We start from the raw sequence: 99,437 nt of genomic DNA on the forward strand, positions 1-99,437 counted from the left end.
CCGCGTACGCCCCCCCCCCCGGGGGGCGCCCAGGCGCTGTGGCCGGGGGGTCCCCGCCGGACCCCGCCCCCCGGCCGGGCCCGGCATCCCGCCGCCCACGGCAGCTACGGCCCGGGGCGGCAGCTACGGCCCGGGCGGCGGCTACAGCCCGGCGCGGTGGCTACAGCCCGGCGCGGCGGCTACGCGTCGATCCGCGACCGGTCCAGCGTCGCCGCCGAGTTGGAGATGAACTCCTTGCGCGGCGCGACGTCGTTGCCCATCAGCAGGTCGAAGACCTGCTCGGCCGCCTCCAGGTCGGAGAGGTTGATCCGGCGCAGAGTGCGGTGTCGCGGGTCCATGGTCGTCTCGGCCAGCTGGTCGGCGTCCATCTCGCCGAGACCCTTGTAGCGCTGGATCGAGTCCTTGTAGCGGATGCCCTTGCTCTGGAACTCCATGAGCTTGTCGCGCAGTTCCCGGTCCGAGTACGTGTAGACGTACTTGTCCTGGCCCTTCTTCGGCTGGACGATCTCGATGCGGTGCAGCGGCGGAACCGCCGCGAAGACCCGGCCGGCCTCGACCATGGGCCGCATGTAGCGGTGGAACAGGGTCAGAAGCAGGGTGCGGATGTGCGAGCCGTCGACGTCGGCGTCGGTCATCATGATGATCTTGCCGTAGCGAGCCGTGTCGATGTCGAAGGTCCGGCCCGATCCGGCTCCTATGACCTGGATGATCGCGCCGCATTCGGCGTTCTTCAGCATGTCCGTCACGGATGACTTCTGGACGTTGAGGATCTTGCCCCGGATCGGCAGCAGCGCCTGGAACTCGGAGTTCCGGGCCAGCTTCGCCGTACCGAGCGCGGAGTCGCCCTCGACGATGAACAGTTCGCTGCGGTCGACGTCGTCGCTGCGGCAGTCGGCGAGCTTGGCCGGCAGCGAGGAGGACTCTAGGGCCGTCTTGCGGCGCTGCGCGTCCTTGTGCTGCCGGGCGGCGATGCGCGTACGGGCCGCGGCGACGGCCTTCTCCAGCACGACACGAGCCTGCTGTGCAGCGTCACGCTTCGTGGAGGTCAGGAACGCCTTGAGTTCCTTGGTGACCACGTTGTTCACGATCCGGCGGGCCGCCGAGGTGCCGAGCACCTCCTTGGTCTGGCCCTCGAACTGGGGCTCGGCGAGGCGCACGGTGACGACCGCGGTGAGGCCTTCCAGAGCGTCGTCCTTGACGATGTCGTCCTCGGCGACGCGCAGGAGCTTCTTGGTGCGCAGCACCTCGTTCATCGTCTTGGCGACGGCCTGCTCGAAACCGGCGACGTGTGTACCGCCCTTGGGGGTGGCGATGATGTTCACGAACGACTTGAGTGTCGTGTCGTAGCCCGTGCCCCAGCGCATCGCGACGTCGACGCCGAGTTCGCGGGTGACCTCGGTGGGCGTCATCTGGCCGTGGTCGTCCAGGACGGGGACCGTCTCCTTGAAGGTGCCCTGTCCGGAGAAGCGGAGGACGTCGCATACCGGCTTGTCGTTCGCCAGGTACTCGCAGAACTCGCTGATTCCGCCGTCGAAGCGGAAGGACTCCTCGCCCTTGCTGCCGCCCTCGCCGAGCCCGAGCTCGTCGCGCACGACGATGGTCAGGCCGGGCACCAGGAACGCGGTCTGGCGGGCGCGCTGGTGCAGCGTCTCCAGGGCGAGCTTGGCGTCCTTGAGGAAGATCTGGCGGTCGGCCCAGTACCGCACACGCGTGCCGGTGCGGCTCTTCGGGATCTTCTTGGCCTTGCGCAGCCCGCCCTTGGCCTCGAACTTGGCGTCCGGGCCGTTCCCGGCGAAAGCGCCCGGGACGCCGCGCCGGAAGCTGATGGCGTGGGTGTGCCCGCCGCGGTCCACCTCGATGTCCAGGCGGGCCGAGAGGGCGTTCACCACAGAGGCGCCGACGCCGTGCAGGCCGCCGGAGGCGGCGTACGAGCCGCCGCCGAACTTGCCGCCGGCGTGCAGCTTGGTCATGACGACCTCGACACCGGAGAGGCCGGTCTTGGGCTCGACGTCGACCGGGATACCCCGGCCGTTGTCCCGGACGTCGACGGACCCGTCGTCCTGGAGGATGACCTCGATGTGGTCGCAGTATCCGCCCAGGGCTTCGTCGACGGAGTTGTCGATGATCTCCCAGAGGCAGTGCATGAGACCGCGGCTGTCGGTCGACCCGATATACATGCCCGGGCGCTTGCGCACGGCCTCGAGCCCCTCAAGGACGAGCAGGTGCCGCGCGGTGTAGTTGGAACCGTCCCGGTCTGCTCCTGCCAGCAGAGCTGTGGACGGCACGGACGTTTCGGCGGTCACGCGGTTCGCTCCTCGCTGAATTTCAGATGGGGCCCTCATGGGTAAGGGCGCGGCTTCAGTCACCGGTGAGAGGGTACCGAGGCCTGGTAGAGCCGTTGTAACGCCACCCTCGTCAGAGACTCAGACTAGTCCAGGCTCGCATGCGTGTTCGATCCCTCGATGGAGTGAAGTACACATCACGTTCCCTTCCAGGCATGAACCATTTAGGCTCCGGGCACGTCCTCATGAACAACCGGCAACCCAGCCGGGAGGACCGACCACCGATACAACGCGAAGCTCCGTAAGACACATAGACACGCAATACGGCACATTCGCCGCCAACCGGCAGCAGACAGCCGCCTCGCAAGATTTTTTCGAGGAAAAGCCACGAGCGGGAACGTTTTATGGCTGGTTGGATGTTGACCCAGGTACGACAGCTCGTCGAGCTAGAGAAGAGGCGACGTGACTACTGTTCTGACCCCCGCGAGCCACCTGACGGCCGCTGATCGCTGCGACCGTTGCGGCGCCCAGGCGTACCTGCGCGTCGTGCTGCTCAGCGGCGGAGAACTGCTCTTCTGCGCCCACCACGGCCGCAAGTTCGAGCCGGAACTCAAGAAGATCGCCGCTGAGATACAGGACGAGACGGAGCGGCTCACGACCGTTCCCGCGACCGCCTCCGAAGAAGAGCGCTGAGACCTCGCGTCCGACGACGAGCCAGCCCGGCACAGGCCGGTGAACGGGCGGCTGCCTCTGAGAGCAGAGGCAGCCGCCCGTCCTCGTCCCCACAAGCCCGCCCAGGCTCCGCCGGACGCCCTTCGAGTCCTCTCACGCCCGTGTCCAGCCGAGCGTCCGCATGACCTCGGACACACGCATGTACACCCCGGGGCTGCCGGCCCGCCCGCAGCCGATCCCCCAGGACACGAGCCCGATCAACCGCCCCTTGGCCACCAGCGGCCCCCCGCTGTCGCCCTGGCAGGCGTCCCGGCCTCCCTCCCGCTCCCCCGCGCACAGCATGCTCTCCGCTTCGTACGTGCCGTCGGATCCGCCCGGATAGGCGTCCTCGCAGCGCTCATCGGAGAGCACACGCACCCGCGCGGCGCGCAGACTGTTCGGGTACTCGCCGGCGCCGGAGATGTCGCCCCACCCGTACACCGTCGCAACCCCGCCCACTGCGTACGCGGGATCACCGTCGGCCGCCATGCCGATGACCGCGCCGGCGGGCAGAGGTTCGGCCAGGGTGAGTACGGCGTAGTCCCCGAAGTTGCTGACACCGTCGTACGCCGGGTTCACCCAGGAACGCCGCACGGTGACCTCCCGGCCGCTGCGGTCCGAGAGCAGGTCTGTGCGTCCCGCTATGACCTTGAGGTCCCGCACCCGCTCGGGCGCTACACCCAGGACCTCCTTGTCCAGGCAGTGGGCCGCCGTGAGCACCGTGCTGCGACCGACCGCCACGCCGCCACAGAACTGCCCCGCACGCGTACCCCCGAACCGGTCACGGCTGGACAGGGCGACCGTCCACGGACTCTCGGACACATCGACTGGGTAACCACCTATGACCACGCTGTCGGCGGCCACAGGGGCGCTGGAGGCCACTGATATGGCGGATGCCGTGGCCGCCAGGAGCAGCGGTCGGGCCAGGGCCCGGGCAAGGCGACGACGCATACGCACTCCTCACTCCATGGTGTTCGCTGAACACCAAGAGTGATTCACCCGGCGCCGCGCCGCACCCGCGGAGAGACACGGCACAGCGAAGGCCCGGTCCCCTCAGGGAACCGGGCCTTCCGCGTCGTACGACCGGCGACTAGTCGAGGTAGTCGCGCAGCACCTGCGAACGGGACGGGTGGCGCAGCTTCGACATGGTCTTGGACTCGATCTGACGGATCCGCTCGCGCGTGACGCCGTAGACCTTGCCGATCTCGTCGAGGGTCTTCGGCTGACCGTCGGTGAGACCGAAGCGCATGGAGACGACGCCCGCCTCGCGCTCGGACAGGGTGTCCAGGACGGAGTGCAGCTGCTCCTGGAGAAGGGTGAAGCTGACCGCGTCGGCCGGGACGACCGCCTCGGAGTCCTCGATGAGGTCACCGAACTCGCTGTCGCCGTCCTCGCCCAGCGGGGTGTGCAGCGAGATGGGCTCGCGACCGTACTTCTGGACCTCGATGACCTTCTCCGGGGTCATGTCGAGTTCCTTGGCCAGCTCCTCCGGGGTGGGCTCGCGGCCCAGGTCCTGGAGCATCTGGCGCTGGACGCGCGCGAGCTTGTTGATGACCTCGACCATGTGCACCGGGATACGGATGGTGCGGGCCTGGTCGGCCATGGCGCGGGTGATCGCCTGACGGATCCACCAGGTGGCGTACGTGGAGAACTTGTAGCCCTTGGTGTAGTCGAACTTCTCGACCGCGCGGATGAGACCGAGGTTGCCCTCCTGGATGAGGTCCAGGAAGAGCATGCCGCGGCCGGTGTAGCGCTTGGCCAGGGAGACCACCAGACGGAGGTTGGCCTCCAGGAGGTGGTTCTTGGCGCGGCGGCCGTCCTCGGCGATGATCTCCAGCTCGCGCTTGAGCTTCGGGGCGAGCTTGTCGGCGTTGGCCAGCTTGTCCTCGGCGAACAGACCGGCCTCGATGCGCTTGGCGAGCTCGACCTCCTGCTCGGCGTTGAGCAGCGGGACCTTGCCGATCTGCTTGAGGTAGTCCTTGACCGGGTCGGCGGTGGCGCCGGCGGCGGCGACCTGCTGGGCGGGCGCGTCGTCCTCGTCCTCGTCGGACAGCACGAAGCCCGCGTTCTCCGGCGTGCCCTCGGGCTCCTCGCCGGGCTTGCCGGGGGCTGCTTCCTCGAGCACCTCCTCTTCGAGGAGTTCGGCGTCGTCCTTCTTGGCGCTGGTCTTCTTGGCCGCCGTCTTCTTGGCGACGGTCTTCTTCGCGGCCGCCTTCTTGGCGGTCGTCTTCTTGGCGGCTGCCTTCTTGGCGGGCGCCTCTTCCTCGACGGCGGGCTCGGCGGCGGGCGCCGCCGGCGTGGCGGTGGCGGTGGCCTTCCTGGTGGTCACCGCCTTGGCCGCGACCGTCTTGGTGGCGGTGCGCTTGGCGGGACTCTTCGCTGCGACGCTCTTTCGGGTGCGCTTGGGCTCTGCGGCACTGACCATCAGCGTCACACCCTCTTCCTCGAGGATCTGGTTGAGGCTGCGCAGTACGTTCTTCCACTGAGTGGCCGGAATCTGGTCAGCTTCGAAGGCCCGACGCACGTCATCGCCGGCGATCTGCCCCTCAGCCTTTCCCCGCTCGATGAGCGCCATGACAGAGACGGAATCGGCGATCTCCGGCGGGAGCGTACGGGATGTGCTGGCCGACACGAACAACCTCTCGGAACGTTGGAAAACGGCTTCCGGCCCCGTCCACAGTGGACAGGAGCCGACCACCGGCTTGGGGATGGGCCGACGGCGCGGGCGGGGGCCGGGAAGATGCACAGCGCCGTGAACGGCGTCCGTATTCCCTCCGCGGCTGTCACCTCTTAGGTCATCGCGTTCTTCCCGCGAGCGTTACGCCCAATCCGCGTGGCCCGAGTCACACCCCGTAAGCGAATAAAAACGGTCAGATACGGATAGAGGCTGTCACTCCTGGACGTGACTTTACCGCTGCGACGGATGGGCGGCCCCCTTCGCGCCGTCGGACCCCGCGGGATCCCGAAGGATCCCGCGGGGTCCGACGGGAGGCGGTTCATCGATCGGGCGCTGCCACAGGAGGGGGGTGGCACACCCGGCCGCACCGCCCGCGGAACGCGGTCAGTGCTCGCGAGGGGCAGGCACTACCCGTTCCACCTCGGGGTGGACCATGAGGAGTTGGCGCATCGCCGTCTCGGCCGCGACTCCGTCACCGGCGGCGAGGGCCTCACAGATGCGGCCGTGGTGCGCCAGCGACGCCTCGTTCGGCCGGTCACAGCCCGTGACCGGACCGCCAGAGACCTGGAGGGCCGCGGACACGATCCCCGAGAGGTGCTCCAGCATGCGGTTGCCCGCGACCTGGATGAGCAGCGAGTGGAACTCGGAGTCGGCGCGGGAGAACGTGAGCGCATCGCCCTGCGCCATCGCGTGCCCCATGATCTCGACCATGTCGACCAGCCGCTGCTGGACGTCCTCGCGCCCATGGCCGGCGGCGAGGCGGGCGGCGAGCGGCTCGATCGTCCAGCGCAGCTCGCTCAGCTCGCGGCGCTGGTCGTCGCGCTGCGGCCCGAAGGCCCGCCACTCGATGATGTCCGGGTCGAGGAGGTTCCAGTCACTGACCGGGCGCACGCGCGTGCCGACGTTCGGGCGGGCGCTCACCAGGCCCTTGGCCTCCAGGACGCGGAGCGACTCGCGGACGACGGTGCGGGAGACCTCGAAGCGCTGGCCGATCTCCTCGGGCACCAGCGGGCGGTCGGCGCCCAGGTCGCCGGAGACGATCATCTGACCCAGCTGCTGTACGAGTTGGCCGTGCAGCCCGCGCCCGCGGCTGCCCGCGGCGCGTCGGCCCACACGGCCCAGCTCGGGGTCCGCGCCGTCCCAGGCAGAGACCCCGACGCGGTCGACGGCGGGCGCCTCGGCGTACGGGTAGCGGTCGAGTTCGCCCGGGCTCGCGAGGCCGGAGTCAGTGGAGCGGGCGGCGGTCATCATGGTGTGCGCAAGGGTACTCACGCATCCTTTGTCGGCGCCGTCTCCAACTCCCTTGAGGTCTTTGGTGAAAAGCACACGAAAGGGTGATCGCTCACCCCGTCGCAATTGACGCCTTATCGGAAAGAAATGGGCGTTCTGCGGGGAGTTGTGCGCATGGCTGGACGGGGGGTTACGGACAGTCGTCACCGGAATCTGCTCCGCAGTGTGGTGAGCAGGTACGCGCAGAGCAGCGCGGCCAGCGACAACGTCATTGCGCCGCCGACAGGTTGGGACAGCACTCCGAGCGCGGCCTCCAGGTAGCGCTCTCCCCCGAAGGGCCACCGCGGTACGAGGACCTCTCGGAGCCGCATGGGCAGCCCGGCCGCGGTTCGAACGGACGGTCCGTCGAGGACCTTGTGCACGACAGGTACGACGAGTAGGGGCACGGCGGCCACCGCGGCGAGGCCGGCCGTGGTGGACCGGAAGACCCCTGCGGCCAGTACGCCGGCCCAGGCACAGCCGATGACGAGGCCGATCCAACTCGCACTCAGCGGCAGCCAGTCGGATGGAACCTGCGCGAGCTCCCGTCCGTAGACGAGATAGAGCACCTCGGCGTCGCAGCCGACGGTGAGGACGGCCAGCGCCAGCGCGGTGGCCGAGGCGACGAGCAGTTTGGCGGCCAGCAGCCCCAGCCGGCGGGGCACGGTGCCGCGGTCCGCGGCCAGGGCAGGGTGACGGAACTCGTCGCCGAAGGCCAGCGCGCCGAGCAGTCCCGCGCCGAGCGCCGCCGGCGGCAGGGGCAGCTCCCGTGGCCAGGCGGCCAGCAGGCGCGGCTGCGGGGTGTGCCCGATGCGGGCGAGTACGACGGCGGTCACAGCGGACACGGCGAGCACAACGGCCCCGGTGAGAAAGCCGGTGCCGATCCCGGCGGCACGGCGGATCTCGTAGCGGAGGGGGCGGAGCGGACTGGGGGCGGGACGGACGGAGATGGGAGGCGGCAGAGGGGGCAGTGTGTCGATGCCGCGAGCCATGCCACGGGCTTTGACGGCGTGCGGCGCAGGGCGGGGGGAGAGTGTGGTCGTCTCCTCCTGAGCAGGGACGATGGCATTGCCCGGGTGGCCGACCGCGGGCGCGTCCGGACGCTCACGAGGCTCGGCGACGGGCTGCGCTTGGTCGGAGGCGGGCAGCGGCTCGTCGGCAGCTGGTTCCGGTGGGTCAGCGGTCGGCCGCGGTTCGAGGGTAGGGCGCAGCTCACGGGATGGTGTCGTCGTCTCCTCCTGAGGGGGGATGACGGCATTGCCCGAGCGGCCGACCGGGGGCGCGTCCAGACGCTCGTGAGGGGCGACGGCGGGCCGCGCGTGATCGGCGGCGGGCAGCAGCTTGTCGGTGGCTGGTCCCGGTGGGCCGGCAGCAGGCTTCAGCTCGATGGTGGGGCGCGGCTCAGGGGCGGTGGCCACTGGGCTTGGTGTGGTCCCCGTCGACGCGTCGAGGGAGGGCTCCGGCTCAACGGCCCGGGGCTCGGCGGTTGTCCAGAGGGCGTTGGCGACGTGCCTCGGCCGGGCAGGGACTTGCTCCGACTCGGAGCTGGCTCCCTCCGGCTCGACACTGTCGTGGTCTTGCTCGGCGCTGCCGTTATCCGGCCCGGCGCTGTCGTGATCCGGCCCGGCGCTGTCGTGATCCGGCCCGACGGCGGTGGTGCCCGCCGTGTCGGCCCGCTGCCGCTCCTCCGCCGGTTGCTCCGATTCGGGCCGGGCCCCACCACGCTCGCTGTGCGGCTCCGGCTGCGCAACTCCCGCACCAGGGCCCATATCTCCGATCTCGTCGGCGAGTTGGTGGACGACGATGCCGTGGTGGAACGCGGTCTCCCCGACGTCCGCGCAGGTACTGCCGTACACGGAGAGGCGGTTGTTGCCCTCTCGTACGACTTCGACGGAGCGCTGCGTGGTGCGGGCCTGCTTGGCCAGGAGAGCGGCCAGACGGGCCGCGTGCGGGCTGCGTACGGCTACTCGGGGACGCAGGCGGGTGCGCGAGAACTCCGTGGCCTCCTGGTCGGCCACGAGCCTGCCCTGCTCCAGCGTGACGACGCGGTCGGCGGTGCGCGCGGCCTCCTTGGGGTCGGCCGTGGTGAACAGGACCGTGCCGCCGTGGCCGGCGTGCGCCCGAAGCATGCCGTGCAGCCAGTTGCCCTCGCGGACCGAGAGCCCGTCGGCCGGGTCGTCGAGGACGAGGGTGTGCGGGTCGGCCAGCAGGACGCAGGCCAGGCCGAGGCGGCGGTCCATGCCGCGCGAGAGGGCGCCGAGGCGTTCGTCGCGCAGGCTCACAAGCCCGACCGCCTCAAGGACTTCGTCCGCACGCCGGACCGGAACCCCCGCGGCGGCACACAGCATGCGGAGATGGCCACGGACCGTGCGGGCCGGGTGCCCCGGCACGTCGCCCAGGAGCACGCCGACCTCGCGTGAGGGATGGGCGATGCGGTGCAGGGGGCGGCCCCGGAAGTAGGTGATGCCACGACCCTGTTGGAGCTCGAGCATGAGCCTGAGGACTGTCGTCTTTCCGGCGCCCGGTGCTCCGAGCAGCGCGGTGACGCGGCCCGCTCGCGCCTCGAAGGAGACATCGTCGGCCGCGGGCGGAAGCTCTTTGCGAGGGTTGCTGGTCAGTCCGAAGGCCTGGATCACTCACAGCAAGATAGCGCGTTATGTCCGTTTTTTCGGGCAGCGCAAGGCCGTCTCGGGTAGGGCAATCACCCTTGTCCGGGCTGCGGACAGGTCGCGTTCCAGGCCCGGCGTCACACCTCGGGGCGCAGCATCGGAGGGTTGAGCAGCGTCGCACCACCTGCCCGGAAGAGCTGTGCCGGGCGGCCTCCCTGGCGGGTGGTCGTCCCGCCGGTGGGGACCAGGAAGCCCGGGGTGCCCGTGACCTTGCGGTGGAAGTTGCGCGGGTCGAGCGCCACTCCCCACACCGCCTCGTAGACACGACGCAGCTCTCCGACCGTGAACTCGGGCGGGCAGAAGGCTGTGGCCAGCGACGAGTACTCGATCTTGGAGCGGGCCCGCTCCACTCCGTCCGCCAGAATCTGCGCGTGGTCGAAGGCGAGCGGGGCGACCGGCTCGGCGTCACGCCCGTAACCGCCCTGCTGCAGCAACTCCTCGACCGGAGCCCAGCGCGCGTTGCTGGCATCGCCGCCCGCCCTGGGCGCGGGCAGGTCGGGAGCGAGGGCGAGGTGGGCGACACTGACGACCCGCATCCTGGGGTCCCGCTTGGGGTCGCCGTAGGTGGCGAGCTGCTCCAGATGTGCGCCGTTGTCCTGTGCGGGGACGGCCGGGTCGTGGACGCGCAACCCCGTCTCCTCGGCCAGCTCGCGCGCCGCGGCCTGTGCCAGATCCTCGTCCGCCCGCACAAAACCGCCGGGGAGCGCCCAACGCCCCTGGAAGGGTGGTTCGCCCCTCCGTACCGCCAGCGCGCACAGGGCATGGCGACGCACGGTCAGTACGACCAGGTCCACGGTGACGGCGAAGGGCGGAAACGCTGACGGGTCGTAGGGCATGCGGCGATCATAGTCGTCTGCCTGACGATAAACACTCCCTTCGCGGCTCGCTTCGCTTACTGATCCACTCCTCATCCACTACTGATCCACTTCGGTCGGTTATGAGCTTCACTGTCGATTCCCGTTGATCCGGCGGTGATCTCTCGTGCCAGGTCAAGCCCCCAGCTGCAGTCCGTCGGCCGCCTCCTCGACCATGGCGAGGCCGAGCCGGCTGACCCGTACGGAGAACGGGGCGCCCACCACGCGCAGGCCCGTGAAGCCGACCTCGCCCAGGGGTGCGCTGCGCACGGGGCGCAGGGTGACAGTCCCGGCCGGGGCGTCGGGGCGGATGCCGGCGAGCGTGGTGAGGAGGAGGACTCCGGCCGCCGCCGGGGTGGCCGCGGGGCGGCAGGCCGCCGGGTGCGGGAGCGGAGCGCTTCCCTCCGTACGCTGCTCCCCCGCATACATCTCGGGCAGGCGATGGGTGAAGGTCTCGGCGGCCTCGAGTACGCCGCGCAGCAGCGAGCTCGCCTCCTTCTCGTAGCCTGCGGCGGCCAGACCTGCGACGGCGACTGCGGTCTCCTGGATGCGTACGGCCCCGGCGCGGTGGCCGAACGGATTGAATCCCGGTTCCTTCGCGCCCAGTCCACGCAGGCCCCAGCCCGAGTCCATGACGGGGCTGCCGAGCAGCCGGGCAAGCTTCTCCGTCTGGACCTTGTCGAGCAGACCGGGTGCCATCACGCCCCCGCCCAGCAGGCCGGTGTCGAGGAGATGGACTGCGGCCGCGCCCAGGTGAGGTACGGGTCTGCCATCCGGGGTACGGGCTGCCGCGGGCCGGCCGCCCCCGCGGTCGTCGAGCCAGAAGTCCTCCCGGAACGCGGGCCGTAAAGCCTGCGCCCACTCCCGGAGTGCCGCTCCGCCGGACCGGCCGCAGGCGTCGAGCAGATCGGCACCGAGCAGTGCGGCACGGTGGGCGTGGGCCTGTGTCTCGCAGCGGATGGGTCCGCCAGGGTGTGGGTCGCGCAGGTACGCGTCGTCGCCCACGGTGGTCCGCAGCCAGGTCAGGCAGCGCTCGGCGGCGGGCAGCAGTTCCTCCGTCTCCTGCTCGCCGAGACCCCACCGTCGGGCCTCGGCGAGCAGTGCGGGGAAGAGCAGCGTTGCCTCCGTACCGGTGCACTGCGGCGGAAGGTACGGCCCGGCGTCCCGTCTCGGGCCGGGGATCATCCCGGACTGCGCTCCCGGGCCGGTGAGTTGGGTCCGGGCGAGGATCCGCAGCGTCCCCGCTGCCAGCCCGGTACCGAGCGGCAGGGCCATCCGGGCAGCGACGAGCGCATCGGCGGGCGCCAGACCGCAGCGCCAAGGTGCCCCGGCCGCGAGATGGGTGTCGGCGGGGTTCGCGGAGTCACGCAGCAAGAGGGCCTGGAGGTCCTCGATGCTCGTCCGCAGGAGGGCGGAGACTCTGGGGTCGTCGCCTTCAGCGCACGCCGCGGCCAGGGGGCTGGTCGCGGCGCGGCCCACGGCCCGGAGAGGCCCCGCACCGTCCGGCCGCACCCGCAGTTCCACACTTCTGCTCCCGCCCGGCGGCAGGTCGAGCTCCCAGCGCAGCAACCCGGCCGAGGCCAGAGCGTCCGAGGGAGGCGGCTCGGCCGTCACGGACGCGGTGCCGGTGGGGCAGGACCAGCGCAGGCCGGAGCCGTGCACGCTGGCGGGGAGTTCGGGTCCCGCGGTGCCGGAGGCGATCGAACCGAGGTCGGCCAGGTCCGTGCCCAGGACCACCTCGACCGGCAGGCGCATCGGGCGGGGAGCCGCGCTGTGCAGGGTGATCCGCTCCGTGCCGTCCGCGAAGCGGTTGCGTTCCACGACGACGTCCGGGTCCGGACCGGCCTGCGGGGACATGCGGAGCGTGCCCACGAACCTGGCGCGGTCGGCCGAGGCCATGCGGGCCTGCACCGCGAGGGGTGCCCGTCCGCCCACGCGGATCTCGCACCGGGAGAGCACGCGCCGGCCGCCGCGATAGAACCCTTCCAGCCCCCGGCCGGTCATCTGCCCTTCCTCCGTAGAGATGGCCAGGCCGGGAAGGGCGACACAGATCATCGCGGTGTGGGCGGGCGGTAGATCAGCGGACCAGCGCAGGCCGGGGATCGTGGCACCCCGGGGCGGGGGCGCGTGCCCCGGGGTCGCCGGTGCCCTGCCCTGAGCCGAGGGTGGTGCGGGTGAGCCGTACCCCGACGCGGATCCGGGGCGACGGCTCTGGCCCGCCCATCGGGGCGACGAACGGCCCGGGCCCGGCGGCGAGGGGGAGCGAGAATCCGGGCCGGTGGGCGGCGCGATGTGTGAGGCACTTCCAGGGAACGTGGGCCCGTAGCCGTCGACACGGGCTACTGGTCGCGGAGGGGCATCCTGGTCCCCCGGCCGCGGAACGCCGCCCTCGGAAAGGCCGAGGCCAGACACGAAGGACGGTGGAAGCCCCTCTGTGGAGCGGCGGTCGCCGGCAGCGGAGGAGGGCGGAGTCGGCTGATGCATGGGAAGGCTTCCTCTGAACTCTGTGCGCCTCGATGGGGTTCGGCGCCGGTGCCGGAGGGCTCCGACGGTGCAGGGGCGGTGCGGCGTCACACCCGTGCGGGCGTTCCGCCACTCAGGTGAACGCCGTGCACGTCCGTCGAGTCACGCCCGCGCCCCGGCGCCTTCCGAGTCACTCCTCCCTCTCCGTGCCGTGGCCGGGCTGAACGCCGTCCTGACCCGCGTCCCGGCAGGGCATGGCTGCCTTCCGTGAGGTGCGCGCACTGCCGGACCGCGCGGGACCCGTAGTCGCACGATCGGGGCGCATGCCCGCTTCCGCGGCACCGGCAGGGCGCGTGGTGCCCGTCGGCTTACGCCCGAGCGAGGTCGGCCTGCTCGTGTCGCGGCCGGCACGGGTACGGCCCGAGGCGGTGTCGGGGCTGGAGGCGGTGTCGGCAGCACCGACGGAACGGGAGCGGCGGCGACGGCGTGAGGGCGACGCCGCGGGCGTGGGTGCGGGATCGGGCTGTGGCACCGCTGTCTCTCGCCCGACGACTGTCTCTCGCCCGACGGCCTCGGCAACATGCGCACGGATCATGGCGTGGTCGACCACGGCCCGCCCACGTCCTTCCCGCTCCGCTCGCAGGCAGGTGCGGATCGACTCCGGGTCCAGGCCTTCGTTGCAAGCCTGGTGCAGGAGACGGGCGAAGAGGTAGTCGGGATCCGCGCCCAGGGCCATGGCGAGGGCTTCCCGGGCCTCCAGTTCGTCGCCGGTGGACCATGCGACCCAGCCGGCGAGAGTGAGCGGCGCGGCGGCATGTTCGCCGTAGGGGCCGACGCAGCGGCGGGCCAGTGTCCGCCAGAGTCGAAGGGCGCGTGCGGCTTCGTCGCCCTCCATCCACTCGGCCGCGCGGTCGCGGGTCGCGCGGTCCTGGAGACCGAGGATCAACCGTGCGGCCTCGTCATGCCCGAGAAGTTCGTCGTCGCGGAGGTCCGCCAGGAGCATCCCGGAGACCGGCCGGGCCTCGGCGAAGCGGTCCAGGATCCTCCCCGCCAGTTCCAGCGTCTCGTCGGCCACGGAGGCGCGGCCCACGTCGTCCAGGAGCCTCGGGACCAGCGCCATGCTGGCGGTGTCGAGCGCGGCCTCCTGTTCGAGGGCGGCGGCGTTCTCCCAAGGCAGCAGCCTGGCCCGTAGCTCCCGTAGCGTGCCGCGCACCTGGATCCCCGCATAGGTGGCCGCGGCGGCCAGCACGGAGGTGCCGGGCAGGCCCATGGGAGCTCCCTCGGACGGGCAGCATGCCGCGTTGTCACAGCAGTACGACCAGTAGCGGCCCTCCGAGATGCACAGCGCCTCGACCACCACCACGTCCCGGGAACCGCACTCGACCCGCAGCCTCTGGGCCAGAGGCCTCAGCCGCTCCATGACCTGCTGCCCTGACTCGCCCTTGCGCGGCTCTTGGCAGAGGAAGGCGACCATCGACTCGGGCCTGGCCCCTCGGCGCTCGCTGCCCGTCACCAGGCCGTGGGCCAGTTGTCCGGCCGCGGACGGCCAGTCGTCCGCGTTGGCGGGGATACCGAGCCGGGCCCGCCCTCCGAACCGTCCGCGTCCGTCCTTGTCGTGCAGGGCGACCAGGACGATGCTGTCCTCTGGGCGGTACCCGAGCAGATAGGGCAGGGCGTCGGCCAGTTCGGCCGGGGTGCGCAGGGTGACCTGATGCTCGCCGCCGTGGCTGTCGTGCGCGGGGCTGGGAACGTGCAGTCCTGCTGCGCCGCCCGCGTCCGGCTCCCGTTTCCGCTGCCCACCGTTCTTGTGCCTGCCCGGTGCATCGGGCCCGGTGATGTCGCCGTTCTCGGAGGATCCAGTCGCTTCGCTGTGGTTCGTCATGCGGAGACGATCTCGCGGAATCCGCAGCTCCGGTTTGCCCTGTGGATAACCCCGATCAGGGACACGTCACCACAAGGGCCCCATCTCCCCCGCCTCCCGGTGCAGCGCCCCCGTTGTCACTGCCGTCCTGTTTCATGGAACGCATGGAGCACACGAGCAACGCGGATCTCCGGGCGGCGGCCGACACGGTCCTCGCCCGTCTCGTCGGGGACGCCTCGGGGGCGGCCCGGCTGCGCGAGGACCAGTGGCGGGCGATCGAGGCGCTGGTCGCCGACAGACGACGTGCCCTGGTCGTCCAGCGCACGGGCTGGGGCAAGTCCGCGGTCTATTTCGTGGCGACCTCGCTCCTGCGGGCGCGGGGCAGCGGTCCGACGGTGATCGTCTCCCCGCTGCTCGCCCTCATGCGGAACCAGGTCGAGGCGGCGGCCCGGGCCGGCATCCACGCCCGGACCATCAACTCCTCGAACACCGAGGAGTGGGAGGCCGTTCAGGACGAGATCGCCGCGGGTGAGGTGGACGTCCTGCTGGTCAGTCCCGAGCGGCTCAACAACCCGGACTTCCGGGACCAGGTACTGCCCCGGCTGGCGGCCGCCACCGGGCTGCTGGTGGTGGACGAGGCCCACTGCATCTCCGACTGGGGCCACGACTTCCGGCCGGACTACCGCCGGCTGCGCACCATGCTCGCCGACCTCCCGCCCGGTGTGCCGGTGCTCGCGACCACGGCCACCGCCAACGCCCGTGTGACGGCCGACGTCGCGGAACAGCTGGGCACCGGCGGCAGCTCGGACGCCCTGGTGCTGCGGGGCCCACTGGACCGCGACAGCCTGAGCCTGAGCGTGCTGCGGCTGCCGGACGCCGCGCATCGGATGGCCTGGCTCGCCGAGCACCTCGACGAACTGCCGGGCTCCGGGATCATCTACACGCTCACCGTGGCCGCCGCCGAGGAGGTCACCGCCTTCCTCCGGCAGCGCGGGCACACGGTCTCCTCGTACACGGGCAAGACGGAGAACGCCGATCGTCAGCAGGCCGAAGAGGACCTGCTCGCCAACAAGGTGAAGGCGCTGGTCGCCACCTCCGCACTCGGCATGGGCTTCGACAAGCCCGATCTGGGCTTCGTGGTGCACCTCGGCTCGCCCTCCTCGCCCATCGCCTACTACCAGCAGGTGGGCCGCGCGGGACGCGGTGTGGAGCACGCCGAGGTGCTCTTGCTCCCAGGGAAGGAGGACGAGGCGATCTGGAAGTACTTCGCGTCGCTCGCCTTCCCCTCGGAAGACCTGGTGCGCCGCACGCTCGATCTCCTCGCGCACGCGGAGAAGCCCCTGTCGCTGCCCGCTCTGGAGCCCCTGGTGGAACTGCGCCGCTCCCGTCTGGAGACCATGCTCAAGGTCCTCGACGTGGACGGTGCGGTCAGGCGGGTCAAGGGCGGCTGGATCTCGACCGGGCAGCCGTGGACGTACGACGCAGAGCGCTACGCCTGGGTGGCGCGCCAGCGGGAGACCGAGCAGCAGGCGATGCGCGCCTACGCGTCGACGACGGACTGCCGCATGGAGTACCTGCAGCACCAGCTCGACGACGAGGCCGCCAAGCCGTGCGGTCGCTGCGACAACTGCACGGGCCCGCGCTTCGTCGCCGACACGTCCGAGGAGGCACTCGACGCCGCGCGTGTGGACCTGGGCCGGGCGGGGGTCGAGGTGGAGCCCCGCCGCATGTGGCCCACGGGGCTGCCGGCGATCGGAGTGGACCTCAAGGGACGTATTCCGGCCGGCGAACAGGCCGCGTCGGGACGCGCCTTGGGGCGGCTGTCGGACATCGGCTGGGGCAACCGGCTGCGGCCCCTGCTCGCTCCCCAGGCCCCCGACGGGCCCGTTCCGGACGACGTGGCGAAGGCGGTGGTGAGCGTGCTGGCCGACTGGGCCAAGGGCCCCGGCGGCTGGGCTTCCGGCACGTCGGACGCCCAGCCGCGCCCGGTCGGCGTCGTCACGGTGGCGTCCCGCACCCGCCCCGCGTTGATCCACTCCCTGGGAGCGCGCATCGCGGAAGTCGGCCGACTGCCGCTGCTGGGTGCCATCGAGTACACCGGCGACGCGCACCCGGGCTCCCGGAGCAACAGCGCGCAGCGGCTGAAGGCACTCGACGGCGCTCTGACCGTGCCGCCCACCCTCGCCTCCGCCCTGGCGGAAGCCCAGGGCCCGGTCCTCCTCGTGGACGACTACACGGAGACCGGGTGGACCCTCGCGGTGGCGGCCCGCATGCTCCGACGCTCCGGTGCGCAGGGGGTGTTGCCGCTCGTACTGGCCTTGCAGGGCTGACGACCGACCCTCCGGGGCGAGGTGTCAGCCCCGGAGCACAGGGCACTCGCCACCTGCCGATTCGCGCACACCTCTGGACGCCGCACTCCGCCGTCACGTACGAACGTGTCGTGCTCGAACGCCCCATGGGTGGCCCGGCGGCGCACAGGGCAGGGATATTAGCCGCGCATCATCTGATAGCGGTCGACGGCCTCAATTGCTCGTTGCCGCATTCAAGTTCGACAGGAAGAATTGAGGTCCGCTCCCGCACGGCGCGCCCGCCGATCCGGTAGGGCTTCGCTGCGGTGCGCGCTCCCAGGAATCCGACCTCGCCCGCTGTGTGGGCGCGTAGCCGAAGGGAGGACCGTGACCTTCGGATTCGCTCCGGCCTCGGCAGCGGCGTCGACGTCCGCCGCTTCCGCCAACCGCTTGCTCGAACCCGCGGAATGGGCCGCCGCCGGGATCCCACTGTTGCGCGACCCCCGTGAGGTCGTCAGCGGACTGCATGCCCGGCACCACCCTCAGCCGGCGACCGCTGTCGTCGCCGTGCTCGACCCGGACGAGCGACTGCGGGCGAGCGCCTCGTTCGTACGCCGCCCGGCCCCGGCCGACGGCTGGATGTTCCGCAACGTGCTGCTCGCGCAGCTGCGCCGCGTCATCCCGCACGATCTGCGGCGCCGCACGCCGGTGCGGACCGCGGTGCTGCTCTACTGCCGTGAGGGCGACGCGCGTTGGACGGAGGAGGACGGCGCGTGGATGTGGGGCCTGCGCGACGCGTGCACCCTGCACGGGTTGCGCTGCGGGGCGTACATCACGCTGACGCGTGACGGCTGGCAGGTCCTCGGCGAAGGCCGCGGCGGACGCCGCCCCCACTCGGGCTCGGCACCGGAGCCGTTCGCCACTTCCGAGGCGGCGCCACCGCTGCCGCGCACCGGTGGCGCCGCCTCGGAAGTCCTGCGCCGCGCGGCGGCAGCACGCTGAAGTTCTCTGGCCGGCCAATTTCGATCGGGCGCGGTGCCGTGCCCCCAAGGCACGGCAGACGAGCCCGTGCGTGCCGACCCGCGCACGGCCACAGGACGCGTTTCCTAACCGGGCAGAGCCCGTACGCAGCAACGACGTCCAGTCCTGCGGGCATGCCGAACCGCCCACCCCGCGGAGCCGCCGTAGCGGCGCCTGAAGCCCTCCCCAGCGCCCGGCGGGACGCCGAGGAAGCGGCTCAGACCCCCGCGCCCAGCACCGAGTTGATCTGCTGCGGGTCACCGCAGACGATCAGCAGGGTGCTCGCCCGGGAGTGGGCCAGGGACAGCGCGCTCGCGGCTGCGGCCTCGGACCCGCCGTTGACGGCGACCACGACCACCGGACGCGACGCGGCGCGGGCCGCGATGGTGGCGTCCGTGTAGAAGACGTCGTCACGGGCGTCGTGCTGAGCCCAGTAGGAGGTTTCACCGAAGGACAGCTCGTGGATGGCCCAAGGGTGCTGTTCGCCGGTCGTGATCACCAGGACGTCGCTCGGGGCGCGACCGGAGTCCAGGAGCAGATCCACGGCCTCCTCGGCGGCGTCGAGCGCGCCCTGTGCGGAAGCCGGGATCAGCTGGATCTGCGGGCCGACCGGAGCGGCGGCACCGGCGGCGGGCCCGGACGGACCGGGCTTGGCGGCTGCGTCACGCGGCGTACGCTGCACCGGCGGCGCGGGCCGGAGAGGGCCTGGACGACCGGGACGCGACGGAGCCGCGGGACGGGGGCCGGGTACGGGACGGGGGGTCGGCGCGGTGCGGCCGCTGGCCGGAGTGGCGCGGGGACCCTGGGCACTCTCGTGAATCTGAGGCTCCTCGGGAATGAGAGGCATGAGTTGATTTTTATCAAACACTGGTACGGCCCGCGTCGGCGGGTGGCGCATGAGTGCGAACGAAACCGTCAGAAATCGAAGCCGAGCTGACCCTCGATTTCCGGAACACTTCCGTCCGCCCAGCTGCGGACCTTCTTGAGGTGCCGCCACTGGGGCAGCGCATCAAGATACGCCCATGACAACCGGTGGTAGGGGGTGGGGCCCCGCTCCGCCAGTGCGGCCTTGTGCACGGGGGATGGATACCCGGCGTTGTCCGCAAAACCGAAGTCTGCATGGTCGATACCCAGTTCGGCCATCATTTTGTCGCGCTGAACCTTGGCGATCACCGATGCAGCGGCCACCGCCACGCAGGACTGGTCGCCCTTGATCACCGTACGGACGCGCCAGGGCGAACCGAGATAGTCGTGCTTGCCATCGAGGATGACCGCGTCCGGGCGGACCGGCAAGGCATCCAGCGCACGCCCCGCCGCGAGCCGCAGCGCGGCCGTCATCCCCAGTTCGTCTATCTCCTCCGGGGAGGCATGACCCAGGGCGTACGACGTCACCCATGTCCGCAGTGCCTCGGCGAGTTGGGTGCGCCGCTTGATGGTGAGCAGCTTCGAGTCCGTGAGGCCCTCGGGCGGCCGGCGCAGTCCGGTGATCGCCGCGCAGACGGTGACAGGGCCGGCCCACGCGCCGCGCCCCACCTCGTCGACACCTGCAACGATCTTCGCTCCGGTCGTGGCTCGAAGGGAGCGCTCGACGGTGTGAGTAGGTGGTTCGTACGGCATGGCGCCCCTAGGTTACGCCGCCCGGAAGCGCCCGCGACACCCTGGCCCACCCCGGCGGCGTCACATCCCTCGCGAGCACCTGTCAGGAGCCACTCGGCCGCAGCAGCGGAACCATCAACTGGTCGATCATCTCCTCGATTTCATGATCCCGCCATTCGCAGCCGCACATCTTGGAGCGGTACATCATCATGGCCGGGATGGCGTCGAAGACATAGCCGTTCGCGGCGTCGGAGCGCACCTCTCCTCGCTGGATCCCCCGCTCGATGACCTCTCGAAGCATCTTGATGGTGGGTTCCACGACACCGTCGAAGATCACGCCATGAAACCGCTCGGCCTGCGTCGTATCGCATTCGTGAATCACCGAGCGAAGCGCGACACCAGGACGGGAGAACATCGCGTCCCGGGCTCGCAGACACAGCACCAAGAGGTCCTCCCGCACCCCACCCTCGTCGGGTGCCTCGTCGAAATGGGGGAGACCGGTACGCAGAGCGTCGGCGACAAGGTCCTCCTTGGACGGCCAGCGCCGGTAGACCGCGGCCTTGCCGGTCTGGGCTCCGGCGGCGACGCCCTCCATCGTCAGGCCACTCCAGCCGACGGTGCTGAGTTGGTCCAGTGCGGCGTCGAGGATCGCACGCTCGAGCACGGCGCCGCGGCGGCGGGCGGCTGTCTGAGCGGGGGCATCCGCCCAGCTCGGGGTAACCATCTGACTCTCTCCAACGAACAGAGAAGCGGGGATTTCGGGGATGTGGGGGCGTGCCGGACGGCGACAGAGGGGGACATGCCGAACGACGACGCCGCGAGTGAACGCTTGCGTTCACTGTCGGGGACTCACTACCTTTGACGCGGCAGTGAACGCGAGCGTTCACTAACGCACTCGTGGGGGACCCATAGTGACAACCTCTCCATTGCTCCAGGACCAGAAGCCAGGTGCGGCCCGCCGGGAGGGACATCCCGGCATCGCACTCGCCGTCATCGCGGCCTGCCAACTCATGGTGGTACTCGACGCGACGATTGTGAACATCGCGCTCCCGCACATTCAAGACGCGCTCAAGTTCAGCACCACCGACCTCACCTGGGTCGTCAGCTCCTACACACTCACCTTCGGCGGTCTGCTGCTCCTCGGCGGCCGCGCCGGTGACATCCTCGGCCGCCGCCGGGTCTTCATGACCGGCATCCTGCTGTTCACCCTCGCCTCGCTGCTCGGCGGGCTCGCCCAGGAGCCCTGGCAGTTGCTGGCCGCACGGGTACTGCAAGGCGTCGGGGGCGCCATCGCGTCGCCCACCTCGCTGGCCCTCATCACCACCACGTTCCCCGAGGGCCCTGAGCGCAACCGGGCCTTCGGCGTCTTCGCCGCGGTGTCGGCCGGCGGCGGCGCCATCGGCCTGCTCGCCGGCGGCATGCTCACCGAGTGGCTCGACTGGCGCTGGGTGCTCTTCGTGAACGTGCCGATCGGCGTGCTGATCGCCGTGCTCACACCGCTCTACATCAGCGAGTCCGACCGGCACACCGGCCGGTTCGACATCGCGGGTGCGGTGACCTCGACGACGGGCATGGCGTCCCTCGTCTACGGCTTCATCCGGGCGGCGGACGAGGGATGGCGGGACAGCCTCACCATCGGGTCCTTCGGCGCCGCGGTGGTCCTGCTGCTGGCCTTCGGGATCATCGAGTCCCGGGCCAAGGAACCGATCACCCCACTGCGGATGTTCGCCGACCGCAACCGCTCCGGGACGTACGTGATCATGCTGAGCCTGGCCGCGGCGATGTTCGGCATGTTCTTCTACATCGTGCTGTTCGTGCAGAACGTGCTCGGCTACAGCCCGATCCAGGCGGGGCTCGCCTTCCTGCCCGTGACGGTCGTGATCGCGCTCGGCGCGGGCCTGTCGCAGCGGTTCCTGCCGGTGCTGGGCCCCAAGCCCTTCATGCTCGCCGGCTCGGCCCTCGCGATGATCGGACTGGCCTGGCAGGCGCTCATCAGCTCCGACAGTTCCTACGTCAGCGGGGTTCTCGGCCCGATGCTGGTGTTCGGCTTCGGTATGGGGCTGAACTTCGTGACACTGACGCTCACCGCCGTCTCCGGTGTCGCCCCGCACGAGGCGGGCGCCGCGTCCGGGCTGCTCAACACGACGCAGCAGGTGGGCGGATCGCTGGGCCTGGCCATCCTGACGACGGTCTTCGGCACGGCGACCCGGGACGAGGCGGAGAAGCAGCTTCCGCAGTTCATGGCCGAGGGCTCCGCGGAGCAGAAGGCGGAGTTCGCCCGTACGCAGCAACTGCCCGCACCATGGGGGCACGAGGTGCTGGCCCAGGGCATCTCGGCAGCCTTCATCCCGGCAGCGGCGATGGCCGTCCTCGCCCTGGCCACGGCCTGGCTGGTGATCCGGGTCCGGAAGAGCGACCTGGAGGCACTCGCCGGCTCGGCCGGGCCGGGACTCGGCTGACGCGACAGCACCACGAGCCGGCTTCGACGGCTCGCCGACGGGCGTGACACTTGCCTGGCGGCGGCTGTCGGGCCGGTTCGCGACCGATTCGCTCCCCGGACGGCGCGCGAAAGCGCCCCACCAGTGGATCAGAACCGCGAGCAGGACTCCCATGTTCACCCCCATCGCTCCACTCCGATGCCTGCGCGCCCTGACGGCTCGCACAGCGGATGTCACGACAACGAGCGGGCGATTACGGAGAGTTCCCACAGTGTACGGAGAGTTCCCGCGATGTACGGAGAGTTCACGAAGAGGCTCGAGAGCCGCTGCCGCTAGGCCGACGCGGGCACCCATCCCGGGAGCGGTTCGGTCCGCTCCACCCACTCGGCGGGCGGTGTCCCCGCCTTGCCCGCGGCGATCACACCGCCGACGATGGCGCAGGTGGTGTCGACATCCCCGCCGACCTGCGCGGTCGTCCAGAACGCCTGCTCGTAGTCACCGAGGCTTCTCGCCGCCGACCAGAGGGCGAAGGGCACGGTGTCATGGGCAGTCGTCCGCCGGCCGCACCCCAGTACCGCCGCGACCGTGGCCGGGTCGCCGTAATCGAGCATGTCCCGGGCCCGGCGCAGCCCCGCGCCCACCGCGCTCTTCGGCACCAGGTCGATGACCCCGTCGAGGAGTGCCTCGGCGCCGGGCGGCCCGCCGGGATCGGCCGCGAACGAGGCGGCCGCGGCGACGGCCATCGCTCCGACGACCGCCTCACGGTGCTGGTGGGTCGTGTAGGCCGAGATCTCCGCCTGGTGGGTCGCCTGCTCGGGGTCACCCGCGTACCAGGCGCCCAGCGGGGCGATCCGCATCGCGGCGCCGTTGCCCCAGGACCCCTGTCCGTTGAAGAGCGCGGCGGCGAGTTCGCGCCAGTCTCCGCCCTCCCGGACGAGTCGCAGCAGGCGGTTGACCGCGGGGCCGTAGCCGCGGTCGAAATCGTGGTGCTCGGCGAAGGAACGGGCCAGGGCGTCCTGGTCGACGCGGTGGTGGGCGGCCAGGACGGCGACGACGGAACCGGCCATCTCCGTGTCGTCGGTCCACTGCCACAGCCCGGACGGCACCTCGCGGCGCTTCAGCAGCGGGTAGTTCACCGGCACGAAGTACTGGGAACCCAGGGCGTCCCCGACGGACAGTCCGCGCAGGCTGGCCAGGGCGCGGTCCAGGCGCACGTCATGGGAGGAGTCAGCGGTCATCGCCCTGCCACTCTATCCGGTGATCCCGTAGGGTTCGGGATCTCGCCAGCGGTCGAACGGCCGGTCGAGGGTGTACTTGCCGTCCTCTCCCAGAACGAGCATCCGCACCTCGCCGTTCCCCGGGTTCGACAGCGACTCGAACTCCGAGACCGTCCAGTGGAACCACCGCATGCAGAACAGCCGCATGGCCAGACCGTGGGTCACGATGAGGACGTTCGGCGGATGGTCGGGGTCCTCGAAGCTGCGGAACAGGCTCTCCAGGAAGCCGCCGACCCGGTCGTAGACATCGGCGCCGGACTCGCCCTGGGCGAAACGGTAGAAGAAGTGGCCGTACGCGTCCCGATAGGCCTTCTGGAGACGGACCTCGTCCCGGTCCTGCCAGTTGCCCCAGTCCTGCTCGCGCAGCCGGGGCTCCTCGCGTACGCGTATGAGGTCGGGGTCGAGGTGGAAGGAGCGCAGCGTCTCGTGCGTACGGCGGTACGGGGAGACGTACACACTGACGTGCTCACCGCCGAACCGTTCACGCAGCTGCTCGCCCGTCGCCTCCGCCTGTCGCCGGCCCTTTTCGGTCAGCGACAGGGCGTGGTCGGGTACACGCTCGTACACGGAGTCATCAACATTGCCCGTTGACTCGCCGTGCCGGACAAGGACGATGCGCCGTGGTCGTGCCATGCCAAGACCCTAGATCGGGTGAGCGCTTGCGCAGCACTCATACCCCACCCATACAGCGTAGGTCACACAGATCCTGCACCACAGGTCACACAGGTCACGCCCGTCACCGACCGGAACCAATTCGACCGAACCATTCCGAATCAGGCCGTCCGGCCGGACGGGTCAGACGGGTCAGACGGGTCAGACGGTCCAGCTCGACTCCATGCCCACGATGTCCCCGGTGAGCGCCGCCACGTCCGCCTCCGTCTGGGCTCTCAGGGCGAGCCGCTCCACGCGCTCGGTGCGGTACTTGCCGTGCTCGGCGTCCGAGCGCCACATCGACAGCACCAGGAACTCGTGCCCGGGCGCCTCGCCGAACAGCCCGCGCACCATGCCGGGAGAGCCGGCCATCGCCGGGTTCCAGACCTTCTCCTGCATCAGCACGAAATGCTCGGCCCGCTCCTCATGGACACGGCAGAGCGCCACCCGCAGCAGGTCGGCGTCCGTGAAGCGCGGTTCGAAGCCGGTCTTCACGTCGAAGCGGTAGTCGAAGAGCCTGACCTGGGCGTCCTTGAAGGTGCCCGACTGGGCCGACGCCAGCCGGTCGTGGGACCGCGCCATGAACGAGTCGTAGAAGGCGCGGCTCTCCCAGAACGCGAAGATGTGCGCCACGTCCGGCCGCCCCCGGCTCCAGCCACCCCCCTGCCCGCGAAACCCCGGCTCCCCCAGAAGCCCCGCCCACTTCCGCTGCCCCCGCTCGAAACCGCGGCGGTCCACCACGGTGCAGCGAATCCACTTGACCAGCACCGCGCCATGGTAAGGCCACGGAGCGTGGCGCCGGTCACTCTCGGCCGGACCGCTCCCCCACGCGCGCACCCGCTCCCGTGGCAGGATGGACAAACAGTCGTAAGCGCCCGGCAGTTGGGGCGAACAGGTGGGTCGGTACGGGGAAGGGGACTCTGGTGGACGGGCTCAACAAGGGACTGAGCAAGATCGAGATCGCGATGAGGTGGGATCCCAGTCCGGCAGGGCAGCCGTCCACCGATCTGGATCTCGTGGCGGCGACGTATCCGGCGGACGACCCGCACGGCGATCCCGCCTATGTGGTGCACTTCGACAGCCGCTCCCCCGACGGCACCATCTACCTCAACCGGGACAGCAAGGACGGCCAGGGCTTCGGCTACGACGAGGTCATGACGCTGGAACTCGACCGGCTCGACGACCGGTACGCGCGCGTGGTGGTCGGTGTCGTCATCCAGCAGCGCCCGGCCGAGCGCACCTTCGTCAGCGTGGTCAACCCCGGCCTGCGGATCCGCGAGGGGTACACCGTCCTCGCGGAGGATGACTTCGGCGGCGTCCTGGGGGCGACGGCCGCGACGGTCGCGGAGTTCGTCCGGGACGGCTCCGGCCCCTGGGCTTTCCACTCCGGCCTGCGCGGCTTCGAGGGCGACCCCGTGGCCTTCACCAGGACGATGGGTGCGGCTCGCGGGGCATGAGCACCATGCCGTGACATCCGCGGCCTGTGAAGACAAGAGGGGCACCGCCCGAAGGCGGTGCCCCTCTGTCATCGGCTCAGGCGCTCGGCGTCAGCTGCAGCCGCTGGTCGAGCCGCAGCCCTCGCAGATGTAGCACGAACCGGCGCGCTGCATCTTCGTACCGCAGGAGAAGCACAGCGGGGCGTCGGCCTGGATGCCCAGCTGCATCTCCACCAGTTCGGCACTGGTGTGGGCCTGCTGCGGGGCGGGCTGGGCCGCCACTTCGTTCTTCGGAGCGGTGACGGCCTTCAGCTCCTGGGCGCGCGGCGCCGACTGGGCCAGGCCCTCGACGTCGACCTCGTCCTCGTTCGGCTCGTACGAACCCGTCTCGAGGTGACGCTGACGCTCGTCGGCGGAGTGGATGCCGAGCGCGGAGCGCGTCTCGAAGGGCAGGAAGTCGAGCGCCAGGCGGCGGAAGATGTAGTCGACGATCGACTGCGCCATCCGCACGTCCGGGTCGTCCGTCATGCCGGCCGGCTCGAAGCGCATGTTCGTGAACTTCGAGACGTACGTCTCCAGGGGGACGCCGTACTGGAGGCCGACGGAGACCGCGATGGAGAAGGCGTCCATCATGCCCGCGAGGGTCGAGCCCTGCTTGGACATCTTCAGGAAGACCTCGCCCAGACCGTCGTCCGGGTAGGAGTTGGCGGTCATGTAGCCCTCGGCACCGCCGACGGTGAAGGACGTGGTGATGCCGGGACGTCCCTTCGGGAGGCGCTTGCGGACCGGGCGGTACTCGACCACCTTCTCGACCTTGGCCTCGACGGCCGCGGGCTCCTCGGCCTTCTCCTCCTCCTTCTTCTTGGCGGAGAGGGGCTGGCCGACCTTGCAGTTGTCGCGGTAGATCGCGAGCGCCTTGACGCCCAGCTTCCAGGCCTCGAAGTAGATCTCCTCGACCTCCTCGACGGTCGCCGACTCCGGCATGTTGACCGTCTTGGAGATGGCGCCGGAAATCCACGGCTGGATCGCGGCCATCATCCGGACGTGACCCATCGCGGAGATGGACCGCTCGCCCATGGCGCAGTCGAACACCTCGTAGTGCTCGGGCTTGAGGCTCGGGGCGTCGATCACATTGCCGTGGTCGGCGATGTGGGCGACGATCGCCTCGATCTGCTCTTCCAGGTAGCCCAGGCGGCGCAGGGCCTGCGGGACGGTGCCGTTGACGATCTGCATCGAGCCGCCGCCGACCAGCTTCTTGAACTTGACCAGCGCGAGGTCGGGCTCGACACCGGTGGTGTCGCAGGACATCGCGAGGCCGATGGTGCCGGTCGGGGCGAGCACCGACGCCTGGGAGTTACGGAAACCGTTCTTCTCACCGAGGCGCACCACGTCCTGCCAGGCCTCGCTGGCGGCCGCCCACACCGGGGTGTCCAGGTCGTCCATGCGGACGGCCTTGTCGTTGGCGTCCGAGTGCTGCTTCATGACGCGCTTGTGGGCGTCGGCGTTGCGGGCGTAGCCGTCGTACGGGCCGACGACCGCGGCGAGTTCGGCGGAGCGACGGTACGCCGTACCGGTCATCAGCGAGGTGATGGAGCCGGCGAGGGCGCGGCCGCCGTCGGAGTCGTAGGCGTGGCCGGTCGCCATCAGCAGGGCGCCGAGGTTGGCGTAGCCGATGCCGAGCTGGCGGAACGCGCGCGTGTTCTCGCCGATCTTCTGGGTCGGGAAGTCGGCGAAGCAGATCGAGATGTCCATCGCGGTGATGACCAGCTCGACGACCTTCTGGAAGCGCTCGGCCGCGAAGGACTGGTTGCCCTGGCCGTCGTCCTTGAGGAACTTCATCAGGTTCAGCGAGGCCAGGTTGCAGGACGTGTTGTCCAGGTGCATGTACTCGCTGCACGGGTTCGACGCGGTGATCCGGCCGGACTCGGGGCAGGTGTGCCAGTTGTTGATGGTGCCGTCGTACTGGATGCCGGGGTCGGCGCAGGCCCACGCGGCCTCGGCGATCTTGCGGAAGAGCGCCTTGGCGTCGACCTCCTCGATGACCTCGCCGGTCATCCGGCCGCGCAGCCCGAACTGGCCGCCCTGCTCGACCGCGGTCATGAACTCGTCGTTCACGCGGACCGAGTTGTTGGCGTTCTGGTACTGGACGGACGCGATGTCGTCGCCGCCCAGGTCCATGTCGAAGCCCGCGTCCCGCAGGATGCGGATCTTCTCCTCTTCCTTGACCTTGGTCTCGATGAAGTCCTCGATGTCCGGGTGGTCCACGTCGAGGACGACCATCTTGGCGGCACGGCGGGTGGCGCCACCGGACTTGATCGTTCCTGCGGAGGCGTCGGCTCCGCGCATGAAGGAGACCGGGCCGGAGGCGTTGCCGCCGGAGGACAGCAGTTCCTTGGAGGAGCGGATCCGGGAGAGGTTCAGGCCGGCGCCGGAGCCGCCCTTGAAGATCATGCCCTCTTCCTTGTACCAGTCGAGGATCGACTCCATGGAGTCGTCGACGGCCAGGATGAAGCAGGCGGAGACCTGCTGGGGCTGCTTGGTGCCGACGTTGAACCAGACAGGGCTGTTGAAGCTGAAGATCTGGTGCAGGAGGGCGTACGCCAGCTCGTGCTCGAAGATCTCGGCATCGGCGGGAGAGGCGAAGTACTTGTGGTCCTCGCCAGCCTTCCGGTACGTCTTCACGATGCGGTCGATCAGCTGCTTGAGGCCGGTCTCGCGCTGCGGGGTGCCGACGGCACCGCGGAAGTACTTGCTGGTGACGATGTTGACCGCGTTCACCGACCAGAAGTCGGGGAACTCGACGCCGCGCTGCTCGAAGTTGACCGAGCCGTCGCGCCAGTTGGTCATGACGACGTCACGGCTCTCCCACGCCACCTCGTCATAGGGGTGGACCCCAGGGGTGGTGTGGATGCGCTCGATACGCAGACCCTTGTTCGCCTTGGTGCCCTTGGCGCGGGAACTCCGTGCCGGACCGCTCGCCGTCTCTGTCATGCCGCCTCCCTGTACGGGCGAAAACGCCCTGAAGTGCCCCGTTGTTCCCGTGGCACGGTGTTCTGTCTGGTGCTGCGGGCACCTACTCACATCGCCCGCAACAGGTCTTTACATCGCCGCCGCCCGGCCGGGCCCGGAGCTGCCGTCCGGGTCCGGCCCGCCGGTCAGTCGGCGGCGCCTGCGGGCTCGGGGACCTGTGTGGTCCCTCCGGGCCCGCGGTCGTCTTCCTGGCTCCCCGCACCCGTGTCCTCGCGGTCGCCGTCGTCCGCGTCGGTGCGTCCCGTCTCTTGCCTCAGTTCCGTGATGGCCGCCTCGAAGTCCTCGAGCGAGTCGAACGCCCGGTAGACGGAGGCGAATCGCAGATAGGCGACGAGATCGAGCTCCTGCAACGGGCCGAGAATGGCCAGCCCCACGTCGTGGGTGGTCAGCTCGGCGCTTCCGGTGGCCCGCACCGCCTCCTCGACCCGCTGGCCGAGCTGGGCGAGCGCGTCCTCGGTGACGGGCCGTCCCTGGCACGCCTTGCGCACACCGTTGATGACCTTGGTGCGACTGAAGGGTTCGGTGACTCCGGACCGCTTGACCACCATGAGCGAGCACGTCTCCACGGTCGTGAAACGACGGGAGCAGTCAGGGCACTGGCGGCGCCTGCGGATCGACGTGCCGTCGTCGGTCGTACGACTGTCGACGACACGGCTGTCGGGGTGCCTGCAGAAGGGGCAGTGCATGAACTCCCAACCCTCCTCACAGCAGACTCAATAGCCTCGCCGGGCCTCTTGCGCCCCACGAAGCAGTCCCAAGCATAGGCGATGACCATGGGCACTGAGACCCGGGGGACCACAACTTGTGGGCTGCTGCTGCAATCCAACCACTAGATGTGGGGATTGGCTCATACATCCACGCCACCCACGCGTGTCGCACGCGTAGCCGCAGGTGAGGCCCGACAGGCCGAGCCGCACCGGCCTCGACCGCACACCGCCGCCCCGCTGTTCACCGGCGAAGGGACGCGCCACTCGCGCGCGGTGGCATCCGTTCACGCACGGCCGTATCGCTACGGCACATGCGGAGATACCGTGGGCGCCGCGAGGAGGGGGCGTGGGACTCCCGCACAGATGACCGCTGGTCCCAGGGCAGGGGAATGCCGGATGGCAGACTGGGGCAACAGTCCACGAGGTGATCACCCCGGCGGTGAAGAGTACAGCAATGAACCCTTTTGCCCGCCAGGAAACGCGGCAGCCAATACACCCGGACGCATGATCGTGGCAGTCGATTCACGATTTTTCACTCGAACGTGTGTTTGGCGCAACCTTTCGAAACCAACTACCGTTGTCCAGCAGGGAGACCATCGAGAGGGGCCGACGTGACCACCACCGCAGACAGTGCCACCATCACTGCCCAGGACCGCTCCCAGGGCCGACTCGAGCCGGTGCACGCGATGAACGAAGTTACGAACCCGGAGGGGCACAAGCGCTCCTTGCCGGGACGACCTCCCGGCATCCGGGCGGACAGCTCCGGACTTACCGACCGCCAACGCCGCGTGATCGAGGTCATCAGGGACTCAGTGCAGCGGCGCGGCTACCCGCCGTCGATGCGGGAGATCGGCCAGGCCGTCGGCCTTTCCAGCACCTCCTCCGTCGCACACCAGCTGATGGCACTGGAGCGCAAGGGCTTCCTGCGCCGCGACCCGCACCGCCCGCGCGCGTACGAGGTGCGCGGCTCGGACCAGGCCGCCTCCGTGCAGCCCACGGACACCGCGGGCAAGCCCGCCGCGTCGTACGTCCCGCTGGTCGGCAGGATCGCCGCCGGTGGCCCGATTCTCGCCGAGGAGTCCGTCGAAGACGTCTTCCCTCTCCCCCGCCAGCTCGTCGGCGACGGTGAGCTGTTCGTCCTGAAGGTCGTCGGTGACTCGATGATCGAAGCCGCGATCTGCGACGGCGACTGGGTCACGGTCCGCCGCCAGCCGGTCGCGGAGAACGGCGACATCGTGGCCGCGATGCTCGACGGAGAGGCCACCGTCAAGCGCTTCAAGCGCGAGGACGGCCACGTCTGGCTCCTGCCGCACAACGCGGCCTACGAGCCGATCCCCGGCGACGACGCGACCATCCTCGGCAAGGTGGTGGCCGTACTGCGCCGCGTCTGACGCCACGCACCGCGTCGGGCGGGCCCCAGCGGGCCCGCCCTCTGACCGGGCCCCGGAACCCCTGCGCCGGTTCCGGGGCCCTGTGCTGTCCGGGCCCGGTACCCGCGGACCGGCCTGAGACCGAGTGGGCGGTGGGGGTCGGCGGTGGCTCCGCCACCGCGGATACCGACCCCCGAGAATCACCCGGCTTCCGTCTGCTGCGCCGCCGCGTCGATCGCCGCCAGCGACTTCCGCACCTGATTACGGTCGGCCGTGAACCAGAAGTCGGGCATCGACGCCTTCAGATAGCCCCCGTACCGGGCCGTCGCCAGCCTCTGGTCCAGCACGGCGACCACACCGCGATCGCCCGACGCCCGTACGAGACGGCCGGCGCCCTGGGCCATGAGGAGCGCGGCGTGAGTGGCGGCGACCGCCATGAAGCCATTGCCGCCCGCATCCTCCACGGCCTTCTGGCGGGCGCTCATCAGCGGATCGTCGGGGCGCGGGAACGGGATCTTGTCCATCACGACCAGTTGGCAGCTGGGCCCGGGGACGTCCACGCCCTGCCACAGCGACAGCGTGCCGAACAGACAGGTCTTCGGGTCCGCCGCGAAGTTCTTGATGAGCTCGCCGAGCGTCTCCTCGCCCTGGAGGAGGATCGGGAACTCCGGGATCCGGGAGCGCAGTTCCTCGGCGGCCAGCTGGGCGCCGCGCATGGAGGAGAACAGGCCCAGGGTGCGGCCGCCCGCCGCCTGGATCAGCTCGGTGAGCTCGTCGAGCATGTCCGCGCGGTCCCCGTCCCGCGCCGGGCGTGCCAGGTGCTTGGCGACGTACAGGATGCCCTGCTTGCGGTAGTCGAAGGGCGAGCCGACGTCGATGCCCTTCCACTGCGGGAGGTCGTCGCCCTCGGTGCCCTCGGGAGCGAGACCGAGGGAGGCACCGACGCCGTTGAAGTCGCCGCCCAGCTTCAGCGTCGCGGACGTCAGGACGACGGAGCGGTCCGCGAAGAGCTTCTCCCGCAGGAGGCCCGAGACGGACATGGGGGCGACCCGCAGGGAGGCGCCGAAGCGGTCGTGGCGCTCGTACCAGACCACGTCCCATTCGGAGCCGTTCGTGATCCGCTCCGCCACGTCGTGCACGTTCTCCACGGCCGCCAGGGCCTGTTTGCGGACCGCGTCCTCGTCCTGGACGGACTTGTCGCGGGTCGCGCCGATCCCGGAGATGACGGTGCGGCACGCGTCGCGCAATGCCATGAGCGCGTAGCCGAGGTCCTCGGGGATTTCCTCGAGCCGGCCCGGCAGAGCCAGCTCCATCAGCCGTTCGAACCCCTCGGAGGCGGTCTGGAGCTGGTCCGCCGCCTTCTCGTTGACGAGTTTCGCTGCGCGGCGCACCGCGCGGTTGACCTGGCCGGGGGTGAGCTCGCCGGTGGCGACTCCGGTGACCCGGGAGACCAGCTCATGGGCCTCGTCGACGATCAGCACCTCGTGCTGCGGGAGGACCGGGGCGCCCTCGATGGCGTCGATGGCGAGCAGCGCGTGGTTGGTGACGACGACATCGGAGAGCTTGGCGCGCTCGCGGGCCATCTCGGCGAAGCACTCCGCTCCGTACGCGCACTTCGAGGCGCCCAGGCACTCTCTCGACGACACCGACACCTGGGCCCAGGCCCGGTCCGAGATACCCGGCGTGAGGTTGTCACGGTCCCCGGTCTCGGTCTCGTCGGCCCAGTCGCGCACCCGCAGCAGGTCCTGACCCAGCTTGCTGGTGGGAGCGGCCGCCTCGAACTGGTCGAAGAGGCCTTCTTCCTCGTCCTGCGGGACACCCTCGTGCAGACGGTGCAGGCACAGGTAGTTCGACCGGCCCTTGAGCATCGCGAACTCCGGGCGGCGGCGCAGCAGGGGGTGCAGCGACTCGACCGTTCTCGGCAGGTCGCGCTCCACCAGCTGGCGCTGCAGGGCCAGGGTGGCGGTCGCGACGACCACACGCTCCCCGTGAGCGAGCGCGGGCACCAGGTAGCCCAGTGACTTTCCGGTGCCGGTGCCGGCCTGGACCAGCAGGTGGGAGCCGCCGTCGATCGCTTCCGCGACGGATTCGGCCATGGTCACCTGACCGGGGCGCTCCGTACCGCCGACGGCAGTGACGGCGGCATGCAGGAGTTCGGGGAGTGAGGGCTTCGTCATAGCGCGACCACCCTACGACCCGGCACTGACAAACGGGTGATCAAGGCGGGGGCGGGGGACGGGATCAAGACCTTGGGCTCCTCGACGGGTGGGAACCGCAGCGTCACGCGCCGCGTTCAATGAGTGATGATGCGGTGACACAGCGCTACAGCAGATACCGGAGGGACCGGTCTCGGATCATGAGGGCGGCCCGTTTCGCGGGCAGGTCGACCTCGGCGGAGAACCGGAAGCCGGCAGTCAGGAAAGCGGCGATGGAGGGGGTGTTGCGAATGTCAGGCTCTGCGATGACGCGTGCGCAGGAGGACCGCTGCGCGAGAGCGAGATCGGCTACGGCTCGCAACAGCAGACCGCCCAGGCCACGCCCCCGGTCGGCGACGGCACCGACGAGGAGGTGGAGTCCCGTGTCATGAGGCCGGGCGGGGTAGTGGCGGGCCAACGGGTCGAGGTCCGCCCGGTAGATCTCCCAGTAGCTCATCGGCGTTCCGTCCAGCACGCCGATACACGGGACGCTCCGTCCGACGTCGGCGAGCTGGGCCCGCAGGTGCTCCTCGGTCACCTCCTGCGGTCCGGACAGCTCCCAGAACGCCGCGGCAGGGTCGTTCATCCATCGGCTGATGAGCGGAAGGTCACGGTCGACGCGCACGGGGACGAGGTGGAAGACGCCCGCGGAGGTGTCGGCCGGGCCCCAGTCGGCGACCCGGTCGAGGAGGTCGGACTCCGTCAGGAGGACCGAAGTGTCACGGGTCGCGATAAGGGCGATGAGTTCGTCCGGGAGCCTCAGATCCATCGTGTCCTCGCCACGCCCGCCCTCACCGGCGTCCCCCTCGCCGGCATCAGAGCCGAAGTCGGCCGTGACGGGAACAGCGGTACCGAGGTCGGTGGTGGGGTCGGCGAAGGGCACCGAACGCTCCTCTCAGTAAGGGGGGGTGGGGCATGTCCTCAGGGATGAAGGAGGTCAGGCGTGGTCGGGGACGGTCAGGGTGGTCAGGAGTGCAGGGGGTTGGCGATGGTGACGTAGACGGACTGGGTGTCGACCGGGCCGACGAGTTCGTCAAGGCCGTGCAGCCGGGTCAGCAGGTTGGCCTTGCAGCGCAGCACCGGTGAGTCGAGCAGGCGGGCGGGCAGCGACGTGCGCAACCGGGCCGGACCGGAGGCGGCGTTCCCGAGGAAACGGCGGAAGGCGGCGAGCAGCAGCCGCTCGTCGGCCAGTCCCTGGGAGCCGAACGCGCCGATGAGGCCGAGTACGTTGTTGATGGCCAGGTAGTACGCGAAGCGCTCGTCGGCGACCTCGTCGCGGACGAAAGTGTCGCTCTGCTCTCCGATGCCGGGCAACCGGGCATCGAGCTCCGTCCGCCGGGACTCGCGGAAGTAGTAGCCCTGGTTGTCGCGGTAACGGCCGCCCGTGGGCCAGCCCTCGGCGTCCAGCAGGAGCAGAGTGTTCTGCTGGTGCGCTTCGAGGGCGATGCCGGCCTCGGCGTCCAGCCACAGGACGGGACGCACGACGTGCTGGAGGTAGCGCAGGAACCACTCGGCGGCAACGGCCCCGTGCGGTCGGCCGGTCCGGCGGGCGAGACGCGTGACGACCTCGGCCAGCCTGGACCGGAGTACCGGGCCGTGCGTCTCCCGACGGTCCGGTACGGCCCCGGGCCCAGCCGGGGAGCTCGGGCGTGGCGACACGAATCCGGCGACACAGGAGACGTCGTCGGAGGAGGCGAACGGGTTGTGGCGGATCGCCACGTCCAGTCCGGGCAAGGGCACGCCGTCGGCATCGTCCACAGCCAGCCAGGCCGGATCGCGCACGACGTCGAAGCCCGGATGCACGGCACGCCACTGCTGCGCGAGTCCGCTGCGGAGCAGACGGTGGACCTCCACGCCCCGGTGGAGTTCCTTACGGAGGTTCTCGCGGCGGGAGTTGGTGATACGCAGGCCCATCGACAGCTTGAGCATCGCGGGGGCGCCGGTTCGGTAGACGGTTCGTACGGAGGAGGTGGGCTGCCAGGGAGCGCCGTGAGTGCCGAGGTCACGGAGCAGTCCCGCGTCCAGCAGGGCGGCCGTCTCCGGACGGTGCCGGACCTCGCGCGCCTGCCAGGGGTGCAGGGGCAGCAGGGCGTACCCCGCGTACCCGTCCGGCAGCGACAGGCCGGTCCCGGCCAGGCGTGCGGTGAGCCGGGCGGCGGGGACAGGGCGGCCGCGTTCGGTCCAGGCGGAGTCGGTGGCGAGGACGGAGGGAGCGACAGCCATCCAGTGCAGAGGAAGGGAACCGCGCAACTCGGGTGAGTACAGCCGGGCTTCGGTCTCGGAGAGGCCCTCCCGGCTCTTCGGGGACGGATGCAGGGGGTGTCCGAGGACGAGTGCCTGCTCCGCGGCGAGAAAGAGGTCAGGGCCGTCAGCCGGACGTTCCCGGCGATCGCTGACGAAGGCGGCGACACGGCGGAGGGAGTCGGCGACACCCGCGACCAGTGCGACGCCTCCCTGACCGTCACCGGCAGCGCCGCCGGCATCGGGGTCCTCCGCGGACGTTTCTCTGGTGAGCAGGGCGGCGACCGTGACGGCATCGGCCGGCGGGGCATGGTCGGGGGCGTCGGCCAGCTGCGGCAGGCCGAAGCGGTGCCAGCCCGTCGGGGACCAGTAGCGGACCGGGGCGAGAAGGGCCGTGCCGCTGGCGGGAAGGGGGATGCGAAGGACCCCGTCGGAGGGGGCCGGCTGGTCGTTCTCACGCACCCAGCAGCGCAGCAGGTTCTCCACGGCGGCCGCCCGGGCGGCGATGTGCGGGTCGGGGTGGTCCAGGAGGTCGGTGACGGGTCCGGCGTTCAGCTCCGCGGCGGAAGGTGACGCGGGCCTCGGCCTCGGGCCAGGGACCGCCGAGTCGACAGACGCGCCCGACAGCCCGGCGTCGACGGAACCTCCCCGCATCGTGGCGTGTTCGTCGGGCTCGGGGATGGCGTTCAACACGGGTACCTCGTGGGGTGGTTCAGGGGCGTGCGGTCGGGGCGGCGAGTCGAGGAGTTCCCCTCGGCCGGCTGGTCGGGGCCCGAGGGCCCAAGGGGTGCAGGCTCACCGCGTGAACCCGCACGGCATTGAGGCTCACGGCGTATGCGGCGCCGCTGCCGCTCCCCCATGGCACCGAGCAGCCGCTCGGACGGCGTCGGCCAGACGGTCCAGCACGGCGGCCGCCTGTTCGTCGGTGATCGTCAGCGGTGGCAGCAGTCGTACGACGCTCGCGTGGCGGCCGCCGAGTCCGACGATGAGGCCGCGCCGCAGGCACTCCCGCTGGACCGCGGCAGCCAGTCCGGGGGCGGCGGGAAGGGCCCGGGGCGCACGGTCCGGCATCGCCGACGCTCCCCCGGCTTCCCCCTCGGGACCCACGAACTCCACCCCGATCATGAGCCCCTTCCCCCGCACCTCACCTACGCAGGGGAATTCGCCTGCCAGGTCTCGGAGTTGGTCCAGCATGCGCGCGCCGAGGGTCGCGGCGCGCTCGGCGAGGTCGTTCTCCCGGACGTGGGCGAGGGTTGCCGTGCCGGCGGCCATGGCGAGCTGGTTGCCGCGGAAGGTGCCGGTGGGAGCGCCTGATTCCCCCGTGTCGAGGTCGTCGCGGTGGACGACGACGGCCAGCGGCAGGCTGCCTCCGATGGCCTTGGAGAGGACCATCACGTCGGGGGTCACTCCGCTGTGTTCTACCGCCCAGAAGGCGCCGGTCCGCCCGACGCCCGTCTGGATCTCGTCGGCGATCAGCGGGACGGACCGGTCGGCAGTGAGCTGCCGCATGCGCCGCAGCCAGGTGTCCGGTGCGGGGATCACCCCGCCCTCGCCCTGGACGGGTTCGACGATCATCCCGGCGGGGAGCGGCACGCCCGACCCGGGGTCGTCGAGGACGGACTCGGTCCAGCGGGCGGCGAGGTCGGCCCCGGCCTCGCCGCCGACTCCGAACGGACAGCGGTAGTCCTGCGGGTAGGGCAGGCGGGTGACCCGTACGCCGTGGGCGTCCGCGGGCGCGTCGGGCGGCCCGGCGGTTCGTCCGTGGCAGGCGCCGGTGAACGCGATGAGGCCGGTCCGCCCGGTCGCCGCGCGGACGAGTTCGCAGGCGGTCTCCACTGCGTCGCTGCCGGCCGGTCCGCAGAAGCGCACACGGGCACGGCCGGCGAGGCCTGGCGGCAGGGTGCGGAACAACTCGGTGATGAAGGCGTCCTTGACGGGGGTCGCCAGGTCGAGGACGTTCAGGGGCGCACCGGAGTCGAGGACCTTGCGGATGGCCTCCAGGACGACGGGGTGGTTGTGCCCGAGCGCGAGCGCGCCGGCGCCCGAGAGGCAGTCCAGGTAGCGGCGGCCGTCCGCGCCCTCGATGGTCAGCCCTCGCGCCCGCACCGGGACGATCGGCAGGGCCCGGGCATAGGTCCGGGCCGCGGACTCGCGCGCGGACTGGCGGCGCAGAATCCCCTCCTGTGCGGCGCGCGTTCCTGGTGCCGCGCCGTCGTCGACCGCACCACCGGGGAGGGTTCTCACCGGCGTACGCCCCACAGCGGCCTCCTCTGACGCACATCCCCCACGGGTGGATTCCGCCACGACTTCCCTGACCTCCCACTGGGCACGGGCACCGAGGACCGCACACAGACAGCAGACCCCCCACCGCTACCAACCCCCGACCGCTCACCGGGTTACGGGTTGCTTCAAGATCCTTTCCGTGACGGAACTGTTGCGGTTCCGTCGGACCGCCCCCACAGCCACCGCATAGTGTGTGGTGCCGTTCCCGGGCGCCGGGAGGTCGGCCCGAACTCCCCGTGAGTTCGGCGGACACCGCACCCGAGGGGCCGGTTCGTCCCAGTTCGTTCACATCAGGGGGAGTCAGATCATGCGATCCATACGGCCGTCGTCCACCACCAGCCGAGGGGGGTGGACGCGCCGCAGGAACTCCCCCGTGCTGGCCGCCGTGGCCCTCGCCTCGACGCTCGCGCTGACCGCCACCGCCTGCGAGTCGGGCGACGCCGCTGCGGGCGGTGAGGCCTCCGCGTCCGCCACCGCCTCCGACGACGGCAAGCTCAAGATCCCGGACGACATCAGGGACCGGCTGCGCGAGCACGGGATCGATGTCGACAAGTGGAAGAACGGCGCCTGGAAGAACTGGGACCGGGACGACTGGCTGCGCGAGGCCAACGAGTACATCAACCCGATCATCGAAGGCCTCTGGGACCCGGACCGCATGCGGGAGGCCGAGGAGCCCGACCAGGGCGTGGACGACAGCGACCTCGCCGGTGACCAGGGCGTGACCGACCCCACGCCCGAGCCCGTCGAGGCGCAGGCCGTGCCGCCGTCGTACCACGCCAACGCCCCGACGGCCGGGAAGGTGTTCTTCGACTCCCCCGAGGGCTCGGCCGTCTGCTCGGCGACGGTGGTGAAGGACCCCGCCCACCCGGGCAAGTCCAACCTGGTGTGGACGGCGGGCCACTGCGTGCACGCGGGCAAGAAGGGCGGCTGGTACCGCAACATCGCGTTCGTGCCGTCGTACAACGACGACGGCAAGCCGGTCGCGGAACTGGAGAACGCCACCCGGGAGGACGTGGCTCCCTACGGTGTCTGGTGGGGCGACTGGGCGCAGACCTCGGACCAGTGGATCGAACAGGGCGGTTCGACGGGTGGGGACGGCGCTTCGTACGACTTCGCGGTCATCCATGTGACGCCTGAGAAGGGCAGCGGCGGCAAGTCGCTGGAGGAGATGGTCGGTTCGGCGCTGCCGGTCGACTTCAAGGCTCCCGCCGTACCGAAGACGAAGAGTGTCACGGCGATCGGCTACCCGGCCGCGCCTCCGTACGACGGGCAGAAGCTCTACCGGTGCCAGGACCGGCCCGGCCGCCTGTCGGTCACGGCGTCGGATCCGACGATGTACCGCATCGGCTGCACCATGACCGGCGGTTCGTCGGGCGGCGGCTGGGTCGCGCCGGGGTCGGACGGCAAGCCGGCGCTGGTGTCCAACACCTCGATCGGCCCGGTGAAGTCGGGCTGGCTGGCCGGACCGCGTCTCGGCGGCGAGGCCAAGGGCGTGTACGACTCGGTGAGCGAGAAGTTCGCGGGCCGCTGACCACAGGGCCGGTCAGCGCGGCGGTGGGGCCGGGGACTCACGGAAACCTTCACCGGCCCACCGCCGTTCGCACCCAACTCCACGGGCATAGTGGGGTGTCGCGCATCGCAGGCCACGCTGCGGCCTCTGCGTGACAAGCGCATGACATTCACACGCAGCAGCACCCAAGCACGCACAGCACGCACAGCACGCATCAACGGGGGTCATCGCACCATGCGTTCCACACGTACGTCCGCGGCACCGAGGCGCGGGCGGCGCACCGTCCTCGCCGCCACCGGGCTCGTCGCCGCCCTGGCGCTCACGGCCACCGCCTGTGACGGTTCGGCGGACTCGGCGAGCGACAAGCCCGACGCCACCACCTCGCAGGCCGCGGACGGCGGCGGCGAGGTCCGGATCCCGGCCGACCTCGCGGGCAAGCTCGAGGAGCACGGGATCGACGCCGAGCGGTGGAAGGACGGGGGCTGGAAGGACTGGGACAAGGACAAGTGGCTCAGTGACGCCAAGGACTTCGTCAACCCGGTGATCGAGGGCCTCTGGAAGCCCGACCGGATGCAGTCCGCGAAGGAGGCTGACAAGACGGTCACCACGAAGGACGCGTCGGCCGGTCAGGGCGTCAGCGATCCGGATCCGGCGCCCGTCCGGGCGCAGGCGGAGAAGACGCCGTACCACCGGAACGCGGCGCCGGTCGGCAAGGTCTTCTTCGACTCCCCCGACGGCCCGGCCGTCTGCTCCGGCACGGTCGTCAAGGACGTCAACCACCCGGGCAAGTCCAACCTGGTGTGGACGGCGGGCCACTGCGTGCACGCCGGCGGCGACGGCGGCTGGTACCGCAACATCACCTTCGTGCCCGCCTACAACGACTACGGCAAGTCCGAGGCGGAGCTGACCAACGCGAACCCGACCGAGATCGCCCCGTACGGCAACTGGTGGGCTGACTGGGCCTCGACCTCGAACCAGTGGATCAAGGGCGGCTCGGAGACCGGCGGCGAGGGAGCCGCGTACGACTACGCCGTGCTGCACGTGAAGCCCGAGCGGGGCGGCAAGTCCCTGGAGGAGACGGTCGGCGCCGCGCTGGACGTGGACTTCTCCACCCCCTCCGCGGCCGAGGCGCGCAAGATGGGCGCCTGGGGCTACCCGGCAGCGCCGCCCTACAACGGCCTGAAGATGTTCAAGTGCGTCGACATCCCCGGCCGGTTCTCGCTCAGCCCGAGCCTGCCGACGATGCACCGCATCGGCTGCACCATGACCGGCGGCTCGTCCGGCGGCGGCTGGTTCCGGGTGCTCAACGGCAAGTCCGTGCTCGTGTCCAACACCTCGATCGGCCCGGCCGACAACACCTGGCTGGCGGGCCCGCAGCTGGGCCGCGACGCCGAGGCGCTCTACCAGAACATGAGCAAGACGTACGGCGGTCGCTGACCGAAGCATGCCGAAGGCCCGCTCCCTGTCCGCAGGGAGCGGGCCTTCGGCGTGCTTGCGCGCTTGCGCTTACGTCAGAGCGCCGGTGCCGGAGCGTACGGCGCGAGCTCCGCCGCCAGCTCCTCGTGCACCCGCACCTTGAGCAGGGTGCCCTCCGGGGTGTGCTCCTCGGAGATCACCTCGCCCTCGTCATGGGCACGGGCGACCAGCTTGCCGTGCGTGTACGGCACGAGCGCCTCGATCTCGACCGACGGGCGCGGCAGCTCGTTGTCGATGAGCGCGAGCAGCGTGTCGATGCCCTGGCCGGTGCGGGCCGAGACGGCGATGGACCGCTTCTCGACGCGCAGCAGCCGCTGCAGGGTCAGCGGGTCGGCCGCGTCGGCCTTGTTGATCACGACGATCTCGGGTACGTCGGTGGCGCCGACGTCCCTGATCACCTCGCGCACGGCGGCCAACTGCTCCTCCGGGTTCGGGTGCGAACCGTCCACCACGTGCAGGATCATGTCGGACTCGCCGACCTCCTCCATCGTGGAGCGGAACGCCTCGACCAGGTGGTGCGGCAGATGGCGGACGAAGCCGACGGTGTCGGCCAGCGTGTACAGCCGTCCGCTCGGGGTCTCGGCCCGGCGCACGGTCGGGTCGAGGGTCGCGAACAGGGCGTTCTCGACCAGCACGCCCGCGCCCGTGAGGCGGTTGAGCAGCGAGGACTTGCCGGCGTTGGTGTAGCCCGCGATGGCGACCGAGGGCACCTTGTTGCGCTTGCGCTCCTGGCGCTTGATCTCGCGGCCGGTCTTCATCTCCGCGATCTCCCGGCGCATCTTCGCCATCTTCTCGCGGATCCGCCGCCGGTCCGTCTCGATCTTGGTCTCACCGGGACCACGGGTGGCGAGGCCGCCGCCCTTGCCGCCGCCCATCTGCCGGGACAGCGACTGACCCCAGCCGCGCAGCCTCGGCAGCATGTACTGCATCTGCGCGAGCGCGACCTGTGCCTTGCCCTCTCGGGACTTGGCGTGCTGGGCGAAGATGTCCAGGATCAGGGCCGTACGGTCGATGACCTTGACCTTGACGACGTCCTCGAGGTGGATGAGCTGGCCCGGGCTGAGCTCACCGTCGCAGATGACGGTGTCCGCGCCCGACTCGAGGACGATGTCCCGCAGCTCCTCGGCCTTGCCGGAGCCGATGTACGTGGCCGCGTCGGGCTTGTCGCGACGCTGGGTGACACCGTCGAGCACGAGCGCGCCCGCCGTCTCCGCGAGGGCGGCGAGCTCCGCGAGGGAGTTCTCCGAATCCTGCACGGTTCCCGAGGTCCAGACGCCGACGAGCACGACCCGCTCCAGGCGGAGCTGGCGGTACTCGACCTCGGTGACGTCCTCGAGCTCGGTGGAGAGGCCCACCACACGGCGCAGGGCCGCGCGGTCGGAGCGGTCGAACTGTTCGCCGTCCCGCTCTCCGTCGATCTCGTGGCTCCAGGCGACGTCCTCTTCCATCAGGGCATCGGCCCGAAGACCCTCGGGGTGGCTCTGCGTGAAGCGCTTGGTGTCCTGGGAGGGGGAAGAAGAGGAGGTCATTGGATCCTTACGTAGCTGGGAAGCCGTTCACTGTTCAGAACGCACGAGCACTCCGGGAGATTCCCTGCGCTCCGTGCCGCGCCGACCTGTCGATAGTCGCACGGCACGGGGCGTCTCGTCACCGTGTTATCGAGCGGCTCCCGGCGCGGGCGCACCCTGCTTCGCGGGCACACCCGGTTTCGCGGAGGCCTGAGGCTTCCAGTCGGGGTGGCCCGGCATCGGCGGGGTCTTCTCGCCGTACAGCCAGTCCTTGAAGAAGCCGCTCAGGTCGCGCCCGGAGATCTCGGAGGCGAGCCGGACGTAGTCCGCCGTCGAGGCCGTGCCGTCCTGGTAGCGGCTGACCCAGGCGCGCTGCAGGCGGTCGAAGGCGGAGCTGCCGATCTCCTCGCGCAGGGCGTACAGGACGAGCGTCGCGCCCTCGTACACGTTGTGCCGGAAGATGCCGGTCTTGCGGCCGGGCTCGGGAAGCTTCGGGGCGGCCGGCGGGCCGCCGACCGCCCGCCAGCCGTCGGAGGAGGCGTACGCGGCCTTCATACGGTCCCGCATCGGCTTGCCGCCCCGGACCTCGGCGTACAGCGCCTCGTACCAGGTGGCGTATCCCTCGTTGAGCCACAGGTCCGACCAGGTGCGAGGGCTGACGCTGTCGCCGAACCACTGGTGGGCCAGCTCGTGGGCCATGATCGACTCGACGTACCACTCCGGGTAGGCGGACTCGGTGAAGAGCTCCCGCTCGAAGAGGGAGAGCGTCTGGGTCTCGAGTTCGAAGCCGGTGGAGGCGTCCGCCACGAGCATGCCGTACGTCTCGAAGGGGTAGCGGCCGAGCTTCTTCTCCATCCAGGCGATCTGGGCGGGGGTCTTCCTCAGCCAGGGTTCGAGCGCCTTGCGGTCCCGGGTCGGTACGACGTCCCGTACGGGCAGTCCGTGCGGGCCGGTGCGGTGCAGCACGGTGGAGCGGCCGATGGAGACCTGGGTCAGCTCGGTGGCCATGGGGTGGTGGGTGCGGAAGGTCCACGTGGTCGAACCGTCGGACCTGGCCACACCGGCGGGCAGGCCGTTGGCGACGGCCGTGAGGCCCTTGGGTGTGGTGACCCGGATGGTGAACATCGCCTTGTCGGAGGGATGGTCGTTGCCGGGGAACACCCGGTGCGCCGCATCGGCCTGGTTGGCCATGGCGAGGCCGTCCGTGGTGCGTACCCAGCCGCTCTCGCGGCCCTTGGCGGACACGGGGTCGCTGGTGTGCCGCACGGTGATCCGCATCCAGTCGCCGTCCGACACGGCTTCCTGGGGCGTGATCACCAGGTCCTCGCCGGCCGTGCCGAACCCGGCGGGCTCGCCGTCGACCTCTACCGAGTCGACCGTGCCGTTGGCGAAGTCGAGATTGACGCGGTCCAGGTCGGCGGTGGCTTGGGCCTTGATGGTGGTGACGGCCCGCAGCGGCCGGCTGTTGCTGCCGGGATAGGTGAAGGAGAGGTCGTACGACGTCACGTCGTAGCCGGGGTTGCCCAGGTACGGGAAGAGGCGGTCGCCGACGCCGAGCGGGACGACGGGGGCACTCGCGGCGACGAGGCAGACGGAGACGGCCGAGGCGAGCAGCGCCGCGGTCGTTCTGCGACGGCGCGAACGGGGTGCCTGGTTCTGGGGGGTGAGGAGCATGCCCCACGGCTATCAGCGCAGGCGAGCGCGGTGGGGACGGCGCGCGTCCGGCCCGTCCGGGGCTCACCCGCCCGGCCGTCCGTCCGTACCTGCTCAGCCGCCCTGTGTCTGCGGCTGCGCCCGGCTGACGTCGTACACCCCGGCCACGTTGCGCATCGCGCGCATGAGGGCGGGCAGGTGGGCCGCGTCCGGGAGTTGCACGGTGTACGTGTGCCGCACCTGCTGCTGGGTCGGGGGCTCGACGGTCGCCGAGACGATCTCGGCGCCTTCGAGGGCCATGGCCTCGGTGAGGTCCGCGAGCAGATGGGGCCGGACGAACGATTCGGCGACCAGCGTGACCCGGCACTCGGTGGTGTCGCCCCAGCGCACGCCGACCTCTGGACGCCCCGCGTCCTTCATACGGGCCACGGCGGCGCACTCGACGCGGTGCACGGTGACCGCTCCGCCGCGTACGGAGAAGCCGGTGATCTCGTCGGGCGGTACGGGCGTACAGCAGCCGGCGAGCCGGACGGTCGCGTCGGGCAGGTCGGCGAGGACGTGGCCGGCGGCGGGGCGGGCGGACGTCTGTTCGGGGGCCGGCCCGTCCGTGCCGGGGGCGTCGCCGCCGGCGGGCCGGGGCGCCGCCGCGCGTTCCTCGGTCTGCCGGTCCTCCCGGGCCTCGGTCCGCTGGGCCTCGGCCTGCGCCGGGTGGGCGGTCAGCCACCGCTGGATGGCGATCCGGGCCGCGGGTGTGTGGGCGTGCTCCAGCCACTCCCGGGACGGCTCGGAGGCCGGGTCCTGGCCCATGAGGAGCTGGACGGTGTCGCCGTCCTTGAGGACGGTGCTGAGCGTCGCCAGGCGGCCGTTGACCCGGGCGCCGATGCACGCGTGCGCGTCCTCGCCGTACTGCGCGTACGCGGCGTCCACGCAGGTCGCGCCGTCGGGCAGGCCGATCGTGCCGCCGTCGGGCCGGAACACGGTGATCTCGCGGTCCTGGGCGAGGTCCTCGCGCAGCGTCGACCAGAAGTGGTCCGGGTCGGGTGCCGCCTCCTGCCAGTCGAGGAGCCGGGAGAGCCAGCCGGGGCGGGTGGGGTCGACGCGCTCGCCGTCGGCCGGGTCGTCGGGGGCCGGTGCGTAGGGGTTGCCGAGCGCCACCACGCCGGCCTCGGCGACCTTGTGCATCTGGTGCGTGCGGATGAGGACTTCGACGACCTGGCCGTTCTCCCGGGCGACGGCCGTGTGCAGGGACTGGTACAGGTTGAACTTCGGTACGGCGATGAAGTCCTTGAACTCGGAGACCACCGGCGTCATACAGGTGTGCAGTTCGCCCAGGACTCCGTAGCAGTCGGCGTCCTCGTTCACCAGCACCAGGAGGCGGCCGAAGTCGGAGCCGCGGAGCCGGCCGCGTTTGCGGGAGACCCGGTGCACGGAGACGAAGTGGCGGGGCCGGATGAGGACTTCGGCCGGGATGTCCGCCTCGCGCAGCACGGTCCGCACCTCGTCGGCGACCTCCGCGAGCGGGTCGTCCGAGCGGGCGGCGTTGCGGACGATCAGCTCTCTTGTGTGCGCGTACTCGTCGGGGTGCAGGATCGCGAAGACCAGGTCTTCCAGTTCGGTCTTGAGCGCCTGGACGCCGAGCCGTTCGGCGAGCGGGATGAGCACATCACGTGTCACCTTGGCGATGCGCTCCTGTTTCTCGGGGCGCATGACGCCGAGGGTGCGCATGTTGTGCAGCCGGTCGGCGAGTTTGATCGACATGACGCGGACGTCGTTGCCGGTGGCGACGAGCATCTTGCGGAAGGTCTCGGACTCGGCGGCGGCGCCGTAGTCGACCTTCTCCAGTTTGGTGACGCCGTCGACGAGGTAGCGGACCTCCTCGCCGAACTGGTCGCGGACCTGGTCGAGCGTCACGTCCGTGTCCTCGACGGTGTCGTGGAGCAGGGACGCGGTCAACGTCGTGGTCTCGGCGCCGAGTTCGGCGAGGATCAGGGTCACGGCGAGCGGGTGCGTGATGTACGGCTCGCCGCTCTTGCGCATCTGCCCGCGGTGCGAGGACTCGGCCAGGACGTAGGCGTGGCGCAGGGGTTCGAGGTCGGCGTCGGGGTGGTGGGCGCGGTGGGCCTCGACGACGTGGCTGATGGCGTCGGGCAGCCGGTCGCGGGCGGTGGAGCCGAGGAGCGCGGCTCGGCCCAGGCGGCGCAGGTCGATCCGGGGACGGGCCTTTCTGCGCGGGGCCGTCGGCGTCACCGGTGATGACACCGCGCCCGGCATCGGGCCTGGGGTCACGGAATTCGTGGCCTCCGCACTCATGGGCACCTCCGGCTGCGTGGACCGGCGGACGGGTGCCCCTGGGCGGACACGGCTCACGGGGCGGCTTCGGTCCCCCGTCCGGGCCGGTGCTTGATGCTACCGAGCCCACCACGCCCGGCTGACCGCCTCTCGCCGAGCGTGAAACTGATCACCCATTCGAGGGATGAATGTGAGGTTTGTGCCCCGTTACGTCGCGACCATGACGGTCGCTTTTCCGCCAAGTGGCCGATTTACACGGCGGTTTCGAGTCGAGTGGCCGAGGGCGAGCGGCTGTTTCGGGCCGATCGCCCCCTGCTCACGCGCCGGTGGCGGTTTCCAGCCAGACCGAGTCGATCTCGCCCTCGGCCACGATCACGGCCGGGCCGGTCATCTCGATCTCGCCGTCGGGCCGCTCGGTGATCACCAGGGTGCCGCCGGGGACGTCCACGGTGTATGTCGCCGGGACGCCGGTGGCCGCCGGGTCGGCGCCGTCGCGCCGGGCGGTGGCCACGGCGACCGCGCACGCGCCCGTGCCGCACGAGCGGGTCTCGCCGGAACCCCGCTCGTGCACGCGCATCGCGACGTGCCCGGGGCCTCGGTCGATCACGAACTCGACGTTCACACCGTCCGGGTAGGCGCCAGCCGGGCTGAAGGGCGGCGGGGAGAGCAGATCGCCCGCGTGGGCGAGATCCTCCACGAAGGCGACCGCGTGCGGGTTGCCCATGTTGACGTTCCGCGCGGGCCAGCCGCGCTCGCCGACACTCACCGTGACGTCGCCCTCGGGGAGCAGCGCCCTGCCCATGCCCACGGTGACGTCACCGTCCTTGGCGATGTGCACGGCCTTCACGCCCCCGCGCGTGGCGACGGCGATGTCTCCTTCGGCCACGTGCCCGGCGCGCTGGAGGTAGCGCGCGAACACCCGCACGCCGTTGCCGCACATCTCCGCGATCGAGCCGTCGCCGTTGCGGTAGTCCATGAACCACTCCGCCTCGGCCGCCAGGTGCCGGGCCTCGGGGTGCGCGGCGGACCGCACGACGTGCAGCAGTCCGTCACCGCCGATGCCCGCGCGGCGGTCGCACAGGGCGGCGACGGCGGCCGGGGGCAGTTCGATGGTGTTCTCGGGGTCCGGGACGATCACGAAGTCGTTCTCGGTGCCGTGGCCCTTGAGGAAGGCGATCCGCGTGCGCGTGCTCATTCCTCGATCGTACGGGGCGTTCCGCGGGGAGCGCCGTGGGAGGGGCCGGGGCTGTGGGTCCGTGCGGGTGCGTCGTGGCTGGTCGCGCAGTTCCCCGCGCCCCTTTGGGGCGCGAGCCTCAGGGTGCCTTAGCGGAGCCTTGCCACCCGCCAGACGGCGAGGACCACTACGACGGCGACCACCAGGGCGTACGCGAGTACGACCCGCCAGTCCGGTCTGCGGCCGGAGCCGCGGGGCGGCAGGCCCGGCCAGGTGTGGCCGACGCGGCGGGCGGCCATCATGCCCCAGCCGGCCGCGCACGAGCAGATCAGCAGTCCGAGCATGGCGATGACGGCCCCGCTGTCGCCGAAGTCGAAGGCGAGCGGGAACGCGAACATCAGGGAGCCGAGTGCGGCCAGGGCCACGATGGGCGCGAGCTGCCAGATGCGCAGCCGGCGCTGCGGGCGCAGCTCGACCTCGACCTCCTCCGCGAACATCTCGTCGGGCTCGGGGCCGTCGTCCGTCACACCCTGCGTCTCGTCGTCGGGCCCGTCGGAGCTGAGACGGTCCGTCTCCTGCTCGGATCCGTCCAGGCGCTCCGGTTCATCCCGGTCGGCGGTGATGTGATCGGTGCTATGTGCGGTGTCGCGAGGGCCGGCCTCCATCGCCACGCGCCCTCCCAACTAGGACTCACTCGGTCGATCGAAGCTCGATGATGGCACGCCGCCGGAGGCCCGGATGACGGCCTGGGCGTCCCGATGCCATGACGTGATCAGGCTGTAACCGGTCGTTCGACCAAGGACAGTGCGAGCTGCGGAAGTTCTGTGAGATCGGCCGCAGCCCCACTCAACCAGTGCACCCGAGGATCGCGCCTGAACCATGAATCCTGACGGCGCGCGAAGCGCTTGGTGGCACGTACGGTCTCGGTCCGCGCTTCCTCGATCGTGCACTCCCCGGCGAGCGCCGCGAGGACCTGCTGGTAGCCGAGCGCGCGCGAGGCCGTACGCCCTTCTCGCAACCCCTGCGCCTCCAGTGCGCGCACCTCGTCCACGAGGCCGGCGTCCCACATCCGGTCGACCCGGCGCGCGATGCGCTCGTCCAGCTCGGGCCGGGCCACGTCGACGCCGATCTGGAGGGTGTCGTAGACGGAGTCGTGGCCGGGGAGGTTGGCGGTGAAGGGCCGGCCGGTGATCTCGATCACCTCAAGGGCCCGGACGACCCGGCGGCCGTTGCTCGGCAGGATCGCGCGAGCGGCCTCGGGGTCGGCGGCGGCAAGGCGGGCGTGCAGCGCGCCCGAGCCGCGCAGGGTGAGTTCCTCCTCCAGGCGGGCGCGGACCTCGGGGTCGGTGCCGGGGAACTCCATCTTGTCGACGGCCCCCCGCACATACAGTCCGGAGCCGCCGACCAGGATCGGCCAGCGGCCCTCGGCGAGCAGCACCTCGATCCGCTCCCGGGCGAGGCGCTGGTACTCGGCGACGGACGCCGTGACGGTCACGTCCCAGATGTCCATGAGGTGGTGCGGGACGCCACCACGCTCCTCGGGCGTCAGCTTGGCGGTGCCGATGTCCATCCCTCGGTAGAGCTGCATGGAGTCGGCGTTGACGACCTCACCGCCGAGACGCTGGGCCAGGAAAACGCCCAGATCGGACTTTCCGGCCGCAGTTGGTCCGACGACGGCGATGACGCGGGGGGCGGGGGGTGCACTGCTCACCGAGACAGTCTCGCAAACCTCGAACCCCGGTCTCGAACGAGTTACGTGACGCCACGACTGTGGGGTCGTTGCCCGTTGCGAGGTTCCTGCCGCCGGATCACGGAGGCGGTGGCCCGGGTCGCGCAAACGGACGCACCGGGCAACGCGGGATTTCGCCCGCACGAGTAACGTATGGAGTGGATATGGGCGTTTTTGCACGACTTCTCCGGCGGTCGAAGACCACGGCTGAGGCGCCTGCCGCCGAGGCTCAGGCAGACACGGCGAAGGCCGGTCCCGAGGCGGAGGAGGCGTCCGAGGCACCGGAGGCCAAGGCGGTTGACGGAGCCACGGAAGCGGCCGAGGCGAGTGCCGAAGCCCCCGCCGAGGCCACCGAGGGCGAAGGCCTCGACATCCCCAAGCAGCAGTCCACCGACAAGGCGGCCGACAACGAGGCCGGCGAGGGCGCCCGTACGTGACCGCCCCGCGCGAGGGAAGGTGAAGCGATGGGTCTCCTGGACAACATGAAGGCCAAGCTGGGCCCGGCCAAGGGCAAGGTCTCGGACCTCGCGCAGCGGCACGAGGGCAAGGTGCACCACGGCATCGAGAAGGCCGCGCACGCCGTCGACAAGAGGACCAAGGGCAAGTACAGCGACAAGATCCAGACGGGCACGGGCAAGGCCAAGGGCGCCATGGACCGACTCGCGCACAAGGACGACCACGGACCGGACGCGACCGGCACGACACCACCGCAGGACGCGGGCGGTACGACACCCCCGCCGAACGCGGGCGGCACCACGCCGCCGAACGCGCCCCCGCCCGCTTCCTGAGCGCGCGTCGACGCATTGACTCTCCGAACGCAGCACTGAAGGGCACAACGGCGGACGGCCGCGGAGCACGAGGGCTCCCGGCCGTCCGCCGTTTCCCGTGCCCTGCCGCGGGGCGGCCGCCCCGTCTACGACCAGGTGGCCACGATGTATCCCACCCCGTACGGCGCGTCCTCGTACAGCAGCGATCCGCCGAGGTCCGCGCCCTCGGCCGCACCCGCCAGGACCTGCCAGGGGGCCCGGCCGGACGCCTTCAGCTCGTGCGCCAGCCGTGTGTCCAGGGCCGTGAGCGCGGCCACGTCCGCAGTGCCGAGCGCACGTGCGACCTCGGCGTCGAAGGGCGCCGCCCGTTCGTCCAGATAGCCCGGGGCCTTGAGCGTCCGGCACGCGCTGGCGTCCCCCATCACCAGCAGCGCGACCCGGTCGGCCCGTGCGGCGATGTCCCGTCCGGTCCGGGCACACCCCTCGGGCGTGAGGGACTCCCCTGATTCCCCCACACCGAGCCCCTCGACCGGGGCGTCGGACCACCCGGTCCGCTCCAGCAGCCAGGCGGCCACCGCCAGCGAGTACGGCAGCCGCTGTTCTCCGCGCGGGCCCGGGGCCGGCCCCAGCCGTACGTCGAGATCGACACCGAAGCTCCGGAACGAGCCCCTTGTGCCCTCCGGGTAGGTCACGGGCCCGGCGCTCTCCACCGGCTCGACCGGCCCACCCGGCCCGACGACCACGAGCCGGTCGGGCCGGGCGGCGGCCAGCACACCCAGGGCGTCCGTGCAGGCGGCCCTCGCGGCGTCCAGCTCCGGTGCGGTGCCCGCGGCTACCTCGGGGACCAGAAGGGGCGGGCAGGGGCAGACAGCGGCGGCGACAAGCATGATCGGCAGGGTAACCCCGGGGACCCGCTCGCACGCATCCCGCGCCCGGTGAACCGGGCGCGGGTCTCCCCGGGCGGGACCGGTCAGTCCAGGCCGCAGCCGCTCGTCGCGACCGGAAGCGGCTCGGGCACGCCGATCTTCGGCAGGCCGAGCAGCACTCCGGCCGACTGGGCCGGCTTGCCCGTCTTCTCGGCGTTGCGCTTCTCCCAGGCGTCGCCCGCGCGGGTGCGGCGCACGTCGAGCACCGCGCCCTCGGCGAGGAGGTGGTGCGGAGCGGCGTAGGTGATCTCGACCGTCACCACATCGCCGGGGCGGACCTCCTGGTCCGGCTTGGTGAAGTGGACGAGGCGGTTGTCGGGGGCGCGGCCGGACAGCCGGTGGGTGGTGTCGTCCTTGCGGCCCTCGCCCTCGGCGACCATCAGCTCCAGCGTGCGGCCGACCTGCTTCTTGTTCTCCTCCCAGGAGATCTCCTCCTGGAGGGCGACGAGACGCTCGTAGCGCTCCTGGACGACCTTCTTGGGGATCTGGCCGTCCATCTCGGCGGCCGGTGTGCCGGGGCGCTTTGAGTACTGGAAGGTGAAGGCCTGGGCGAAGCGGGCCTCGCGCACCACGTGCAGCGTCTGCTCGAAGTCCTCCTCGGTCTCGCCGGGGAAGCCCACGATGATGTCGGTGCTGATCGCCGCGTGCGGGATGGCGGCGCGGACCTTCTCGATGATCCCCAGGAAGCGCTCCTGCCGGTAGGAGCGGCGCATGGCCTTCAGGACCGGGTCCGAGCCGGACTGGAGCGGCATGTGCAGCTGCGGCATCGCGTTCGGCGTCTCGGCCATGGCGGCGATGACGTCGTCGGTGAAGTCACGCGGGTGCGGGGAGGTGAAGCGGACGCGCTCCAGGCCGTCGATCCTGCCGCAGGCGCGCAGCAGCTTGCTGAAGGCCTCGCGGTCGCCGATGTCGGAGCCGTACGCGTTGACGTTCTGGCCGAGCAGCGTGATCTCGGAGACGCCCTCGCCGACCAGGGCCTCGATCTCGGCGAGGATGTCGCCGGGGCGGCGGTCCTTCTCCTTGCCGCGCAGGGCCGGGACGATGCAGAAGGTGCAGGTGTTGTTGCACCCGACGGAGATGGACACCCAAGCCGCGTAGGCGCTCTCGCGGCGCGTCGGCAGCGTCGACGGGAACTCCTCCAGCGACTCGGCGATCTCGACCTGCGCCTCTTCCTGCACGCGCGCGCGTTCCAGCAGGACCGGCAGCTTGCCGATGTTGTGCGTGCCGAAGACGACGTCCACCCAGGGCGCCCGCTTCACGATGGTGTCGCGGTCCTTCTGCGCCAGACAGCCGCCGACCGCGATCTGCATGCCGGGGCGGCTCGCCTTCTTCGGCGCGAGGTGGCCCAGGTTGCCGTACAGCTTGTTGTCGGCGTTCTCGCGCACCGCACACGTGTTGAAGACGACGACGTCCGCCTCGCCGTCGGAACCCTCGGGGGCGCGCACATAGCCCGCGTCCTCCAGCAGACCGGACAATCGCTCGGAGTCGTGGACGTTCATCTGGCACCCGTAGGTGCGTACCTCGTATGTGCGTGTGCCGCCCACTGACTGGCTCCGGTCGATGCTGCTCATGGGGACAAGGGTAGGCGGTCGCCGGAAGTGGCTCGGTCGCCTGTGGACAACAGGGCCCGGGGGCCTACGGCTCGATCAGGCCGGCGCGGATCGCGTACCGGGTCAGCTCCAGGCGGTCGCGCATGCCGAGCTTCTGGAGGAGGTTGGCGCGGTGGCGTTCGACCGTCTTGGCGCTGATGAAGAGGAGTTCGCCGATCTCCTTCGAGGTGTGGCCCTCGGCGACCAGCTTGAGGATCTCCTCCTCGCGTTCGGTGATGGCCCGTTCCGGCAGGCCGTCGCCCCGGTGCAGCCGCTCCAGGTAGGAGCGGACGAGGGCCCGCTCGGCGCCCGGGTAGATGAACGGCTCGTCGCGCACGGCCGCCCGGCAGGCCTCGACCAGGTCACGGTCGGCGACGGATTTGAGGACGTAGCCGCTGGCTCCGGCCCTGAGCGCCTCGAAGAAGTACTCCTCGTTGTCGTACATCGTCAGGATCAGGATGTGCAGGTCCGGCAGCCGGCGGGAGAGTTCGCGGGCCGCCTGGAGGCCGGTCATGCGGGGCATGGCGACATCGAGGACGGCCAGGTCCACGGTGGTGTCCCGGGCCCGGGCGACAGCCTCGGCACCGTCCCCGGCCTCGGCCACGACCGTCAGGTCCGGCTCCCCGTCCAGGATGAGGCGCACTCCCCGGCGTACGAGGGTGTGGTCGTCGGCGAGCAGGACTCGGATCGGGGCGGGGGCGGACATCAGCGGGCTCCTTCCGTCTCCGGTACGCGCAGGCGTACGTCGGTGCCCCGGCCGGGGGCCGGTTCGACGGTGAGGGCGGCGCCGATCAGGAGGGCGCGTTCGCGCATACCCGTGATTCCGGCGCCCTCCGGGGCGTCGCCGACGCCCGTGCCGTTGTCGCGTACGAGGAGTTCGACGCCGCCGGGGACCTGCTGGAGGCGGAGTTCGGCGCGGTCGGCGCCGGCATGGCGGGCGGTGTTGGTCAGGCCTTCCTGGGCCACCCGGTAGACGACGAGTTCCGATTCCGGGCTCAGGGCGGGGAGGTCGCCGGTGACATGGTGGCGCACGGTCAGCCCGTGGGTCGTGAACTCGGAGGTGAGCGAGCGCAGGGCGCTGGCCAGCCCGAGCTCCTCCAGGACACCGGGGCGCAGCCGGCGGGCGATACGGCGGATCTCGTCCAGACCTGCCCGGGTCGCCTCCTGCGCCTGGCCCACCTCCTCGCGCAGTTCCTCGGGCGCCCGGTCGGCGACGCGCTTGAGCTGGAGCAGGACGGCGGTCAGGGTCTGCCCGACCTCGTCGTGGAGCTCACGGGCGATCCGCTGCCGTTCGCTCTCCTGTGCGGACAGTGCCCGGGCGGCGCCCGCGGCCCGCTCGGCCTCCAGCCGGTCGAGCATCGTGTTGTACGTCGTGATCAGCGCCGCCGTCTCCGCCGGGCCGGCGACCACCGGGCGGGTTCCCGGACGCAACAGGTCGGCGGTGGCCATGGCCCTGCCGAGCCGTTGCAGCGGCGCGAGGCCGAAGCGCAGCACCAGCGCGTTGCCCGCCAGTAGCAGCACCAGCCCGACGAGCAGGACGAGTGCCTCGCCCGCCAGGACGGGGGTGGACACGGTGACCGGACCGAGCAGCAATGCCGTCGCCACGACCAGGCCCGCGGCGTTGAGCGAGAAGATCCGCCAGAACAACGACACGTTCCTGGATCCGCCCCTTCCGGCCTTCGCGTACGGCACCTCCCGCTCCACCCTTTCCGGCGACCGGCCGCTGTGTATATCCGTCACAACACCCATGTCGTCACCGTACGGCCGGATGGCAGCATGCGGACTTGACCCGTCCGTTGATCGACACCGTTCACATCGCTCACGACACCGACACAGCACCACCGACAAGACAAACAAACCAAACAAGACGAAAAAGGGGAAGAAACGTGTCAGCTCCGCGCCTGAGGGCGACGCCGCTGCCGGGTATCGGGGTCCAGTACGACCTGGAGACCCGCGAACACCGCCATCTGTCGGTGGTGGCGCACCGCGACGGCACGCGCACGGTGAACGTGTACCGGGCCGACGATCCCGACTCCTGCGCGCATTCGCTGCGGCTGACCAGCTCGGAGGCGGGTTCGCTGATCGACGCGCTGAAGCCCTCCCACCACAGCCCGAGCCTGCTGTACACCACGGACCTGGGACTGGTGGCCGAGCGGATCGAGGTGGCGGCGACCTCGCGCTGGAACGGGCGGGTGCTGGGCGACATGAAGATGCGGACGGAGACGGGCGCTTCGGTCGTGGCGGTGCTGCGCCGGGCCGAGGCCATTCCCTCGCCCGCGCCGGACTTCCGGCTGGCGGGCGGTGACACGCTGATCGTCGTAGGGACCCGTGAGGGCGTCGACGCCGCCGCGACGATACTCGGGCGGGAGTGAGCCTGTGCACTCCGCGGTCCTGCTCATCGAGTTCGGTTCCATCATCCTCGGCCTCGGCCTGCTCGGCCGGTTCGCCGCCCGTTTCCGGCTCTCGCCGATACCGCTGTACCTCCTGGCCGGTCTGGCCTTCGGCGAAGGCGGGTTGCTGCCGCTGGGCGCGAGTGAGGAGTTCGTCGCCACGGGCGCCGAGATCGGCGTCATCCTGCTCCTGCTGATGCTGGGCCTGGAGTACACGGCGAGCGATCTGGTCTCCAACCTCAAGACGCACTACCCGTCCGGTCTGGTCGACTGCGCGCTCAACGCGCTGCCCGGAGCGGCGGTGGCGCTGCTGCTCGGCTGGGGGCCGGTGGCCGCCGTCGTCCTGGCCGGTGTCACCTGGATCTCGTCGTCCGGCGTGATCGCGAAGGTGCTCGGCGATCTGGGCCGGGTCGGCAACCGGGAGACACCCGTCATCCTCAGTGTGCTGGTGCTCGAGGATCTGGCGATGGCCGTGTACCTGCCCATCGTCACGGCACTGGTGGCGGGCGTCGGGCTGATGGCCGGCAGTGTGACCCTGGCGATCGCGCTGGGCGCGGCCGGGCTCGTGCTGTTCCTCGCCCTGCGCTACGGCAGGCTCATCTCACGGTTCGTCTCCAGCGACGACCCGGAGAAGCTGCTGCTGGTGGTGCTGGGCCTGACGATCCTGGTCGCGGGTGTCGCGCAGCAGCTCCAGGTGTCGGCGGCGGTGGGCGCCTTCCTGGTGGGCATCGCGCTGTCGGGAGAGGTGGCGGAGGGTGCGCACACCCTCCTCAGCCCCTTGCGCGACCTGTTCGCGGCGGTCTTCTTCGTCTTCTTCGGACTGCACACCGACCCGTCCAGCATCCCGCCCGTCCTGCTGCCCGCCCTCGCGCTGGCCGTCGTCACGGCCCTGACGAAGATCGCCACCGGGTACTGGGCGGCCCGGCGCGCCGGGATCTCCGTCAAGGGCCGCTGGCGGGCGGGCGGTGCGCTGGTGGCCCGCGGGGAGTTCTCGATCGTCATCGCCGGTCTGGCGGTCGCGGCCGGCATCGAACCGTCCCTCGGCCCCCTGGCCACGGCCTATGTCCTCATCCTGGTCGTCCTGGGTCCCCTCACCGCGCGCTACACGGAGCCGGTGGCGATGTGGTGGAGCGGACGCCGCGAGGCCCGTCGGGGAGCCCCGGAACCCGCGCCCCGGAAGGCCGAGGCTGAGGCGCGGGTGGGCGACTGAGGAGGGGGTGGGTCACCTCGGGGACCTCTGGTCACTGCCCGAAGCCCACCCCTGCCTCCGCAGCACCCCCGGCACATCCGGTGCCTCGTAGTGCTCGCCCTTGAGGACCTTGCCGTCCTCGCGTCGGGAGACCATGCCGTCGGGGCCGATCTTGGTCATGTTGGAGCGGTGGATCTCGGTCAGTACCGCGTCGAGGTCGATCCCATGGACGAGGGCGGTGCCGTACGCGACGTAGACGACGTCCGCCAGTTCGTGGGCGAGCCTGTCGAGCGGGCCCCGGACCGACACCTCGGCGACCTCCGCGGCCTCCTCCGCGAGGAGTTCGCCGCGGTGGGCGGCGAGTTCCGGGGAGACCTCCGTCGGGGTACTGCGGGCGTCCAGGCCGAAGGCGAGGTGGAATTCACGGACCAGGTCGGCGGGCGAGGAGCTCATGGGGACGACAGTAGCGGCCGCCACTGACACTCCTCCCCGGCCCGGCGCCGGACCCCGCCCCTGGTCAGCGGGGCACCAAGGCTGGCAGGATCTCGCGCATGTCCAAGATGTTCCCCCGTATCGGCAGGCGCCGGGCCCTGCAGGGCGGCGCCGCCTCCCTCCTGGTCCTCGGGCTGCTGCTGTCGTGGCTGCGCCCCTGGGCCGAGGAGCCTCCGGGCGGGGCGATCACGTTCAGCACGGGCACGCGCGCCGGCGTCTACCACGAGTACGGCGAACTCCTGCGCGCCGAGATCGACCAGGACATGCCGGACCTGAAGGTGCGCCTGCTGACCAGCGCAGGGTCGCAGGAGAACGTCTCGGACGTGGCGACGGGCAAGGCCGACTTCGCGATCGCGGCGGCGGACGCGGTCGCCACGTACAAGCTCGACCACGGTGCGAGCGCCGGCCGGCTGCGCGGCATGGCCCGCCTGTACGACGACTACCTGCAGCTCGTCGTGCCGCCGGACTCCGACATCCGCTCCGTCGCGGACCTGCGGGGCAAGCGCGTCGCCATAGGGCTGCCGAACTCCGGCGTGCGGCTGATCGCGAACGGGGTCCTCAAGGCGGCCGGGATCGACCCGGAGAAGGACATCAAGCCCTCCTCGGACGGCATCGACACCGGTCCCAAGCGGCTGGGGCACGGCCTCGACGCGTTCTTCTGGTCGGGCGGACTGCCCACGGACGGGCTCAGCCGTCTCGCCAAGAAGTCGTCCTCCGCCTTCCGGTTCGTGCCGATCGACGCCGGGCTCGTCGCCAAGCTGCACGACCAGGGCGGTGCCACGCGGTACTACCGCGCCACCAAGATGCCGGAGTCGGCCTACCCCACCATCCAGCGTGGTGACCCGGTGCCGACCCTGGCGGTGTCCAACCTGCTGGTCACGCGCAGTGACATGAACCCCCGGCTCACCGAGTGGCTGACCCGTACGGTGATCGACAGCCGGGACGGTATCGGCGCGACCGTCCACTCCGCGCAGCTGGTCGACGTCCGCACGGCGATCTACACCGACCCGCTCCAGCTGCATCGCGGTGCCCAGCGCTACTACCAGTCCGTCAAGCCGTAGGCCCCGACCTCGGCACCGTCACCGTCACCCGCAGCCCGTGCGGCTCGTGACGGCCGTATGCGACGGAACCGCCGCCCGCCGCGAGCAGTGCCCGCGAGATGGACAGTCCCAGGCCCGAGCCCTTGATGTTCTGGTGGCGGCTGCTGCGCCAGAAGCGGTCGCCGATGCGGGCCAGCTCCTCGTCGGTGAGTCCGGGGCCGTGGTCGGTGACGACGATGGTGGAGGTGTCGCCGTCGAAGGCGACGGTCACCTCGACGGCCTGGTCCTCGGGTGTGAACTTGACCGCGTTGTCGATGACCGCGTCCAGCGCGCTGGACAGCGCGACCGGGTCGGCCCACCCGGTCGTGGGCGGGCAGTCGCCGACCAGGCGTACGCCCTTGGCCTCGGCGGTCGGGGCCCAGGCCGCGAGGCGTTCGGCGGCGAGCTCGCCGATGTCGGTGATCCTCAGGTCCGCCTCGGTGTGCTCAGCCAGCGCCAGATCCAGCAGATCGTCCAGGACCTGCGCGAGACGCTTGCCCTCGGCCTGGACGGAGGCGATCTCCTTGTTGCCCTCGGGCAGCTCGAAGGAGAGCAGCTCGATGCGCAGCAGCAGCGCCGCGAGCGGGTTGCGCAGCTGGTGCGAGGCGTCGGCGACGAAGGCGCGCTGCTGCTCCAGTACATCCTCGACGTTGTCCGCCATCTCGTTGAACGACCGGGCCAGACGCCTGAGTTCCGGCGGTCCGCCGGCGGCCGCGACCCGGGACTTGAGCCGCCCGGTGGCGATGTCGTGGGTGGTGGCGTCGAGGACGCGTACCGGCCGCAGGACCCAGCCGGTCAGCCGCAGGGCGGCGCCGACCGCCAGCAGCATCGCGGCGCCCTCGCCCGCGCCGATGACCAGCCAGCCGTGCAGGGTGCGCGAGCGCATCTGCCCGGTGGGCGAGTCGGTGACCACGACCGCGACGACGTCCCCGTCCCGGATGACCGGCGAGGCGACCACCAGGTTGTGGCGCTGCCAGGGCCAGACCTGCTTCGGATCGTGGCTGCGGCGGCTGAGCAGGGCCTCGTCGAAGGCGTCGCGCACCTCGCCCTCTTCCGGCAGGGACCACCTGGCCGGTGCGTGAGCCATGGCACTGCCGCTGCGGTAGAAGACACCGGCCCGGATGCCGTAGACGTCGTAGTAGCTGTCGAGTTCGCTGCTGAGCGTCGCCAGGCGCTCGTTCTCGAACGCGCCGGTGGTGCCGTCGGGCGAGTCGGTGACGAACTGGGCGAGGGCGGCGAAGCGCGCGGTGTCGTCGATCCGGTCGACGACGACCTTCTGCTGCTGGGCCCCGGCCAGGCTGACGGCGAGCGGGACCCCGAGCGCGAGCAGCACGGCCGCCATCAGGATGATCAGCAGCGGGAGCAGACGAGTGCGCACCCGGCCCCGCTACCCGGCAGGCGCGACGAGCCGGTAGCCGACTCCGCGTACGGTCTCGATGAGGGCCGGCATGCGCAGCTTGGCGCGCAGGGACGCCACATGCACCTCAAGGGTGCGCCCGGTCCCCTCCCAGCTCGTCCGCCACACCTCGCTGATGATCTGCTCCCGGCGGAAGACCACCCCGGGCCGCTGCGCGAGCAGGGCCAGCAGGTCGAACTCCTTGCGGGTCAGCTGGACCACGGACCCGTCGACGCTGACCCGGCGCGTGGGCAGCTCTATGTGCACGGGCCCGAGGCGCAGCTCGGTCTCGATGCCGCTGGAGGTGTCCTCGTGCGAGGTGCGCCGGCTCACGGCGTGGATGCGGGCGAGCAGCTCCCCGGTGTCGTAGGGCTTCACCACGTAGTCGTCGGCGCCGAGGTTGAGGCCGTGGATGCGGGAGCGGACGTCGGAGCGCGCGGTGACCATGATCACCGGGGTGGCGGTGCGCTTGCGGATCTTGCCGCAGACCTCGTATCCGTCCTGGTCGGGCAGGCCGAGGTCGAGGAGGACGACACCGAAGCAGTCGCTCTCGGGGACGAGTGCCTGGAGGGCCTCCTCACCGCTGCGCGCGTGCGTGACGTCGAACCCGTGCCGTGCCAGGACCGCCGAAAGGGCGGCGGCGACGTGGTTGTCGTCCTCGACGAGCAGCAGTCTCATCCGGGCCCCCTTCGGTTCACTGGCCGTACGATCTATCTGTGTACAAAAACGCGTGCACGCGCGCGTGCACGCCTTGCAGTCACGCTGATGGATGAGGACGACGTCAAGAGGGTTCCGGTTGCGGAGAGCTTCCGTTACCCGGCCGATATGAGCGCTGCTCACAAGTGCTACGACACGTGTCCGATTGCTATCGGATCGTGATGCTCAGATTCCCCTCAGATGTAATGACGCAGGTCGTAGAGGGTAACTACTGTCCTCCGAAACCGAGGAGGACGGAGCCTGAGAGCGATGACCGAAGTATCGGTGGCCAAGGAAGATGTGGCCGCGACCGGCGAACTGGTCGTCCTGAAGAGCGTCAACAAGCACTTCGGCGCGTTGCACGTACTCCAGGACATCGACATGACGATCGCCCGCGGCGAAGTCGTCGTGGTCATCGGACCCTCCGGGTCCGGTAAGTCCACCCTGTGCCGCACCATCAACCGCCTGGAGACGACCGACTCCGGCACGATCACGATCGACGGCAAGCCGCTGCCCCACGAGGGCAAGGAGCTGGCCAAGCTCCGGGCCGACGTCGGAATGGTCTTCCAGTCCTTCAACCTCTTCGCGCACAAGACCGTGCTCGAGAACGTGATGCTCGGCCAGATCAAGGTCCGCAAGAAGGACAAGAAGGCGGCCGAGGAGCGGGCTCGGGCCCTGCTCGACCGGGTCGGCGTCGGCGCGCAGGCCGAGAAGTACCCCGCACAGCTCTCCGGCGGCCAGCAGCAGCGCGTCGCGATCGCGCGGGCGCTGGCCATGGAGCCGAAGGTCATGCTCTTCGACGAGCCGACCTCCGCGCTCGACCCCGAGATGATCAATGAGGTGCTGGAGGTCATGCAGCAGCTCGCCCGCGACGGCATGACCATGATCGTCGTCACCCATGAGATGGGCTTCGCACGATCGGCCGCAAACCGCGTGGTGTTCATGGCGGACGGCCGAATCGTCGAGGAGGCTGCGCCCGACCAGTTCTTCAGCAATCCGCGCAGTGACCGTGCCAAGGACTTCCTGTCGAAGATCCTCCACCACTGACGGCGCGGGTCGCGCCGGACGCGCCTTACGTCGCCCGCCCTTTGTGGGCCCGCATCTCTTCACCAGCCAAAGGATGTTCATCATGAAGCTCCGCAAGGTCACCGCCGCCTCGGCCACCGTGTTCGCCCTCGCCCTCACCGCCACCGCGTGCGGCGGCAACAACAGCACGGGCGGCGACTCCGGCTCTGATGGCGGCGGCAAGACGGTCACGGTCGGCATCAAGTTCGACCAGCCCGGCCTCGGCCAGAAGACGCCGCAGGGTTACGCCGGCTTCGACGTCGACGTCGCCACGTACGTCGCGAAGAAGCTCGGTTACAACGCGGACCAGATCGAGTGGAAGGAAGCGAAGAGCGCCGACCGCGAGACCATGCTGCAGCGTGGTGACGTCGACTTCATCGCGGCGACCTACTCGATCACCCCGGAGCGCCAGGAGAAGGTCGACTTCGCCGGCCCTTACCTGCTGGCTCACCAGGATGTGCTGGTCCGGTCCGACGACAACTCGATCAAGTCGCCGGCCGACCTCAACAACAAGAAGCTGTGCTCGGTGACCGGCTCGACCTCGGCGCAGAACGTCAAGGAGGAGCTGGCCCCGAAGGCCGACCTGCAGCAGTACCCGACCTACTCGGCCTGTCTGACCGGCCTGCAGAACGAGGCCATCGACGCGCTGACCACCGACGACTCGATCCTCGCCGGTTACGCCGCCCAGTCCCAGTTCAAGGGCAAGTTCAAGCTCGGCGGCTTCAAGATGACCAACGAGAACTACGGCATCGGCGTCAAGAAGGGCAGCGACCTCAAGGCCGACATCAACAAGGCCCTCGAGGCCATGGTGGCCGACGGCGCCTGGCAGAAGGCCGTGGACAAGAACCTCGGCCCGGCGAACTACAAGAACGAGCCCGCGCCGAAGATCGGCGACATCAAGAGCTGACGCAACAGCTGAGGCAACGCCTGACGGGTGCGCCGCCCTCCGGGGCGGCGCACCGGGGCATCCCTATACGCGGAAGCGCGGGAGATCGTGTTCGATTTTCTTAGTGACTACGACATCCTGGGAGCCTTCTGGACGACGGTGCAGCTCGCCCTGCTCTCCGCTGTCGGCTCCCTGATCTGGGGCACCCTGCTGGCCGCCATGCGCGTCGGCCCGGTGCCTCTGATGCGCGGTTTCGGGACCGCCTACGTGAACATCGTGCGGAACATCCCGCTGACCGTGATCATCCTGTTCACCTCACTGGGCCTCTACCAGACCCTGAACATCAGCCTCGGCGCCGACCGGTCGGAGACGATCAACTTCCGGCTCGCGGTGCTCGGTCTGATCGTCTACACGTCTGCCTTCGTGTGTGAGGCGCTGCGCTCCGGGATCAACACGGTGCCGGTCGGGCAGGCCGAGGCGGCCCGCGCTATCGGCCTGAGCTTCTCGCAGGTGCTGCGGCTGGTCGTGCTGCCCCAGGCGTTCCGCTCGGCGGTCGGGCCGCTGACGAACGTCCTGATCGCTCTGACGAAGAACACCACGGTGGCCGCGGCGATCGGTGTGGCGGAAGCGGCGTTGCTGATGAAGGAGATGATCGAGAACGAGGCGCAGCTGCTGCTGATCTCGGCGATCTTCGCCTTCGGTTACGTGGTGCTGACGCTGCCGACCGGTCTGATCCTCGGCTGGGTGGGCAAGAAGGTGGCGGTGAAGCGATGAGTTCCCTTCTCTATGACGCCCAGGGCCCCCGCGCCAAACGGCGCAACATCCTGTTCACGGTCCTCTTCCTGGTGGCCTTCGCGGCTGTGCTGTGGTGGGTGTTCAGCACCCTCGAGGAAAAGGGCCAGCTCGAGTGGGTGCTGTGGGAGCCCTTCTTCACCAGCTCCGAGCCCTGGTCGACGTACATCTGGCCGGGCCTGCAGAACACGCTCAAGGCCGCAGCGCTCGCTGTGATCATCGCGATGCCGCTCGGTGCGGTCTTCGGCATCGCCCGGCTGTCGGACCATGCCTGGATCCGGGTGCCGGCGGGAATCGTGGTGGAGTTCTTCCGCGCCATCCCCGTCCTGATCCTGATGATCTTCGGGCTCGCCCTGTTCGCCGAGTACACGAACGTCTCGTCCGACGACCGTCCGCTGTACGCGGTCGTCACGGGTCTGGTGCTGTACAACGCCTCCGTCCTCGCCGAGATCGTCCGGGCGGGCATCCTGTCCCTGCCCAAGGGTCAGTCCGAGGCGGCCATGGCGGTCGGTCTGCGCAAGGGGCAGGTGATGCGGCTCATCCTGTTGCCGCAGGCGGTCACCGCGATGCTGCCGGCCATCGTCAGCCAGATGGTCGTGATCGTGAAGGACACCGCCCTCGGCGGCGCGGTCCTGACCTACTCCGAGCTGCTCGCCTCGGCGAACACGATGAGCGGTTACTACGGTGCGAACACGATCGCCAGCTTCACGGTCGTGGCGGTCATCTTCATCGCACTCAACTTCGCCCTCACGTCCTTCGCGAGCTGGCTGGAGCGCCGGCTGCGGCGGGCCAAGAAGTCGACGGGCGCGGTTGTGGGTGCGAACGACGCGCAGATTGCCGGCGGTGCTGGAGCGGGCGCCGGAGGCGGCGTCTGACGCTCGGTCACCTCGTGTGACACACTCAGGGGCAGTGGCATGATCGCCACTGCCCCTGGTCACTTGACGCAAGCACCGGCAATGGGTTGCATACGTTCTGTGATCGTGCACCCTGCTCCAACTTCGTGTTCACCTACGTCCCTCGGGACGTCACGACGGGCAGGGGGCGCCGCGCCGTGGACCCGGTGATCGTCGTCGGAGCGGGGCCCGTCGGGCTCACGCTCGCCCTGGCGCTGGCGCGTCAGGAGGTGCCGTGCGTGGTTCTCGACGAGGGGCCGGGCAAGGACGAACCCCGTGCGTCGCGCACCGTGGTCCTCCGCGAGGACACCACCGCCCTCATCGAACGGCTGACCGGCGTCCCCCTGGACCGGATCGGCGCCCACTGGGCCGGATGGCGGTCGGTGCGGCGCAAGCAGGTGATGCGCGAGGTCTTTTTCGACGGCACCGAGCCCGTCCCGCTGCACATCGCCCAGCACGAGCTGACCGGCGCCCTGCGCACGGCCCTCGCGGGCGAACCGCTCGTCAAGGTCGCGGTGGAAAGCCGGCTCGACGGCATGGAGCAGGAGCCCTCGGGCGTCACGGCCCACACGCGCGGCCCCAAGGGCACATGGTGGCGCGGCAGTTACCTCGTCGGCTGCGACGGCCCCCGCTCGACCGTACGCAAGCTCCAGGACATCCGCTTCCCCGGCCGTACGGCGGTGGAACGTCACGCCGTCGCCGCACTGCGGACGGAACTGCCCTGGTACAACGAGGCGTTGCTGCACCGCATGCCGCCGTGGCGCATGTCGGGCCCCTCGGCCGGCGAGGTGACCGCGCGCCCCCTGCCGGACGGCGTCTGGCGTCTGGACTGGCTCCTGCCGCCCGGAAAGGACCTGGTCACACCCGAGCTGCTGCTGACCCGCATCCGGGAGACCCTGGCGGGTTGGTCGGGCGGCACGACTCCGCCGTACGAGCTCCTGGACACCGGTGTGCACACCGTCCACCACCGGCTGGCCCGCCGCTGGCGCGCCGACCGCGTCTTCCTCGCGGGGGACGCGGCGCACCTCCACGGCTCCCTGGGCACGCACGGGCTGGACGAGGGCCTGCGGGACGCCGACAACCTCGCCTGGAAGCTGGCCCTGGCCTGGCACCACGGGCCGCACGAGGCGCTTCTCGACAGCTACCAGACCGAGCGTCGGGCGATCGTGGCGGCCCGGCTCCGCGCAGCCGACCAGGCCCTGCCGCTGCTGCGCGGCGGCGGAGGCCTGCGCTCCTATGTCCCCGGCTCGGCCCGGGGCCACGACTCGCTCCTCACGGACGGCCATTTGGGGCACGGGCAGCTGGGCGCGCCGGGGGCGTACGCCGACTCGCCGCTCGCGCCTCCACCTCTCGAAGGAGAGGTCCCGGTCCGGACATCGCCCGGCTCGTCGGTCATCGACGTACGGGTCACAGCGGAGGACGGCACCTTCGTCCGGCTGCGGGACCGGCTCGGCCGCGGCGCGCTGCTCGTCGTGCTGATCGCCCCCGGCACGGGCGTGTGGGAGCGCAGGCACTGGGTGAGCGCCGGCATCATGCCCCAGCTCGCCGCCGCGGTCACGGCATTGCCGCACCACGCCGAGCTGCTGGTCGCCGAGACCTATCCGGGCGCTGCCGCGCACACGGTGCTCCTGGTACGGCCCGACGGGCATCTCGTGACCGCGCTGGGCGGGGTGCGCCCGGCCGATCTGTACACGGCGGCCGAGGCCGCGTTGGGCGGGCCGGTCAAGGCACAGGCGGAGGCCGGTGCCACGGCCGGCTCGCGCTGATCTCGGGTACCGGACAGGGCGTGCTCTCTGTCACAGTGCGTCCGCATGGTGACAGTGAGTTGACCTGCCCGGACGGCCGTGGTGTACTCCGGTGCGTGACCGACACCTGTGTGCGCCTGTGGCGGAGGGTCCATATGGACCTCCTCCGCTATGCGGGCTGCGTGTGTCGCCCGTCCTGCTGACTTCGCATCCTTCTTTCCTCCGCGCGCGCCGCGCTCTTCATGCCGGCCGACGCGCCTCCCGTGCGAACCCGCATCAGGACCTCCAGGACGGCACCCGTGTCTGTATCCCCCTCCGCATCTCCTTCCTCTGTCTCCACGTCCGTCTCCTCCGCCTCTTCCGGGCCCACCCAGGCCGACCTCTTCGACTTCGTCCGGCGTACGGCCGCCGACACCGAGCTGATCGACTCCCTCCCGCTCGACCCCGAAGGCCGTACCTGGGTGCGGCTGGAGGGGCCCGGCGGCAGTGAGGCCTGGCTGATCGGCTGGCCGCCCGGCACGGGCACCGGCTGGCACGACCACGCCGACTCCGTAGGGGCCTTCCTGACCGCGTCGGGCGAGCTCAAGGAAAACTCGCTCGCCGCCCGGCTTCCCACCGACGGCTGGAAGACCCTGGAGCTCTCCGACGGTGTGGACCGGGAACGCCGGCTGTCGTCGGGCCAGGGCCGCGCCTTCGGCCGACACCACGTCCACGAGGTGCTCAACGAGTCCCCCGAGCGGCACGCGATCTCCGTCCACGCCTACTACCCGCCCCTGCCTCAGATCCGCCGCTACAGCCGCAGCGGGCCGATCCTCCGGCTCGAGCAGGTTGAGCGGCCGGAGGACTGGCAGTGAGCGCCATACACGAGCCGGTGAGCGGCAGCGGCAGCGGCAGCGGCGACGTCCAACCTCCCGTCGGCATCGACGAGTTGCTGGAGCGCGTACGCGCGGGCTACGAGCGAATCGAGCCGCAGCAGGCGTACGAGGCCGCCGAGGCCGGTGACGCGCTGCTGGTGGACATCCGCTACGCGGCGCTGCGCGAGCGCGACGGCCTCATCCCCGGCGCGCTCGTCGTCGAGCGCAACGAGCTGGAGTGGCGTCTCGACCCGCAGGGCAGCCACCGTGCGGCCGAGGCCACGAGCCACTCCCTGCGTGTCGTCGTGATCTGCAACGAGGGCTACGCCTCCAGCCTGGCGGCTCAGTCCCTGCACCAGCTGGGCCTGCACCGGGCCACCGACCTGGTCGGCGGATTCCAGGCGTGGAAGGCGTCGGGGCTTCCGGTCGTGTGATCACACCGGAGAATCCGAACGGCTCGTCTCGGAAGCGCTCGTCCCGGAACCCCTTCTCCCGGATGCGCTCGTCTCCTGACTGCGCGTCTCAGAACTGCTCGTCCCCGAGAAAGTCCGGGTCCTCGCTCTCCTCCTCCAGCGCCTGCCGGACCACGCGCAGGGCCATGCCCTCGGAGTAGCCCTTGCGGGCGAGCATGCCCGCGAGGCGGCGGAGTCGCTTGTCGCGGTCGAGCCCCCGGGTGGAGCGGAGCTTGCGCGCGACGAGTTCACGCGCGGTCGCCTCTTCCTGCTCGGGCTCCAGCTGGGAGACGGCCTCGTCGATCAGCGTGGACTCGACGCCCTTGGTCCGCAGCTCCCGGGCGAGCGCACGCCGCGCCAGCCCCCGGCCGTGGTGGCGGGACTCCACCCAGGCGTCCGCGAAGGCGCTGTCGTTGATGAGGCCGACCTCTTCGAGCCTCGACAGCACCTCCTCGGCGGCGTCGTCCGGAATCTGCCGCTTGCGCAGGGCGTCGGCGAGTTGCTTGCGGGTCCGCGGGGTCCCGGTGAGCAGGCGCAGGCAGATCGCCCGAGCCTGCTCTACCGGGTCCCCTGGAGACTCCCCCTGCTCGGCCCTCGACGAGGAGTGGGAGCCTCCGTCTTCGGTAATCACCTCACCGAAGCCCTGCCGGCGACGTCCACGCCCACGACGCGCCCCGCCGTCACGCGAGCCGCCCCTGCGCGAACCGCCTCCGCGTGAGCCTGTGCCGGGTGAGTCGCTGTCTTGGGGGCCGCCCTCGTACGGCCCCTCGTCCTCCCCGTACGGACCGTCGCTGTCGTACTCGCCGTTACCGTCCACGGCCGAGCCCGCGTCGTCTCCGGTGCCCCTCCCCCGTGGGGCACCGGAGGCGGTGTACTCGTACTCCGCCCAGTCGGTTCGTCGTGTCACGGGTCAGCTCTTGGCTGTGGCGGCCTTGGACTTGGCGGTCTTGGCCGCTGCCGGGGCGGGCACCGCGGGCGCGGCGTCGGCCGGAGCGGGGGAGACCGCGGCGTCCGTGCCCGGCTCGGCGGCAGGCTCCTCGGGTCGCACGCCGACGCCCAGCTTCTCCTTGATCTTCTTCTCGATCTCGTTGGCCAGGTCGGGGTTGTCCTTGAGGAAGTTGCGCGCGTTCTCCTTGCCCTGGCCGAGCTGGTCGCCCTCGTACGTGTACCAGGCGCCGGCCTTGCGGACGAAGCCGTTCTCCACGCCCATGTCGATCAGGCCGCCCTCGCGGCTGATGCCCTGCCCGTAGAGGATGTCGAACTCCGCCTGCTTGAAGGGCGGCGCGACCTTGTTCTTGACGACCTTGACACGGGTGCGGTTGCCCACCGCGTCCGTACCGTCCTTCAGGGTCTCGATGCGGCGGATGTCCATGCGCACCGAGGCGTAGAACTTGAGCGCACGGCCACCGGTCGTGGTCTCCGGAGAACCGAACATGACGCCGATCTTCTCGCGGAGCTGGTTGATGAAGATCGCGGTGGTCTTCGACTGGTTGAGCGCGCTGGTGATCTTCCGCAGGGCCTGACTCATCAGGCGGGCCTGCAGACCCACGTGCGAGTCGCCCATCTCGCCCTCGATCTCGGCGCGCGGGACGAGCGCGGCGACCGAGTCGATGACGATGAGGTCGAGGGCTCCGGAGCGGACCAGCATGTCCACGATCTCCAGGGCCTGCTCGCCGTTGTCCGGCTGGGACAGGATCAGGTTGTCGATGTCGACGCCGAGCTTCTTCGCGTACTCGGGGTCGAGGGCGTGCTCCGCGTCGACGAAGGCAACCTGGCCGCCGGCCTTCTGCGCGTTCGCCACCGCGTGCAGAGTCAGGGTCGTCTTGCCGGAGGACTCCGGGCCGTAGACCTCCACCACTCGGCCGCGTGGGATGCCGCCGACGCCGAGCGCCACGTCGAGTGCGGTCGACCCGGTGGGGATGACCTCGATGGGCTCGTTCGGCCGCTCGCCCATGCGCATGACCGCGCCCTTGCCGAATTGCCGTTCAATCTGTGCGAGCGCGGCATCCAGGGCCTTCTCGCGGTCGGTTCCTGCCATGGGTTCCACCCGATTTGCTTGAGTCGATCGCTTCACGTCAAAGACGCTAACGCCTGCCACTGACAATGCGCCCCGACGCACGTCCGGCCTGTGGATAACTCGGGCACTTCTCTACCCAAAGTACGTCGAAATGCCCTTCGTTGAGCTTCGCCGGTGCATCCATGAGAATGGATGTTCGATTTTCGTGTCAAGCGCACCGCCACCCTGCTGTTGACCTTGCCGCAAGGGCAGTCCTCACCCTTCTGTCCATGACGAGTGATGAGGATGCCCTCCTTGCGGAGCAGATCGCCTACTACCGCGCGGGTGCGGACGAGTACGACCGGCCCTACGCGGAGCGCGAGGAGCTGCGGCGGCTCCTGGCCATGGTCGAGGACCTCCCGGTCAGCGGCGACGTGCTGGAGCTGGCCTGCGGAACGGGTCAGTGGACCGCGTTGCTCGCCGCCCGGGCGCGCTCGGTGACGGCTGTCGATGTCGCCGCCGAGGTGCTGACTGCCGCCCGAGCGCGCACATCCGCCCCCGACATCCGGTTCGTCCAGGCCGATGTGCTCCAGTGGCGGCCGTCGCGGCGCTACGACACGGTGTTCTTCGCCTTCTGGCTCTCCCACGTCCCGCCGGCGCGGTTGCCCGCCTTCTGGGACACCCTCGCCGGCATGCTGACGCCTGGCGGCAGAGCGGTCTTCGTGGACGACGGTCCCGGCGCCGCCGCGGACGAGGAGGGCGTCACGGACGGGCCCGTTCCCACGGTGCTGCGCCGGCTCGACGACGGCAGCCGGTACCGCGTGGTGAAGGTGTTCCACGAGGCCCGGGCACTCACGGACCACCTCACGGCGCTGGGATGGACGGCCCGCGTCCAGGCCGTGGACGGGAGCATCGTCGGCGTCGCACAACCGCCGACCGCTCCTGCGTGACTGCCGCTCGGTCCGTCGGCCGACTGGATCAGGCGGAGTCCTGTCCGGGCCCTCCGCCCTCCGGGTCCTTCGGGTCCTCCGGTCGCTCCGCACCCGGCCGCCGTGCCCACAGCCCCCTCGTGCGCGCTATCAGGCCCGGCCCCTCTCCCCGCCAGCGATGGCCGTGGACGCGCGGGTCGTCCGTGACGTCGTAACGCTTCACGTACGCCCCCAGGAAGGCCTGGAGCGTGGCGATGGCGGGGATGGCGATCAGCGCGCCGACGGCGCCGAGGAGCGCGGTGCCCGCGATGACCGAGCCGAAGGCGACGGCGGGGTGGATGTCGACGGTCTTCGAGGTCAGCTTCGGCTGCAGCACGTAGTTCTCGAACTGCTGGTAGACCACGACGAAGATCAGTACCCACAGCGCGTACCAGGGATCCACCGTGAACGCGATCAGCATGGGCAGGGCGCCCGCGAGATACGTGCCGATGGTGGGGATGAACTGCGACACCAGGCCCACCCACACCGCGAGCACGGGCGCGTAGGGCACGTCCAGCATCTGCAGCAGGACGAAGTGCGCCGCGCCGGAGATCAGCGCCATCAGGCCGCGCGAGTAGATGTAGCCGCCGGTCTTGATCACGGCGATCTCCCAGGCGCGCAGCACCTCGGCCTGCCGGGCGGGCGGCAGGACGGAGCAGAGCGCGCGGCGCAGCCGGGGACCGTCCGCGGCGAAGTAGAACGAGAACAGCGCGATCGTCAGCAGCTGGAAGAGGCCCCCGAGAACCTGGGCGGACACGTCCAGGACGCCAGTGGCGCTGTTCTGCACGTAGTTGCGCAGCCAGTCGGAGCGGAGCACACCCTCCTGGATGTCCACCCGCTTCAGGTCGGTCTTGAAGTGTGTGTTGATCCAGTGGATGACGGAGTCGAGGTACTCGGGGAAGCCCTCGATCATCTTGATGATCTGGTCCGCGAGGATGGAGCCGAGCAGGGTGACGAAGCCCGCCGACACGACCACCACGCCGATGAAGACGATGAACGCGGCCAGGCCTCTGCGGATGCCGCGCGAGGCCATCCAGCCCACCGCCGGTTCGATGGCGAGCGCCAGGAAGAACGCGATGAGGATGTTGATCAGCAGGCCGGTGACCTGGTGAAAGGCCCAGCTGCCCAACTGGAACGCGGCGACGAGGGCGAGCGCGAGCACCATGGCACGCGGCAGCCAACGCGGCATGCGGCCGTTGGGCCCGGTGGTTCCGCCGTCGGCGGGGGGCCCGGTCGGCGGCGTCGTACCGAACGGGGAGGACTGCTGGGCTGCCTGCCCGCTCTCGTCAGTGGGTGCCACGGACTAAGTCTCACCCACGCCACCGACAGCCGTCTGCCCGCCTGCGATCTTCGTGACCCGGCAGCGATCTTTTGACCGTTCAACCGTCCGCTCGACCGGTCAAGGGCCTCGGCGGCGGGTCAGTCAGCGCCTCCGCGGCGGGTCGGTCAGGGCCCCACCGAGGCCGGTCTGTCAGCGCCGCTCCCGGGGCACGTCCATCACCCCGCAGACCACCTGCCAGACTTCCTTGGCATCCCAGCCGGCCTCCAGCGCCTCGCGCACAGTGCGCCCGCCGAGCTCCGACATCACGTGGTCGCGCGCGAAGGTGTCGGCGTAGCCCGGACCGAAGTGCTCCGCCATCCGCTGCCAGAAGACCGTCAACCGCATGACTCCAGTATCCCGCCCCTGGGGGTGGGCCTGAGCCAGGACCGCCTGCCGGGGCCGCTTTCCGCCCTACGGTCTGACCCATGGCCGAAACAGGAGCTTCCACACTCCCCCCGACGCCCCCGCCGCACAGCCCTGTCTCGCGCGCGGAGCGGTTCGTCTGGCTCACCGCGCGCGTGCTGGAGCAGCGCCTCTTCGCCCACCACTTCCGTGGCGCCGCCGCCGACCCGGTGGAGACGGCGCTGGACGCCTACCGCAATGAGGACGGCGGGTACGGCCACGCGCTGGAGCCCGATCTGCGCGGCCCTGTCAGCCGGCCGCTGCACACCGCCCACGCCCTGCGCGTCCTGGACGCCGTGGGGCGCTGCGCCGGCCAGCGCGTGGAACGCGTGTGCCGCTATCTGACCTCCGTCTCCACGGCGGAGGGCGCGCTCCCGGCGGTCCATCCCAGCGGGCGCGGTTACCCGGCGGCCCCCTTCGTACCGGTCGTGGCCGACCCGCCCGGCGACCTCCTGTCCACCGGGCCGGTGGTGGGGCTGCTGCACCGCAACGAGGTGTGGCACGCCTGGCTGTTCCGGGCCACGGACTTCTGCTGGCAGGCGGTCGAGTCCCTCGAGAAGTCGCACCCCTACGAGGTCGAGGCCGCCGTGACCTTCCTGGACGCCGCGCCCGACCGCGCGCGTGCGGAGGCGGCCGCCGGCCGTCTGGGCCGCCTGGTACGCGCACAGGGCCTCGTGGCCCTGGACCCCGACCACCTGGACGCGTATCCGGTCTCCCCCGGCTATGCCTCCGGCGAGCACCATTTCCCGTACGACTACGCGAGGACGCCGCGCTCCCTCGCGCGCGCGTGGTTCACGGACGACGAGATGACCCGCTCCCTGGACCACCTCGCGGCCCAGCAGCAGGAGGACGGCGGCTGGCCCCTCCGAGGGCGCCGCTCGGCCCCGGCCCCCGCCCTGGAGGCCGGCCCGGTCGGGACGATCCAGGCCCTGCGCACCCTCAGCGCCTACGGCCGCACCATCGAGTGATCACCACGCCCCAATGGCCCGCACCCCCGCGGTCACGACCACGGCCGCCGCGACGACGACCAGGAACGGGGCGCGCAGCACGAGCGCCACGGCCGCTGCTCCGAGCCCGGCGGCCCGCGCGTCCAGCACCAGCGTCTGCCCGTCGGCGAAGGTCTGCTCGGCCGTCAGGGCCGCGAGCAGCGCGACGGGCAGCAACGCGGCAAGCCGTCGGACAAGGGGCCGCTCGAGGGTCCCTGTGGGCACCAGCAGCCCGGCCAGCTTGACGGCGTAGCACCCTAGGACGGTCACACCGATCGCGATCCAGACGTTCACGCCTCGTCCTCCCGGGAAGCAGACGCGGAAGCAGGTGCCCCCTTGCGCCGGCCGTCCGCCCAGAGGACGACCGGCGCCGCCAGCGCGGCCAGCAGCACCGGCACGCCGGCGGGCAGTACGGGCAGCAGCCCGAGTCCCAGCACCACGGCCAGCCCGGCGACGGCCCGCTCGGTACCGGTCCTCAGCATCGGCGCGAGCAGCGCCAGGAACACCGCGGGTCCGGCGGCGTCCAGCCCCCACGCGTCGGTGTCCCCGATGGCACCTGCGCCCAGGGCGCCGAGCAGCGTGGTGAGGTTCCACAGGATGTAGAGGCTCAGCCCGGTCACGACGAATCCGATCCGCGCGCCGCGCCGCGTGGGCTGTGCGAGCGCGACGGCGGTCGTCTCGTCGATCACCCACTGGGCGGCGAGCGGCCGCACCGCGCGCGGGAGGGCCAGCAGCTGCGACAGCCGCAGGCCGTAGAAGGCGTTCCGCACGCCCAGGAAGAAGGCCCCGGCAGCCGCCGTGAACGGACTGCCTCCTGCCGCGAGCGCGCCCACCAGGGCGAACTGGGAGGCCCCGGTGAACACCAGAAGGCTGAGCGCACACGTCTGCATCAGCGTGAGTCCGCTGCCGGCCGACGTCACTCCGAAGGCGAACCCGGACAGCCCGACGGCCACCCCGACGCCCAGTGCGTCCCGTACGACGGCCCGGTCCGCTTTCCCACCGGTCCCTGTATCTCTGAGAGCTGTCCGATCCACCACGCCCCGCACGCTACGAGCAACTGCTACCGCAGGTCTTGTACGTTCTTGCGCTCCCGCTGATACGCCCCCGGTGGCACCCCGACCATCCGGCTGAAGTGCCGGTTGAGATGCGGCTGGTCGGTGAACCCCACGGCCACGGCGACCTCGGAGGGCGCCGTGCCGAGGTCCAGCAGCCGCCGCGCCCGCCGGACTCGCGCGTCCGTGAGCCACGCGTGCGGAGGCATCCCGTAGGCGTCCCGAAAGGCCCGCAGCAGTGCGAACGGACTGGTCCCGAGATCAGCCGCCAGCTGCGCCAGAGTCGGTGGCAGCGCCATCCGCTCCTCCAGCACAGCACGCGCGCGTGCCGCGATCCGGGTCCCGGCCGTCCGCACCTCCCGCCGCGGTATGGGCCCGCCGTTCAGCCGCAGCAGCCTGGTCACGGCCACCCGCAGCAGCGTGTCCGCGGCCAAGGCGTTGCCCTCGTCGGCTGCCCGCAGCACCTGGTGCACCAGAGCGACGGCGTACGGATCGTCCACCACCGGACTGACGAACCCCGGCGTCCCCCGCAGCGCTGTCGTCTCTGCCGCGATCTCCGCCACCACGTCGACCGACGGATACACCGCCCCGTACCGCCACCCCTCGGGCACACCGGCCCGCCCGGTGTGCGGGGTATCGGGATTCACCAATGCGAGAGCCCCCGCCCCGGCGTACTGATCACCCCCACCGTGGTGGAACACCTCCACCCCGTCGGCGATGGCGGCGATCACGAAGTTCTCGTGCGTGTGCCGGACGAACGTCTTGCGCACGTACCGGGCCCGCAGCAGATCCACCCCGGGCAGCTCGTCGTACTGCCAGTGCCGCGCGCGCTCCGTCATACGGCCATTGTCCGCCGCCTCGCCCCTGGCTCCCCGGTCGCCCGTCTCCGGTGCCCGCGACGCATGCGAAGACGCCCTGGCCAGACCGCCATCAGGGCCCGTTGTCAGTGCCGAGGTGCACGATGGACGCATGCCCAGCAATGCGCACCGAGCCCTGGACGGCTTCTCACCCGCGACCCGCGCCTGGTTCACGGGTGCCTTCCCCGCGCCCACCACCGCCCAGGCCGGCGCGTGGCAGGCCATCCACGAGGGCTCGGACGTGCTGGTCGTCGCCCCCACCGGCTCGGGCAAGACCCTGGCCGCCTTCCTGGCCGCCCTGGACCAGCTCGCCTCGGCCCCTCCCCCGGCTGATCCCAAGAAGCGCTGCCGGGTCCTGTACGTCTCGCCGCTGAAGGCCCTGGCCGTGGACGTCGAGCGCAACCTCCGCAGCCCCCTGACCGGCATCCGCCAGGAATCCGTGCGGATGGGCCTGCCCGAGCCCGAGGTCAAGGTGGGCATCCGCTCCGGCGACACCCCGGCCGCCGAGCGCCGCTCCCTGGCCACCCGCCCGCCGGACATCCTGATCACGACCCCCGAGTCGCTGTTCCTGATGCTGACGTCCGCCACGCGCGACGCGCTGACCGGTATCGAAACGGTGATCCTCGACGAGGTGCACGCGGTCGCCGGCACCAAGCGCGGCGCCCACCTGGCCCTCTCCCTGGAGCGGCTGGACGACCTCCTGCCGAAGCCGGCCCGCCGCATCGGCCTCTCGGCGACGGTCCGTCCGGTCGACGAGGTGGCCCGCTTCCTGTCGCCCCAGCGCAAGGTGGAGATCGTCCAGCCGGAGTCGGGCAAGGAGTTCGACCTGTCCGTCGTCGTCCCGGTCGAGGACCTGGGCGAGCTGGGCGGGTCCCCCGTGTCCGACGGCTCGGAGGGCGCCGAGCGCCCGTCGATCTGGCCGCATGTCGAGGAGCGGATCGCCGACCTCGTCCAGTCCCACCGCTCCACGATCGTCTTCGCGAACTCCCGCCGTCTCGCGGAGCGCCTGTGCAACCGCCTGAACGAGATCGCGTACGAGCGGGCCACCGGCGAGCCTCTCGACGAGCACCACTCCCCCGCCGAGCTGATGGGCGGCTCGGGAGCCGTCCAGGGCGCACCCCAGGTCATCGCCCGGGCCCACCACGGCTCGGTCTCCAAGGAACAGCGCGCCCTGGTCGAGGAGGACCTCAAAGCGGGCCGGCTGCCCGCGGTGGTCGCCACCTCCAGCCTGGAGCTGGGCATCGACATGGGTGCGGTGGACCTGGTCGTCCAGGTCGAATCCCCGCCGTCGGTCGCCTCCGGCCTCCAGCGTGTGGGCCGCGCGGGCCACCAGGTGGGCGCGGTCTCCACCGGCGTCGTCTTCCCCAAGTACCGGGGCGACCTGGTCCAGGCGGCGGTGGTCACCGAGCGCATGCGCACCGGCGCCATCGAGTCCCTCAGGGTCCCCGCCAACCCCCTGGACGTCCTGGCCCAGCAGGTCGTCGCCATGACGGCTCTGGACACCTGGCAGTTCGACGACCTGCTGGCAGCCGTGCGCCGGGCCGCCCCCTTCGCCTCACTGCCCGAGTCCGCCTTCACGGCGGTGCTCGACATGCTCGCAGGGCGCTACCCGTCCGACGCCTTCGCCGAGCTTCGCCCGCGCGTGGTGTGGGACCGCGTCACCGGCGAGATCACCGGCCGCCCCGGCGCCCAGCGCCTCGCCGTCACCTCCGGCGGCACGATCCCCGACCGCGGCCTCTTCGGTGTCTTCCTCGCGGGCGCCGATCCCAAGAAGGGCGGCGGCCGGGTCGGCGAGCTCGACGAGGAGATGGTCTACGAGTCCCGCGTCGGCGACGTCTTCACGCTCGGCACGAGTTCCTGGCGCATCGAGGACATCACCCGCGACCGCGTCCTGGTCTCCCCCGCCCCGGGCGTGCCGGGCCGGCTGCCCTTCTGGAAGGGCGACCAGCTGGGCCGCCCGCTCGAACTGGGCCGGGCGCTGGGCACGTTCCTGCGCGAGGTCGGTTCGCTGCCCAAGGACGACGCCCGCCTCCGCCTGCTCGCCGCGGGCCTGGACGCCTGGGCGGCGGACAATGTGCTGTCGTATCTGGAGGAGCAGCGCGAGGCCTGCGGCCATGTCCCGGACGACCGGACGATCGTCGTGGAGCGCTTCCGTGACGAGCTCGGCGACTGGCGGGTGGTGGTGCACTCCCCCTTCGGCGCCCAGGTGCACGCCCCGTGGGCGCTCGCGCTCGGCGCCAAGCTCTCCGAGCGGTACGGCATGGACGCGCAGGTCATGCACGCCGACGACGGCATCGTGCTGCGCCTGCCGGACGCCGACCTGATGGGCCTGGACCTGCTGGACCAGGAACCGGTCAGGACCGGCCGGGAGTACGACGCCGATCAGGCCCCCGTGGGCGCCGCCGACGTGGTCTTCGACAAGGGCGAGGTCGACCAGGTCGTCACCGACCAGGTGGGCAGCTCGGCCCTGTTCGCGTCCCGCTTCCGCGAGTGCGCCGCCCGCGCGCTGCTGCTGCCGCGCCGCAACCCGGGCAAGCGCACGCCTCTGTGGCAGCAACGGCAGCGCGCCTCCCAGCTCTTGCAGGTGGCGAGCGAGTTCGGCTCGTTCCCGATCGTCCTGGAGGCGGTCCGTGAGTGCCTCCAGGACGTCTTCGACGTCCCAGGGCTCGTCGAGCTGATGGGCGACCTGGAGTCCCGCAAGGTACGCCTCGTCGAGGTCACCACTGCCGAACCGTCTCCCTTCGCGCGTTCCCTCCTCTTCGGCTACGTCGCCCAGTTCCTGTACGAGGGCGACTCCCCGCTCGCCGAGCGCCGGGCCGCCGCCCTGTCGCTGGACTCCCGGCTGCTCGCCGAGCTGCTGGGCCAGGCGGAGCTGCGCGAGCTGCTCGACGCGGAGGTGCTGACCGAGCTGGAGCGCGAGCTTCAGTGGCTCTCCGAGGACCGCCGCGCCAAGGACGCCGAAAGCGTCGCGGACCTCCTCCGCCTCCTCGGCCCGCTCACGGACGCGGAACTGGCCGAGCGGGGCGCGGAACCCCAGTGGGCTCAGGAGCTGGCCGGTGCCCGCCGTGCCATCCGGGTCCGGATCGCGGGCGCAGACCACTGGGCGGCGATCGAGGACGCGGGCCGACTGCGCGACGCCTTGGGCACGGCCCTGCCGGTCGGTGTCCCGGAAGCGTTCACGGAACCCGTCAAGGACCCGCTCGGCGACCTCCTCGCGCGCTACGCCCGCACCCACGGCCCGTTCACCTCGGCCACGGCGGCGTCCCGCTTCGGCCTGGGCGTGGCCGTCACCGAGGGCGCCCTCCAGCGGCTCAGCGCGGCGGGCCGGATCGTCCAGGGCGAGTTCCATCCGGCCGGGATCGGCCAGGAGTGGTGCGACGCGGCCGTGCTGCGCCGGCTGCGCCGCCGCTCCCTGGCCGCCCTGCGGCACGAGCTGGAGCCGGTGGCGCCCGCCGCGCTCGCCCAGTTCCTGCCCCAGTGGCAGCACATCGGCAAGGGGCACTCCCTGCGCGGCATCGACGGGCTGGTGCGCGCCGTCGAGCAGGTGCAGGGCGCGTCCGTGCCGGCCTCCGCCCTGGAGAAGCTGGTCCTGCCCTCCCGGGTCGTGAACTACACCCCGGGGATGCTGGACGAGCTCACCGCCGCGGGCGAGGTGGTGTGGGCCGGGGCGGGTTCGCTCCCCGGCAAGGACGGCTGGGTCTCCCTCTACCTGGCGGACGCGGCCCCCCTGCTCCTGCCGCCCCCGCACCCCTTGGAGCTGACCGCCCTCCACCAGTCCGTCCTGGACACCCTCTCCGGCGGTTACGGCCTGTTCTTCCGCCAGATCGCCGACCAGGTCCGCGCCACCACCCACCCCGACGCCACCGATCCCCAGCTGGCCGACGTGCTCTGGGACCTGGCCTGGTCCGGCCGCCTGACGAACGACACGCTCACCCCCATGCGCTCCCTGCTCGGCTCGGGCCGTACCGCCGGGTCCACGGCACACCGCGCCAAGCGCGCGGTCCCGCGCGGCCGGTACGGCTCCCTGACGGCCGCCGCCCGCCCCGCCGCGTCCCGCTCCGGTCCGCCGACCGTAGCCGGCCGCTGGTCCCTGCTGCCGTCCCACGAGCCGGACCCCACGGTGCGGGCCCACGCCCTCGCCCGTACGCTCCTCGACCGGCACGGCGTGGTGACCAGGGGCGCGGTCTCGGCGGAGGGCGTCGAGGGCGGGTTCTCGGCGACGTACCGCGTTCTGTCCGTCTTCGAGGAGAGCGGCCAGGCCCGCCGCGGCTATGTGGTGGAGGGTCTCGGCGCGGCTCAGTTCGCGATGGACGGCGCCGTGGACCGCCTGCGCGCGGTGTCCAACGCCCGCGACCGCGGCGAGGACCTGCCCGGCCCGCCTGCGGGCCCCGGCCTCGACCCGTTCCCGGTCCATGACTTCGCCGAGGCCGACGACGCCGCCCGCTCCAACGACCACACCGACGCCCCGGGCCCCGACGGCTTCCCCGACTTCGGATTCACCTACGACACCCCGGCACCCCAGCCGTCCCCTGGCGACTACGTCTCGCCTCGCGACTATCCCCCGCAGGCCGCCCCGCCCTGGCAGAACGGCGGACGCGCGGCGTACGACGCCGGATTCCCGGGCCGCCGTACCCGCCCGGACTCCGCGTCCCGGGCCGTCGTTCTCGCCGCCGCCGACCCGGCGAACGCGTACGGCGCGGCCCTGGCCTGGCCCGAGCCCCCGACCGGTGCCGGGCACAAGCCGGGCCGCAAGGCGGGCTCCCTGGTGGTGCTCGTCGAGGGCGAGCTGACGCTCTACATGGAGCGCGGCGGCAAGACCCTGCTGGCCTGGGCCGCCGACCCGGACGGCGCCCCCACCGACGACCCCCGCCTGCGCACCGCGGCGGAGGCGCTCGCCGCAGCCGCCCGCGCGGGCTCCCTCGGCACGGTCACGGTGGAGCGGATCAACGGCACTCAGGCCCTGACCTCACCCATCGGCACCCTCCTGGAAGGAGCGGGCTTCATCGCCACACCCCGCGGACTCCGCCTCCGCGCCTGACCCCCACCACTCCCGGCGCACCCGCGAACGCCCCGTGCCACCCTTGACCCATGCCCGAAGGTGACACGGTCTGGCAGACCGCGAAGCGGCTGCACGGCGCCCTCGCGGGCAAGGTGCTGACCCGCAGCGACCTGCGGGTACCCCGGTTCGCCACGGCCGACCTCACGGGCCGTACGGTCCTCGACGTCACCCCGCGCGGCAAACACCTCCTGACCCGCGTGGAGGGCGGCCTGACGCTGCACTCCCATCTGCGGATGGACGGCTCCTGGAAGGTCTACGCGAACGGCCGGCGGTGGACCGGCGGCCCCGGCCACCAGATCCGCGCGATCCTCGCGAACGCCGACAGCACGGCCGTCGGCTACCGCCTCCCCGTCCTGGAACTCCTGCGCACCACCGACGAGCACCGCGCGGTGGGCCACCTCGGACCGGACCTCCTCGGCCCGGACTGGGACCCCGAGCGGGCCCTCGCCCATGTCCTCCAGGACCCCGCGCGCCCCCTCGGCGAGGCCCTGCTCGACCAGCGCAACCTCGCCGGCATCGGCAATGTCTACAAGAGCGAGCTCTGCTTCCTGCTCGGCGTCACCCCCTGGCTCCCCGTGGGCGACCTGCCCGCCGAACGCGCCGCGAAGCTGCCCGCGCTCGCCAGGAAGCTGCTGGAGACCAACCGCGACCGCCCGGTCCGCAGCACGACGGGCCGCCGCGGCCAGGACCTCTTCGTCTACGGCCGGGCTCCCCGCCCCTGCCTGCGCTGTGGTACCTCCGTCCGCGTCGCCGACCAGGGCGACGGCTCCCGCGAACGCCCCACCTACTGGTGTCCCACCTGCCAGCCGGGCCCCGCCCCGGCCCCGGCCGGACGCAAGCGACCCGCCCCAGGCAATTGACGACCCGTCAGATCCACTCGTACGGTCCCTACATGCCCGTCACGGCGTACGACCTCAGCGGCCGCACCGCGTTCGTCACCGGGGCCGCGAGCGGTATCGGCCGCGCCTCGGCCCTCCTGCTCGCCGAGGCGGGCGCGACCGTGCACTGCGCGGACCGCGACTCCGAGGGCCTGCACGAGACGGCGACCCTGATCAAGGACACCGGCGGCACCGCCCACCCGCACCTCCTCGACGTCACCGACCGCTCCCGGATGAGGCAGGCCATCACCTCCTGCGAACGCCTGGACGTCCTGGCCGCGATCGCCGGCATCATGCACAGCAGCCCCGTGCTGGAGACCCGGGACGAGGACCTCGACCGGGTGCTCGACGTGAATTTCAAGGGCGTGCTGTACGCCTGTCAGGAGGCGGCCCGTCTGATGATCGCCACCGGCACCCGGGGCAGCATCGTCACCATGGCCTCGGGCGCCGTCGACACCGGCGGTCCCGGGCTGCTCTGCTACGGCGCGGCGAAGGCGGCGGTGGTGCAGCTGACGAAGACCCTCGCGACGGAGGTCGGCCGGCACGGCATCCGCGTCAACGCGATCGCTCCCGGCTGGATCCGCACGCCGATGACCGACCGCCACGACAGCGAGGCCCGGGCGCACACGGAGTCCGTCATGGCCCGCATGTCACCCCTGAGCCGGGTGGGCGAGCCCGAGGACATCGCGCATACGGTCCTGCACCTGGCATCCGACGCCTCGGCCTTCACCACAGGCCAGATCCTCCGCCCGAACGGGGGCGTGGCGATGCCGTGGTAGCACCAGTCCCGAACTCACCCACTCGTGTCCCGCGATCGCCCCGCATCCCCCAGACCCTCCGCCACCGCCCCGGACCGACCACCCCGCTCGCCCGCCCCTTCGGCACACAGTGCACCGGCAACACGCTCAGCCCCCACCCCCCGGCCGCGACCGCCGCCTCCAGCACCCCGGCCCCGGGCACGACCGCCAGCCGGAGCACGGCCCACCACCACAGCGCCCCCAGTCCGAGCACGGCCCCGCGGACCCCCCAGCCCCAGACCCCCCAGCGCCCTATCCCCGCCATGGCCGCCACCTCCGGCCCGACGCTATTCGGCCGCTCGGACCCGCGGGCAGGGCGCACCAACGGCACACGGGCGCACCGCGCACCACTCGAAGCCGGGCGGCATCGCGCCCGGCCGGCCCGTCATCCGGTTCCGTCACCCGTTCTCGGCCTGGAACATCCAGTGATGCTTCTCCAGGTCCGCCGTGATCCCGATGAAGATGTCCTGGCTCACCGGGTCCGGCTCACCGGTCGTCTCGACCCGCTCCCGCATCCGCGCGATCACCGCGCCCAGCGCCTCGACGAGCGTCCCCACGGCGGTCGTGTCATCGACCCACCCCTCAGGGGTCACGCCGATACCACTGCCGACGGCCACCGTCGCGGCACGCCCGTCGGGCGAGATACCGAGCGCCGCGGCGCGCTCCGCCACGGTGTCTGAATACTTCCGCGCGGTGTCGACGACCTCGTCGAGCTGGAGATGGACGGAACGGAAGCGCGGTCCCACCACGTTCCAGTGGATCTGCTTCGCCACGAGGGCCAGATCCACCAGGTCGACCAGCGCACCTTGCAGCGCCTCCGACACGGTCTTCAAGCTCGCGTCGGACAACGGGCTCTTCACGACGTACATCCGCACCTCCGTGGACTGCCCCCCGCCATCCCCTCAACGATGACCGCCGTACGCCACACCGGCAAACGCACATGAAACGGGCACTCGACGCCGCGCTGCCCGCACGCAAGCGAAAGCCCCGGGCGGGCACCCCTCCGGATCTCCCGGAGAGGCCCGGCCGGGGCCTCAGCGCTTATCGGCGCCTGGTCGGCGCTCGAGTCATGCCACGTACGCGAAATCGCTCACGCGGCGACGACGTCCACCGCCTCGGCGGGCGCCTTGATCGTCACCCGTTCCGGTGGCACACCGGTCACCGATACGGAACCCAGCATCGGGCGAACCGGCGTGGGTACAGGCTCGCTGGGGGTGGCCGCAGCAGACTGGGCCAGCTCGGCGAGGGCGAGCTCGTCGCTCACTTCCCGCATGAGCTCGGACATCCGTACGTCCAGCGCGTCGCAGATGGCGGAGAGCAGCTCGGAGGAAGCCTCCTTCTGCCCCCGCTCCACCTCGGAGAGATAGCCGAGTGAGACTCGGGCGGACGAGGAGACTTCGCGCAGAGTACGGCCCTGGCGCTGGCGCTGCCGACGCAGCACGTCACCCAGCAGGCGACGGAGCAGAATCATCGGTGGCTCCCTCCTCGGACCGCGTAGCCGCATCCATTACGCCCCACCGTACCGCCTTGCGCCGCGGCCGTGCGGGGAGCGATGTCGTGTTCACTCAGGGCTGCAAACATCAAAACCCCCCGTTCCGTTCCGTATCCTGTGCCCGCTCATTCCCAGTCTGTTCGCCCGCAAGCCCCTTCGGGAGCAGTGCGAGTACGCTCCGTACACTCTCTCTACGAATTTCCTCGCGGTCGCCGTTCAACCGCAGAGCCTCCACTTTTCCGCCGCCGGCAGAACCGGAATCGACTTCGAAGGGCCCGTCCCCGGCGCCGAGGACCGTCCTGACAGCCCGTCCGTCCCGCGGCTCGGGACACGCGACACCGGTGGTCAGGCCGGTGACACAGGCGGCCCCGGACCCTCGGAAGGCCTGGGACGCCCTGGAGGCCGATGGGGCCTCAACCGCATCGAGGCCACCGGTCAGCGACTCCGCGACGGCGAGCGTCCCGCCCTTCACCGTGAGTAGTCGCACCACGTCAGTGGCCGTGGAACTCACGCTTCCTTCTCCTCCAACGCGGCCTTGCGTTCGGCGATTCCCTGCCTGCGCAGCACAATGGCCTGTTTCACATAGTCGAGCCCGGTCACCACCGTCAGAACGACCGCAGCAGCCATCACCCACCACCTCAGGGTGGCCAGCCACCCCGTCAGCGCCAGCACATACATGCCCACGGCCACGCCCTGGGTGAGGGTCTTGAGCTTGCCGCCGCGGCTGGCGGGAATGACGCCGTAGCGGATGACGACAAAACGCAGCAGGGTGATTCCGAGTTCCCGCCCGAGGATGACGCCGGTCACCCACCACGGCAGATCCCCGAGTGCGGACAGACAGATCAGCGCCGCCCCCATGATCGCCTTGTCGGCGATGGGGTCGGCGATCTTCCCGAAGTCGGTGACCAGGTTGTACGTGCGCGCCAGATGACCGTCGAAGATGTCCGTGATCATGGCGATGGCGAAGGCCGCCCAGGCGAGGGCCCGCCACGCGGGGTCGTATCCGCCGTCCGCGAGCATCAGCGCCACGAAGGCCGGTACGAGGACCAGCCGGAGCATGGTCAGGAGGTTGGCGATGTTCCAGACACTGGCCTGGTTGACGGCCGCGGCCGTCAGCTTCCCGCCCCGCGCGCTCTTCTCCTCACCCTGGGCGTCGACGCCGGCCCCGTCCGAGCCCTCACCGACGACGGCTCCACTGCCACCCGCAGCGTGCCCCGTACCGGACGTCCCGCCCTCAGCCGACCGCGCGGCCGTACGGCCGGTCGCCGACCCGGGCGCCTTTCCCGAGGCCGCACCGGCCGCGGGCCTCCTCGCGCCGGAGGCGCCTCCCGCCGCGGCTGCCGGGACACCGGTCATCTGCCCGCCTCCTCACTCCACGCAGGCGACGCGAACGAACCCTGCAGGGGCTCGGCCACCAGGTCGACACCCTCCGTACCGACCACCTTCGCCTCGACCATACGACCGCTGCGGAGCCCCGCGCCGCTCGTGAGCAGCACCTGGCCGTCCGTCTCGGGCGCCTGGTGCGCGGCACGGCCGTACACGCCCTCCTCGTCGACGGACTCGACGAGCACGTGCACCGTCTGGCCGACACGCTCCTCGGCGCGCTGCGAGACCAGTTCCTCGGCCAGCCGCGAGACCCGGGCCAGGCGCTCGGCGACCACGTCCTCGTCGAGCTTGTTCTCGTAGGTCGCCGCCTCGGTGCCCTCCTCGTCGGAGTAGCCGAAGACGCCGATGGCGTCCAGTCGCGCGCCGCTCAGGAACCGCTCCAGTTCGGCGAGGTCGGCCTCGCTCTCGCCGGGGAAGCCGACGATGAAGTTGGAGCGCACACCGGCCTCGGGCGCCTTGCTCCGGATGGTGTCGAGCAGCTCCAGGAAGCGGTCGGTGTCGCCGAAGCGGCGCATCGCCCGCAGCACGCCGGGCGCGGAGTGCTGGAAGGACAGGTCGAAGTAGGGCGCGACCTTCGGGGTCGACGTCAGGACGTCGATCAGGCCGGGCCGCATCTCAGCGGGCTGGAGGTAGCTCACCCGGACCCGCTCGATGCCGTCGACCTCGGCGAGCTCGGGCAGCAGCGACTCCAGCAGGCGGATGTCGCCCAGGTCCTTGCCGTAGGAGGTGTTGTTCTCGGAGACCAGCATGATCTCCTTCACGCCCTGCTCGGCCAGCCAGCGCGTCTCGTTCAGCACGTCGCTGGGGCGGCGGGAGATGAAGGAGCCGCGGAAGGACGGGATGGCGCAGAAGGAGCAGCGCCGGTCGCAGCCGGAGGCGAGCTTCACGGAGGCGACCGGGGTGCCGTCGAGGCGGCGGCGCAGGGGCGCGCGGGGTCCGGAGGCCGGAGCGAGGCCTTCCGGAAGGTCGGCCGGGGCGTGCCCGGGCAGCGCGACCTCGGCGGCGGACTCCTGTCGCTCCGCCGGGCTGATCGGCAGCAGCTTGCGCCGGTCGCGCGGGGTGTGCGAGGCGTGGATGCCGCCGTTGAGGATGGTCTGGAGCCGGTCCGAGATGTCCGTGTAGTCGTCGAAACCGAGCACGCCGTCGGCCTCGGGGAGGGCCTCGGCGAGTTCCTTGCCGTACCGCTCGGCCATGCAGCCCACCGCCACCACGGCCTGGGTTCTGCCATGCCCCTTGAGGTCGTTGGCTTCCAGGAGGGCGTCGACGGAGTCCTTCTTGGCGGCCTCCACGAAGCCGCAGGTGTTCACGACGGCGACGTCCGCGTCCTCGGCGTCCTCCACGAGGTGCCAGCCGTCCGCCTCCAAACGGCCTGCGAGCTCCTCCGAGTCCACCTCGTTACGGGCGCAGCCAAGGGTGACCAGTGCGACGGTACGGCGTTCAGGCATGGGCTCAAGAGTACTTCGTCCCGCTGACACCCCACGTCGACGGGGTTGGCCGATCCCGGCCAACCCCGTACGTCGGACACCCCTTCGGCGCGGTTACCCGGCCTCGGGGTCGCCCTTCGTGTATGTGAGACGTTCCACGGAGCCCGGCTGGAAGTCGTCCTCGATCTTCTTGCCGTTGACGAAGAGGTCGATCGCACCGGCGTCCCCGAGGACGAGGTGCACCTTCGAGCTGTCCTGGAAGGTCTTGGAGTCGCCCTGCTTGAGGACGCCGTCGAAGAGCATCCGGCCGTTGTGGTCCTTGGCGGCGATCCAGCTGCGGCCGTCGGCGGCGGCCACCCGGACCGTCACCTTGTCCTGAGGCGCGGCCGCGATGGCGCTGTCGGAGGGTTTGGGCTTGGGGTCGGCGGGCTTCTTGGATTTGGTGGTCGGGGAGGCGGACGCACCGGACGTCGAGCCGTCGGCCACATTGGCCTCGTCGGCACTGTCGTCGCCGCCCTGGAACATGGTGAACCCGACGAAACCGATCACGACGACGATCGCGGCGACCATGGCCGCGGTCCAGTTGGGCCCCCGCCGCTCCGGACGGATACGTTCCGCCTCGAACAGGGGAGCTGCCGGGGTCGGCGCCGGACGTCCGCCGTGCGTGTCGCCGTACTGGGCGAGCAGCGGCGCTGGGTCGAGGTGGACGGCCTTGGCCAGGGTCCTGATGTGCCCGCGGGCGTAGACGTCCCCGCCGCAGGCGGTGAAGTCGTCCGCCTCGATGGCGTGCACGATGTTCATGCGGACCCGGGTGGCGCTACTGATGTCGTCGACGGTCAGTCCGGCGGCGATCCGCGCCTGCTGCAGGACACGGCCGATGGAGGGGCGGGCTTCCTCGCGGTCGTCTTCGACGCGCTCGTCTTCGAACGGACGCTCGTCTTCAGGGGAGTTGCCGATGGACACGGGGGCGCCTTTCGAGCGTGTAGCCGCCTGTGCTGGAAGTTCAGTCTAGGGGGGGTATGAAAGGGTGGGGCAACCGGGCGGTGTCACTTTGTACGCCATCGGAATGGCCCGACATTCCGATGGTGGGGTCGGTGCTTTTCGCCTCCCTCAACTTGACGTACGCCGGAGGGAAACGGTTGCCCAATGATCCCTAACGGGTGAGTCACGATCCGGACACCCCGTGCCGTACACGCCCCGCGAGGCGACCACCGTGTCCCGCTTCCCTACCCTTCAGACTCCCCCCGGATCAGCGCGAGCACGCCATCCAGCTCATCAGGCTTCACAAGAACGTCACGTGCCTTGGAACCCTCGCTCGGCCCGACGATGTTCCGGGACTCCATGAGGTCCATCAGCCGCCCGGCCTTGGCGAAGCCGACGCGCAGTTTGCGCTGGAGCATGGACGTCGACCCGAACTGCGTGGAGACGACCAGTTCGGCCGCCTGGCACAGCAGGTCGAGGTCGTCGCCGATGTCCTCGTCGATCTCCTTCTTCTGCTTGGTGCCTACGGTGACGTCGTCCCGGAAGACGGGAGCCATCTGGTCCTTGCAGTGCTGGACGACGCCCGCGATCTCCTCCTCGGTCACGAAGGCGCCCTGCATACGGGTCGGCTTGCTGGCCCCCATCGGCAGGAACAGCCCGTCGCCCTTGCCGATGAGCTTCTCGGCGCCCGCCTGGTCGAGGATGACGCGCGAGTCCGCCAGCGACGAGGTGGCGAAGGCGAGCCGCGACGGCACGTTCGCCTTGATCAGACCGGTGACGACGTCGACCGACGGTCGCTGCGTGGCGAGCACCAGGTGGATGCCGGCCGCGCGGGCGAGCTGGGTGATGCGCACGATCGCGTCCTCGACGTCCCGCGGCGCGACCATCATCAGGTCGGCCAGCTCGTCGACGATGACCAGCAGATACGGGTACGGGTGGAGCTCCCGCTCACTGCCCTCGGGCGGCTTGACCTTGCCCTCGCGCACGGCCCGGTTGAAGTCGTCGATGTGCCGGTAACCGTAGGCCGCCAGGTCGTCGTAGCGCAGGTCCATCTCGCGTACGACCCACTGGAGCGCCTCGGCGGCCCGCTTGGGGTTGGTGATGATCGGCGTGATCAGGTGCGGGATGCCCTCGTAGGCCGTCAGCTCGACCCGCTTGGGGTCGACGAGGATCATCCGCACGTCCTCGGGGGTCGCCCGCATCATGATCGAGGTGATCAGGCAGTTGATGCAGGACGACTTGCCGGAACCGGTGGCGCCGGCGACCAGCATGTGCGGCATCTTCGCCAGCGAGTGCATGACGAAGCCGCCCTCGACGTCCTTGCCGAAGGCCACCAGCATCGGGTCGTCGTCCTCCGCGGACTCCGCCAGACGGAGTACGTCACCGAGGTTGACCATCTCCCGGTCGGTGTTCGGGATCTCGATGCCGACCGCGGACTTGCCGGGGATCGGGCTGATGATCCGCACGTCCGGGGAGGCGACGGCGTAGGCGATGTTCTTGGTCAGCGCGGTGATCCGCTCGACCTTCACGGCGGGGCCGAGCTCCACCTCGTAGCGCGTGACCGTCGGCCCACGGGTGAAGCCGGTGACACTGGCGTCCACCTTGAACTCGGTGAAGACGGTGGTCAGCGACTCGACGACGGCGTCGTTGGCGGCGCTGCGGGCCTTGCCCGGGCCGCCGCGCTCCAGCAGGTCGAGCGACGGCAGGGAGTACGTGATGTCGCCGGAGAGCTGCAACTGCTCCGCACGCGGGGGCAGGTCGCGGGGCTCGGAGGGCGGGGACTTGGTGAGGTCCCGGACGCCCGCCCTCGGCTTCTCCTGCTCGGGCTTGTCCTCCTTGAGCTTGCCCTGCTTGGGCCTGCCCTTGTCCTGCTCGGGGCGTGCGGCCGGGACGGGCGTCGGCGTGGTCGCCTCGCGGTCCCCGACCGTCACGCCCTGGGTGAGGTCGGCGACGATCGGCGAGGGCGGCATCCCGTGCATGACGGCACCGTCGAGCGCGGCGGCGGCCGCGGCGGCGACGTCCACGGCGTCCATGGACCGGTTCATGTCCGGCTGCGGCACCGCGGACCGCCGGGGACGGCCGCGGCGCCGGGAGAGTGCCTCCTGCTCGGCGCTGTCGGGGTCGTACTCCGCGGGCGCCGGTGTGCGCCTGCCGCGCGGCCGGGCGGGCAGCGCCTCCCGCCACTGCTCCTCGTAGCGGTCGTCGTCCTCGCCGAACTCGTCCTCGGCCGGGTCGCGGACGATCCCGAGCCGCACCCCGAGCATCCGCAGCCGCTGCGGAATGGCGTTGACGGGAGTGGCCGTGACGACCAGCAGCCCGAAGACCGTCAGCAGCACGAGCAGCGGTACGGCCAGCACATGGCCCATGGCGTACGACAGAGGCGTCGCCATGGCCCAGCCGATGAGCCCGCCGGCGTCCCTTATCGCCTGCATGCCGGCGCCGCGCGCCGGCGAACCGCAGGCGATGTGGACCTGGCCGAGCACACCGATCACGAGCGCGGACAGACCGATGACGATGCGTCCGTTGGCCTCGGGCTGTTCCGGGTGGCGGATGAACCGCACGGCGATGACGGCGAGCAGTATCGGCACCAGCAGGTCGAGCCGGCCGAAGGCGCCGGTCACCAGGATCTCGACCAGATCGCCCACCGGGCCCTTCAGATCCGCCCAGGTGCCGGCGGCGACGATCAGCGCGATGCCGAGCAGCAGCAGCGCGACACCGTCCTTGCGATGCGCCGGGTCGAGGTTCTTGGCGCCCTGCCCTATGCCGCGGAAAACGGCACCGACGGCATGCGCGACGCCGAGCCACACGGCGCGCACGAGCCGGTAGATGCCTCCGGTCGGGCTGGGTGCCGGTTTGGGCGCGGGCTTCTTCGCCGCGGCCTTCTTGGCGGGCGCCTTCTTCGCGGGAGCCTTTTTGGCAGCGGCCTTCTTCGCCGGAGCCTTCGCTGAAGCGGCCGCCTTCTTCGCGGGCGGCTTCTTGGCTGCGGAGGAACGTGAGGCCATAGGTGTGAGGTTACCGGTGGAGACGGCAAGGGACACGTGTGCCTACGGCTTCACCCGTTCGTGTCGCTCCGGGAGAGGCGCGAAACTGACACGCGTTCATGGACGGGCAACCACGCCCGCCCACGCGTCAGTTCTGCGAGGGCACCGACGGCGTGCTCCCGGTGCCCGGCTCCAGCGCGTCCAGCGCCCGCCGCAACCCCGTGAGCTTGCGCTCCAGATGAGCCGCCGTGGCCACCGCGGCCGCGTCCGTCGACTCGTCGTTCAGCTGCTTGGTCAGCGCCTCGGCCTGCTCCTCGACGGCCGCGAGGCGCGCGGAGAGCTCCGCCAGCAGCCCGGCCGACTCCTTGGCCTCGCCGCCCGCGCTCTTGTCGCCGCCCTCCAACTGGAGCCGCAGCAGCGACGCCTGCTCACGCAGCTGGCAGTTCTTCATGTACAGCTCGACGAAGACGGAGACCTTCGCGCGCAGCACCCACGGGTCGAACGGCTTGGAGATGTAGTCGACCGCGCCCGCCGCGTAACCCCGGAAGGTGTGGTGCGGGCCGTGGTTGATCGCCGTGAGGAAGATGATCGGGATGTCCCGGGTCCGCTCACGACGCTTGATGTGCGCAGCTGTCTCGAAGCCGTCCATGCCCGGCATCTGGACGTCCAGCAGAATGACCGCGAAGTCGTCCGTGAGCAGCGCTTTGAGTGCTTCCTCCCCGGACGATGCCCGCACCAGCGTCTGATCGAGCGCAGAGAGGATCGCCTCCAGCGCCAGCAGATTCTCCGGCCGGTCATCGACCAGGAGGATCTTGGCCTTCTGCACCATGGCCCGCCCTCCTCGCCCCGGCGTGGGGCCTCCCCTGTCCGCGAGACCTGAGGACGCACCAGTGGGTGCCGCCCCAGGGGACGACTCCCTTACGTCGCCCGTCCTTGTGCCGGTCATCGTAGCCGCACCCTGCCTGTCGCCACACCCTGTCACCGTGATGTCACTGTGCACGTAGCGGAAACGCAGCAGGAGACCAGAAGGTTCCCCAGATCTTGTACTTCTACACGACTATGCGCACATCGAGTCGGCAACTCCGCGTGAACACCGAACCTTCCCGCCACGGTTGCGTAACGGCCCAACGTTCCCCTCATTCCCCTCGCATCCACTGATCCATCACCGCGAGCAGATGATCGGGGTCGACCGGCTTGGTGACGTAGTCCGAAGCGCCCGACTCGATCGCCTTCTCCCGGTCGCCCTTCATGGCCTTCGCGGTCAGTGCGATGATCGGCAGCCCGGCGAACTGCGGCATCCTGCGGATCGCCGTGGTCGTCGCGTACCCGTCCATCTCGGGCATCATGATGTCCATCAGGACGACCGCCACATCGTCGTGCTGCTCGAGCACCTCGATGCCCTCACGGCCGTTCTCGGCGTACAGCACGGACAGGCCGTGCTGCTCCAGGACACTGGTCAGGGCGAAGACGTTGCGGATGTCGTCGTCGACGATCAGGACCTTCTGGCCGCCGAACCGGATGCCGCGCTGCGGCTTGGGCAGCACCTGCGGCTCGGCGGGCGTCCACTGCTCCGGCTGCGCGGGGCGCGGCAGCTCGGGCATCCTGCGGCGCCGCCGGAACAGGGCCGCCGGTCCGTTCTGCGTGTCGCGGTACGACTTCACCTCGGCCGGCGTGTCGACCTCCGCCTCGGACAGCTCCGACAGGTCGGTCGACGACGTCACGAGGTCACCGGCCTCCAGGGCGGGCAGCTGCTGCTGGTAGCCCTGCGGCGGCAGTTCACTGGGGTGCAACGGCAGGTACAGCGTGAACGTCGAGCCGCGGCCCGTCTCGCTCTGCGCGTAAATCTCACCGCCGAGCAGCTGGGCGATCTCCCGCGAGATGGACAGCCCGAGGCCCGTGCCGCCGTACTTGCGGCTGGTCGTGCCGTCGGCCTGCTTGAACGCCTCGAAGATCACCCGCATCTTGCTGGAGGCGATACCGATCCCGGTGTCCGTCACCGAGAACGCGATCAGCTCGGCGTCCGGGTCGGTCAGCGACCCGGTCTCCAGCAGCTGCTCCCGGATCCGCTGCGGCACGTCGTCCCGCGCCGGCCTGATGACCAGCTCCACCGACCCCGAATCGGTGAACTTCACCGCGTTCGACAGCAGGTTGCGCAGCACCTGCAGCAGCCGCTGCTCGTCGGTGTGCAGCGTCGCGGGCAGCTCCGGCGACACCCGCACGGACAGGTCCAGGCCCTTCTCCGCGGTCAGCGGGCGGAAGGTGGCCTCCACGTAGTCCACGAGCTGCACGAGGGCGATACGCGTCGGGGAGACGTCCATCTTGCCCGCCTCGACCTTCGACAGGTCGAGGATGTCGTTGATGAGCTGGAGCAGGTCGGAACCGGCCCCGTGGATGGTCTCGGCGAACTCGACCTGCTTCGGGGAGAGGTTCCCCTCGGCGTTGTCGGCGAGCAGCTTGGCCAGGATCAGCAGCGAGTTGAGCGGCGTACGCAGCTCGTGCGACATGTTCGCCAGGAACTCGCTCTTGTAGCGCATCGACACCGCGAGCTGCTCGGCGCGCTCCTCCAGGACCTGCCGCGCCTCCTCGATCTCGGTGTTCTTCACCTCGATGTCGCGGTTCTGCTGGGCCAGCAGCTCGGCCTTCTCCTCCAGTTCGGCGTTGGACGCCTGGAGGGCCTTCTGCCGCTGCTCCAACTCCGCCGACCGCTCCCGCAGTTGCTCGGTCAGCTCCTGCGACTGCGCCAGCAGCAGCTCGGTCTTGGTGTTGACGGAGATGGTGTTGACGCTCGTCGCGATCATCTCGGCGATCTGGTTGAGGAAATCCTTCTGGATCTGCGTAAAGGGAGTGAAGGAGGCCAACTCGATGACCCCGAGCACCTTGCCCTCGAACAGCACCGGCAGCACGATCACCTGCGCGGGCGGGGCCTCACCGAGCCCCGAGGAGATCCTCAGATAGCCGCTGGGCGCGTTCTCCACGAGGATCGTGCGCTTTTCCGTCGCGGCCGTCCCGATGAGCGCCTCACCGGGCTGGAACGACGTCGGCATGGAGCCCATGGAGTAGCCGTACGAGCCGAGCATGCGCAGCTCGTACTGGTCGTCGCCCGCGGCGTTCTTGTCCTCGCCGTCGACGAGCGGCATCGCCAGGAAGAACGCGCCGTGCTGCGCGGACACCACCGGCGTCAGCTCGCTCATGATCAGCGAGGCCACGTCCTCCAAATCGCGGCGGCCCTGCATCAGCGCCGAGATCCGGGCCAGGTTGCCCTTGAGCCAGTCCTGCTCCTTGTTGGCGATCGTGGTGTCGCGCAGGTTGGCGATCATCTTGTTGATGTAGTCCTGGAGCTCCTGGATCTCCCCGGACGCGTCCACGTCGATCTTCAGATTCAGATCGCCACGGGTCACCGCGGTGGCCACGCGCGCGATGGCACGCACCTGCCGGGTCAGGTTCCCGGCCATCTCGTTCACGGACTCGGTCAGGTCGCGCCACGTCCCGTCGACATCACGCACCCGTGCCTGCCCGCCGAGCTGCCCTTCCGTACCCACCTCGCGGGCGACCCGGGTGACCTCCTCGGCGAAGGAGGACAGCTGGTCGACCATCGTGTTGATGGTCGTCTTCAGCTCCAGGATCTCCCCGCGCGCGTCGATGTCGATCTTCTTCGTCAGGTCACCCTTGGCGATGGCCGTGGTCACCATGGCGATGTTGCGCACCTGGCCGGTGAGGTTGGAGGCCATGCCGTTCACGGACTCGGTCAGGTCCTTCCACGTACCGGCCACACCCGGCACATGCGCCTGCCCGCCGAGGATGCCGTCCGTACCCACCTCACGGGCCACCTTGGTGACCTGCTCGGCGAACGAACTCAGGGTCTTCACCATCGTGTTGATGGTGTCGGCGAGCTGCGCGACCTCACCGCGCGCCTCGATGGTGACCTGCCGTGTCAGGTCGCCGTTGGCGACCGCCGCCGAGACCTGGGAGATGTTCCGCACCTGTGTGGTGAGGTTCTTGGCCATCAGGTTGACGTTGTCGCTCAGGTCCTTCCAGATGCCCGTGACACCCGGCACATGCGCCTGTCCGCCCAGGATGCCCTCGGTGCCCACCTCACGGGCCACCCGGGTCACCTGCTCGGCGAACGAGGACAGCTGGTCGACCATGGTGTTGACGGTCGTGACGAGCTCGAGGATCTCGCCCTTGGCGTCGACGGTGATCTTCTTCGACAGATCACCCCGGGCGACCGCGGTCGTGACCTCGGCGATGTTGCGCACCTGGATGGTCAGGTTGTTCGCCATGCCGTTCACGGACTGGGTGAGGTCCTTCCAGGTGCCGGAGACACCCTGCACCTCGGCCTGACCGCCCAGGATGCCCTCCGTACCCACCTCGCGGGCCACACGCGTGACCTCCTCGGCGAAGGACGACAGCTGGTCCACCATCGTGTTCAGGGTGTTCTTCAGCTCCAGGATCTCCCCGCGCGCGTCCACGGTGATCTTCTGGGACAGGTCACCCCGGGCCACCGCCGTGGCCACCTGCGCGATGTTGCGCACCTGGCCGGTCAGGTTGGACGCCATGCCGTTCACGGAGTCGGTCAGGTCGCGCCACACACCGGCGACGCCGGGCACCTGCGCCTGACCGCCCAGCCGGCCGTCCGTACCCACCTCACGCGCGACCCGGGTCACCTGGTCGGCGAAGGCCGAGAGCTGGTCGACCATCGTGTTGATGGTGTTCTTCAGCTCGAGGATCTCCCCGCGCGCGTCGACGTCGATCTTCTGCGACAGGTCGCCCCGCGCCACGGCCGTCGTCACCTGCGCGATGTTGCGCACCTGGGAGGTCAGGTTCCCGGCCATCGAGTTGACGGAGTCGGTGAGCTCCTTCCAGGTGCCCGACACACCGTCCACCCGGGCCTGACCGCCGAGCCGGCCCTCCGTGCCCACGTCCCGGGCCATCCGCGTCACCTGGTCGGCGAAGCTCGACAGCTGATCCACCATCGTGTTCACGGTGTTCTTCAGCTTGAGCATCTCGCCGGAGACATCGACCGTGACCTTCTGCGAGAGATCGCCGTTGGCCACCGCCGTCGTCACCTGGGCGATGTTCCTCACCTGTCCGGTGAGGTTCCGGAACGCCGTGTTGACGGAGTCCGTCAGGTCCTTCCACGTACCGGCCGCGCCCGGCACCTGCGCCTGGCCGCCCAGCTCACCCTCGACACCGATCTCACGCGCCACACGCGTCACTTCGGCACCGAAGGCGGACAGCTGATCGACCATCGTGTTGACGGTGTTCTTCAGCTCCAGCATCTCGCCGGCCACGTCGACCGTGACCTTCTGCGACAGATCACCATTCGCCACCGCCGTCGTCACGGCGGCGATGTCCCTCACCTGAGTGGTCAGATTCCGGAAGACCGTGTTCACCGAATCGGTGAGGTCCTTCCACGTTCCCGCCGCACCCGGCACATTCGCCTGGCCGCCCAGGCGCCCCTCGGCCCCGACCTCGTTGGCCACACGTGTGACCTCGTCCGCGAAGATCCGCAGCGTCTCGGTCATCTGGTTGATCGTCTCGGCCAGCTGCGCGACCTCGCCGCGCGCCGGCACGGTCACCTTCCGCGAGAGGTCACCGTTGGCGACCGCCGTCGTGACCTCCGCGATCCCGCGCACCTGGGCCGTGAGGTTCCCGGCCATGGTGTTCACCGAATCGGTGAGTTCCTTCCACACACCGTCGACCCCGGGTACCTGCGCCTGCCCGCCCAGCGCGCCCTCGGTGCCCACCTCACGGGCCACCCGGGTCACCTCGGAGGAGAACGCCGACAGCTGATCCACCATCGTGTTGACGGTGTTCTTCAGCTCCAGCATCTCGCCGGCCACCTGGACCGTGACCTTCCGGGACAGATCACCCTTGGCGACCGCCGTCGTCACCAGCGCGATGTCCCTCACCTGGGCCGTCAGCCGGTACGCCATCGTGTTGACGGAATCCGTGAGATCCCGCCACGAACCCGACATGCCACGCACCCGGGCCTGCCCGCCCAGCTTGCCCTCGGTGCCCACCTCACTGGCCACACGCGTGACCTCGTCGGTGAACGTCGACAGCTGGTCGACCAGGTTGTTGACCGTCCGCCCGACCTTCAGGAACTCGCCGCGCAGCGGATGCCCGTTCCCGTCCGGGGCCTGCGTCCGCAACTCCATACGCGGCGACAGATCACCCTCGGCCACCGCGGACAGCACCCGGCTGACCTCGGAAACCGGCCGCACCAGGTCGTCCACCAGGGCGTTCGAGTTGTCGATCGCCGTCGACCACGAGCCCTCACAGGCCCCGGTCTCCAGCCGCTCGGTGAGCTTGCCCTCACGGCCCACCATCCGCCGCACCCGGGCCAGCTCGCCCGTCAGATGCAGATTCCGGTCGGCCACTTCGTTGAAGACGGCCGCGATCTCGGCCATCACGCCGTCCCCGGACACCGTGAGCCGCTTGCGGAAGTTCCCGTCCCGCATCGACACCAGGGCCGCCATCAGACGGTTCAGGGCCGCTGTATCCACCTCTGTGGTGCCATTGCGCGCTTTGCCCGGGTTACCCGGGGACTTTTTGCCCTGGTTGCTCGGGGACTGTCCGCCTTTCGCGCGCGTCTTCGTGCCACGCGTCGCTGCGCCAGACTCCACTGTGTCCCTCCCGCAGGGGTCGACCGTCACTGCTGTGCTCGGGTACCGCGCTCGGCGTACCAGTTACTACTGCGTATTCTCTGCCCTGCATATCAGGCTCTCGCCAGAGGGCTGCTGCCCGCCGTACGCATTGGGCACTCCGACTGCCCGGACCTTCACAAGAAGCTTGCCCAGTGTTTCACCCTGGCCGAACCAGGCCATAACAGTTCGGCAGCTTCGCACATCGTCCGCACACCCTCCGGACGGAAACACTGCAGACCGGCATCCGAATGGACCGCGAAGGTAAGTAACCTTGCATCCGGCTGTCCAGCCGCGCCGGTCCGTCCGGCCTGGGCGGTGGCACGAAGACGAGCGGGCATCGGAGGGGCGGCCGCACACATGACCACCGGACTGATCCCGGGGGGACAGCCCCCGGACCCCCGGCCGACGGGCAGCCTGCCGCAACAGCGGCGCGAGCCGGTCGGTCCCGCAGCCCAGCACGTCGAGAACCGGTCAAGGAGTTCTGTGATCACCGCGCGCGCGGCCGCCAGTTTCGAGCCCGTCGGGCGCTCGGTCGCGAGCGCCCGCTCCTTCGTTCGCGACACCCTCCAGGGCTGGGGCTTCGCTGACATCGTCGACGACGCCGTGGTTCTCACGAGCGAACTGGTGACCAACGCCGTGGTCCACGCCGGCACCTCCGCCGACCTGCTGTGCCTGCGCAGCGACGACGGTGTGCGGATCGAGGTGGCCGACCGGTATCCGGAGCGCGAGATCCCGCTCCAGGCCACGGCCATCAACATGGGCAGCCCCGACCGCGAAGGCGGCCGCGGCCTCCAGCTCTGCGCGGCCCTCGCCGGCCGCTGGGGCGTCGAGTACACCCCCACCCACAAGACCGTCTGGTTCCAACTCGACCTGCCCGCACGCGCGGTGGGCACCCGAGCGGCCGGACCGGCCCTCCCCGCCGACCTCCTCCCCCTCGCCGACGGCCGGGTCCGCGTGGCCGTCATCCAGATCGACCGCACCGGCCACATCAGCGCCTGGAGCGAGGACGCCGAGGAACTCTTCGGCTACCCGGCCGAGCAGGTCACCGGCAAGCCCCTCACCGACCTCGCGGCCTGGCCGCACACCCCGGGCACCAGCACCGGCATCGCCGAAGCGCTCCAGCTCTCCCGCTGGGAGGGCAGCTACGGCATCCGCGCCGCCACCGGCCGCGTCACCCCCGTCTACGCCTCCCACCTGCGTGTCCGCGACACCGGCGGCGAACCGTCAACCGTGTGCCTCCTCGTGAGGGACCACGAAAGGGCCGTTCTTCAGACGCCCCTGCGCGGCCCCGCCTCCGACACCTCGACCACCTCCGAGGGCCAGAGCACCGACCCCTTCGAGGTGTTCATCGGCTCCCCCGCCCCGGACGACCTCGACGGCCTCCTCCAGCGCACGGTGGAACGCGCCCGCGACATGCTCGACGGCGACTCGGCCTTCCTCCTCCTCGCCACCGACGACGAGACGGAACTGGAGGTCCGCGCCTCCACGGGCCTGCCCTCAGCCCGCCAGCGCTTCGCCCGCGTCCCCGTCGAGGCGGGCCCCGGCCGCTACGGCTCGGCCCGTATGCCGGCCGTACACGACGACCTGACGGCGGTCCCCGGCGCGGTGCCCCTGCTGAACAGCACGGGCATGCGCTCGGTCGTCACCGTCCCACTGAAGGTGGAGGGCCGCCTCACAGGCTCACTCGGCGTCGCAGCAGAGGCCCCCGGCAGATACTCCAACGAGGAGGCGCTACGCCTCCAGTTCGCCGCCGACCGCATCGCACTCGCCGTCGAGTCGGCCCGCCTGGGCGAGCTGGAACGCCTGCGCCGCGGCTCCCTGAGCTTCCTGGTCGAGGCGTCCGACCTGCTGGCCGGCACCCTGGACCGCGACCAGACCCTGGCCCTGATGGCCCAGATGACGGTCCCGACCCTCGCCACCTGGTGCGCCGTCTACACCATCGCCGACCAGGCCTCCGAGCCGTACCTCTCGTACGTCCTGCACGAGGACGAGGAGCTCATCGACGGCATCAAGTCCCTGCTGTCGAAGGTCCCCCCGCCCGACCCGGTCCCCACCCCCGGCGCCCGCGTCTGGACGGCCCCCGGCGAGGTGGCCCACCAGGCGGCCCTGCGCAGCTCCATGCGCAGCCTCGGCCTCAGCGGCGGCCCGACCCACCAGGTCACCCCCGGCATCGGCCCGACCCTCGCCACAGCCTCCGCCGTCGGCGGCGAGACGGTGGTCCTCCCCCTGGTCGCCCGCAACCGCGTCATCGGCATGCTGACCCTGGGCAAGCCGACCGACGAACACTTCCGCCAGGAGATCCTGGAACTCGCCGAGGACCTCTCCCGCCGAGCCGCCCTGGCCCTGGACAACGCCCGCCTCTACTCGGAGCGCACGGCGATCAGCCAGTCCCTCCAGCGCAGCCTCCTGCCCCCCGAGCTCCCCGTGATCGCGGGCGTCGAGGTCGAGGTCATCTACCGCGCGGCCGGCGAGGGCAACGAGGTCGGCGGCGACTTCTACGACGTCTTCCCCATCAGCGACGGCGCCTACGGCTTCGCCATCGGCGACGTCTGCGGTACGGGCCCGAACGCGGCGGCGGTCACCGGCCTGGCCCGCCACGCCCTGCGCCTCCTGGCCCGCGAGGGCCTCAGCGGCCCGGCAGTCCTGGAACGCCTCAACTCCGCGATCCTCGACGAAGGCGCCCGCAGCCGCTTCCTCACCCTCCTCTACGGCGAGATGCGGCCCCAGGAGGACGGCAGCGCGGAACTGAAGGTCGTCTGCGCCGGCCACCCGCTCCCGCTGCGCCTGCGCCAGGACGGCTCGGTCGAACCGGCAGCCGAGCCCCAGCCGCTCCTCGGCGTCATCGAGGACCTGGAGCTCTACGAGCAGACGGTCACCCTCGACCCGGGCGATGTCCTCCTGTGCGTCACGGACGGCGTCACCGAACGCCGCGAAGGCGCCCGCATGCTGGGCGACGACGGCCTCGCCGACGTCCTCACGACCTGCACGGGCCTGACGGCCGGAGCGGTCGCGGCCCGCATCATGCGCGCGGTGGAACGCTTCGCGTCGGACGCCCCGTCGGACGACATGGCGATCCTGGCCATGCGCGTCCCGGGCCTCCACAAGGACTAGGACATGCGAAAGGCCCCACCCGTGAGGGTGGGGCCTTTTTTGCTGGAGCCCCCAAGCGGAATCGAACCGCTGACCTTCTCCTTACCATGGAGACGCTCTACCGACTGAGCTATAGGGGCCTGTCGCGTTGCGGTTTCCCGCGCGGCAACGGAATAGATCATACCCCGAACAGACCCGTGCTCCCAACCACGTCAGAAGGCGGGCTGCAGCAGTCCTCCAAGGGCGTTGCAGGCGGACACTATCCGCTGCATGTCCCGCTTGGTCAGCGTCGCGTCGACCGGCAGCGCAAGCGTCTCGTCAGCAGCCCGCTCCGTCTCCGGGAGAGAAACACACCGCCGGAATTCGGGCAGCCGATGCACCGGAGTCTTCACCGGCACCCGGCATTCAACTCCCTTGGCCCGCACGGCCCGCGCGAAAGCGTCCCGGTCCGGTCGCCCGTTGCCCGGGACCCGCACGACGTACTGCTGATAGGTGTGCCCGTCACCGTCGTCCGGCGTCCGCACGCCCCTCAGCTTCGCGTCGAGGTAGCCCGCACGCTCCCTGCGCTGAGCTATCTCGTCGTACGGCGCCTCGGACTCTCCCTGTTCCAGCACGAGCAGTCCGTGCCGCGCTCCCAACGTGTGCAACCGCGCGAGGTCGGCGAGCCGTCCGAAGCGGTGCACGACAACCACGGCCGCGGTGCGCGGAGTTACCGCCGCTTCCACAGCGACGGCGTCGAGGCAGTAGGTGACAGGATCTATGTCGGCGAACACCGGCATCGCCCCGGCCATGGCAACGGCCTCGGCGACCTCGACGTTCCCGAAGGCCGGCACGACGACCTCGTCACCGAGTCCGACTCCGGCGGCCCTGAGCATTGCAGCAGTACCCATGCTTTGGATGCTGAGCGCGCAACGTGAACTTCAAGTGACGCGCAACAAAAAAGGGTTGGTCCCGTAACCGAAGTTACGGGACCAACCCATTCAATGATTGTTCGGCGGCGTCCTACTCTCCCACAGGGTCCCCCCTGCAGTACCATCGGCGCTGAAAGGCTTAGCTTCCGGGTTCGGAATGTAACCGGGCGTTTCCCTAACGCTAAAACCACCGAAACACTATGAAACAGACAACCGATATGGCTGTTCGTGGTTTCAGAACCAACACAGTGGACGCGAGCAACTGAGGACAAGCCCTCGGCCTATTAGTACCGGTCAACTCCACACGTTACCGTGCTTCCATATCCGGCCTATCAACC

At 70.7% G+C, this 99,437-nt stretch carries 77 protein-coding genes, 1 tRNA gene, 1 rRNA gene and 1 pseudogene; 27 read left to right on the top strand and 53 right to left on the bottom strand.

The window, feature by feature from the left end; genetic code table 11:
- Positions 1-179: 179 nt before the first annotated feature.
- Positions 180-2,303 (bottom strand): type IIA DNA topoisomerase subunit B, encoded by a 2,124-nt coding sequence (locus tag ACFT32_RS38780; protein ID WP_382498562.1) that lies wholly within the window; start codon positions 2,301-2,303, stop codon positions 180-182.
- 441 nt (positions 2,304-2,744) lie between these two features.
- Between ACFT32_RS38780 and ACFT32_RS38785 the strand changes: the two genes are divergently transcribed.
- Positions 2,745-2,975 (top strand): hypothetical protein, encoded by a 231-nt coding sequence (locus ACFT32_RS38785; RefSeq protein WP_215118116.1) that lies wholly within the window; start codon positions 2,745-2,747, stop codon positions 2,973-2,975.
- A gap of 132 nt (positions 2,976-3,107) precedes the next feature.
- On the opposite strand, the gene ACFT32_RS38790 is transcribed toward ACFT32_RS38785, so the two are convergent.
- The 7 genes from ACFT32_RS38790 to ACFT32_RS38820 all read right to left on the bottom strand — a co-directional run bounded on the left by ACFT32_RS38790 (position 3,108) and on the right by ACFT32_RS38820 (position 14,807).
- On the bottom strand, positions 3,108-3,944 hold the full coding sequence (locus ACFT32_RS38790; protein ID WP_382498564.1) for a S1 family serine peptidase: 837 nt from the start codon (positions 3,942-3,944) through the stop codon (positions 3,108-3,110).
- 139 nt (positions 3,945-4,083) lie between these two features.
- Positions 4,084-5,625, bottom strand: a complete 1,542-nt coding sequence (locus ACFT32_RS38795; protein WP_382498567.1) for an RNA polymerase sigma factor — start codon at positions 5,623-5,625, stop codon at positions 4,084-4,086.
- Between the two features lie 429 nt (positions 5,626-6,054).
- The gene (locus ACFT32_RS38800; protein WP_382498569.1) at positions 6,055-6,942 is read right to left on the bottom strand and encodes a FadR/GntR family transcriptional regulator; all 888 of its coding nucleotides are present in this window, start codon (positions 6,940-6,942) and stop codon (positions 6,055-6,057) included.
- Positions 6,943-7,103: 161 nt separating this feature from the next.
- A complete protein-coding gene (locus ACFT32_RS38805; RefSeq protein ID WP_382498571.1) occupies positions 7,104-9,575 on the bottom strand; it encodes an ATP-binding cassette domain-containing protein in 2,472 nt (823 codons plus the stop codon).
- Positions 9,576-9,685: 110 nt separating this feature from the next.
- Positions 9,686-10,444, bottom strand: coding sequence for an NUDIX domain-containing protein (locus tag ACFT32_RS38810; protein WP_184589838.1), 759 nt, complete (start codon positions 10,442-10,444; stop codon positions 9,686-9,688).
- Between the two features lie 153 nt (positions 10,445-10,597).
- Positions 10,598-12,517 carry a glycogen debranching N-terminal domain-containing protein gene (locus ACFT32_RS38815; RefSeq protein ID WP_382498573.1) on the bottom strand — a complete coding sequence of 640 codons (1,920 nt, stop codon included), beginning with the start codon at positions 12,515-12,517 and terminating at the stop codon, positions 10,598-10,600.
- 598 nt (positions 12,518-13,115) lie between these two features.
- A complete protein-coding gene (locus ACFT32_RS38820) occupies positions 13,116-14,807 on the bottom strand; it encodes a DUF4192 domain-containing protein (protein ID WP_382498575.1) in 1,692 nt (563 codons plus the stop codon).
- A gap of 143 nt (positions 14,808-14,950) precedes the next feature.
- Between ACFT32_RS38820 and ACFT32_RS38825 the strand changes: the two genes are divergently transcribed.
- A complete protein-coding gene (locus tag ACFT32_RS38825) occupies positions 14,951-17,116 on the top strand; it encodes a RecQ family ATP-dependent DNA helicase (protein ID WP_382498577.1) in 2,166 nt (721 codons plus the stop codon).
- A 345-nt stretch (positions 17,117-17,461) separates the two neighbouring features.
- The gene (locus tag ACFT32_RS38830; protein ID WP_382498579.1) at positions 17,462-18,076 is read left to right on the top strand and encodes a hypothetical protein; all 615 of its coding nucleotides are present in this window, start codon (positions 17,462-17,464) and stop codon (positions 18,074-18,076) included.
- A 235-nt stretch (positions 18,077-18,311) separates the two neighbouring features.
- Here ACFT32_RS38830 and ACFT32_RS38835 read toward each other — a convergent pair whose 3' ends face one another.
- The 3 genes from ACFT32_RS38835 to ACFT32_RS38845 all read right to left on the bottom strand — a co-directional run bounded on the left by ACFT32_RS38835 (position 18,312) and on the right by ACFT32_RS38845 (position 20,414).
- A complete protein-coding gene (locus ACFT32_RS38835; protein WP_382498582.1) occupies positions 18,312-18,941 on the bottom strand; it encodes a hypothetical protein in 630 nt (209 codons plus the stop codon).
- Positions 18,942-19,009: 68 nt separating this feature from the next.
- Positions 19,010-19,711 carry a ribonuclease HII gene (locus ACFT32_RS38840; protein ID WP_382498584.1) on the bottom strand — a complete coding sequence of 234 codons (702 nt, stop codon included), beginning with the start codon at positions 19,709-19,711 and terminating at the stop codon, positions 19,010-19,012.
- An 82-nt stretch (positions 19,712-19,793) separates the two neighbouring features.
- Positions 19,794-20,414: a TetR/AcrR family transcriptional regulator gene (locus ACFT32_RS38845; RefSeq protein WP_382498586.1), complete on the bottom strand. Its 621-nt coding sequence runs from the start codon at positions 20,412-20,414 to the stop codon at positions 19,794-19,796.
- 187 nt (positions 20,415-20,601) lie between these two features.
- Here ACFT32_RS38845 and ACFT32_RS38850 point away from each other — a divergent pair, with 187 nt between their 5' ends.
- Positions 20,602-22,149: an MFS transporter gene (locus ACFT32_RS38850; RefSeq protein ID WP_382498589.1), complete on the top strand. Its 1,548-nt coding sequence runs from the start codon at positions 20,602-20,604 to the stop codon at positions 22,147-22,149.
- A 311-nt stretch (positions 22,150-22,460) separates the two neighbouring features.
- On the opposite strand, the gene ACFT32_RS38855 is transcribed toward ACFT32_RS38850, so the two are convergent.
- The 3 genes from ACFT32_RS38855 to ACFT32_RS38865 form a co-directional block, all read right to left on the bottom strand.
- A complete protein-coding gene (locus tag ACFT32_RS38855) occupies positions 22,461-23,366 on the bottom strand; it encodes an ADP-ribosylglycohydrolase family protein (RefSeq protein ID WP_382498591.1) in 906 nt (301 codons plus the stop codon).
- Positions 23,367-23,378: 12 nt separating this feature from the next.
- A complete protein-coding gene (locus ACFT32_RS38860; RefSeq protein WP_382498593.1) occupies positions 23,379-24,038 on the bottom strand; it encodes a histidine phosphatase family protein in 660 nt (219 codons plus the stop codon).
- 180 nt (positions 24,039-24,218) lie between these two features.
- Positions 24,219-24,824, bottom strand: coding sequence for a YdbC family protein (locus ACFT32_RS38865; protein WP_382498595.1), 606 nt, complete (start codon positions 24,822-24,824; stop codon positions 24,219-24,221).
- A 155-nt stretch (positions 24,825-24,979) separates the two neighbouring features.
- On the opposite strand from ACFT32_RS38865, the gene ACFT32_RS38870 reads away from it, so the two are divergent.
- The gene (locus ACFT32_RS38870; protein WP_382498596.1) at positions 24,980-25,513 is read left to right on the top strand and encodes a TerD family protein; all 534 of its coding nucleotides are present in this window, start codon (positions 24,980-24,982) and stop codon (positions 25,511-25,513) included.
- Positions 25,514-25,603: 90 nt separating this feature from the next.
- On the opposite strand, the gene ACFT32_RS38875 is transcribed toward ACFT32_RS38870, so the two are convergent.
- Together ACFT32_RS38875 and nrdR are read right to left on the bottom strand one after the other, a co-directional pair.
- Positions 25,604-28,483: a vitamin B12-dependent ribonucleotide reductase gene (locus tag ACFT32_RS38875; RefSeq protein WP_382498597.1), complete on the bottom strand. Its 2,880-nt coding sequence runs from the start codon at positions 28,481-28,483 to the stop codon at positions 25,604-25,606.
- 164 nt (positions 28,484-28,647) lie between these two features.
- Positions 28,648-29,208 (bottom strand): transcriptional regulator NrdR, encoded by a 561-nt coding sequence (nrdR, locus tag ACFT32_RS38880; protein WP_382498599.1) that lies wholly within the window; start codon positions 29,206-29,208, stop codon positions 28,648-28,650.
- 632 nt (positions 29,209-29,840) lie between these two features.
- On the opposite strand from nrdR, the gene lexA reads away from it, so the two are divergent.
- Positions 29,841-30,620, top strand: a complete 780-nt coding sequence (gene lexA, locus ACFT32_RS38885) for a transcriptional repressor LexA (protein ID WP_215118136.1) — start codon at positions 29,841-29,843, stop codon at positions 30,618-30,620.
- 179 nt (positions 30,621-30,799) lie between these two features.
- On the opposite strand, the gene ACFT32_RS38890 is transcribed toward lexA, so the two are convergent.
- From ACFT32_RS38890 to ACFT32_RS38905, 4 genes are all read right to left on the bottom strand, one after another.
- Positions 30,800-32,776 carry an ATP-dependent DNA helicase gene (locus ACFT32_RS38890; RefSeq protein WP_382498601.1) on the bottom strand — a complete coding sequence of 659 codons (1,977 nt, stop codon included), beginning with the start codon at positions 32,774-32,776 and terminating at the stop codon, positions 30,800-30,802.
- A gap of 145 nt (positions 32,777-32,921) precedes the next feature.
- Positions 32,922-33,677 (bottom strand): GNAT family N-acetyltransferase, encoded by a 756-nt coding sequence (locus tag ACFT32_RS38895; protein ID WP_382498603.1) that lies wholly within the window; start codon positions 33,675-33,677, stop codon positions 32,922-32,924.
- 83 nt (positions 33,678-33,760) lie between these two features.
- Positions 33,761-35,689: an IucA/IucC family protein gene (locus tag ACFT32_RS38900; RefSeq protein WP_382498694.1), complete on the bottom strand. Its 1,929-nt coding sequence runs from the start codon at positions 35,687-35,689 to the stop codon at positions 33,761-33,763.
- 171 nt (positions 35,690-35,860) lie between these two features.
- Positions 35,861-37,294 (bottom strand): diaminobutyrate--2-oxoglutarate transaminase family protein, encoded by a 1,434-nt coding sequence (locus tag ACFT32_RS38905; protein WP_382498605.1) that lies wholly within the window; start codon positions 37,292-37,294, stop codon positions 35,861-35,863.
- A gap of 331 nt (positions 37,295-37,625) precedes the next feature.
- Between ACFT32_RS38905 and ACFT32_RS38910 the strand changes: the two genes are divergently transcribed.
- Positions 37,626-38,849: a trypsin-like serine peptidase gene (locus ACFT32_RS38910; protein ID WP_382498606.1), complete on the top strand. Its 1,224-nt coding sequence runs from the start codon at positions 37,626-37,628 to the stop codon at positions 38,847-38,849.
- Between the two features lie 213 nt (positions 38,850-39,062).
- Entirely contained in the window at positions 39,063-40,265 is a 1,203-nt protein-coding gene (locus ACFT32_RS38915) for a trypsin-like serine peptidase (protein WP_382498608.1), read from the top strand.
- Positions 40,266-40,339: 74 nt separating this feature from the next.
- Here ACFT32_RS38915 and hflX read toward each other — a convergent pair whose 3' ends face one another.
- The 6 genes from hflX to miaA all read right to left on the bottom strand — a co-directional run bounded on the left by hflX (position 40,340) and on the right by miaA (position 48,639).
- Positions 40,340-41,833, bottom strand: a complete 1,494-nt coding sequence (hflX, locus tag ACFT32_RS38920) for a GTPase HflX (RefSeq protein ID WP_382498610.1) — start codon at positions 41,831-41,833, stop codon at positions 40,340-40,342.
- 126 nt (positions 41,834-41,959) lie between these two features.
- Entirely contained in the window at positions 41,960-43,486 is a 1,527-nt protein-coding gene (locus tag ACFT32_RS38925) for a M1 family metallopeptidase (protein ID WP_382498612.1), read from the bottom strand.
- Between the two features lie 93 nt (positions 43,487-43,579).
- The gene (locus tag ACFT32_RS38930) at positions 43,580-45,775 is read right to left on the bottom strand and encodes a RelA/SpoT family protein (RefSeq protein ID WP_382498613.1); all 2,196 of its coding nucleotides are present in this window, start codon (positions 45,773-45,775) and stop codon (positions 43,580-43,582) included.
- Between the two features lie 295 nt (positions 45,776-46,070).
- Positions 46,071-46,949, bottom strand: coding sequence for a diaminopimelate epimerase (gene dapF / locus ACFT32_RS38935; protein WP_382498614.1), 879 nt, complete (start codon positions 46,947-46,949; stop codon positions 46,071-46,073).
- 128 nt (positions 46,950-47,077) lie between these two features.
- Positions 47,078-47,593, bottom strand: a complete 516-nt coding sequence (locus tag ACFT32_RS38940; RefSeq protein ID WP_382498696.1) for a hypothetical protein — start codon at positions 47,591-47,593, stop codon at positions 47,078-47,080.
- 107 nt (positions 47,594-47,700) lie between these two features.
- Positions 47,701-48,639, bottom strand: a complete 939-nt coding sequence (gene miaA, locus ACFT32_RS38945) for a tRNA (adenosine(37)-N6)-dimethylallyltransferase MiaA (RefSeq protein WP_382498616.1) — start codon at positions 48,637-48,639, stop codon at positions 47,701-47,703.
- A 182-nt stretch (positions 48,640-48,821) separates the two neighbouring features.
- Here miaA and ACFT32_RS38950 point away from each other — a divergent pair, with 182 nt between their 5' ends.
- Positions 48,822-49,094, top strand: coding sequence for a hypothetical protein (locus tag ACFT32_RS38950; protein WP_382498618.1), 273 nt, complete (start codon positions 48,822-48,824; stop codon positions 49,092-49,094).
- 27 nt (positions 49,095-49,121) lie between these two features.
- Positions 49,122-49,445 carry an antitoxin gene (locus ACFT32_RS38955; protein WP_382498620.1) on the top strand — a complete coding sequence of 108 codons (324 nt, stop codon included), beginning with the start codon at positions 49,122-49,124 and terminating at the stop codon, positions 49,443-49,445.
- A gap of 125 nt (positions 49,446-49,570) precedes the next feature.
- Here ACFT32_RS38955 and ACFT32_RS38960 read toward each other — a convergent pair whose 3' ends face one another.
- The 4 genes from ACFT32_RS38960 to ACFT32_RS38975 form a co-directional block, all read right to left on the bottom strand.
- Positions 49,571-50,311: a class III extradiol dioxygenase subunit B-like domain-containing protein gene (locus ACFT32_RS38960; RefSeq protein ID WP_382498622.1), complete on the bottom strand. Its 741-nt coding sequence runs from the start codon at positions 50,309-50,311 to the stop codon at positions 49,571-49,573.
- 83 nt (positions 50,312-50,394) lie between these two features.
- The gene (gene miaB, locus ACFT32_RS38965) at positions 50,395-51,921 is read right to left on the bottom strand and encodes a tRNA (N6-isopentenyl adenosine(37)-C2)-methylthiotransferase MiaB (RefSeq protein ID WP_382498624.1); all 1,527 of its coding nucleotides are present in this window, start codon (positions 51,919-51,921) and stop codon (positions 50,395-50,397) included.
- 64 nt (positions 51,922-51,985) lie between these two features.
- Entirely contained in the window at positions 51,986-52,645 is a 660-nt protein-coding gene (locus ACFT32_RS38970) for a response regulator (RefSeq protein WP_382498626.1), read from the bottom strand.
- The gene (locus ACFT32_RS38975) at positions 52,645-53,688 is read right to left on the bottom strand and encodes a sensor histidine kinase (RefSeq protein WP_382498628.1); all 1,044 of its coding nucleotides are present in this window, start codon (positions 53,686-53,688) and stop codon (positions 52,645-52,647) included. Before ACFT32_RS38975 ends, ACFT32_RS38970 begins: the two co-directional genes overlap by 1 nt.
- 137 nt (positions 53,689-53,825) lie before the next feature.
- On the opposite strand from ACFT32_RS38975, the gene ACFT32_RS38980 reads away from it, so the two are divergent.
- Both ACFT32_RS38980 and ACFT32_RS38985 read left to right on the top strand, forming a co-directional pair.
- Positions 53,826-54,311, top strand: coding sequence for a cation:proton antiporter regulatory subunit (locus tag ACFT32_RS38980; protein WP_189721861.1), 486 nt, complete (start codon positions 53,826-53,828; stop codon positions 54,309-54,311).
- 4 nt (positions 54,312-54,315) lie between these two features.
- A complete protein-coding gene (locus ACFT32_RS38985) occupies positions 54,316-55,539 on the top strand; it encodes a cation:proton antiporter (RefSeq protein WP_382498630.1) in 1,224 nt (407 codons plus the stop codon).
- A gap of 12 nt (positions 55,540-55,551) precedes the next feature.
- Here the strand turns inward: ACFT32_RS38985 and ACFT32_RS38990 are convergent, their stop codons facing one another.
- A complete protein-coding gene (locus tag ACFT32_RS38990) occupies positions 55,552-55,971 on the bottom strand; it encodes a MazG nucleotide pyrophosphohydrolase domain-containing protein (RefSeq protein WP_382498632.1) in 420 nt (139 codons plus the stop codon).
- Positions 55,972-56,069: 98 nt separating this feature from the next.
- Between ACFT32_RS38990 and ACFT32_RS38995 the strand changes: the two genes are divergently transcribed.
- Positions 56,070-57,071, top strand: a complete 1,002-nt coding sequence (locus ACFT32_RS38995; RefSeq protein WP_382498633.1) for a TAXI family TRAP transporter solute-binding subunit — start codon at positions 56,070-56,072, stop codon at positions 57,069-57,071.
- Here the strand turns inward: ACFT32_RS38995 and ACFT32_RS39000 are convergent.
- A complete protein-coding gene (locus ACFT32_RS39000) occupies positions 57,061-58,467 on the bottom strand; it encodes a sensor histidine kinase (RefSeq protein ID WP_382498635.1) in 1,407 nt (468 codons plus the stop codon). The two genes, ACFT32_RS38995 and ACFT32_RS39000, sit on opposite strands and share 11 nt — an antisense overlap.
- 9 nt (positions 58,468-58,476) lie before the next feature.
- A complete protein-coding gene (locus ACFT32_RS39005) occupies positions 58,477-59,163 on the bottom strand; it encodes a response regulator transcription factor (protein ID WP_189721866.1) in 687 nt (228 codons plus the stop codon).
- A 288-nt stretch (positions 59,164-59,451) separates the two neighbouring features.
- On the opposite strand from ACFT32_RS39005, the gene ACFT32_RS39010 reads away from it, so the two are divergent.
- From ACFT32_RS39010 to ACFT32_RS39045, 8 genes are all read left to right on the top strand, one after another.
- Entirely contained in the window at positions 59,452-60,228 is a 777-nt protein-coding gene (locus ACFT32_RS39010; protein ID WP_382498637.1) for an amino acid ABC transporter ATP-binding protein, read from the top strand.
- A gap of 82 nt (positions 60,229-60,310) precedes the next feature.
- Positions 60,311-61,153 (top strand): glutamate ABC transporter substrate-binding protein, encoded by an 843-nt coding sequence (locus ACFT32_RS39015; RefSeq protein WP_382498638.1) that lies wholly within the window; start codon positions 60,311-60,313, stop codon positions 61,151-61,153.
- Positions 61,154-61,240: 87 nt separating this feature from the next.
- On the top strand, positions 61,241-61,906 hold the full coding sequence (locus ACFT32_RS39020) for an amino acid ABC transporter permease (protein WP_382498640.1): 666 nt from the start codon (positions 61,241-61,243) through the stop codon (positions 61,904-61,906).
- Positions 61,903-62,799, top strand: coding sequence for an amino acid ABC transporter permease (locus ACFT32_RS39025; RefSeq protein ID WP_382498641.1), 897 nt, complete (start codon positions 61,903-61,905; stop codon positions 62,797-62,799). Before ACFT32_RS39020 ends, ACFT32_RS39025 begins: the two co-directional genes overlap by 4 nt.
- A gap of 176 nt (positions 62,800-62,975) precedes the next feature.
- Positions 62,976-64,583: an FAD-dependent monooxygenase gene (locus ACFT32_RS39030; RefSeq protein ID WP_382498698.1), complete on the top strand. Its 1,608-nt coding sequence runs from the start codon at positions 62,976-62,978 to the stop codon at positions 64,581-64,583.
- A gap of 110 nt (positions 64,584-64,693) precedes the next feature.
- Positions 64,694-64,765 (top strand): putative leader peptide, encoded by a 72-nt coding sequence (locus ACFT32_RS39035; protein ID WP_310851512.1) that lies wholly within the window; start codon positions 64,694-64,696, stop codon positions 64,763-64,765.
- A 96-nt stretch (positions 64,766-64,861) separates the two neighbouring features.
- The gene (locus ACFT32_RS39040; protein WP_382498642.1) at positions 64,862-65,416 is read left to right on the top strand and encodes a cysteine dioxygenase; all 555 of its coding nucleotides are present in this window, start codon (positions 64,862-64,864) and stop codon (positions 65,414-65,416) included.
- A gap of 5 nt (positions 65,417-65,421) precedes the next feature.
- Positions 65,422-65,850 carry a rhodanese-like domain-containing protein gene (locus ACFT32_RS39045; RefSeq protein ID WP_382498700.1) on the top strand — a complete coding sequence of 143 codons (429 nt, stop codon included), beginning with the start codon at positions 65,422-65,424 and terminating at the stop codon, positions 65,848-65,850.
- Positions 65,851-65,938: 88 nt separating this feature from the next.
- On the opposite strand, the gene recX is transcribed toward ACFT32_RS39045, so the two are convergent.
- Both recX and recA read right to left on the bottom strand, forming a co-directional pair.
- Positions 65,939-66,775 (bottom strand): recombination regulator RecX, encoded by an 837-nt coding sequence (recX, locus tag ACFT32_RS39050; RefSeq protein ID WP_382498644.1) that lies wholly within the window; start codon positions 66,773-66,775, stop codon positions 65,939-65,941.
- Between the two features lie 3 nt (positions 66,776-66,778).
- A complete protein-coding gene (gene recA / locus ACFT32_RS39055; protein ID WP_382498646.1) occupies positions 66,779-67,906 on the bottom strand; it encodes a recombinase RecA in 1,128 nt (375 codons plus the stop codon).
- Between the two features lie 248 nt (positions 67,907-68,154).
- Between recA and ACFT32_RS39060 the strand changes: the two genes are divergently transcribed.
- Positions 68,155-68,814, top strand: a complete 660-nt coding sequence (locus ACFT32_RS39060) for a class I SAM-dependent methyltransferase (RefSeq protein WP_382498647.1) — start codon at positions 68,155-68,157, stop codon at positions 68,812-68,814.
- A gap of 28 nt (positions 68,815-68,842) precedes the next feature.
- On the opposite strand, the gene ACFT32_RS39065 is transcribed toward ACFT32_RS39060, so the two are convergent.
- On the bottom strand, positions 68,843-70,132 hold the full coding sequence (locus ACFT32_RS39065; protein WP_382498649.1) for an AI-2E family transporter: 1,290 nt from the start codon (positions 70,130-70,132) through the stop codon (positions 68,843-68,845).
- 171 nt (positions 70,133-70,303) lie between these two features.
- Positions 70,304-70,498 carry a DUF3046 domain-containing protein gene (locus ACFT32_RS39070; RefSeq protein WP_382498651.1) on the bottom strand — a complete coding sequence of 65 codons (195 nt, stop codon included), beginning with the start codon at positions 70,496-70,498 and terminating at the stop codon, positions 70,304-70,306.
- Positions 70,499-70,578: 80 nt separating this feature from the next.
- Here ACFT32_RS39070 and ACFT32_RS39075 point away from each other — a divergent pair, with 80 nt between their 5' ends.
- On the top strand, positions 70,579-71,523 hold the full coding sequence (locus ACFT32_RS39075) for a hypothetical protein (protein WP_382498653.1): 945 nt from the start codon (positions 70,579-70,581) through the stop codon (positions 71,521-71,523).
- On the opposite strand, the gene ACFT32_RS39080 is transcribed toward ACFT32_RS39075, so the two are convergent.
- From ACFT32_RS39080 to ACFT32_RS39090, 3 genes and pseudogenes are all read right to left on the bottom strand, one after another.
- Positions 71,524-71,835: an AzlD domain-containing protein gene (locus ACFT32_RS39080; RefSeq protein ID WP_382498655.1), complete on the bottom strand. Its 312-nt coding sequence runs from the start codon at positions 71,833-71,835 to the stop codon at positions 71,524-71,526.
- The gene (locus ACFT32_RS39085; RefSeq protein ID WP_382498702.1) at positions 71,832-72,575 is read right to left on the bottom strand and encodes an AzlC family ABC transporter permease; all 744 of its coding nucleotides are present in this window, start codon (positions 72,573-72,575) and stop codon (positions 71,832-71,834) included. The genes ACFT32_RS39080 and ACFT32_RS39085 overlap by 4 nt, the downstream gene beginning before the upstream one ends.
- A pseudogene (locus ACFT32_RS39090) lies at positions 72,458-73,432 on the bottom strand (AraC family transcriptional regulator). Before ACFT32_RS39090 ends, ACFT32_RS39085 begins: the two are co-directional and overlap by 118 nt.
- Positions 73,433-73,562: 130 nt before the next feature.
- On the opposite strand from ACFT32_RS39090, the gene ACFT32_RS39095 reads away from it, so the two are divergent.
- Genes ACFT32_RS39095 through ACFT32_RS39105 form a run of 3 tightly spaced genes read left to right on the top strand, consistent with a single transcriptional unit; the run spans position 73,563 to position 80,166 of the window.
- Positions 73,563-78,488 carry an ATP-dependent helicase gene (locus tag ACFT32_RS39095; RefSeq protein ID WP_382498657.1) on the top strand — a complete coding sequence of 1,642 codons (4,926 nt, stop codon included), beginning with the start codon at positions 73,563-73,565 and terminating at the stop codon, positions 78,486-78,488.
- A 50-nt stretch (positions 78,489-78,538) separates the two neighbouring features.
- The gene (locus ACFT32_RS39100; protein ID WP_382498659.1) at positions 78,539-79,369 is read left to right on the top strand and encodes an Fpg/Nei family DNA glycosylase; all 831 of its coding nucleotides are present in this window, start codon (positions 78,539-78,541) and stop codon (positions 79,367-79,369) included.
- 32 nt (positions 79,370-79,401) lie between these two features.
- Entirely contained in the window at positions 79,402-80,166 is a 765-nt protein-coding gene (locus tag ACFT32_RS39105; RefSeq protein WP_382498661.1) for an SDR family NAD(P)-dependent oxidoreductase, read from the top strand.
- Here ACFT32_RS39105 and ACFT32_RS39110 read toward each other — a convergent pair.
- From ACFT32_RS39110 to ACFT32_RS39155, 10 genes are all read right to left on the bottom strand, one after another.
- A complete protein-coding gene (locus tag ACFT32_RS39110) occupies positions 80,114-80,449 on the bottom strand; it encodes a hypothetical protein (protein WP_382498663.1) in 336 nt (111 codons plus the stop codon). The two genes, ACFT32_RS39105 and ACFT32_RS39110, sit on opposite strands and share 53 nt — an antisense overlap.
- 133 nt (positions 80,450-80,582) lie before the next feature.
- The gene (locus ACFT32_RS39115; RefSeq protein WP_382498665.1) at positions 80,583-81,053 is read right to left on the bottom strand and encodes a Dps family protein; all 471 of its coding nucleotides are present in this window, start codon (positions 81,051-81,053) and stop codon (positions 80,583-80,585) included.
- Positions 81,054-81,274: 221 nt separating this feature from the next.
- Positions 81,275-81,655: a helix-turn-helix domain-containing protein gene (locus ACFT32_RS39120; protein ID WP_003993396.1), complete on the bottom strand. Its 381-nt coding sequence runs from the start codon at positions 81,653-81,655 to the stop codon at positions 81,275-81,277.
- A 109-nt stretch (positions 81,656-81,764) separates the two neighbouring features.
- On the bottom strand, positions 81,765-82,187 hold the full coding sequence (locus ACFT32_RS39125) for a CinA family protein (RefSeq protein WP_382498667.1): 423 nt from the start codon (positions 82,185-82,187) through the stop codon (positions 81,765-81,767).
- Positions 82,184-83,032 (bottom strand): CDP-diacylglycerol--glycerol-3-phosphate 3-phosphatidyltransferase, encoded by an 849-nt coding sequence (gene pgsA / locus ACFT32_RS39130; protein WP_382498669.1) that lies wholly within the window; start codon positions 83,030-83,032, stop codon positions 82,184-82,186. Before pgsA ends, ACFT32_RS39125 begins: the two co-directional genes overlap by 4 nt.
- Positions 83,029-84,507 (bottom strand): 30S ribosomal protein S12 methylthiotransferase RimO, encoded by a 1,479-nt coding sequence (gene rimO / locus ACFT32_RS39135; RefSeq protein WP_382498671.1) that lies wholly within the window; start codon positions 84,505-84,507, stop codon positions 83,029-83,031. Before rimO ends, pgsA begins: the two co-directional genes overlap by 4 nt.
- A 93-nt stretch (positions 84,508-84,600) precedes the next feature.
- Positions 84,601-85,449: a helix-turn-helix domain-containing protein gene (locus ACFT32_RS39140; RefSeq protein WP_382498673.1), complete on the bottom strand. Its 849-nt coding sequence runs from the start codon at positions 85,447-85,449 to the stop codon at positions 84,601-84,603.
- A 263-nt stretch (positions 85,450-85,712) separates the two neighbouring features.
- Positions 85,713-88,469 carry a DNA translocase FtsK gene (locus tag ACFT32_RS39145; protein ID WP_382498675.1) on the bottom strand — a complete coding sequence of 919 codons (2,757 nt, stop codon included), beginning with the start codon at positions 88,467-88,469 and terminating at the stop codon, positions 85,713-85,715.
- Between the two features lie 127 nt (positions 88,470-88,596).
- A complete protein-coding gene (locus ACFT32_RS39150; protein ID WP_382498678.1) occupies positions 88,597-89,277 on the bottom strand; it encodes a two-component system response regulator in 681 nt (226 codons plus the stop codon).
- A gap of 307 nt (positions 89,278-89,584) precedes the next feature.
- Positions 89,585-95,077: a HAMP domain-containing protein gene (locus ACFT32_RS39155; protein WP_382498680.1), complete on the bottom strand. Its 5,493-nt coding sequence runs from the start codon at positions 95,075-95,077 to the stop codon at positions 89,585-89,587.
- A gap of 378 nt (positions 95,078-95,455) precedes the next feature.
- Here ACFT32_RS39155 and ACFT32_RS39160 point away from each other — a divergent pair, with 378 nt between their 5' ends.
- Positions 95,456-98,209, top strand: a complete 2,754-nt coding sequence (locus ACFT32_RS39160; RefSeq protein WP_382498682.1) for a SpoIIE family protein phosphatase — start codon at positions 95,456-95,458, stop codon at positions 98,207-98,209.
- A 43-nt stretch (positions 98,210-98,252) separates the two neighbouring features.
- Here ACFT32_RS39160 and ACFT32_RS39165 read toward each other — a convergent pair.
- The 3 genes from ACFT32_RS39165 to rrf all read right to left on the bottom strand — a co-directional run bounded on the left by ACFT32_RS39165 (position 98,253) and on the right by rrf (position 99,294).
- A tRNA-Thr gene (locus ACFT32_RS39165) sits at positions 98,253-98,328 on the bottom strand.
- A 72-nt stretch (positions 98,329-98,400) separates the two neighbouring features.
- Complete coding sequence (locus ACFT32_RS39170) at positions 98,401-99,063, bottom strand: DegT/DnrJ/EryC1/StrS family aminotransferase (RefSeq protein ID WP_382498704.1); 663 nt, start codon at positions 99,061-99,063, stop codon at positions 98,401-98,403.
- Between the two features lie 114 nt (positions 99,064-99,177).
- Positions 99,178-99,294, bottom strand: a 5S ribosomal RNA gene (gene rrf / locus ACFT32_RS39175).
- Positions 99,295-99,437: the final 143 nt, after the last annotated feature.

Origin of the sequence: Streptomyces sp. NPDC057002, from assembly GCF_042673825.1 — a bacterium.
Lineage (GTDB): Bacteria > Actinomycetota > Actinomycetes > Streptomycetales > Streptomycetaceae > Streptomyces.

Excerpts from the sequence above, each read along its gene's own strand:
- ACFT32_RS38975 (WP_382498628.1), bottom strand. The coding sequence starts at position 53,688 with ATGGGTGTTGTGACGGATATACACAGCGGCCGGTCGCCGGAAAGGGTG.
- ACFT32_RS39025 (WP_382498641.1), top strand. The coding sequence starts at position 61,903 with ATGAGTTCCCTTCTCTATGACGCCCAGGGCCCCCGCGCCAAACGGCGC.
- ACFT32_RS38845 (WP_382498586.1), bottom strand. The coding sequence starts at position 20,414 with ATGGTTACCCCGAGCTGGGCGGATGCCCCCGCTCAGACAGCCGCCCGC.
- ACFT32_RS38875 (WP_382498597.1), bottom strand. The coding sequence starts at position 28,483 with ATGACAGAGACGGCGAGCGGTCCGGCACGGAGTTCCCGCGCCAAGGGC.
- nrdR (WP_382498599.1), bottom strand. The coding sequence starts at position 29,208 with ATGCACTGCCCCTTCTGCAGGCACCCCGACAGCCGTGTCGTCGACAGT.
- dapF (WP_382498614.1), bottom strand. The coding sequence starts at position 46,949 with ATGAGCACGCGCACGCGGATCGCCTTCCTCAAGGGCCACGGCACCGAG.
- ACFT32_RS38810 (WP_184589838.1), bottom strand. The coding sequence starts at position 10,444 with ATGCCCTACGACCCGTCAGCGTTTCCGCCCTTCGCCGTCACCGTGGAC.
- ACFT32_RS38855 (WP_382498591.1), bottom strand. The coding sequence starts at position 23,366 with ATGACCGCTGACTCCTCCCATGACGTGCGCCTGGACCGCGCCCTGGCC.
- ACFT32_RS38915 (WP_382498608.1), top strand. The coding sequence starts at position 39,063 with ATGCGTTCCACACGTACGTCCGCGGCACCGAGGCGCGGGCGGCGCACC.
- ACFT32_RS39070 (WP_382498651.1), bottom strand. The coding sequence starts at position 70,498 with ATGCGGTTGACGGTCTTCTGGCAGCGGATGGCGGAGCACTTCGGTCCG.
- rimO (WP_382498671.1), bottom strand. The coding sequence starts at position 84,507 with ATGCCTGAACGCCGTACCGTCGCACTGGTCACCCTTGGCTGCGCCCGT.
- ACFT32_RS38990 (WP_382498632.1), bottom strand. The coding sequence starts at position 55,971 with ATGAGCTCCTCGCCCGCCGACCTGGTCCGTGAATTCCACCTCGCCTTC.
- miaB (WP_382498624.1), bottom strand. The coding sequence starts at position 51,921 with ATGAGCAGCATCGACCGGAGCCAGTCAGTGGGCGGCACACGCACATAC.
- ACFT32_RS39015 (WP_382498638.1), top strand. The coding sequence starts at position 60,311 with ATGAAGCTCCGCAAGGTCACCGCCGCCTCGGCCACCGTGTTCGCCCTC.
- ACFT32_RS38925 (WP_382498612.1), bottom strand. The coding sequence starts at position 43,486 with ATGCTCCTCACCCCCCAGAACCAGGCACCCCGTTCGCGCCGTCGCAGA.
- ACFT32_RS39110 (WP_382498663.1), bottom strand. The coding sequence starts at position 80,449 with ATGGCGGGGATAGGGCGCTGGGGGGTCTGGGGCTGGGGGGTCCGCGGG.
- recA (WP_382498646.1), bottom strand. The coding sequence starts at position 67,906 with ATGGCAGGAACCGACCGCGAGAAGGCCCTGGATGCCGCGCTCGCACAG.
- pgsA (WP_382498669.1), bottom strand. The coding sequence starts at position 83,032 with ATGACCGGTGTCCCGGCAGCCGCGGCGGGAGGCGCCTCCGGCGCGAGG.
- ACFT32_RS39150 (WP_382498678.1), bottom strand. The coding sequence starts at position 89,277 with ATGGTGCAGAAGGCCAAGATCCTCCTGGTCGATGACCGGCCGGAGAAT.
- ACFT32_RS38890 (WP_382498601.1), bottom strand. The coding sequence starts at position 32,776 with ATGACGAAGCCCTCACTCCCCGAACTCCTGCATGCCGCCGTCACTGCC.
- ACFT32_RS39115 (WP_382498665.1), bottom strand. The coding sequence starts at position 81,053 with ATGTACGTCGTGAAGAGCCCGTTGTCCGACGCGAGCTTGAAGACCGTG.
- ACFT32_RS38995 (WP_382498633.1), top strand. The coding sequence starts at position 56,070 with ATGTCCAAGATGTTCCCCCGTATCGGCAGGCGCCGGGCCCTGCAGGGC.
- ACFT32_RS39160 (WP_382498682.1), top strand. The coding sequence starts at position 95,456 with ATGACCACCGGACTGATCCCGGGGGGACAGCCCCCGGACCCCCGGCCG.
- ACFT32_RS39105 (WP_382498661.1), top strand. The coding sequence starts at position 79,402 with ATGCCCGTCACGGCGTACGACCTCAGCGGCCGCACCGCGTTCGTCACC.
- ACFT32_RS38955 (WP_382498620.1), top strand. The coding sequence starts at position 49,122 with ATGGGTCTCCTGGACAACATGAAGGCCAAGCTGGGCCCGGCCAAGGGC.
- ACFT32_RS38950 (WP_382498618.1), top strand. The coding sequence starts at position 48,822 with ATGGGCGTTTTTGCACGACTTCTCCGGCGGTCGAAGACCACGGCTGAG.
- ACFT32_RS38790 (WP_382498564.1), bottom strand. The coding sequence starts at position 3,944 with ATGCGTCGTCGCCTTGCCCGGGCCCTGGCCCGACCGCTGCTCCTGGCG.
- ACFT32_RS39145 (WP_382498675.1), bottom strand. The coding sequence starts at position 88,469 with ATGGCCTCACGTTCCTCCGCAGCCAAGAAGCCGCCCGCGAAGAAGGCG.
- ACFT32_RS38835 (WP_382498582.1), bottom strand. The coding sequence starts at position 18,941 with ATGCCTCTCATTCCCGAGGAGCCTCAGATTCACGAGAGTGCCCAGGGT.
- ACFT32_RS39095 (WP_382498657.1), top strand. The coding sequence starts at position 73,563 with ATGCCCAGCAATGCGCACCGAGCCCTGGACGGCTTCTCACCCGCGACC.
- ACFT32_RS39060 (WP_382498647.1), top strand. The coding sequence starts at position 68,155 with ATGACGAGTGATGAGGATGCCCTCCTTGCGGAGCAGATCGCCTACTAC.
- ACFT32_RS39100 (WP_382498659.1), top strand. The coding sequence starts at position 78,539 with ATGCCCGAAGGTGACACGGTCTGGCAGACCGCGAAGCGGCTGCACGGC.
- ACFT32_RS38860 (WP_382498593.1), bottom strand. The coding sequence starts at position 24,038 with ATGGCACGACCACGGCGCATCGTCCTTGTCCGGCACGGCGAGTCAACG.
- ACFT32_RS39170 (WP_382498704.1), bottom strand. The coding sequence starts at position 99,063 with ATGCTCAGGGCCGCCGGAGTCGGACTCGGTGACGAGGTCGTCGTGCCG.
- ACFT32_RS39005 (WP_189721866.1), bottom strand. The coding sequence starts at position 59,163 with ATGAGACTGCTGCTCGTCGAGGACGACAACCACGTCGCCGCCGCCCTT.
- ACFT32_RS38910 (WP_382498606.1), top strand. The coding sequence starts at position 37,626 with ATGCGATCCATACGGCCGTCGTCCACCACCAGCCGAGGGGGGTGGACG.
- ACFT32_RS38960 (WP_382498622.1), bottom strand. The coding sequence starts at position 50,311 with ATGCTTGTCGCCGCCGCTGTCTGCCCCTGCCCGCCCCTTCTGGTCCCC.
- ACFT32_RS38940 (WP_382498696.1), bottom strand. The coding sequence starts at position 47,593 with ATGGAGGCCGGCCCTCGCGACACCGCACATAGCACCGATCACATCACC.
- ACFT32_RS38815 (WP_382498573.1), bottom strand. The coding sequence starts at position 12,517 with ATGATCTGTGTCGCCCTTCCCGGCCTGGCCATCTCTACGGAGGAAGGG.
- ACFT32_RS38825 (WP_382498577.1), top strand. The coding sequence starts at position 14,951 with ATGGAGCACACGAGCAACGCGGATCTCCGGGCGGCGGCCGACACGGTC.
- ACFT32_RS38820 (WP_382498575.1), bottom strand. The coding sequence starts at position 14,807 with ATGACGAACCACAGCGAAGCGACTGGATCCTCCGAGAACGGCGACATC.
- ACFT32_RS38970 (WP_382498626.1), bottom strand. The coding sequence starts at position 52,645 with ATGTCCGCCCCCGCCCCGATCCGAGTCCTGCTCGCCGACGACCACACC.
- ACFT32_RS38840 (WP_382498584.1), bottom strand. The coding sequence starts at position 19,711 with ATGCCGTACGAACCACCTACTCACACCGTCGAGCGCTCCCTTCGAGCC.
- ACFT32_RS39075 (WP_382498653.1), top strand. The coding sequence starts at position 70,579 with ATGGCCGAAACAGGAGCTTCCACACTCCCCCCGACGCCCCCGCCGCAC.
- ACFT32_RS39120 (WP_003993396.1), bottom strand. The coding sequence starts at position 81,655 with ATGATTCTGCTCCGTCGCCTGCTGGGTGACGTGCTGCGTCGGCAGCGC.
- ACFT32_RS39010 (WP_382498637.1), top strand. The coding sequence starts at position 59,452 with ATGACCGAAGTATCGGTGGCCAAGGAAGATGTGGCCGCGACCGGCGAA.
- hflX (WP_382498610.1), bottom strand. The coding sequence starts at position 41,833 with ATGACCTCCTCTTCTTCCCCCTCCCAGGACACCAAGCGCTTCACGCAG.
- ACFT32_RS38900 (WP_382498694.1), bottom strand. The coding sequence starts at position 35,689 with ATGCGGGGAGGTTCCGTCGACGCCGGGCTGTCGGGCGCGTCTGTCGAC.
- ACFT32_RS38930 (WP_382498613.1), bottom strand. The coding sequence starts at position 45,775 with ATGAGTGCGGAGGCCACGAATTCCGTGACCCCAGGCCCGATGCCGGGC.